The following is an 81,635-nucleotide window of genomic DNA, read 5'->3' as shown; positions in this document are numbered from 1 at the left end:
TCGGCGTCGTCGACCATGTCGGCCTTGTTCAGGAACACCACGATGTACGGCACGCCGACCTGGCGCGCCAGCAGGATGTGCTCGCGGGTCTGCGGCATCGGGCCGTCAGCGGCCGAGCACACCAGGATCGCGCCGTCCATCTGCGCCGCACCGGTGATCATGTTCTTCACGTAGTCGGCGTGGCCCGGGCAATCGACGTGCGCGTAATGGCGGATCGGCGATTCGTATTCCACGTGCGAGGTCGAGATCGTGATGCCACGCGCCTTCTCTTCCGGCGCACGGTCGATCGCGTCGTACGCGCTGAACTCGCCACCGAAACGCTCCGCGCCCACCTTGGTCAGCGCTGCGGTCAGCGTGGTCTTGCCGTGGTCGACGTGACCGATCGTGCCGACGTTCACGTGCGGCTTGGTGCGCTCGAACTTACCCTTGGCCATGGCTGCTTCTCAATGGTGTGCGAAGTTGAAATGTGGTGCTCACGAAAGGAATCGAACCTTCGACCTCCTCCTTACCAAGGAGGTGCTCTACCGACTGAGCTACGTGAGCAAGTTGTTCCAGCAGGCATTTCGTCGCGGCATCAATGGAGCGGGAGACGGGGATCGAACCCGCACCATCAGCTTGGAAGGCTGAGGTTCTACCATTGAACTACTCCCGCGCCGGACAAACCTGCTTGGGTACTGCACCGGTTGCTGGTAAGGCATCCGGGTGGTGCTTCTCCACCTGCCGGGCCGACGTGCCGCATGTCGACCGGAAGCTGGTGGAGGGAGGTGGATTCGAACCACCGAAGGCGTAAGCCAGCAGATTTACAGTCTGCCCCCGTTGGCCGCTTGGGTATCCCTCCAAAGAGCCCGCAATTCTGGGGCGCGTTTGCCGGGAAGTCAATGCCGGATTCGGGGTTTTTTCAATCGACCTACACGTTGAAGCGGAAGTGCAGGACATCGCCTTCCTGCACACGGTACTCCTTGCCTTCCAGGCGCAGCCGTCCGGCGTCGCGGGCACCGGCTTCGCCCTTGTACTTGATGAAGTCGTCGTAGCCGATCGTCTCGGCGCGGATGAAGCCCTTCTCGAAGTCGGTATGGATCACCGCGGCGGCCTGCGGCGCGGTCGAACCGCCCTTGACGGTCCAGGCACGGACTTCCTTGACCCCGGCGGTGAAGTAGGTCTGCAGGCCCAGCAACGTGTAGGCGGCGCGGATCACCCGGTTCAGGCCGGGCTCGTCGAGGCCGAGGTCGGACAGGAACTCGTCGCGGTCGGCATCGTCCAGCTGGCTCAGCTCCTCCTCGATCGCGGCCGACACCGGCACCACCTCGGCGCCCTCGGTGACCGCGCGGGCACGCACCGCCTCGAGGTGCGGGTTGTTGTCGAAACCGTCCTCGAGCACGTTGGCGACGTACATCACCGGCTTCAGGGTCAGCAGGAACAGGTCGCGCACCGCCAGCCGGTCATCGTCGGACAGCGCCAGCGCGCGCGCCGGCTTGCCGGCGTCGAGGCCTTCGCGCACGCGCGCCAGCACCTCGACACGGGCCTTGGCCTCCTTGTCGCCGGTCTTGGCGCTGCGCTCGGCGCGCTGCAGGGCGCGCTCGACCGAGTCGAGGTCGGCCAGCGCCAGCTCGGTGTCGATCGTGTCGATGTCGGCGATCGGGTCGATCCTGTTGTTGACGTGGATCACGTCGTCGTTCTCGAAGCAGCGAACCACGTGGGTGATCGCGTCGACCTCGCGGATGTGGGCGAGGAACTTGTTGCCCAGGCCCTCGCCGCTGGCCGCACCCGCGACCAGCCCGGCGATGTCGACGAACTCGACCGCCGTGGGGATGCATTTCTGCGGCTTGACGATTTCGGCCAGCGCGTTCAACCGCGGGTCCGGCACGGGCACCACGCCGACGTTGGGCTCGATCGTGCAGAACGGAAAATTGGCCGCGGCGATGCCGGCCTTGGTCAGGGCATTGAAGAGGGTCGACTTGCCGACGTTGGGCAGGCCGACGATGCCGCATTTGATGCCCATGACGCTTTACTCGCTTTGATTGATTGGGTGGAACCGGGATGTCTTGCCTGGCCGCTCAGGAGCGCGGCGTGTGCAGGCGCTTCATCGCCTCGTTGAAATCGCCATCGACCGCCAGCGGCATCACGTCGATCGCGTCGTCGATGGCGCGCAGGATCAACGTTTCGTCGTCACCACCGGGCCGCCCGAGCACCCATGGGGTGACGCGGTCCTTGTGGCCGGGATGGCCAATGCCGACCCGCAGGCGGTGGAAACCGCCGTGGCCGAGCAGGCGCATGGTGTCACGCAGGCCGTTCTGGCCGCCGTGGCCGCCATCGAACTTGAGTCGCGCGGTACCCGGGGGCAGGTCGAGCTCGTCATGCGCGAGCAGTGCCTGCTCCGGCTCGATCTTCCAGTAGCGCAGGGCCGCGGTGACCGACTTGCCCGACAGGTTCATGAAGGTGGCCGGCTTCAACAGCCAGACCGGCTGGCCGGCGATTTCGACCCTGCAGGTCTCGCCGAACAGCTTGGAATCCACGTTGAAACGGCCGCCGAACTTTTCCGCCACGGCGTCCACAAACCAGAACCCGGCGTTGTGCCGGGTCCGGATGTGCTCGGGACCGGGATTGCCCAGCCCGACGATGAGACGCAGTCCGGCCATCGAAGGGGAACAACCAGCAGGCCGGCACGCCCGCAGGGGACATGCCGGCCGGACGCTGGCTTATTCCTCGTCCTTCTCGACCTTGGCCGCCGGCACTTCGGCCGCGGCGGCCTCGGCTTCGGTCGCGCCCTCGGTGGCCTCGACATCGACCCGGCCCTGGCGCGCCACGACCACGGCGACGTCGTGCTCCTTGCCCAGCTTCAGCTCCGGGATCTCCACGCCCTTCGGCAGCTTCAGCTCCGACAGGTGCACGGTCTGGCCCAGGGTCAGGCCGGCGAGATCGATCTCGATGAACTCCGGCAGGTCCTTCGGCAGGCAGCTGATGTTGACCTCGTTGAGCTCGTGGGTGACCACGACGTCGGAGGCCTTGCCGGCCGGCGACTGCTCGACGTTCAGGAAGTGCAGCGGCACCGCGACCTTGATCGCCTGCTTGGCGTCAACGCGCTGGAAGTCCAGGTGCATGATCAGCTGCTTGTACGGGTGGCGCTGCATGTCACGCAGCAGCACCTGCTCGACCTTGCCGTCGATGTCCAGGTCCAGGATCGACGAGTAGAACCACTCGTGCTTGTTGGCCAGCCAGATCTGCTCGTGGTCGAGCTGGATCGGCTGCGGCGCGGCCTTGCCGCCATAGACGATGGCCGGGATGCTGGCGGCGTGGCGCAGGCGGCGGCTCGCACCCTTCCCCTCGACACTGCGGCCAGTGGCCTTGATGGTGTGATCAGACATTTCAGTTACTCACTTTGCTTGCATTGAACCGCCTCGCGGCGGTGGAAACGCTCACCCGCGACCAGGTGAGCGCATTGCGGCGCCGGACTGCTCCGGCATCGCGAATTCCGGGTTGGATCAATCGACGTACAGCGAGCTGACCGACTCGCCGAAGGCGATCCGGCGGATGGTTTCGGCCAGCAACTCGGCGACGCTGAGCTGGCGGACCCTGCCGCACTCGCGGGCGGCATCGGTCAGCGGGATGGTGTCGGTGACCACCAGCTCATCGAGCTCCGACCCGCTGATGTTGCTGATCGCCGCGCCCGACAGCACCGGGTGGGTGCAGTAGGCGACGACCTTGGTGGCGCCCTGCGCCTTCAACGCGGCAGCGGCGGCGCACAGGGTGCCTGCGGTGTCGACGATGTCGTCGACCAGCACGCAGGTCTTGCCGGCCACGTCGCCGATGATGTTCATCACGGTGGCGACGTTGGCGCGCGGGCGGCGCTTGTCGATGATCGCCAGGTCGGCGTCGTCGAGGCGCTTGGCGATCGCGCGGGCGCGGACCACGCCGCCGACGTCGGGGCTGACCACGATCAGGTTGTCGGTGCCATGCGCGCGCCAGATATCGGCCAGCAGCAGCGGCGAGGCGTAGACGTTGTCCACGGGCATGTCGAAGAAGCCCTGGATCTGGTCGGCGTGCAGGTCGACCGTCAGCACGCGGTCGCAGCCGACCGCGCCGAACATCTTGGCCGCGACCTTGGCCGTGATCGGCACGCGCGAGGAGCGCGGGCGGCGATCCTGCCGGGCGTAGCCGAAGTACGGCACCACCGCAGTGACCGAGCTGACCGAGGCGCGCTTGAGCGCGTCGATCAACACCAGCAGCTCGACCAGGTTCTCGGCGCTGGGCGCGCAGGTCGGCTGGATAACGAACGCCTCCTGCCGGCGCACGTTCTCCTCGATCTCGACCTGCACCTCGCCATCGGAAAAGCGCCCGATCTGGGCCTTGCCGGGACGGATGCCGAGTTCCTTGCACACCGCCTGCGCGAGCGGGCGGTTCGCATTGCCACTGAAGACCAGCAGGCCGGGATCGTTTTGCACGTGTTTACTCCGCTTCGCTCTGACCTGGCGGTGCCGGGACCCGGCAGTTGCCTTGCATGTCTGGCAGGGGCGGTAGGATTCGAACCTACGAATGCCAGGATCAAAACCTGGTGCCTTGGGCCTCTTGGCGACGCCCCTGCGGTAACTTGTCCAACGCTTGTATCTACTGCTTGCAGGCCTCGAGCGCGACGTGCAGCGGTGAACGCGCAACGCCCGCCGCGACTCGGGCCCGAAGGCCCCCTGGCAATTCCGCCAGCGCCGCCTCGGCGGCTTCGCGGGTGGCGAATTCGACGAAGCAACCACTGCCGGAGCCGGTCAGGTGCGGCGTGCCGACCCGCGACAAGGCTGCAAACACGGTCTCGACGGCCGGTTCGCGCCCGCGCAACACCGGCTCGAACGCGTTCCCGAGCGGTACGCCCGAAACGAAGTCGGACATTGTCGCGGGCGACGCATCGCGCGTCAATTCGGGCGCGCGATACAGTTCGGCGGTCGGCACCTGGACACCCGGATCGACCAGCAGGTACCACGCGGGCGGCAGCCGGACCGGGCTCAGGATCTCGCCGATGCCCTCGCCCCAGGCGTTGTCGCCGCGGACGAACACCGGCACGTCGGCGCCCAGTTGCAACCCCAGCCCGGCCAGGCGATCCAGCCCGAGACGGGTATCCCAAAGCGTGTCGAGCGCGACCAGCACCGTTGCCGCATCGGACGAGCCGCCGCCGAAACCGCCGCCCGCCGGAATCCGCTTTTCGACGCTGATATCGGCGCCTTTACCGGTTTTTGATGCCGTTTGCAGAAGTTTTGCCGCCCGCACCATCAGGTCGTCGGCTTCGGCGACACCCGCCACGGACTCGCCATGGCGGACGATCCGGCCGTCGTCGCGCGGCCGCAGGCGGACCGTGTCGCCCCAGTCGAGCAGCCGGAACACCGTCTGCAGCAGGTGGTAGCCGTCCGCGCGTCGGCCGGGGATGCGCAGGAACAGGTTGAGCTTGGCTGGCGCGGGCCAGTCGCTCCAACCGGCGTGGTCCACCATCGGCTAGGCCCCGCCCCACTCGTCGACCAGCAGTTTCACCGACGCCTCGCCGCGAGTGGCGTCGAGACGGGTGGGCAACAGCGGGGTGCCGTCGGGCTCGGCCGGGTCGGATTCCGGCCACTGGTATTCGATCAGCCAGCCGCCCTGCTCGATCGACCAGGGCAGGCCATTGACCCCGTACTGGATGCGCGCCGGCCCGAGGGAGGAAGCGCGGGCGCCTCGGATCCACTCGGACAGCGCCTGCACCGGGATGTCCCAGCCGGTCGCCTCGAGCAGCAGCAGGCGCGCATCGGAGCCGGTGCGCGGGCCGCCTTCGAGCCCTTCCAGCAACGCATGGCCGGCATCGCCGGACAGGCGCCAGCCCTGGCGGGTCACCGGCGCACTGAGCGCGACCTCGTAGGCCGCGCCGCGCTGGCTCCATTCGATCCGGCCGCTGCCGCCCTTGCCGCGGTTGGATACCGCGATGCGGCCCGCCAGCGACCAGTCCCCTCGCCCGCGCAGCTCCGCCTCGCGCCCAAGCTGCGCGGCCTCGGCGGCGGCGACCTGGGCCGGGGTCAGGTCGGGACGGACCGGAGCGGGCGCGCAGGCGGCGAGCAACAGCGCCAGTGCGGCGATGGCGATCGCCGGGCGGAGGTAGCTGGAGATTCTCATGCGCCGGTCTTTTCCAGTGCGCGCTGCAGGGCGCGGTTGTCGGGGTCGAGTTCGCGCGCCTGGCGGAAGTACTCGCGGGCTTCCTCGCGCTTGCCAAGCACCCACAGCACTTCGCCGAGGTGGGCGCCGATTTCGGCGTCCTTCTGCAGGGCGAAGGCGCGACGCAGCTCGCCCAGCGCCTCTTCGTTGCGGCCGAGCCGGTAGAGCACCCAGCCGTAGCTGTCGATGATCGCGGCATTGTCGGGCTCGGCCGCGCGGGCGCGATTGATCAACTCCAGCGCCTCCTGGTAACGGCTGGTGCGGTCGGCCAGGGTGTAGCCCAGCGCGTTGAGCGCGGCGACCGATTCGGGCTCGATCACCAGCAACCGGCGCAGGTCGGCCTCGGCGCGGGCGATGTCGTCGCGGCGCTCCCAGCTCAGGGCGCGGGCGTAGAGGATTTCGAGGTCGTCGGGGAACGCCGCGAGGCCGCGGGCGAAGGCGTCCATCTCCGCCTCGGGCGTACCGTCTTCCTCCAGCAGCGACGCTTCCAGCAGGTAGGCGTCGCGCCGGGCATCGTCGGGCGCGGCCGCGTCGGCCTGGATGTCGTGCAGCAGGCCGTAGCTCTCTTCGCTGCGCTGGAGTTCATGCAGCACGTTGGCGCTGCGCAAACGCGCCGGCCAGCGCTGCGGACCGCCGGGAACCCCTTCGTACCAGCCCAGTGCCTCGTCGAAACGATCCAGGAATTCGGCCATCTGGCCGAGCAGCAGGCGTCGCGAGGGGTCGGGCTTGGCGGCGGTGCGGCGCAGTTCCTCGTAGAGCCCGGCCAGGGCGCCCTTGTCCTCGGCGCGGGCCAGCAGCGAGGCGCGCAGGGCGTAGGTCTGGTCGTCCTGCGGGCCGCGCGCGAGGATCGCCGAGGCCGCGCCGAGGTCGCCGAGCGCGTCGTATTCGTAGGCCATCGCCAGGCGCAGTTCGGCGTTGCCACTGGCCTGTTCGGCGAGTGACTCCAAGACCTTGCGGGCTTCGTCGTCCCTGTCGGCCTCGCGCAACTGGCTCGCGCGTAGCAGAGCCACCCGCGGTTCGCCGGGAAACCGCCGGACCACCTCGGTGACGATGGTCTCGGCCAAGCCGGGTTGACCCATCCGCTGGGCGAGGCCGCCAAAGGCCAGCCAGGCCTGCAGGTTGTCGGGGATGCGGCCGCCCTCGACCAGCCGCTCCAGCACGGTCGCGGCCTGTTCCGGGTCGCGTGCTCCGCCCGCGACCACGCCCAACGCCTGCCGCCAGCCGTCGTCGCCGGGCGTTTGCAGCAGTTCGACCAGGTGCTTGCGGGCGACGCGTTCCCTGTTGTCGCGCAGCGCCAGGGTGGCCTCGGCAGCGAGCAGGCTGGTGCCTTCGCCGCCCTGCCGGCGCCACAGTTCCAGCGCCTGCGCGGCGCGGGCGTTGTCCCCGGCGAGCAGGGCGATCCGGGTGGCGCGCTCGGCCAGTTCGACATCGCGCGCGGCGCGGGCGGCCTCCAGGTACCAGCGGGCGGCATCGTCGAGCCGGCCGGACTGGACCGCGAATTCAGCCGCCAGCAGCGGCTCCAGCGCCTCGACCACGGGATCATCCGACGGCAGCGACGCGGCCTGCGACGGATCGGCCCGCAGGGCGGTGCCGGCCGCGGCCTGGGCGGTCGCGCCGGCCAGGGCCAGCGCGACGGCGAATGCAACGCCGGTGGCGGGCCGGCGCAACGCCATGAACGGATGCAAAGCGTGGGGCATCGGGTGCAAATCCCTCGATTTCGCCGGGCCGGTAGAATGGCGACCTTCAGCAGCCAGCAGCTTATCGCAAGCACCTGAACGGGTAGTCCAGCTCCGCCATGTCCCTGTTTGTCCTCGGCCTCAACCACCAGACCGCGCCGGTCAGCCTGCGCGAACGGGTGGCATTCTCCGCCGACGCGGTGCCCGCGGCGCTGGCGGCGCTGCGCGCGTTGCCGCAAGTCCGCGAGGCGGCCCTGCTGTCGACCTGCAACCGCACCGAGGTCTACGCGGTCAGCGACGACGACGGCAGCACGGTGGCCGACTGGCTCGCGACCCATCCCGGCGAGGTTGGCGACCTGCACGCCTACCTGTACCGCCATCGCGATGCCGATGCGGTGCGCCACCTGTTCCGGGTCGCGACCGGGCTGGATTCGCTGGTGCTCGGCGAGCCGCAGATCCTCGGCCAGGTCAAGGACGCCTGGGCCACCGCGCGGGCGTCCGGCAGCCTCGGCAGCCAGCTCGACCGGCTGTTCCAGCACACCTTCACCACCGCCAAGCGCGCCCGCACCGACACCCGGATCGGTGCCAACCCGGTGTCGGTCGCGTCCGCCGCGGTGCGGCTGGCGCAGGAGTCGTTCGCCCGGCTGGAAGACTCGACCGTGCTGCTGATCGGCGCCGGCGAGACCGTCGAACTGGCCGCGCGGCACCTGGTGCAGGCCAGGGCCAAGCGCCTGCTGATCGCCAACCGCACCCTCGCCCACGCGCAGGAACTGGCCAGCCGCCACGGCGGCGTCGCGCTGCCGCTGGGCGAACTCGACCGCCACCTCGGCGAGGCCGACATCGTGCTGTCGGCGACCGCCAGCCGCGAACCGGTGTTGCAGCGCGCGCAGGTCGCCGCCGCGCTGGCCAGCCGCAGGCACCGGCCGATGCTGCTGCTCGACCTGGCGGTGCCGCGCGACATCGCCGCCGACGTCGCCGGGCTCGACGACGTGTTCCTCTACACCGTCGACGACCTTGAACGCGCGATCGAGGACAACCGCCGCAGCCGTCGTGAGGCCGCCACCGAGGCCGAGGCGATCGTCGAGCTGCAGGTCGCGCGCTTCATGGAATCGTTCGCCGCACGCGGTCGCACCGGGCCGCTCAAGCGCCTGCGCGCGCACGGCGAGATCGCCCAGGCCGAAGTGCTGGCCAAGGCGCGGGCGCAACTCGCCGCGGGCGAGGCGCCGGACGCGGTGCTCGATTTCCTCGCCCACACCCTGACCAACCGCCTGCTGCACGCGCCGACCGTGGCATTGCGCGAGGAAGCGCTGGCCGGCACCACGGAACTGGCGCGCGCCACCGAGAAGCTGTTCCCGTCGACCGGTCGCGAGCAGGACGCCGACGCTGGCGCCGACGCCCGTTAGCGTCGCCCCGCTTATCCTTGTCGCAGCGCGCGCGTTTGTCGCGGGCTGCCGCGAAGCCTGCTTCGCCCCCGCCCGCGAGCCGACGACACCCCGATGACCCCTACCCTGCGCCGCAAACTCGAAGCCCTCGCCGAACGCCGCGAGGAGCTCGAGCGCCTGCTCGCCGACCCCGGCGTGATCGGCGATGCCAAGCGCTTCCGCACGCTGTCGCGCGAATTCGCCCAGCTCGAACCGATCGCCACCGCGCTGGCCGACGAGGCCGCCGCCAAGGCCGACCTCGCCGCCGCCCAGGCGATGCGCAACGACCCGGAACTGGGCGAGCTGGCCGAGGAGGAAATCGCCGCCGCGACCGAGCGGCTCGAGCAGCTCGATGCCGAGCTGCTCGCGCAGATGATCCCCAAGGACCCGCGCGACGACGGCGACATCTACCTCGAAGTCCGCGCCGGCACCGGCGGCGACGAAGCGGCGATCTTCGCCGGCGACCTGTTCCGGATGTATTCGCGCTACGCCGAGCGCCAGGGCTGGCGGGTCGAGGTCGAATCGGCCAGCCCCGGCGAGCACGGCGGCTTCAAGGAGGTCGTCGCGCGCATCGAGGGCCGCGGCGCGTACTCGCGGCTGAAGTTCGAATCCGGGACCCATCGCGTCCAACGCGTGCCCGAGACCGAATCGCAGGGCCGCATCCACACCTCCGCGGCGACGGTCGCGATCATCGCGGTCGAGCCCGAGGGCGAGCCGATCGAGATCAACGCGTCCGACCTGCGGATCGACACCTTCCGCTCCTCCGGCGCCGGCGGCCAGCACGTCAACAAGACCGACTCGGCGATCCGCATCACCCACATCCCGACCGGCTTCGTGGTCGAGAGCCAGACCGAACGCAGCCAGCACGCCAACCGCGACAAGGCGATGAAGCGCCTCGCCGCCAACCTCGCCGAGGCGCAGGCCGCCAAGGCCGCCGCCGCGATCGCGCAGGACCGCAAGCTGCAGGTCGGCAGCGGCGACCGCAGCCAGCGCATCCGCACCTACAACTACCCGCAGGGCCGGATCACCGACCACCGGGTCGACGGCCTGACCCTGTACGACCTGCCGAACGTGCTGACCGGCGACCTCGATGCATTGATCGCGCGGTTGCAGCAGGAGCACCAGGCCGACGAACTGGCGCGGCTGACGCAGGGCGCGTGACGCCCGAAACCGCATTCGCCCCGACACGCCGGACCGGCCTTGGTCATCGCACCCGACTGTAGGAGCGACGTAAGTCGCGATTTCACTGACGGTCGCCAATCGATACGCCACGCCTGCCCGAATGCCTGATTGATGCACCCGCAACAGCGCGCTCAACACGCGGCAACGATGAATCAGTGAAATCGCGACTTACGTCGCTCCTACAAGTCGCTCCTACAATGGCCATTGCCGTTTCCTGCGAGGACTTCCGATGACGCTTGCGATCCGCCGCGCGACCTCCGCCGACCTCGACGCTGTCGCACCGCTGTTCGACGCGTACCGCCGCTTCTACGGCCAGCCCGGCGACCTGCCGCGTGCACGCGCGTTCCTCGCCGACCGTATCGGGGCCGATGAATCCATCGTGCTGCTGGCCGAGCGTGACGGCCAAGCGGTCGGCTTCACCCAGCTCTATCCGATGTTCTCCTCGGTGCGCGCCGCGCGCATGTGGGTACTCAACGACCTCTACGTCGACGCTGGCGCGCGTCGCGGCGGCGTTGCCCGCGGCCTGCTCGATGCCGCCGCGGACCTCGCCCGCGACGACGGCGCGGTGCGCATCGTGCTCGAGACCACGGTCGACAACACCGCCGCACGCGCGTTGTACCGCGATGCCGGCTGGCAGGAAGAACCCAGCCAGTGGTACGCCTTGCCACTGGACGGCGACTGAGCGATGCAGCACGCCGACCCGCGCCAGCAGGCCCGCCTGGCGACGCAGCGCGCGCCACACGATGCGATGGCCTGGATCATCCTTGCCGATGCCGAACTGGAGGCCGGCGATGCCGTCGCGGGCGAGGCGGCATGCCATCGCGCCCTGAGCCTGCGCCCCGGCCACCCCGAAGCCCTCGCCCGCCTCGGCCGTGCGCAGTGGATGCTGGGTCGTCGCGACGACGCCGTCGCCAGCCTGCGCGCGGCGGCGAGTACTGCCCCGAACCATCCCGGCATCGCGGTCTGGCTCGGCCATGCGCTGGAGGACAACGGCGAAGCCGAGGCCGCTTCCGACGCGTACGCCCGTGCCCATGCGCTGGCGCCGGGCGAACCGCAACTGGCGGCCTACCTGTTGGCCTGGCGCCGCAAGCTGTGCGACTGGCGTGATCTCGACGCGCTGTCGGCGCAGGTGCGCGATGCCGTGCGCCGGGGCCACGCCGCGGTCGAGCCGTTCGCGTTCCTCAGCGAGGACGCCAGCGCCGCCGAACAGTTGCAATGCGCCCGGCTGCGCGCAGCGCACATCGCGCGCCACGTGCGTCCGTTGCCGCCCCCGCCGCCGCGCGTCGCCGGCACGATCCGCACCGGGTTCCTGTCCAACGGGTTCGGCGCGCATCCGACCGGGCTGCTGACGGTCGCTCTGTTCGAATCACTGGCCGGCCACGCCGAGCTCGACCTCCACCTGTTCGCGCTCAACCGCGACGATGGCAGCCCGATCCGCCAGCGCCTGCACGCCGCGACCACGCTTCACGACGTCGCCAATCGCAACCACGCGCAGGTTGCCCATGCCATCCGCGATGCTGGCATCGACGTGTTGTTCGACCTGCGCGGCTGGGGTGGCGGCGGCGTGCCCGAGGTGCTGGCGATGCGACCGGCACCGGTGCAGGTCAACTGGCTGGCCTACCCCGGCACCTCGGGGGCGCCGTGGATCGACCACGTATTGGCCGATGGCTTCGTCCTGCCCGACACGCTTGCAGCACATTTCAGCGAGCAGGTCGTGCGCCTGCCGCGCTGCTTCCAGCCGTCGGACACGTCACGCCAACTGATGCAACCGCCGTCGCGCGCCGAGTGCGGCCTGCCGGCCGAAGGCGTGGTGTTGTGCTGCTTCAACAACAGCTACAAGCTCAACCCGCGCAGCGTCGCGCGCCTGCTGGCGGTGCTGCGTGGCGTGCCCGGCAGCGTCCTGTGGCTGCTCTCCGGGCCCGGCCGGGCCGATGACCGCCTGCGTGCCGCCGCGCAGGCGCAGGGCATCGATCCTCAATGCCTGGTATTCATGCGCAAGCAGCCGCATGCCGAGTACCTCGCGCGACTGCAGCACGCCGACCTGTTCCTGGACACCGAGCCGTACAACGCGCATACCACCGCGTCCGACGCCCTGTGGGCCGGCTGTCCGGTGCTGACCCGGCCGGGCGACACGTTCGCAGCGCGCGTCGCCGGCAGCCTCAACCATCATCTCGGCATGCAGGCGATGAACGTCGACACCGACGAGGCTTTCATCGCCCGTGCAATCGAACTGGGTCGCGACGCGCAGGCCCTGGCCGCGGTGCGCGCGGAACTCGCGGTGCGGCGCCGCGACGGCAGGCTGTTCGACATGGACGGCTTCGCCCGTGACTTCGCCGCGGCGGTGCGGGCAATGGCGCGTTAACTGGATGCGGGTGCTGACGTGTCCGCGTCGGGGCCACCATGCCTTGCAATCGCGTCTTCGATCTCGCGTGCGGTGACCGGCCCGATCACCTTTTCGGCGACGCTTCCATCGGGCGCGATCAGGTAGGTCATCGGCAACCCCCGCGGCGTCTCGAAATCCGCCGGCGGGTCGTAGGTATCGACGATCGCGACGGGATAGACCACCGGGTGTTCATCCAGGAACGCACGCATCGCCTCCACCTCGATGTCCTCGTAGGCCAGGCCGATCACCTCGATGTGTTCATGCATCGCGTCCAACGCCGACAGCTCCGGCATTTCCTTAAGGCACGGCGCGCACCAGGTCGCCCAGAAATTGACCACCACCCATTTGCCGCGATGCGCCGCGAGGTCGTAGCCCGACCCGTCGATGGCGGACAGCTTCAACACCGGCCGTTCGGTTTCGGCGTTGCCGTCGTCCGGCGCCGGGGTCGCGGTCGGTTCCTCCGCCGGTCCGGTCGACGGCGTGGTGTCGAGGGCTGGCCCGGCAGTGGCGCTGGAATCGGAATCGGGTGCATCGGACGGCTGGCAGGCCGACAGCGCGGTGGCGGCCAGCAGAGCGCCCAGCATGGCGACGACAACGGGATGGCGCATCGATCATTCCTCCTCGGCGTGGATGGTCCCGACGCGGCGCTTGAGCAGGTTGCGCAGCGGCACGCGCAACTCGTCCATGGCGTCCACCGCCGATTGTCCCAGCGCATCATCGCGGCACGGCAGGTGCGCCTCGGCGATGGGAATGCGCAGGTGGCAGGCTTCGTACAGCTCCGACAGGGGCAACCCGTCGAGGTCGCGCGCGAGCAGCCATTCGCCACCCTCCGCGCGCCGCACCACGTTGATCTCGACGAGCTGGCCGAGCATGTCCTGCACCAGCGCATCGGTCAGGATCGGCTCCAGTTGCTGGATCTCGTCGGTGTGCAGGCCGCGGCCATGGCGACGCGCCTCGTTGAAGCGCGCGAGCAGGCGCAGCAGGCCGTAGAACTCGTAGCCGTGCGGTAGCCGCATCGACACCGGCTGGTAGCGGAACGCGGAAATGGACGACGCCAGCGACGCGCCCAGCAGCACCGCGATCCAGCTCAGGAAGATCCACAGCAGGAAGATCGGCACGAACGCGAGCGTGCCGTAGATCCTCGAGTAGTTGCCGAACGTGCCCAGGTACAGGCCGATGCCGCTCTTGACCAGTTCGAACAGCAGCGTGGCCAGCACGGCACCGGCGATCGCATGGCGCCAGTGCACCGTGCGGTGCGGCACCACCTTGTAGATGCTCGCGATCGCCAGCAGCTCCAGCGCCATCGGCGCGGCGCGCAGCATGAAGTCCTCCAGCACGTGTCCGGCGCTGGTGTCGAATATCGACAAAGCGAAGAACCGCGCCGACAGCGCCAGGCTGGCCGCCGCCACCAGCGCGCCAAGGGTCAGCACCGTCCAGTAGACCAGGAACCGGCCCAGTTTCGGCCGGTGCGAGTGGACCCGCCAGATCCGGTTGAACGCGGCTTCGACCCCGTTGAGCGTGATCAGCAGCGACACCACCAGCGCGATCACGCCGGCGACGGTCAGCTGGCCGGCGTTGGTCGAGAACTGCAGCAGGTAGTCCTCGACCGAGCGCGCGGCGGTCGGCACGAAGTTGGAGAAGATGTAGTCGCTGAGCCGCTCGCTCCATTCGGCGAACAGCGGGAACCCCGACAGCACCCCGAACACCACCATCGACAGGGGCACCAGCGCGAACACGGTGGTGAACGACAGCGCGCCGGCCGCCTGGAACAGGTCGTCCTCGTTGAAGCGCCTGGCGAGGAAGCGCAGGAACGCGCCCGCCCGCGCCTTGTCGCGCATGCGGTCGCTCCAGCGGTACAGCGAATCCAGCGGTTCCATTGGCCGGAGGTTAACCGATGGCGTCGGGGCCGGCGCGTGAGCTTGCTCTATCCTTGGCGCCTGCCCTGCACGAGACGCGTCGATGCCCGAGATCCTGGTCCTGTACTACAGCCGCGGCGGTTCGGTCGCACGGCTCGCCCGCCATGTCGCCCGCGGCATCGGCGAGGTCGATGGCATGCAGGCGCGCGTGCGCACGGTGCCGCCGGTCGCGGCGGTGACCCAGGCCGCGGCGCCACCGGTTCCGGAAGACGGCGCGCCCTATGTCGAGGCGCGCGACCTCGACGAGTGCGCCGGCCTGCTGCTCGGCAGCCCGACCCGCTTCGGCAACATGGCCGCGCCGCTCAAGCACTGGCTCGACGGGCTTGGCGCGCAGTGGGCCAGCGGCACCCTGGTCGGCAAGCCGGCCGCGGTGTTCACCTCGACCGCGAGCATGCACGGCGGCCAGGAGTCGACCCTGCTGACGATGATGGTGCCGCTGCTGCACCACGGTTGCCTGGTGCTCGGCATCCCCTTCACCGAGCCGCTGCTGAGCACGACCCGCGGCGGTGGCACGCCGTACGGCGCCAGCCACGTCGCCGGCAGCGCAGACGATCCGCAGCCCAGTGACGACGAGGCGCACTTGGCGCGCGCGCTTGGTCGCCGCGTCGCGATGGTCGCGGCGAAACTGGCATGAGCGCGACGTCGCCGCTGTCGCCGGCCCGGCGGATACTGATCGCAAGCCTGATCGCGCTGGTGCTGCTGTATGCGTTCTGGTTTGGCCGCGCGCATCCGGACACGGCCGCGCTGCTGGTGTTCGGCCTGCCGCCGGCCCTGTGCGCGTTCGCCGCATGGCGGCGCGCGCGCACCGCCGGGTTGTGGAGCGCGGTGCTCGCGCTGGCGTGGTTCAGCCACGGCGTGCTGGTTGCGTGGATCCGCCCGGAGGAGCGCGGGCTGGCGTGGATCGAATTGCTGCTTGCGGTGGTGATCGTGTTCGCCGCCAGCCTGCCGGGGCTGCGGGCGCGGTTCAAGCGGAAGCGCGGCTGACCTCCGGGTTGCCGCACACAACCCGCCGTCGTTTACCGTAGGAGCGAGGTAAGTCGCGATTGCACGGCGAATCCGGATATCGGCGCGTTCGCGACTTACGTCGCTCCTACATGTCGCTTGGGGCTTCCTTTTCCGCGAAGCGTTATAACCCGGCCCCGCCTCCAACCGTATAATCCAGCGTCCCCAGCACACCGGCTTCCCATGGACCAGCTCTGCATCGTCACCACCGGCGGCACGATCGACAAGATCTACTTCGACGACAAGTCGGACTACCAGATCGGCGAGCCGCAGATCGGGCGCATCCTCGACGAACTCGGCGTCGCGTTCCGCTACGACGTCCTGCCGATCATGCGCAAGGACTCGCTGCACATCGAGGATGCCGACCGCGAGCTGATCCGGGCGACCATCGCCGCGCAGGATGCACGCCACGTGCTGGTCACCCATGGCACCGACTCGATGGTCGCCACCGCCAGGGTGCTGGGCGACATCGAGGGCAAGACCATCGTGCTGACCGGCGCGCTGAACCCGGCCCGCTTCCGCGGCTCGGATGCCGAGTTCAACATCGGCACCGCGGTCGGCGCGGTGCAGTCGCTGCCGCCCGGGGTCTACATCGCGATGAACGGACGCATCTGGGACCCGGCGAAGGTCCGCAAGAACGTCGAGGCAAACCGGTTCGAGTCGCTGTAGCAGTCTGGCTCGACCAGGCAGGCCCGAACGGGCCGGTTCAGCCATCGCATAACAAACGCCCCGGCAATACCGGGGCGTTTGTGTGTACGGGCATCGCGCTGTCGGTCAGAACTCCAGGCCCCAGCTGTTGATGTAGCCGTCGTCGTAGCTGTAGTTGTCGTTGACCCGCAGCTTCCAGGTGCCGTCGAGCGGTTCGCTCGAGAGGTCCACCGTGTAGCTGCCGATCAGGTCGTTGGCGCTGCCGCCGCCGCGGTTGTGCAGGTTGTAGAGGCTGCCGTCGGGCGCCACCAGGTCGACTCGCAGGTCGCCGCGGTAGCTGTGGCGGATGTCGACCGAGACCACCGCATCGGCCGGCGCGTTGCCGCTGCGACCGGACACGCTGATCGGGCTTTCGACCGTGGCATTGTCGTTGACGTCGTAATCGGTGTCGTTCGCGTAGGCCTGGCGCTCGTCGCCACCGCCATCGTCGCCACCATCAACGGTGTAGTTGGCCACCAGGCTGACGCCGCTGAAGGCCTGGTACGCCTTGACCCGCACGTGCCAGGTCCCCGCCTGTGGCGTCGCGAAGCTGCAAGTTTCGGCGTTGCCGTTGCGGTACGGCCGGCAGTCGTACGAGCTGTCGGTCGGTGCGCTGCCGAAGTTGACGTACAGGTCGGCGTCGCCGCTGCCGCCGGAGATCGTGAAGTCGAGGTCGCTGGCCCCCTGCGGGACGTCCAGCGTGTAGACGACATCGCTGCCCGTGCCGGCCGACAGGCCGCTCACCGGCACGCCGTTCTCCAGCACGTCGCCCTCGTCCGGCGGATCGGTGTCGCCGCCGCCTTCGGTCTTGGCCAGCTCGCCGAGGAAGGCCAGGCCCAGCTTGGCCAGCGGCACCGAGGCGTTGGCGGTGCCACCCATGTTGGACAGGGTGTCGTACGGGGTGTGGATGTCGTTGTTGAAACTGGCCTCGAACATCATCGCCGCCGGGTAGCCGGCACTGGTCCACGAGGCATGGTCGGAGCAGCCGTAGCCGCAGGTATAGGTCCCGCGGGTCAGCCCCAGCGGCGCCAGGTACTCGTCGAAGATGTCGCGCAGGAACTGCTGCAGGTCGGCGTTGGAGTAGTCGGTGATCAACTGCATGTCGACCGATGCACCCGAGGCGTAGTTGGTCATGTCCAGCTGCAGCACGCCGACCACGTCCTCGCCCTGGCTGGCGAACGACTGGGCGATCGCGTTGGAACCGCGCAGCCCGACCTCCTCGGCGGCGTAACCCATGAACTTGACCGTGCGCCGCGGCTTCCAGTCGCCGGCCAGCGCGACCCGGATCACCTCGGTCAGGGTCGCGATGCCGGAGGCGTCGTCGTCGGCGCCGGGCGCGTCCATGTTGTTGCCGCTGCCGGAACTGGAGATCGAGTCGAGGTGGCCGCCGAGCACGACGACCTCGTCGGCCAGGTCGGTGCCTTCGATGGTCAGGATCACCGACGGCTGGGTCGAGCAGTTGCTGCAACCGGTGAACAGCTCGGCACTGGCGTCGCTGCGGCCGTTGGCGAGTGCCGCCCAGCTGTCGCGGATCCATTCGGCCGACTGCCGGCCGGAAGTGCTGGCGTAGTAGCGGTTCGGGTAGTCGTTTGAGAGGTGGTCGATGGTGGCCCGGATGTTGGACTCCTGAACCTGCGGCAGCCACGGACCGACCGTGGCCTGGTTGTCGACGCTGTAGTCGGCGAAGGTCGTGGCGATGGCCTGCGCGCTCTGCTCGCTGGCCAGGAACGCCTCGGCCTCGTCGCGGCTGGCGAACGCGAAGAAGCCGCCGCAGCGATGCTCCTGCGCGTGGATCTGCCGACTCACGGCGGTCAGCTGGTGGGCCTGTATCCGCGAGATCACCAAGGTGTTGCCGATGCCGTCGCTCTCGGTGCTGGGCGCGCTGGCGATGGTTTGCAGGCCGCGCTGGTAGCTGTCGAGCGAGGTGACGATGTAGACCGGTGCAAAGGGGTCGTGGGCGAGCCTTTCGGTCAGTTCGGGGCTGGCATGGCGATGGTCGCCCTGCGCGTGGGCTACGCCCGCGAACAGGGTTGCCGCGACCAGCGCGGCCAGCAATCGGGTATTGCGGTTCATTGGGGCACTCCTTGTGGAACGCCGGTGGCCCGGCGACTTTCCGTGTATGGCGATGGGTCGACAACGCCCCCCTGCCCGGATCCCCCTGTCCATCCGGCCGATGCCTCGTACCGGCAATCTTTGCCAGCCCCGTGACGCTACGCGCCCCGGCGCCATGGACTCAAGCTGCAGGCGCAGCAAAACGGCGCACCCGGGCGTGATGCGCGTCATGAAACCGCAATTCGCCGCCGTATCGGGGCGGCACGCGCTCAGAACATCCCGGTTTCCAGCCGCGCCGCTTCGGACATCATGTGGCGCCCCCACGGCGGCTCGAACACGAGGTCGACGTCGGCTTCGGCCACGGTCGGGATCATCTCGATCTTGTCGCGCACGTCCGACACCAGGATCTCGCCCATGCCGCAGCCCGGTGCGGTCAGGGTCATGTCGATGTGCACCAGGCGCTGGCCATCGTGCTCCGGATGCGGCGAGATGGTGGCCGAATAGACCAGTCCGAGGTCGACCACGTTGATCGGGATCTCCGGATCGAAGCAGGTGCGCAGCTGCTTCCAGACCAGTTGCTCGACCGCTTCGTCATCGGCGCCTTCGGCCAGTTCCAGTGGCTCGGCGGGCTCCTTTCCGATGGCGTCGGCGTCCTTGCCTGCGATCCGGAACAGGTTGCCCTCGACGAACACCGTGTAGCTGCCGCCGAGCGCCTGGGTGATGTAACCGACGCTGCCGGCCGGCAGGTTGACCGCCTCGCCCTGGGGCACGAGGACGGCGGCGCAATCGCGCTCGAAACGGACGGGTTCGCTGCTGCGGGAGTACATGTGGAGGGCGCCGGGTCTGTGCAAACGGAAGTAGGACCATTCTAGTCCAATATGACGGAAACCCCACTCCGGCTATGCTCTGGGGCTCCCGCCCACCCGCGGCCGGTTCCAGCCCTCCCACGACACGACACACCGCATGAGCCCATGTCCATGACCGCCTCCGTTCCCGGCCGCCAGGCGAGCCGGACATCGCGGGGGACGATTCCGTGGATTTCGTGGCCGTTGCTGGTACTGGGCATCTGCGGCTTCGCCGCGGCGTGGGTCACGCTGGGGTTCTACAACGGCTCACAGAACAGCTGGATGGCGATGATCGCCGCACTCGATGTCGCCTGGATGCTGCGGCTGGGCCGATGGCCGCGCGGGCCGGCGCGGATCGCGGTGGCACTGCTCGCCACGGTCGCGATCGTGGTGCTGGCCAACTGGGGCATCATCGCCGCGCAACTGGGCGCGATGCTCGGGCTGACACCGTGGGCATCGGCGCTGAAGCTCGGGTTCCACCATGCGTGGACGCTGGCGCAACTGGCCAACGGCGCCGGGGATATGGCCTGGCTGCTGCTGGCCCTGCTGGTGGCGGCGGTCACCGCACGCTGACCGCCACCGCCGGCGGGCTCAATGCCCGCCGTCGAGCGCCTTCAATTCCGACACCAGCGCACTCGCCATCTCGGCACCGTCGCCGTACAGCATCCGGGTGTTGTCGGCGTAGAACAGCGCGTTCTCGATGCCGGCGAATCCGGTGCCCTTGCCGCGCTTGATCACGATCGTGTTCCTGGCCTCGACCACGTCGAGGATCGGCATGCCGTAGATCGGGCTGGCGGGATCGGTCTTGGCCACCGGATTGACCACGTCGTTGGCGCCGATCACCAGCGCCACGTCGGTGTTCGGGAACTCCGGGTTGATGTCGTCCATGTCGGCGATCAGGTCGTACGGCACCCCGGCTTCGGCCAGCAACACGTTCATGTGGCCGGGCATGCGGCCGGCGACCGGGTGGATCGCGAACTTCACCTTGACCCCGCGCTCGATCAGCTTCTGGCTGAGCTCCCAGATCTTGTGCTGCGCCTGCGCGACCGCCATGCCGTAGCCGGGCACGATCACCACGCGCTCGGCATAGGCCATCATCGCGGCGACGTCGCCGGCCTCGATCGGCTTCTGGCTGCCGGCGATCTCCTGCGCCTCGCCGCCGCCACCGAAGTTGGAGAACAGCACGCCGCTGATCGGCCGGTTCATCGCCTTGGCCATCAGCTTTGTCAGCAACATGCCGGCGGCGCCGACCATCATGCCGGCGATGATCAGCGCCTGGTTGCCGAGCACGTAGCCTTCGAACGCCACCGCCAGGCCGGTCAGCGCGTTGTACAGCGAGATCACGACGGGCATGTCGGCGCCGCCGATCGGCAGCGTCATCAGCACGCCCAGCAGCAGCGCCAGGGCAAAGAACGCGAGGATCACCGGCACCTCCAGCGTCATCACCGCCCAGCCGCCGGCGACCAGCATCGCCACCAGCACCAGTGCGTTGAACAACTGCTGGCCGGGGAACACCACCCGCCGGTCGAGCCGGCCGTCGAGTTTGGCCCAGGCGATCACCGAGCCCGACAGCGACACCGCGCCGATCGCCGCGCCGAGCACGGCCAGCACCAGCACCACGGTCGAAGGTTGCAGCTCCCCGGCACCTGCCAATGCCGGTTCCGTCGGCACCAGCGAGGCGTATTTCAGCAATTCGACCGCGCCGATCGCCGCCGCCGAACCACCGCCCATGCCGTTGTACAGCGCGACCATCTGCGGCATGTCGGTGATCGCGACCTTCTTGCCCGACCACCACGCCGCGCCGGTGCCGATCACCAGCGCCGTCAGGATCAGGCCGAGGTTGTCGAGGTCAAGCAGGAAGGTCGCCGCGGTCGCGATGACCATGCCGGCGCCGGCCCAGCGGATGCCGCTGCGCGCGGTTTTCGGCGAGGCCATGCGCTGCAGGCCGAGCAGGAACAGCGTCGCGGCGACGAAGTAGCTCGCCGTCGCGAGCCATTGCGTGCCGGTCACGGCGCATTCTCCCTGGACTTGTCGGCGGCCGGCTTGCTCGACTTGAACATGTCCAGCATCCGCTCGGTCACCACGTAGCCGCCGGCCGCGTTGCCCGCACCCAGCAGCACCGCGACGAACCCGATCACCTTCTCCAGCGTGGTGTCGGCATGGCCCAGCACCACCATCGCGCCGATCAGCACGATGCCGTGGATGAAGTTGGAGCCCGACATCAACGGCGTATGCAGGATCACCGGCACCCGCGAGATGATCACGTGGCCGGCGATCGCCGCCAGCATGAAGATGTAGAGCATCGTGAATGCCTGTGCCACCGAACCATCGCCCATCGCCGGCCCCTCCATGAGTTTCCGCGCATCATAACTGCGGCCGGGATACCCGGCGGTACGGTGTTTCGGGCGCTCCGTCGGCGTGTCAACCGCGGGCGGGTCCGCGCGTTTCCCCTTGCAGCAGGGAGCGCCCTATATGCTCGACCCCGTGAGCCAGCACGCCGATGACAACCCGTCCACCCTGTCGCTGCAGTCGCCTGCCGGGCGCGAATCCGTGCCGGCAACGCAGGACTACGCATCGCTGGACCACTTCCTGGCCAGCATCGGCACGCGCGCGTTCCGTTTCGCCGAGATCGGCCTGCGCCAGCGCGAGGACTCGCTGGACGCGGTGCAGGACGCGATGATGAAGATGCTCAAGTACCAGGACCGGCCCTCGGCCGAATGGACGCCGCTGTTCTGGAGCATCCTGCGCAGCCGCATCGTCGACATCCAGCGCCGGCGCACGTTCCGCCTGCGCTGGCTGGCGCCGAGCCTGGAACGCGATGACGGCAGCATGCCGGACTGGACCGACGACGGCCCCGACCCGTCGCGCACGCACGACGGCCGCGAAGCGTACGCACGGCTGTCCGAGGCCCTCGGGCGACTGCCACGTCGCCAGCGCGAGGCGTTCAGCCTGCGCATCCTGGAAGAGCTCGACGTCGCCACCACCGCGCAAGCGATGGGCTGCAGCGAGGGCTCGGTCAAAACCCACCTGTCGCGCGCACGCGATGCGCTGCAGAAGCAACTGGAGGATTGGCGATGAACCATCCCGACACCCGTTTCGACCGCGACGCCCGCGACCACCACACGCAGGCGCTGGACCACGTCTCGCCACAGGTCCGTGCCCGCCTGCGCGAGGCCCGCCGCGCGGCGCTGGCATCCACGCCGGCGCGACACCACCGCTTCGGCTGGCTGGTCGCCGGCGGCAGCGTCGCGGCCGCACTCGCGCTCGTGCTTGTCTCGCAACTGCAGCCGATGACGCCGGACGCCGCCCCGACGCCGCGGATGGCCAGCGCCGGCGATGCGCTCGTGGCGCCGTCGCCCGACCCGTTGGAACGCGCCAGCCAGCGCGCCGAAATCGACAGCGAGATCGACGGCATGCTCGCGGCACTCGACGAGAACCCCGACCTTTACCTGTGGCTGGCAGCCAACGACGACACCCTGTCGCCGCCCTCGGAATACTGACCATGAACCATCCGACCCGTCGCACCCCCACCCGAACCGCGCCGCGCCGCCTGTGCTGGATGCTGCTGGCCGCACTCGCTATCGGCCCGTCCCTCGCGCTGGCCGCGCCCCCGCAGGACCTGCCCGCCTGGGACGGGTTGAGCGAAGCCCAGCGCGAGCAGCTGATCGCGCCGGTCCGCGAACGCTGGAATGCCGAACCCGAACACCGCCAGCGCCTGCTCGAACGCGCGCAACGCTGGCAGCAGATGACGCCCGAAGAACGACGCCACGCCCATCGCGGGATCCGGCGATGGCAACACATGTCGCCCGAGCAGCGCACCGAGGCGCGTGCGCTCTACCACCGCATGCGCGGCCTCGACGATGCCGGGCGCAAGGCGCTCAAGGCCGAGTGGCGCGCGATGACGCCGGAACAGCGCAAGGCCTGGGTAACGGCGCACCCCGCGCCGGAGCGCGACGGCGGGGAATAGCCGCTAGGCGCTGGCGACGGCCGGGGCGGCCTGGGTTTCGCCGGCACGCTCCGGCCACACCGTCTTCGCCAGCAGTTCATCGTCCCAGTCGAACGCCAGCGCGCCATCACGCAGCAGCAGGCTGGCGAAATTGAACACGTTGCGGGCGTACATCTCGCTGGCGTGCACCGCGCCACTGCTGGCGAGGTTGAGCGGGCCGGCGACGGTGACGCCGCCGACATCGATCGTCTCGCCCGGGCGGGTCGCGTCGCAATTGCCGCCGCTTTCGGCCGCCAGGTCGACGATCACGCTGCCCGGCTTCATGCCCGACACCATTTCCGCACTGACGATCTTCGGCGCCGGGCGCCCGGGTACCGCGGCGGTGGTCACGACGACATCGATTCCCTTGAGGTGGTCGCCGAGGCGGCGCTGCTGCTCGGCGCGTTCCCCGTCGGTCAGCTGGCGCGCGTAGCCGCCCTCGCCGGCGGCGCTGACGCCGAGGTCGAGGAACCGGCCACCGAGCGACTCGATCTGTTCGCGGGTCTCCGGACGCACGTCGAAGCCCTCGACCTGCGCGCCGAGCCGCCGCGCGGTCGCGATCGCCTGCAGGCCGGCGACACCGGCACCGACCACCAGCACCTTCGAAGGCCGGATCGTGCCGGCGGCGGTGGTCAGCATCGGGAAGAAGCGCGGCGCCAGCTGGGCCGCGACCAGCACCGCCTTGTAACCGGCCATGCCGGCCTGGGAACTGAGCACGTCCATCGACTGCGCGCGGGTCGTGCGCGGCAGCCGTTCCAGCGCGAACGCCACCAGCCCGCGACCGGTGATCGCCGCGGCCCGCTCCGGATCGGCCTGCGGCGCCAGCAGGCCGATGAGCACCGTGCCTTCGCGAAGCTGCTGCAGGCGCGCGGCGGCGGGCGGCTGGACGCACAGCACCAGGTCGGCCCCGTCCAGGGCCGCGGCGGCATCGGCCACCGGCTCGGCACCGGCCTGGACATAGGCCTCGTCGACGAACCCCGAGGCAAAACCGGCGCCGCGCTCGATCCGGACCCGCGCGCCCGCGGCAACCAGCTTCTTCGCCGTTTCCGGGGTCAGCGCGACCCGACGCTCGCCGGGCGCGGTCTCACCGGCGACGCCAATCGTGATCCTTGCCTTGTCCATACGCACGCTCCATCGGTTCGCCGCATCGTAGCGAATGCCGTTCGGCGATGCGATCGCGCCACGCGCGGGTGCAACGATGCGGGATGGTCCGGTGCCGGACGCGTCAGTGCCGGGTCGCGCCGTCGAGTTGCTCGCGCATGTGACGCATCGCCTGCTCGAACGCGGTCGGCTCGCAACCGATCTGCAGGCGGTTGACGGCGGACAGCCGCGCCAGTTCGTCGACCGATGCGACGAGCACCCGCAGGCCACGCCGGTTGACCATCAGCCGGCGCCGGGTCAGCGGGCTGACCCAGGCGACCTTGGCATCGACCGCCTCGCCCTGCAGGTCGGTCAACTGCAACCAGTCGCCCGGCTGCAGCTTGCCCATGCGCTCGACCGTGGCCGCATCGGCCTTCGCGGCGTCGGTTGCGGCATCCAGCCACAACCCGCGTTCGGCGGCGTCGTCCTCGGCCTGCGAGGCGGGCGGCGCGTGCAGGTCGCGCGGTGCGTTCGGATAGACCAGGCCTTTCACCAGCACCGCCAGCCCGTGCTCCGCGGCGCTGTGGTCGAGTCCGGAACTGCCCAGGCAGGCCACGATCGCCGGCTCCAGCGCGAGCAGCCGATCGGCCAGGTCACGGCCGCGACCGTCGGCCGCGATCCGGTCGGCCTCGACCAGTGCGTCGCCCAGGCGCACCGCCTGGGTGAACGCTTCGGCCTCGTCGCCCTCGCGCAGCAGGGTCTGGACCAGGTGATGGCGCCACGAGGTGCCGAGGAATTCCGATACCGCATGGCTCAGCGGCGGTGCGGCCAGGCGCCGCGCGAGCACCGCGTCGGCCTGCTCGCGCGCGTGGTTGAGCCGCTCGCGGCCGTAGGTCGCCTTGGCCGCGCGTTCGGCCTGCAGTTCGATCCGGCGGCGTTGCTGCTGCAGCAACGCGTCGAGTTCCGCATGGGCGGTCTCGAAGATCGCCAGGTCCTCGTTGTATTCCGATACCACCCGCTGCGACGCCGCCGCGGCGCGATCAAGCAGCTCGCGCTCCTGCGGGGTCTCGGCGCGGTTGCCGGCACAGGCCTCGGTGATGGCGTCGAGCAGGCGGCGGGCGGGATGGGACGAGTCCACGAACAACGCCTGGTCGGTCATCGCGACCTTCACGTACGGCAGCACCAGCCGCGCATAGAGCCGGCGCGCACGCTCCTGCAGCTGGTGGCTGGTGAACAGTGAATCGAACAGCAGCGCGACCAGGTCGATCGCGTCTTCTTCCTGCACGCTGAAGCTGATCTTCTCGGGATCCAGGCCGAGCCGGCGCGAGCCGTCGTTGAGCTGGTCGCGGATGGTGCCCGCCAGGCGGCCGGAGCCGGCCAGCGCACGCGCGAACACATCCGCGGCCTCGCCCTGCAGCAGCGACGCCACGCTGACCACCTCGTCGACCCGCAACTGCCGCCGCGCGGCCGGTGGCGGAGCGACGGCCTGCGGGGCCTCCGCCGCCAGCGGGTCCCTGTCCGCGGCGGACTGCAGCGAACCCTCGCGCCAGGCGTGGAGCATGCTGCGCAGTTCACCGAGTTCGGCCGGGGTCGCGCTTTCGCCGGCGCCCGGGTATCCGTATCCCTGCGCCGGTGCCGCACCCGCGTACTGGCCTTCACCGGCGACCGGACCGCCCGGGGCGGCCCCCTGGCCCGGTCCCACGCCTCCGGCGTAACCGCCACCGCCCGCGCCCGGATGGGTTCCACCCGCGGTACCGCCACCCGTGCCCGGGTAGACTCCGCCCGCGGCACCACCACCCGCGTGCGGGTGGACCGGTGCCTGGCGACGGGCCGACGGCGCATCGACGCCAAAGCCACTCCCCGCCAACAGGGCGTTGACCTTGGGGTACAGCTCGCCCAGCAGCCGCACCAGTTCCTTTTCGTACTGGGTGAACAACAGCACGCGCAGGGCCGACGGCACCTGCTCGTCGCTGAAGGTTTCGACGAAGGCGGTCGCGAGCCGCGTCGGGCCGATCGGGTTGACCGGCTTGGGCAGGCCGAGCGCCGAGGCGACCGCATGCAGGCGCCCGTCCATGGTGTCGAGCAGGGCGGCGTGGCGGTTCTCCACCACTTCGGCCAGGGCCTGCCCGGCGAGGTGGAAGTCGATCTGGCTTTCGTCGATCAGCCCCAGCGGCAGATCGCCACGGCTGCGGATGCGCAGCGCACGGAAGTCATCGAAACCCTGCGCCACCTGCTGGCGATAGCGCATGACATGGACGGCGTGGTGCTGGCGCAGCACCCACAGCGCGGCCTGGTTCTGGTACAGGATCTGCGGGGTATCGGGGGCGTCGTCGTGACTGGCGGCGGTCTTCAGCGCCTCCTCGACGGACTCGTACAGTCCACCCGGCAACCCGCCCAGCTGCTCGAGCGTGAGACGCTTGATCTCCTCGAGCATCCGCATGGGATCCATGCGCGCCGCGGGGGCGGCGCCGAGCGGGTGTGTGGACACGTTTGCTCCCCGAACCGATGTGACGTGGCTGCGTCCGATCGGGACGCTCAGCGCAGCATAGTGGCAAGATACGGCAGCACTTCCGCCTGCTTCATGATGTGTGACAGATGTCGCCAAACGACCGTGGCCGGTTCGACTATACCCCCGTCCGGCGGCCGGATCCGGACCCGTCCGACCCACTCGCATTGCTCGATGTACGCCGTTCAGTACCGTTCCTGCAACTGCAGGCGCCCGGGCCGGACCCGCAGACCCTGCTCCGGCTGCTGGCCAGCGCCACCCGGGTGCCGGACCATGGCAAGCGGGTGCCGTTCCGCTTCCTGAGCCTGCGCGGCGATGCGCGGCGGGTGTTCGGCGAACGCCTGGCCGCGCGGCATGCCGAGATCGACCCCGACATCAGCCCGGCCCTGCTCGACAAGGACCGCGACCGCTACCTGCACGCGCCGCTGATCGTGGTGGTGATCGCGCGGCTCGGCGATGACCCGAAGATCCCCGGACAGGAGCGCCTGCTCAGTGCCGGCTGCACCTGTTTCGCGCTGCTGCAGGGTGCCCAGGCGCTCGGCTTCCGAGGTTGCTGGCTGACCGGCTGGGCCGCCTACGATCGCGGCGTCGCGGACCTGCTCGGACTGGACGCGGACGAGCACGTGATCGGCTTCGTCCACCTGGGCACGCCGAAGATCGAGGTGCCCGAGCGCGAGCGCCCGGATCCGGCGGAACTGCTTCGCGAGTGGACACCGTGAGCGCGTTCGCGGTCGCGCCCCATCGCACCCTCTACCTGGTCGACGCCAGCCTGTACGTGTTCCGGGCCTGGCACTCGATGCCCGACGAGTTCCGCGACGCCGACGGCTGGCCGACCAATGCGGTCCACGGCTTCGCCCGCTTCCTGCTGGAACTGCTCGATCGCGCCCGCCCGCAGCACATCGCGATCGCCTTCGACGAGGCGCTCGATTCGTGCTTCCGCAACGCCCTCTACCCGGCCTACAAGGCCAACCGGGAACCGGCGCCGGAGGAGCTCAAGCGCCAGTTCGCGCATTGCCGCGCGCTATGCGTGGCGCTCGGCCTCGACGTGCTCGGCCACAGCGAGTACGAGGCCGACGACCTGATCGGCAGTGCCTGCCACGGCGCCCGCGCGCACGGGTTCCGCTCGGTGATCGTGTCGGCCGACAAGGACCTGTCGCAGTTGCTGGGCGCCCACGACGAGCAATGGGACTTCGCGCGCGGCCAGCGCTGGGGCGCCGACGGCGTGCCCGCGCGGCACGGCGTCGAGGCCCGGCAGATGGCCGACTACCTGGCCCTCTGCGGCGACGCGGTCGACAACATCCCCGGCGTGCCCGGCATCGGCGCCAAGACCGCGGCGGCTTTGCTGGCGCATTTCGACACGCTCGATGCATTGCTCGAACGCGTCGAGGAGATCCCGTTCCTCCGCCTGCGCGGTGCCAGGGCCTGCGCCGAACGGCTGCGGCTGCATCGCGAGCAGGCGCTGCTGTGCCGGCAGCTGTCGACGATCGCCTGCGACGTTGCGCTGGACGGTGCCGATCGCCACTTCGTCCGCGGCGATGCCGATCGCGCGGGGCTGGCCGCGTTGTGCGACAGCCTGCGGTTCGGCCCGATGACCCGGCGCCGGTTGCACGATGCGGCCGGCCTGGCGTTCGCTCCGCCTGTGTAGGAGCGACGTGAGTCGCGATAGCCAACCGCAGGGCGGCCGAGTGTCCGATCGCGACTTACGTCGCTCCTACAGGAGGTTGGATTGTCGCCCTCCCGCCGCCGTGCGCGGTTAGGATCTGCAGCATGAGCCAACACGACGACGCCCCGGAAATCCTCTACGACGGCCAGTGGCTGCGCATGGTCCGCCGCGGGCACTGGGAGTACGCCGAGCGCACCCATGGCAATGGCATGGCGGTGATCATCATCGCGGTCACGCCCGACGACGACGTGCTGTTCGTCGAGCAGTACCGGGTGCCGCTGGGCGCGCGCACGATCGAGATGCCGGCCGGCCTGGTCGGGGACGACCACGCCCACGACACCCTGGAATCGGCCGCGCGGCGTGAGCTGGTCGAGGAAACCGGCTGGGAACCCGCGCGGGTCGATGTACTGCTGGTCGGGCCGACGTCCTCGGGCATGAGCAGCGAGCGCATCGCGTTCGTCCGCGCGCGCGGCCTGACCCGGGTCGGCGAAGGCGGCGGCGTCGACAACGAGGACATCACCGTCCACAAGGTGCCCCGCGCGCAGGCGCCGGCATGGCTGATGCGGAAACAGGCCGAGGGTTTCGAACTCGACCTCAAGCTGTGGGCCGGGTTGTGGATGATCGACCACAACCCGGACGGTTCAGCGGTCTCCGACTAGCTCGCGAAGCCGTCGGTCGCGCGCACCAGCGCGTCGATGTTCTCGACCTCGAACGCGGAGTGGCCGGACGCCGGGGTGATCGCCAGTTCCGCCTTCGGCCAGGCCTTGTGCAGGTCCCAGGCATTGCGCACCGGGCAGACCACGTCGTAACGGCCGTGGACGATGATGCCGGGGATGTCGGCGATGTTGCCCGCATCGCGCAGCAGCTGGTCGTCGACCTCGAAGAAGCCGCTGTTGACGAAGTAGTGGTTCTCGATCCGGGCGAACGCCAGCGCGAACTTCGGGTCCTCGTGGCTGTTGGCGAAGTCCTCGTCGATGTGCAGGAAGCTGGTCGCGCCCTCCCACACACTCCAGGCCCTGGCCGCGGCCAGCCGGGTCTTCTCGTCGTCACTGGTCAGGCGGCGGTGGAACGCGCTGATCAGGTCGTGCCGCTCGACCTCGGGGATCGCCTTGAGGTAGTGCTCCCACGCTTCCGGGAACAGCCGGTTGGCGCCCTCCTGGTAGAACCACTCCAGCTCCCAGCGGCGCAACATGAAGATGCCGCGCAGGACCAGCTCGGTGACGCGCTTGGGATGCTTCTCGGCGTAGGCCAGCGCCAGGGTCGAGCCCCAGCTGCCGCCGAACACCTGCCACTTGTCGACGTCGAGCTTGACCCGCAGCTTCTCGATGTCCTCGACCAGGTGCCAGGTGGTGTTGTCGACCAGGTCCGCGTGCGGGGTCGAGCGGCCGCTGCCGCGCTGGTCGAACAGGATGATCCGGTACTTCGCGGGGTCGTGGAAACGCCGCATCTTGCTGCTGCAGCCGCCGCCCGGGCCGCCATGCAGCAACACCACCGGCTTGCCGTCGGGGTTGCCGCACTGCTCGTAGTACAGCGTGTGGCGCTCGTCGACCTTGAGGGTGCCGGTGTCGTAGGGCTGGATTTCGGGGTACAGGGTGCGCATGCGGAGGCTCGTGGGGAGGAGCTGGCCAGTCTAGCGAGGCGGCCGTGGCGTCGCAGCCTCAGTCGCCAGCGAAGGGCCGGCGGCCGAGGCTGATGCGGTCGCGCTGCTCGAGGTCGCGGACGGTTTCCACCTCCACCAGCCCGGCCGCCGCCAGCAGCCCGCGCACGGCATCGCCCTGGTCCCGGCCGTGCTCCAGCAGCAGCCAGCCGCCGGGAACCAGGTGCCTCGGCGCGTCGGCCACGATCCGGCGGATCGCATCGAGGCCATCGATGCCGGAGGCCAGCGCGCCGCGGGGTTCGTAACGCAGGTCGCCCTCGCCCAGGTGCGCGTCGCCATCGGCGATGTAGGGCGGGTTGCTGGCGATCAGGTCGAACGTCTCGCTGGCGAGCGGCGCGAACCAGTCGCCCCGGAGGAACCGCACGTTGGCCAGTGCCAGCGCGCGCGCATTGGCGGCGGCGACCCCCAGCGCATCGGCGCTCGCGTCGGTTGCGAGTACATCGGCGCGGGGTCGCTCGTGCGCCAGCGCCAGCGCGATCGCGCCGCTGCCGGTGCCGAGATCGGCGACCTGCTGCGGCTGGTCGGCGGGCAGGCGTGCGAGCGCGAGTTCGACCAGCAATTCGGTTTCAGGGCGTGGAATCAGGGTGGCCGGGCCGACCTGCAGGTCGAACCGCCAGAAGCCGCGGCGCCCGGTGAGGTAGGCGACGGGTTCGCCGGCGCGGCGGCGCGCCAGCAGGTCGGCGAAGCGGACCGTGGCGTCGGCGTCGAGGTCATCGTCGCCATGGGCATAGAGCCAGCTGCGGGGCCGGTCAAGCACGTGGGCCAGCAGCACTTCGGCATCGCCCGGCTCGAGTCCGGCGCGGGCATCGCGCAGTACGGCGTCTATCCGTGCCATCGGAGGGTGCGGCGGAAAGTCATGGGAGCTCGGCGTATTCGATGGCGGGCATCGTACGCGAGGGGTGGGAGATGGGGGTGCCGGCGTCCGGCGACAAGACGCATCGCGCTGTGCCCGCAGGCCGTGAATGTAGGAGCGACGTAAGTCGCGATTTCACGGCGAAACCGGATATCAGTGAAATCGCGGCTTACGTCGCTCCTACAAAAAGCCGACGGACCGCTTGGCGGGTTGCCGGCGGAGGCGACGGGCGCCGCCTCCGCCTCCCGATCAGTACTCGATCGGCTGGTCCGCCCGCGCCGCCTTCGCGGCGGCGCACAGGCCGATCGCCTCCACCCGCTGCTTGAGGTCCAGCGGGCCGCCTTCGATGGTCTCCATGCGCTTGCCGAAGCGGGCCTGCAGTGCCGTCGCCTCTTCGGTGCTGCACATGCCGGCCGCATAGGCGCCGGCGATCGCCGAACCACCCGGGTCGAGCTTGGCCTGCAGCGCGTCGTAGTTGGTCTCCAGCCACTCACGCAGCGCCGGGCGCAGTTCCTCCTCGCCGGCCTGGCTGAAGATCACCGAGAAGATCTCGTTGAGCCGCAGCAGGCCCGGCTCCAGCACGAAGCCGCGCGCGCGCGCCGCCAGGGCCGGGTCGGTGACGCTGCCCATCGCCGCCAGCAGCTCGCGGCGGATCACCGCGTCGTCGCTCGCGCGCAGGTGCTTCTCGGCAAGGTCGAACGCTGCCTTGCCGCCGTCCTGCACCGCCACGCCGACCGCCGTATCGCGCAGGTCCTGGGCCACCGCGTCGGCATGCAGTTCGCCGTCGCCGCCGAGGCCGAGCACGCGGTTGCCACGCTCGACGAAGTCGGCGCGCACGGTCGGGTCTTCCACGCCCTCGGCGAAGTAGCCGATCAACTGGCTGCGCAGCAGGCGGTCGTCGTCGCTCTCGCCGTCCTTAGGAGCCATGCCTAATGCCTGCAGGCGCGGGCGGTAGATGTCGGCGAAGTGGTCACGCAACTTCGCACGCTCGGCCTCGTCGTCGACCAAGTGGTCGTTGATCCAGTCGAAGGTCCACATGCCGGCGGTCGCGGTCTGGCGCGAGTCGGCGGTGGCGAATTGCGGCAGCGCGGCGATCATCTGCGACACGGTCAGGTCGCCGGCGCCGTAGGCCGCGGTGACCGAGTCGGCGTAGACGCGCTGCTCGCGTTCGTCGAGGTCGGCGAACGCGTCCGACAGCGACTGCTGCCACTTCGGCGCCAGCGCGAAACGGTAGTAGCCGTCGCCATGCGCATTGGGCATCACCCACGCCGGGCAGCTCTGCGCGTCTTCCAGTTCGAAGCGTGCCTGCTCGCCTTCCACCAGGCCGCACTGCTCGTGCACCTTGCCGTCGGCCGAGTAGCGCACGCACATCGGGATGCCCCAGGTCTGCGCGGCGCTGGCGGCCGAACCCAGCGGCAGGTAGCGACTCTGGGCCAGGGTCAGCGCCGGCGACGTGCCATCGGCGCAGTCGACATCGACCTTGACCATCGGCACGCCGGGCTGGTCGATGAAGCTCAGGAACGAGGCGGTGATGCCCGCCGGGTTGTCGCTCTGCGCGGCCACCGACTCGATCAGGTCGGTGCTGGTGGCGTTGCCGCGGGCGTGCTCGACCAGATAGTCGTGGATGCCCTTGCGGAAGTTCTCCTCGCCGACGAAGTTCTCGAACATCGACAGCACCGCGCCACCCTTCTGGTAGGTGATGCCGTCGAACGCCGACTGGATCTGGGTGAAGTCGCCGATCGGCTGGTGGATGCGGCGGGTGCTGGCGAGGCTGTCGGCGCCCATCGCGCGCAGGCCGCCCTCGAGGATGTTGCGGTCGGTGTGGAAGCTCGGCTGCAGCTGGCCGGTGATCTTGTTGCCCATCCAGGTCGCGAACGCCTCGTTGAGCCACAGGTCGTCCCACCACGCCATGGTGACGAGGTTGCCGAACCACTGGTGGGCCAGCTCATGCGCGCTGACGCCCCAGAAGCCCTGGCGCTGGCCGACCGAAGAGTCGTCATCGATCAGCATCAGGGTGTCGCGGTAGATGATCAGGCCGGCGTTCTCCATCGCACCGGCGCCGAAGTCCGGCGCGGCGACGTTGTCGAGCTTGGAGAACGGGTACGGGATGCCGAAGTAGTCCTCCAGCGCGGTCACGATGGCCGGGGTGTTCTGCAGCGAGTACGCCATGCGCTCGCCCTCGCCCGCGGCGGCAACGCCACGCAGCGGGATCGGCTGGGTGCGGTCGCCATTGGCGGCGATGTCGGGGCCGGCCGGCACGTCCCACGGACCGACCACGAACGCCAGCAGATAGGTGGGCAACGCCTCGGTGCGGGCGTAGGTGATCTTCTTCCACGGACCGTCGAGGTCCTCGGTCTTCTCGACCAAGGTGTTGGCGATCGCGGTGTCGGCGTCCGGCACGACCAGGGTCACGTCCCACGGCTGCTTGAAGCTGGGCTCGTCGAAGCTCGGGAACGTGCTGCGCGCGCCGATCGCCTCCATCTGGGTGACGATGTAGTTCTGGTCCTTGGGCTTGACCCGGTAGGCGCCCATCAGGTTGCCGTACGGCGCCTCGAAGGCGATCTCGATGTCGACCTTGCCGGCCGGCAGGGCCTGCGCGGCGGCCAGTTTGAGCACGCCGGAGACATGCACCTGCTCGGCATCCAGGGCGACCCGGGTACCGTCGGGCAACACCGCTTCGGCCGACGTGATGTCGAGGTCGCGGCCGTGCATCCAGACCACGTCGGTCGCCTCGGCGACGTCGGCGTGGATCACGGTGCGGCCCGAGAAGCGCTCCTGCGCCGGATCGAGCTTGAGTTCCAGTTCGACCAGGCTCGGCACCACGGTGCGCGGCAGTTGGCCCGTCGGGACGGCGCTTTCGACGGCGGCGGGGGCCTGCGACTGCGCGGCCATGGCGGCGGTCGAGGTGGTCAGCGCCAGCGCGACGGCGCAGGCAAGGTGGCGGATGCGGTGCACGGCGGGACCCCCAAGGTCATTGTCCAGGTGAACGCCGACGATAGCCGCCATGCCGTCGGGTGCCCCATGACGATAGTCACGACGACCGGCTTACACAGCCGGGCCTATCGTCCGTCCGGGTAGGCAACGGCGCGGGTTTCCATATACACGATCTATTACATCGATCCCATCAATCGATTTGATCGAATCGATACCCCGGCCTACCATGGCCGCACTTTCCACCCTCCCACCCACCACCAAGGACTGACTCAATGTCTCTGATCAACACCGAAATCAAGCCGTTCAAGGCGCAGGCGTTCAAGGAAGGCAAGTTCTTCGAAGTCTCCGACGCCGACCTGAAGGGCAAGTGGTCGATCGTGTTCTTCTACCCGGCCGACTTCACCTTCGTCTGCCCGACCGAGCTGGAAGACCTGGCCGACAACTACGCCGAGTTCCAGAAGCTGGGCGCGGAGATCTACAGCGTCTCCACCGACACCCATTTCGCCCACAAGGCGTGGCACGACAGCTCCGAGGCGATCAAGAAGATCAAGTACACGATGGTCGGCGACCCGACCGGCGTGATCAGCCGCAACTTCGAGGTGATGATCGAGGACGTCGGCCTGGCCGACCGCGGCACCTTCGTGATCGACCCGGACGGCAAGATCCAGATCCTCGAGATCAACGCCGGTGGCATCGGCCGCGACGCCAGCGAGCTGCTGCGCAAGGTCAAGGCCGCCCAGTACGTCGCCGCCCACCCGAACGAGGTCTGCCCGGCCAAGTGGAAGGAAGGCGAGAAGACCCTGGAGCCGTCGCTGGACCTGGTCGGCAAGATCTAAGCCTTCGGTTGCTCCCTCTCCCGCTTGCGGGAGAGGGCTGGGGTGAGGGCAGGCCTCTGCCCTTACCCCGGATGCTTGCACCAGCGGCCTGGGACGTGCCGGATTTCTTCCCACCGGCTCCCTCCCTCCGGCCCAGGCCGCTCCTGCAAGCACCCTCTCCCCGATTTCCAGTCACTGGAGCCGTCCCCATGCTCGACGACAACCTCAAGACCCAGTTGAAGGCCTACCTGGAGAAGCTGGTCCAGCCGATCGAGCTGGTGGCTTCGCTCGATGACGGCGACAAGTCGCGTGAACTCGACGCGCTGTTGCACGACATCGCCTCGATGTCCGACAGGATCACCCTGCGTCGCGACGACAGCGCCGACGCGCGCAAGCCGTCGTTCGCGATCAACCGGCTCGGCACCGACGTCACGGTGTCGTTCGCCGCGATCCCGATGGGCCACGAGTTCACCTCGCTGGTGCTGGCGCTGCTGTGGGTCGGCGGCCATCCGCCGAAGATCGACGAGGAACTGGCCAACCAGGTCCGCGACCTCGAAGGCGAGTTCCATTTCGAAACCTTCATGTCGCTGTCGTGCCAGAGCTGCCCCGATACCGTGCAGGCGCTCAACCTGATGAGCGTGCTGAACCCCAACATCCACCACGTCGCGATCGACGGCGCGCTGTTCCAGAGCGAAGTCGAGGCGCGCGAGATCATGTCGGTGCCGACCGTGCTGCTCAACGGAGAGGCGTTCGACACCGGCCGGATGACGGTCGAGCAGATCATCGCCCGGCTCGACACCGGCGCCGGCGAGCGCGCGGCCGAGCAGATCAAGGCCAAGGACGCGTTCGACGTGCTGGTCGTCGGCGGTGGCCCGGCCGGCTCGGCGGCGGCGGTCTACGCTGCGCGCAAGGGCATCCGCACCGGCGTCGCCGCCGAGCGCTTCGGCGGCCAGGTGCTGGACACCATGGCGATCGAGAACTTCATCTCGGTGCAGTACACCGAGGGCCCGAAGATGGCGACCGCGCTGGAGCAGCACGTGCGCGAATACGACGTCGACATCATGAACCTGCAGCGCGCCGAGAAGCTGATCCCCGCTTCCGAACCCGGCGGTCTGGTCGAAGTGCAACTGGCCAATGGCGCGTCGCTGAAGTCGCGCAGCGTGATCATCTCCACCGGCGCGCGCTGGCGGCAGATGGGCGTGCCCGGCGAGGAGCAGTACCGCAACAAGGGCGTGGCCTACTGCCCGCACTGCGACGGCCCGCTGTACAAGGGCAAGCGGGTGGCGGTGATCGGCGGCGGCAACTCCGGCGTCGAGGCCGCGATCGACCTGGCCGGCATCGTCCGCCACGTGACCCTGGTCGAGTTCGACAGCAAGCTGCGCGCCGATGAAGTACTGCAGCGCAAGCTGCGCAGCCTGCCGAACGTCGACATCATCGTCAGCGCGCAGAGCACCGAGGTGCTCGGCGACGGCCAGAAGGTCACCGGCCTGGTCTACACCGACCGCGAGAACGGCGGCAGCCATACCGTCGAGCTGGAAGGCATCTTCGTGCAGATCGGCCTGCTGCCGAACACCGAATGGCTCAAGGGCGACGTCGAACTGTCGCCGCGCGGCGAGATCGTGATCGACGAGCGCGGCGCGACCTCGATGCCGGGCGTGTTCGCCGCCGGCGATGCGACCACGGTGCCGTACAAGCAGATCGTGATCGCGATGGGCGCCGGCAGTACCGCCGCATTGAGCGCGTTCGACCACCTGATCCGCACCTCCGCACCGGCGCAGCAAGCGCAGGCGGCGTAGGGTTTTCGCTCCCTCTCCCGCTTGCGGGGTGAGATGATGCGGCTTGCGCGCCACTGGCGCGCGCATCATCGAACGCCCACACCGCTGGTGTGGGCCGGGGCGCGGAGCGGGGCTGGGGTGAGGGCAAGCGACACACAACATGCGGCGCTTGCCACCGAAAAGCGCCCTCATCCGCCCTCCGGGCACCTTCTCCCGCCAGCGGGAGAAGGAAAAGGCAGAGCCCCTATGAACCTGCGTGACCTCAAGTACCTGCTGGCGCTGGCCGACCACAAGCACTTCGGTCGTGCCGCCGCGGCCAGCTTCGTCAGCCAGCCGACCCTGTCGACCCAGATCAGGAAGCTGGAGGAGGAACTCGGGGTGGCGCTGGTCGAGCGCGCGCCGCGACGGGTGATGCTGACCCCGATCGGCCGCGACATCGTCGAACGCGCACGGCGGGTGATCGCCGAGATCGACCAGATGGCCGAGGTCGCCCGCCGCAGCCAGGATCCGGAAGCCGGCACGGTGCGGCTGGGTCTGTTCCCGACCCTCGCCCCGTACCTGCTGCCGCACGTGCTGCCGGCCGTGCGCGAGCGCTTCCCGCGGCTGGAACTGCTGCTGGTCGAGGAGAAGACCGACCAGATCCTCGCCCGCCTGCGCGACGGCCGGCTCGACGCCGGCATCCTCGCGCTGCCGCTGCATGACGAGCAGTTGCACATCGAGCCGCTGTTCGACGAACCGTTCCTGCTCGCGGTGCCACGCGGCCACCCGATGGCCCGGCAGGAGTCGCTGGACCTGAGCCAGCTCGACGACCAGCACCTGCTGTTGCTGGAGGAAGGCCACTGCCTGCGCGACCAAGCACTCGATGTCTGCCGCCTGTCCGGCGCCGACGAGCGCGACGGCTTCCGCGCGACCTCGCTGGAAACGCTTCGGCAGATGGTCGCCTCCGGCGTCGGCATCACCCTGCTGCCGGTGCTGGCGGTGCAACCGCCGGTGCCGGTGTCGCCGGATATCGCGCTGCTGCCGTTCAAGAACCAGCCGCCGCATCGCCGGATCGCGATGGTGTGGCGCAGGAGCTCGGCGATGGATGCGTTTTTGCAGCAGCTGGCCGGCGCGTTCCGGCAGGTGCCGGCGGCGTTGTTGCAGCCGCCCAGGGCCGCCTGAGCGCCGCTTCGCGAGCGTTGCGGCGCTGACGGGCCGGGTTCCGGGCGACGGATCGGATTCCGATGTGTCGGTACCCGCTGATGTCGGGCTCCGATGCGTCGGGCTCCAATGGCGTCAGGCTCCGATGTAGGAGCGACGTAAGTCGCGATTTCACTGATACCCGGAATTGCCGTGAAATCGCGACTTACGTCGCTCCTACCCAAGTACACAAAGTGGTCAGCCGGGGGCTGGCAGGGCGTCGCCCTCGCCGGGCACCTGTTCGCCCTCGGCCATCTCCGAACCGAGATCCAGCGCATCCACCACCTCCCGCGCCTGCGGCCAGGCGCTGTCCGGCACGCAGACCTGCACCACGCCGAACAGCGGCAACTCGCCCATGCCGCCCAGCAGCGCCTCGCCCTTGAGGAACACCGGGATCTCGGCGGCCTCCAGCGCATGCTTGACCAAGTGCGCGTCGATCAGGCCGGCCGCTTCGTAGACAACTTTCATCAAGGGCGCTCCGCAGCGGGGATGTCGGCAGCATAGCCGCGCCCGCGTGAACCCGCGGAGGCCGGCGGATGCAGCGCCCAACCGCTAAACTGCACGACCTCCCCGCCTGCAGTCGCGCCGCATGTCCGTTACGCCAGACCCCAACGCCCCCGCCACTCCGGATGCCCCCGTCAGGCAGGACTTCGTCCGGCAAATCGTCCGCGACGACCTCGCCAGCGGCAAGCACGACGCGGTCAAGACCCGCTTCCCGCCCGAGCCCAACGGCTACCTGCACATCGGCCACGCCAAGGCGATCTGCCTGGACTTCGGCCTGGCGGCGGAATTCGGCGGCGTCTGCAACCTGCGGCTGGACGACACCAACCCGGCGAAGGAGGACCCCGAGTACGTCGCCGCGATCCAGGAGGACGTGCGCTGGCTCGGCTTCGAGTGGAACGAGCTGCGCCACGCCTCCGACTACTTCGAGGTGTTCTACCGCGGCGCCGAGAAGCTGATCGAACAGGGCGACGCGTTCGTCTGCGACCTGAGCGCCGAGCAGATCCGAGAATACCGCGGCAGCCTGACCGAGCCGGGCCGCGAGTCGCCATTCCGCAACCGCAGCGTCGAGGAGAACCTCGACCTGTTCCGCCGCATGCGCGCGGGCGAGTTCGCCGACGGCAGCCACACCCTCCGCGCGAAGATCGACATGGCCAGCGGCAACATCAACCTGCGCGACCCGGCGCTGTACCGGGTCAAGAAGGTGCCCCACCAGAACACCGGCGATGCCTGGCCGATCTATCCGATGTACGACTACGCGCACTCGCTCAGCGACGCGATCGAGGGCATCACCCATTCGCTGTGCACGCTGGAGTTCGAAGACCACCGGCCGCTGTACGACTGGTGCGTCGACAAGGTCGACCTCGCCAACTCGCCCGAACTGCTGGAGTCGCTGACCTCCAACGGCTTGCCGTTCGAGGCGCGCAAGCCACGCCAGATCGAGTTCTCCCGCGCCAACCTCAACTACACGGTGATGAGCAAGCGCAAGCTCATGGCGCTGGTGCAGGCCGGGCTGGTCGACGGCTGGGACGACCCGCGCATGCCGACCCTGCAGGGCATCCGCCGGCGCGGCTACACCCCGGCGTCGCTGCGGCTGTTCGCCGAGCGCCTGGGCGTCAGCAAGCAGAACTCGCTGATCGATTTCTCGGTGCTCGAAGGCTGCCTGCGCGAGGACCTCGACGTCGCCGCGCCGCGACGGATGGCGGTGATCGAACCGTTGAAGCTGGTGCTGACCAACCTGCCCGACGACCACACCGAATCGTTGACCTTCCCGAACCACCCGAAGGACGAAAGCTTCGGCAGTCGCGCCGTGCCGTTCTCGCGCGAGCTGTGGATCGAACGCGACGACTTCGCCGAAGTCCCGCCGAAGGGCTTCAAGCGCCTGATCCCCGGCGGCGAAGTGCGCCTGCGCGGCGCCGGTATCGTGCGCTGCGACGAGATGATCAAGGACGACGCCGGCCACGTGGTCGAGCTGCGCGGCACACTCGACCCCGAGTCGCGTCCCGGCATGGAAGGCGCCAACCGCAAGATCAAGGGCACCATCCACTGGGTCGGCGCGCGTGATGCGGTGGCAGCCGAAATCCGCCTGTACGACCGCCTGTTCTCGGTGCCCAATCCCGACGACGACAGCGATGGCAAGACCTACCAGGACCACCTGAACCCGGATTCGCGCCGCACCGTGACCGGCTATGTCGAGCCGGCCGCCGCGAGCGCCGCGCCCGAGCAGGCGTTCCAGTTCGAGCGGCTCGGCTACTTCAGCGCCGACCGCCGCGACCACACGCCCGCACGCCCGGTGTTCAACCGCAGCGTCACGCTGCGTGACATCTGGGCAGGCAAAGCTTGAGCGCCCCAAGCCACGGAGAAGCCTGATGTCCGTCCCGTCGCTGTTCCGTTCGATCCGCCGGTTCGGCCTTCCCGTGCTTGCGGCGCTGGCCCTGGCGGGCGCCGGTTGCGCGGCGCCGTCGCCCGGGAACGGTCGCACCGCGCCGGTCGCGTCGGTGCCCACATCCGCCGCACCCGATGCCGGACCGGCACCGGCCGCGCCGGTTCCGGCAGGCCGTACCGACCTGGGGCAACCCGGTTCGCAACTGCGACCTGCACCACGACTCGACGCCCCGCCATCGCGTTCCCCGGCCGATCCCGCCAGCGTGGAAATCGACCGCAGCTGCAGCACCGACGCCGAATGCACGGTCAAGGACGTCGGCAACTGCTGCGGCTACTACCCCGCCTGCGTCAACGTCGACAGCCCGACCGACCCGGAAGGCGTCAAGGCCCAGTGCGCGAAGTCCGGCATGGCCTCGGTCTGCGGCTTCCCCGCGATCACCAGTTGCCAGTGCGTGGCCGGCGAGTGCAAGGGCAGCAACAAGGCATTGCTGCAATAGGAGTCCGACGATGCTGTACGCACAGATCCACCTGACCCTGCCGGCCTGGGTACACGAGGCCGTCGACAGCGGGCGCAGCTATCCGGGCGACGATGCCAAGGTCGAGCTTGCGATCGAACTGGCCCGGCGCAACGTCGATGCCCGCAGTGGCGGCCCGTTCGGCGCCGCGGTATTCGGTCCCGACGACCGCATCATCTCGGTCGGGGTCAACCGCGTGCTGCCGCAATCGTGTTCGCTGGCGCACGCCGAGACGATGGCCTACATGCTGGCCCAGCAGCGCACCCAGCGCCCCAGGCTCAACGAGCTGGAGCCGGGTGTCCACGCCGGCCCGGTGACCCTCGCGACCTCCGCCCAGCCCTGCTGCCAGTGCTATGGCGCAACGTTCTGGGCCGGCATCGACCGCCTGCTGATCGGTGCGCGCAGCGAGGACGTGGAAGCGCTGACCGAGTTCGACGAGGGTCCGCTGCCGGCGGACTGGACCGGCGAACTGCAACGCCGGGGCATCGAGGTGGTGCGTGACCTGCAGCGCGACCGCGCCTGCGAGGTGCTGCGCGATTACGGCCGTCTGGGTGGCGGCAACTACTGAGCTGGCGCACCCCGCCGGCGCCTCGCCGGCGAACCCCGCGGCAGACGCGAGGTGCACGGACGCGTATGGTCACCCCGACTGTCGATCGCGGCTGAAGCCGTTCCTATCCGAGACCCCATGACCGACGCCCTGTTTTGCTGGTGCCGCGCCGGCTTCGAACCCGAACTCGCCGCCGAACTCACCGAACGTGCCGCGCTCGCCGGCCAACCCGGTTATGCCCGCGCCGACCGCGGCACCGGCTACGTGGAGTTCATCGGTGACAACGCCGCGGCACTGTCGCGCGCGTTGCCGTTCGAACAACTGGTGTTCGCCCGGCAGAAGCTGCTGCGGCTGGCCGACCTGCGCGGCCTCAACCCGACCGACCGGATCACCCCGGTACTCGACGCGCTCAACGCGCTGGGCCCGGTCGCGCCATTCGGCGAGCTGTGGACGGAACACCCCGATTCCGACACCGGCAAGCCGCTGGCGGGCCTCGCCCGCAGCTTCGGCAACGCGCTGCGACCGGCCCTGCGCAAGGCCGGCTGGCTGACCGCGCAGGACGATCCCCGCCGCCCGCGGCTGCACGTGGTTTTCCTCGGCGGCCACCACATCGTCCTGGCCAGCAGCGACCCGGCCGACAGCGCCCCGTGGCCGCTCGGCATCCCGCGCCTGCGCGTCAACGCCGACGCCCCGAGCCGTTCCGCGCTGAAACTCGAGGAGGCGCTGCTGACTCTGCTCGACGAGGACGAACGCGCCCGCCTGCTGCGCGACAACATGCAGGCGGCCGACCTCGGCGCCGCACCCGGCGGCTGGACCTGGGTGCTGATGCGCCACGGCATGATGGTCACCGCGGTCGACAACGGCCCGCTGAAGCAGGCGCTGCTGGACAGCGGCCGGGTCGACCACCTGCGCGCCGACGGCTTCACCTGGCAGCCGCGGCGCCGGCTCGACTGGATGGTCTGCGACATGGTCGAACAGCCGCGCCGCGTCGCCGAGCGCATGGCCACCTGGTTCCGCGAGGACTGGTGCCGGCACGCGGTGTTCAACCTCAAGCTGCCGATGAAGAAGCGCTGGGAGGAGACTCGGATCTGCCTGGAGGCCTTCGAGCACGGCAGCCACCGCAAGCTGACCATCCGCGCGCGGCAACTGTTCCATGACCGCGAGGAAATCACGGTGTTCGCCATGCCCAAGGGCTGAGCGCCCGTTCAGCTGCAGTCCGGTCGCTGTTCAGCCTGGAGTCCGGCTGTCCACGCGTGGTTGACCGGCGCCGGTCCAACATCGGCCCGTCACCACCCGCGGAGGGCCTGCAATGAACACCGAACTCACCACTCCCGCCACGAGCATCCCGGCTTCAACCCTGCCGGACCGACGTGCCCTGATGGTCCATGCGCTGGCCCTGGCCATGTTCGCCGCGCTGGGCATGAGCGGCACGGCGCTCGCCCAGGAACGCATGACCGAAGTGGAAGCCGAGGTCGAGGCGACCGCGGAGGCCGGCGACGCCCTGACCGCGGCACAGGCCGCGCGGGCCGACGCGGCGGCCGCGCAGGACGCCGCGGTGACCGCGGACGCGATCAGCGATACCCCCGCCGCCAGCCTCGACGGTGAACTCACCGCCGAGGCCACGGCCGCGATTGCCGACCAGGCGTCGATAGACGCGCAAGTGGCGGCGCAGCAGGCGTCGCGGGCGGCACAGGCCGCGCTCGGCGCCCAGGCTGCCGCCGAGGACGGCGACCGGCAGGTCGGCGCCGCGATGGAGGCGCAGCAGGCCGCGAGCGAAGCCGAACTGGCAGGTGCGGTGGCCGATGACGCCAACCAGGTCGCCGAGGCCGCCGCGATCGCGACCGCGCAGGCCACGACCGCCGCCCCCGCGGTAGCGCCGGTGCCGCAGCAACCACCCGTGCCTGCCGCAGGCGCGGCGGGCGAAGCCGAAGTGACCTTCACTTCCAGCCCGTCGAATTCGATCGTCGGTGATTACCAGATCGATTTCGACACGATGGACGGCAATGGCAACGGCAGCATCAGCCGCTCCGAAGCCAGTTCCAACACGACCCTGACCGCCGAGTTCGCCGCGGTCGATGTCGACCGCAACGGGCAGCTGAGCAAATCCGAATTGAAGGGCTGGCTGTAAGCAGTCGGAACGTTAAAGTCCGGCCGCGCGTCGCCACAGCGCCTGCGTGAGTGGCGGCAACCGGCCGGCCAGGCCCAGCAACGGTCCTCGGACCAGGGTCGGCACCAGCGCATCGTTCGAAAACAGGCGATTGATCCCTTCGAACGCGTGGGCCGCCAGCGCGTTGTCGCTGCGGCACCGGCGCGCCCAGCGCCGCAGGGGCTCGGGCCGGCCCACGTCGCCATCGCGGCGGATCACGTCGGCCAACCGCTCCCGCAACGTCGCGACGTCGCGGAGGCCGAGGTTGACGCCCTGGCCGGCCAGCGGATGCACCACGTGGGCGGCATCCCCGACGATCGCGACGCGGCCCGCGAGCTGTGAACCCGCCAGTTGCCGGCGTAGTGGGAACGCGGCCCGTTTCGACACGCTCCGCACGGGTCCCAGCGGCCCATCGAAGGCCCGCTCCAGTTCGACCAGGAACGCCGCGTCATCGACCGCGAGCAGGCGCGTCGCCTCGTCTTCGGGCAACGACCACACGATCGAGCTTCGCGGCCCGTGCGCGTCATCGGGAAATGGCAGGAAAGCCAGCGGGCCACCCGGCAGGAAGCGCTGCCAGCAGGTCGACTGGTGGGGTGCCTCGTGCCCGATGAACGCGACCAGTCCGCGCTGGTGGTAGTCGTGGCGGACGGTCTCGACCCCGGCCAGTTCACGCAGTTGTGAATCGGCGCCGTCGGCCGCGACCACCAGCCGCGCACGCAGGTAGCGGCGCGCCATCGATCCAGCGGTATCGGACGGATCGGTGGAGGCGGCCCGGGCGGGAGCCGCCACGGATTCGACTTCCAGCGTGGCGCTGTCATCGTCCTGCTCGAGTCCGACCACCCGGGCCGGGCAATGCAGATGGACCCCGGCGGCAGGCAGCGCCGACCACAGGCGATCCACCAGCAGCCCGTGTTCGACGATCCAGCCGAGTTCGCGCCGGGCGAGCCGGTCGGCGTCGAACACCAGCTCGTCGCCACCGGCGGCGTCCCAGACCCGCATCGAGCGGTAAGGCTGGACCCGCGCCCGACGCACCGCATCCCAGACGCCGAGTTCATCGAGCAGCGCGGCATTGTCCGGCGCGAACGCGTAGACGCGCAGGTCCGGCGCATCGACGCGCCAGGGCGGCGGCTCGCGACTCTCGACCAGCGCGACCCGCAGGCCATCCCGGGCGAACCCCAGCGCCGCGGCGGCACCGACCACACCGGCGCCGACCACGACCACGTCGAGCAGGTCGCGACGGCTCATGCACGCGCTCCGGCATCGTCGGCGGGCGTGCGGCACAGCGCCGGCACGTCGCCGCGGTAGCCCAGTGCGCCGCCGACCAGTCCCGCCTGCACCGACGGCAACCGGTCCAGCGCGAACAGGCCCAGGCTGCGCAGCGGCCGCAGCAGCCCGGCCGGATTGGCGCTGAGCCGCGCGAGCCCGTCGGAGAACCGCAGGGTGCGCTCGCGATCCCCGCCACGCCGCGTAACGTAGCGCTCAAGCAGCGCTGCATCGCCGCAGTCGGCATCGGCCGTGCGCTCGCGCGCCTGGCCGATCAGCTCGGCCAAGGTCAGCGCATCGCGCAGGCCCAGGTTGAACCCTTGCGCGCCGATCGGGTGGATCGTCTGCACGGCATTGCCGACCAGCACCGCGCGCGCGGCGGTGGTCCGTTGCGCCAGCACGCGGGTCGCCGGGTAGGCGGAACGCGCGCCGCATGCAAGGAAGCGCCCGACCCGCCAGCCAAACGCGGCCTGGGCATGCTGGAGGAACCCGGCTTCGTCGAGGCTGGCGACCGCATAGGCCTCGTCGCGCGCAACCGCATGGACCAGTCCGTAGTGGCGGTCACCGCGTGGCAGCAACGCCGTCGGGCCATGTTCCCCGAGCCGTTCGTAGGCGGTGCCATCGGGGCCGCGCTCGGCGCGAAGCCGGGTCACGAACAGGGTCTGGTGGTAGTCGTGCACATCGGTATCGATACCCAGCGATTCGCGCACGCCACTGCGGGTGCCGTCGGCGCCGACCAGCAATCGCGCGCGCAACACCCGTTCGCCGGCGTCGTCGGCCACCCGGATCGCCCGGACACCCGAGGTAGCGGATTCGCCGTCCGCGTCGACAAGCCCGAGGAAGCGCACCGGCCGATAGCGGGTCAATCCGCGCAACCCGGCCAGCCGCGACTCCAGCGCCTCGCCGAAATCACGCGCGACCACCACCCGGCCGAACTCCGCGCGGCCATGGTCGGACGCCCGCAGCAGGCCGCGCCCGAAGTCACCGCGCCGGCTGACGTGGATGCGCTCGATCGCGCCGCCGGGCGCGCGCAGCTTCTGCATCACTCCCAACGCGGTGAGTGCGTTGACGGTGGCTTCGGCGAAGCTGAGGTTGCGTTCGTCGAACACTGCGGGCAACGCGCCCGGCGCCGCGGCCTCGACCAGGCCGACATCGACGCCGATGCGGTCGAGCGCGATCGCCAGGCTGGCGCCGACCAGGCCGCCGCCGACGATCAGCACGTCGTGCAGCGGAGCGGGTTGGTCGGCGGATTTTTGCGGGGAAGCCAAGTCAGCCATTGCGCTATGCTAACGGCTCCTGTCGGCCCGTATCCGAGTCACGATGAACCGTCCTGCTGCCTCCACCCTTTTCGCCGCCGGCCCGCTGCTCCTGGCCGGCCTGATCGTGCTTGCCGCGATGACCCGGGTGCTGCCGCACCCGCCGAACTTCTCGCCGGTCGCGGCGATCGCGCTGTTCGGTGGCGCCTATTTCGCCAATCGCAGCTGGGCGCTGATCGTGCCGCTGGCGGGGCTGTTCCTGTCCGACTTGGCGCTGGCCTCGATCAACGGCGGCCTGTACGCCAGCTGGTTCGGTGGCACCGGCATCTGGCTGGTCTACGGCTGCATCGTGCTGACCACGGCGATGGGCTTCGGCATGCGCGGCAAGGTCGGCGGCGCCCGGGTACTGGGCTATTCGCTGGCCGGCTCGGTGCTGTTTTTCCTGGTCACCAACTTCGGTGCATGGCTGGGCGACCCGATGTACCCGAAGAACGCCGCCGGCCTGATGGCGGCCTATGCGGCCGGCATCCCGTTCTTCCAGTGGTCGGTGCTGGGCACGCTGTTCTATTCGGCGATCCTGTTCGGTGGCTTCGCCGCGCTGCGCTCGCAATGGCCGGCGCTGCGCGCGCAAACGGCCTGACGGACGGCGGCGGGCGTGGGCAACCGGCTCTCGAAGATCTACACCCGCACCGGTGACGACGGCAGCACCGGGCTGGGCGACGGCAGCCGCGTCGCCAAGGATTCCGCCCGCGTCACCGCCTACGGCACCATCGACGAGGCGAACTCGACGATCGGCCTGATCCTGGCCAGCGAGCTGCCCGACGATATCCGCACCGTGCTGGTGGCGATCCAGCACCAGTTGTTCGATCTGGGCGGCGAGCTGTGCATCCCCGGCCATGCGGCGATCGACGATGCCGATATCGACCGGCTCGAACAGCACCTCGACGCCTTCAACGAAGCTCTGCCACCACTGAAGGACTTCATCCTGCCCGGCGGTGGCGAGGCCGGCGCACGCTGCCACATCGCCCGCACGGTGGTCCGCCGCGCCGAGCGCGAAACCGTTGCGCTGGCACGACTGGAAACCGTCCGGCCGCAGGCGGTGCGTTACCTCAACCGCCTGTCGGACCTGCTGTTCGTGCTGTCGCGGGTGCTCGCACGCGCCAGCGGCCACGGCGAAGTGCTGTGGAACCACGACCGCCGCAAGGCCTGAACGTGAAAACGCGCGACGGGCAACGCCCGGATCGCCTTCGCCTCTACACCCATCGCGCCTGTCTCGGACACGACCCCGGCGCCTCCCACCCCGAACGCCCGGCCCGCCTGCAGGCCGTTATCGATGCGATCTCCGCGGCCGTCCCCGACCCCGACTGGCTGGACGCGCCGCGCGCCAGCCGCAGCCAGTTGTCGCGGGTGCATGACGACGCCCTGCTCGCACGGGTGCTGGACACGGAAGTCGCGCCCGGTGCCACGTCACTGGCGCTCGACCCGGACACGCTGCTGGGCCACGGCTCGGCCGAGGCCGCATTGCGCGCCGCCGGCGCCGGCATCGCCGCGGTGGATGCGGTAATGAGCAACGCGCCCCGCCGGGCGTTCTGCGCGGTGCGCCCGCCCGGCCACCACGCCACCGCCACCACCGCGATGGGCTTCTGCCTGTTCAACAACATCGCCATCGCCGCCGCCCATGCCTGCGATGCCCATCGACTGCAACGGGTCGCGGTGGTCGACTTCGATGTCCACCACGGCAACGGCACCCAGGCGATCTTCCAGGCCGACCCGCGGGTGATGTACCTCTCGTCCCACCAGTCGCCGTTGTACCCGGCCAGCGGCGGTGTCGAGGAGCGTGGCGTCGGCAACGTCCTCAACCAGCCGCTCGCTGCCGGTACCGGCAGCGACGGATTCCGGAGCGCCTGGCGTGAGCGGTTGCTGCCGGCATTGCAGGGGTTCCGGCCGCAGTTGCTGCTGGTTTCGGCTGGCTTCGATGGCCACCGGCTGGACCCGCTGGCGCAACTGGAACTCGACGCCGACGATTACCGCTGGCTCACCACCGAACTGGTCGCCATCGCCGAACGTCACGCGCAAGGCCGGGTCGTCTCCATGCTCGAGGGCGGTTATGACCTCGATGCCTTGCGTGAAAGCAGCGTCGCCCACGTCGAGGCGCTGCTGGGCTGACTCGCCGGGCGGTGCACGGCCGGTCGCCACCCGTCCCTTCATCGCATGCGCGCAAACATGAATGCTTGGGCGCCTGACCCATGGATCGAATTGCCGCCACCCCGGGGATGCGGCAAGCTAGCGGCCGTTTCCGCCCATCGGATGGCCGCGTGCGCCCCAGCTTCCGCCTGCTTCCATTGTCGCTGTGCATCGCGCTGGCTTTACCGGCCCATGCCGACGAGGATTCCGAGAACTGGGGGTTGTGCCCGATCGAGGACGCCGTGCCCGCGTTCGAGGATGCCCCCGTCCCCGACGCCGCGCCTGGCAGCACCACCGAGGACCGCGCCGACCAGCCCACCGACATCGCCGGTGATGCGCTGAATGCCAGCGAGGCCGACAGCACGGTTTTCCAGGGCAACGTGGAACTCACCCGCGGCGACCAGTTCCTCGGTACCGACAAGCTGACCTACAGCAGCGACGACGGCACCTACGTCGCCGAGGGCAGCGTTCGCTACCAGGACGCCGGCATGCGGATCCTCGCCGAACGCGCCCACGGCGACCAGGAAGCCGACAGGCACACCATCGAGGATCTGCGTTACCAGCTGATCCAGCGCCGCGGCAACGGCGGCGCCGAGCGGATCGAACTGCAAGGCGACCAGGGCGCCCTGGTCGGCTCGACCTACTCGACCTGCCCCCCGTCGCAACGCGCCTGGGAACTGCGCGCCAAGCGCATCGACATCGATACCGCCGAAGGGCTCGGCGTCGCCCACAAGGCGACCGTGCGGATCGGCAAGGTGCCGGTGCTGTACGTGCCATGGCTGATGTTCCCGATCGACGACCGTCGACGCACCGGCCTGCTGTATCCGAAGATCAAGCTCTCCGGCCGCAACGGCCTCGACTGGCTGCAACCGGTCTACCTGAACCTTGCGCCCAACTACGACGCGACGCTCTATCCGCGCGTCATGACCCAGCGCGGCGTGCAGTTGGGTGGCGAGTTCCGCTGGTTGTATTCCAGAGGTCGTGGCGAGTTCTACGGCGAGTGGATGCCGAAGGACAAACTCCCCGAAAAAGAGCCGGGACGCTACTCCGACGATCCGACAATTCCCACCAGGAATCGCGGCAGCCTGCGTTTCAACGGCTTGCATAACGTCAGTCAACACTGGGCGGCGCGGGCAAATCTCGCCTGGGTCAGCGACACCCATTACCTGGAAGACTTCAGCAACAGTCTTTACGGACAATCCGCCTACCATCTGGTGAGTTCCGCCGGCCTGTACGGCCGTGGGCGGTACTGGGACTCCAGCCTGACCGTAACCCACAACCAGTTGGCGGATTACACCCTGCCCGAAAGCAGCGTGGCCTATGACCGGCTTCCCAGGGCAACTCTAAACTGGGACCAGCCGGTCAGCCGATGGCTTGAAGCGGGCCTCAATGCTGAAGCCGTACGATTCAGCCACGACATCCGCAATGAAGGCAGTCGTCTCGACATCAAACCTTTCGTCAGCATGCCGCTGGAGGGGTCCGGCTGGTTCATGACCCCGAAACTGGCCTGGCGCTACACCGCCTACGACCTCGATGACAAGCTTGCCGCCGCCAATGACGGCGATGGGTCTCCCACCCGCAGCCTGCCGATCGCTTCATTTGACGCAGGACTGTTCTTCGACCGCCAGTTCAACTTCCGCGGCGAGTCCTACCTGCATACGCTTGAACCCCGGATCTTCTACCTCAACGTTCCCTATGAGGACCAGAGCGGCCTGCCACTGTTCGACACCCGGGCCATGACGTTCAGTTGGGGGCAGTTGTTCCGCGACAACCGTTTCACCGGAGGTGATCGCCAGGTCGACGCCAACCAGTTGACCACCGCGGTTACCACCCGCCTCATCAGCCAGGAGAACGGGCGCGAACTGCTGTCCGCCAGCGTTGGCCAGATCCAGTACTTCGAGGACAGCCGGGTAACCGCCGGTTCCAGTGCGCCGATCGAACAGGGCAAGTCCGCATGGGTCGCCAATCTCGGGGTCTCTCCGAACGACCGCTGGACCATAAATGCAGCCTACCAGTGGGACCCCAATTTTCGCCGCCAGGACCTGGCAAGCCTTACTACCAGCTACCTGATCGGTGACACAGGCGTCATCAACCTCGGCTACCGTTACCGACGCAACCTGACCGAGCAGGTCGACCTGTCGTTCCTTTATCCGATCACGTCCAACTGGAGCGTGGTTGGGCGCTACTACTATTCGCTGGGCGACGACCGGCGGGGCATCGATGCCAAACTGCTCGAATCGATCGCCGGCGTGCAGTGGGAAAGCTGCTGCATGGCCGTGCGACTGGTCGCGCGGCGCTACATCCGCGACCGCGACGGCGACCTGGACGATTCGCTGCGGCTCGAGTTCGAGCTGAAGGGCCTGGGTTCGGCCGGCCAGAAATCCGAGGAAATACTGAGCCGTGCTATCCTCGGTTACGATCGTGACGATCTCTATCTCTTGCCGCCTTCTTCGGTGAACGCCGGCAACTTCGACAACTCCATCGATCCGATCCCATGAAGAAATTTTTCGCGTGTGTCCTTGCCACCGCGCTGCTGGCTTCGCCTGCGCTGGCGCAGCAGTTGCAGCCCATCGACGGCATTGCCGTGGTGGTCGACGAGGACGTGATCCTCCAGAGCGAACTCGACCGTGCGGTCGGCAACATCCGCGCCCAGTACGCCGGGCGCACCGAACAGCTGCCGCCACCGGACGTGCTGGAACGGCAGGTCGGCGAGCGCCTGGTGCTGCTCAAGTTGCAGGTCGCGCGGGCCGAAGCCACCGGCGTGCGCGTCACCGACCAGGAGATCGACCAGGCCATCGGCGCGATCGCCGCGCAGAACCAGGCCAGCGTCGACCAGCTGCGGGCGCAACTCACCGCCGACGGAAGCTCGTTCAACCAGTTCCGCGACTCGATCCGCGACGAGCTGCTGGTGCAACGCCTGCGCCAGCGTTTCGCCCAGAGCCAGATTTCGGTCAGCGATGCCGAGGTCGAAGCCGCGCTCGCCTCGCAGCAGGCCAGCGGCCAGCAGTTCCACCTCGCCCACATCCTGGTCGCGCTGCCCGAGGGGGCCACCCCCGAGCAGATCGCCACCGCGCAGTCCAAGATCGAAGGCATCAAGGGACTGCTCGATCGTGGCGAGATGAACTTCGCGGCCGCGGCCGTGCGCTATTCCGACAGCCCCAACGCGCTGGAAGGCGGCGACCTCGGCTGGCGTGCCGCCAACGAGATCCCCGCCGCGTTCGCCGAACTGGTCAACCAGATGTCCGCCGGCCAGGTCACCGCCCCGATCCGCGGCCCCAGCGGCTTCCAGCTGCTGCAACTGGTGGAAGCCCGTGACGCCTCGCAGGCGGGCCCGAGCATGGTGACCCAGTTCCAGGCCAGCCACATCCTCATCCGGGTCGACGACGACACCAGCGTGGCAGAGGCCAAGGCCAGGATCGATACCTTGCATGCCCGCATCGTGGGCGGCGCCGACTTCGCCGAGCTTGCCCGCGAATCGTCGGAAGACCCGAGCTCGCAGGCCGCCGGCGGCGACCTGGGCTGGTTCAGCCAGAACGATTTCGGGCCCGATTTCGGCAGCCAGGTCGCGGCCCTCGCCGATGGCGGCGTGTCCGCGCCGTTCCGCACCCAGGCCGGCTGGCACATCGTCAAGCGCACCGCGACCCGCGAGGCCGACGTCGGCGACGACAACCAGCGTGCGCAGGCACGCGAGACCATTGGCCGGCGCAAGCTGGAGGACCAGTGGAACCGCTTCCTGCGCGAGATGCGCGGCGAGGCCTTCGTCGAGTTCCGCAACCAGGCCGAGCCCGACGCGGTGCCCACCACCGAGCCGACGCCCGCACCGGCGACCGGCGGCTGAGTGGCCCCGCCCCGGCTCGCGCTGGTCCCGGGTGAACCGGCCGGCGTCGGGCCGGAGCTTTGCGTACGGCTCGCCCAGCAGCCCCGCGATTATTCGCTGACCGCATTCGCCGACCGCGCCACGCTGCTGGCGGCGGCCGACCTGCTGGGCCTGCCCCTGCAACTGGTCGATGCACGCGATGGCGGTGTGGCGCCGGGTGAGCTGGCCCTGGTCGAGATTCCCAACGCCGTGCCCGGCCGGTTCGGCCAGCCGGATCCGCGCAACGCGCAGGCGGTGATCGACGCGCTGCACCGGGGCGCCGCCGGCTGCCTGGCGGGCGATTTCGACGGCATCGTCACCGGACCGGTAAACAAGGCGGCCATCAACGAGGGCGGCATCGCCTACAGCGGCACCACGGAACTGCTCGCGGCGCAGGCCGGCCGCGAGGTCGTGATGATGCTGGCGACGCCGACCCTGCGCGTCGCCCTGGCGACCACCCACCTTCCGCTGCGCGCGGTCGCCGACGCGATTGGCGTCGAGTCGCTTTCGCGCACGTTGCGGATCGTGCACGCTTCGCTCCGCATCGACTTCGGCATTGCCGACCCGGTCATCGCGGTGCTCGGGCTGAATCCGCACGCGGGCGAGGCCGGCCATCTCGGCCACGAGGAAATCGAGGTGATCGAACCGGTCGTCGACGCGTTGCGTGCCGAGGGCCTGGAACTGGTCGGCCCCCTGCCGGCCGACACCGCATTCCTGCCGGCCCGGTTGCGCGGGTTCGATGCGGTGCTGGCGATGTACCACGACCAGGGCCTGCCGGTGCTCAAGTTCAGCGGCTTCGAGCAGGCGGTCAACCTCACCCTCGGCCTGCCCTATCCGCGCGTCGCGGTCGACCATGGCACCGCGCTCGATCTCGCCGGGACCGGCCGGGCCGACCCGTCCAGCCTGATCGCCGCCGCCGAAACCTGCGCACGCATCGCCAGGACGAGGGCCATCGCATGACATCGAAGAACCGGTATTCCAGCGCGACACGCGGGACGAACTCCGACGGTTTCGCGGCACAGGCCAAGAAGCACCTCGGCCAGAACTTCCTGCACGAGCGCACGATCATCGACAGGATCGTGCAGGCGGTGAATCCGAGGCCCGGCGACCGGCTGGTCGAGATCGGCCCGGGCCAGGGCGCGATCACCTTTCCGCTGCTCGATCGCCACGGCGAGTTGACCGTGATCGAGTTCGACCGCGACCTGATCTTCCCGTTGACCGAAGCCGCGCGCGCGCACGGCACGCTGACGGTGATCCATCGCGACGTGCTCAAGGTCGACTTCGGCGCGCTTGCCGCCGATGACGGCCACGACCGCGACGGTGCGCCAGCTACCTCCAGGCAGATCCGCCTGGTCGGCAACCTTCCCTACAACCTGTCATCGCCGATCCTGTTCCACGCGCTCGAACACGCCGATGCGATCTCCGACATGACCTTCATGCTGCAGAAGGAAGTCGTCGAGCGCATGGCCTCCGGGCCGGGCAGCAAGGTCTACGGGCGGCTCAGCGTGATGCTGCAGGCCTACTGCACGGTGACGCCGCTGTTCACCGTGCCACCGGGTGCATTCCGGCCGGCGCCGAAAGTCGACTCGGCGGTGGTGCGGCTGGTGCCGCATGCGCCGGACCGCATCGGCATCGAGGATCGCGCGCAGTTCGAGCGGGTCGTGCGCGACGCGTTCGGCCAGCGTCGCAAGACCCTGCGCAACGCGTTGTCGCAGGTCTGCGATGCCGCCGCGATCGAAGCCGCGGGCATCCGCCCGGACGCGCGCGCCGAGCAACTCGACGTCGTCGACTTCATACGCCTGTCCAACTCGTTGCCGCGCTAGGCGCGTGCCGGTTGCATCGCGCATCACGATGCGCGCTTCACCCGCCTACGTCATACACTAGCCGGCATGGAACGCTCCACTGAATATGCGGTCGACATCGATGTCGCCACCCGCTACCTCGATGACCAGTCCGAGCCCGCGCAGGACCGGTACGTGTTCGCCTACACGATCCAGATCCGCAACCGCGGCACCGTCGGCGCACGCCTGCTGTCGCGCCACTGGGTGATCACCGACGCCAACGGCAAGGTGCAGGAAGTCCAGGGCGAAGGCGTGGTCGGCGAGCAGCCGTGGCTGCAACCGGGCGAAGGCTTCGAGTACACCTCCGGCGCCGTGCTCGAGACCGACCTGGGCACGATGGAAGGCAGCTACGCGATGCTGGCCGACGACGGCACCGGCTTCGACGCGCCGATCGCGCCGTTCACCCTGACCGTGCCACGCACCCTGCACTGATGGCGATGCCGGCATGAGCGTCTGGGCGATTGGCGACCTGCAGGGCTGTTACGACGTCACCCAGCGGTTGCTGGAGAAGATCGCGTTCGACCCCGCGCGCGACCGCCTGTGGTTCTGCGGCGACCTGGTCAATCGCGGCGGGCAGTCGCTGGAGACGCTGCGGCTGGTGCATTCATTGCGCGACCACGCCACCGTCGTGCTCGGCAACCACGACCTGTCGCTGCTCGCGGTCGGCCAGCGCCGCGAGGAGGAGCAGCGCAAGGTCAATCCCGACCTGCAGCGGATCGTCTTCGCCGAGGACGGGCCGGTCCTGCTCGAGTGGCTGCGCAGGCAGAAGCTGGTGCACGTCGATCGCAACCTCGGCTGGATGATGGTGCACGCCGGCCTGGCGCCAAAATGGACTGCGCAACTGGCCGAGAAGCACGGCCGCGAGATCGAGGAGCGCCTGCAGGGCGACCAGTACGGCCGCCTGCTCAAGAACATGTACGGCGACGGCCCGGTGTGGAACCCGCGCCTGGCCGGGCTGGACCGCCAGCGCGCGATCATCAACATCCTCACCCGCCTGCGCTACTGCTCGCCGCGCGGGCGGATCTCGTACGAGGACAAGGGCGTGCCCGGCACCCAGCCGCCGGGGCTGTATCCTTGGTACGCCGTGCCCGGTCGCGCCGAACGGGGTCTCCGGGTGGTATGCGGTCACTGGTCGGCACTGGGGCTGTTCATCGGCCACGGCGTGCACGCCATCGATACGGGGGCGGTTTGGGGCGGCAAGCTGACCGCCTTGCAGCTCGACACCGACGAGTTGCGCGTGGTCCAGGTGCCCGGCCGTGACGTGCCGGCGAACCCGCCGAAGTCGCGCCACCGCTCGCGGCGTTGAGGGTCGGGTCATCGGCGAACTGCCCCGTCGCTCCGGGTATCACCCATGTACATGTAGGAGCGACGTAAGTCGCGATAGGAGCTTCCGCCGCCTCACGGTTGCCCATCGCGACTTACGTCGCTCCTACAGGAGCTGTGCCGCGGCGACCCTGCGGTAATCGACGAACTCGAACGCACAGGCATGCTTCGCATCGGCCGCGTGCACTTCCCGCGCGACCACCTCCCAGCTCGCCACATCGAACACCGGGAAAAACGCATCTCCCCCTTCGACCGCGGTATCGACATGGGTCAGGTGCATGCGCGTCGCCTGCGCCAGGCACAACGCGTAGACCTCGCCGCCGCCGATCACGCACAGCTCCTCCGCCCCATCGTCGCGCGCGATCGCAAGCGCGTCGTCGATCGATGCAACCGCCTGCATGCCCTCGAACGGCACTTCGCCCGATCGCGTCAACACCAGGTTGCGTCGCCCCGGCAGCGCCCGGCCGAGTGATTCGGCGGTCTTGCGCCCCATCAGCACCGGCTTGCCCAGGGTCAGTGCCTTGAAGCGCTTGAGGTCGTCCGGCAGGCGCCACGGCAATGCGTTGGCGCGGCCGATCGCGCGGTTGCGATCGAGCGCCGCGATCAGCACCAGGTCGCTCATCCGCCTGCCGACCGTCGCGTCATACCGCGACCGGCGCCTTGATCGCCGGGTGCGGGTCGTACCCTTCGATCGCGATATCGTCGAAACCGAAGCCGAAGATGTCGGTCACCGCGGGGTCGAGCTTCAATGTCGGCAGTGCGCGTGGCTCGCGCGACAGCTGCTCGCGGGCCTGCCCGTAATGGTTCGAATACAGGTGCGCGTCGCCCAGCGTGTGCACGAAGTCGCCCACGCCGAGCCCGCAGGCCTGCGCGACCATGTGGGTCAGCAGCGCATAGCTGGCGATGTTGAACGGCACCCCGAGGAAGATATCGCCGCTGCGCTGGTACAGCTGGCAGCTGAGCCTGCCGTCGACCACGTAGAACTGGAACAGCGTGTGGCACGGCATCAGCGCCATGTGCGGCAGGTCGGCGACGTTCCACGCCGAGACGATCAGCCGGCGCGAATCCGGGTTTCGCCTGATCTCCTCGACCACCCACTTGATCTGGTCGATCTCGATGCCATCCGCGCCCGCCCAGCGGCGCCACTGCTTGCCGTACACCGGCCCCAGCTCGCCGGCCTCGTCGGCCCACTCGTCCCAGATGCTGACCTTGTGGTCCTTGAGGTAGGCGACGTTGGTCTCGCCGCGCAGGAACCACAGCAACTCGTGCACGATCGAACGCAGGTGCAGCTTCTTGGTGGTGACCAGCGGGAAGCCTTCGTTGAGGTCGAAGCGCATCTGCCAGCCGAACACCGAGCGGGTGCCGGTGCCGGTGCGGTCGGATTTCTCGCTGCCGTGTTCGAGCACGTGGCGCAACAGGTCGAGGTATTGCTTCATGACAGCTCCGGCTTCACTGTTCGGGAGGTTGCAGTCGCAGCGTCGGCGAGCGGTGCGACAGCCACAACCAGAACAGGCCGATCGCGACCAGCGGCAGGCTCAGCACCTGGCCCATGGTCAGCCAGCCGAACGCGAGGTAGCCAAGCTGCGCGTCCGGCATGCGGACGAACTCGACCAGGAACCGGAAGGTGCCGTACAGCAGCGCGAACAGCCCGGCGATGGCATAACGCGGACGCGGCTTGCTGGAGTACCACCACAGGATGCAGAACATCGCCAGTCCTTCCAGCGCGGCCTGGTAAAGCTGCGACGGATGGCGGGCGAAGCGGTCGAGCACACCGGCGGCGAACTGCGCCTGCAATTGCTCGTTGCTCCAACCGGCGAACTCGGCAGCCCGCGGGAACACCACGCCCCAGCCACCATCGGTGAACTTGCCCCACAACTCGCCGCCGATGTAGTTGCCGATCCGCCCGAACCCCAGTCCGGGCGGCACCAGCGGCGCGACGAAATCGGCCACGTCGAAGAAATGCAGGCGGTGCTTGCGCGCCCACCACAGGGTCGCCGCCATCACGCCCAGCAGGCCACCGTGGAAGCTCATGCCGCCTTCCCAGATGCGGAACAGCATCAGCGGATCGCGCAACAGGTCCTCGAACCCGTAGAACAGCACGTAGCCGATCCGCCCACCGAGGACGACGCCGAGCATGCCGTAGAACAACAGGTCGCCGAAGGCCTGCTCGTCGACACCGGGCAGGCGGCCGGCGCGGATTCGGCGCCGGCCGAGCCACCAGGCCAGGCCGAACCCGAGCAGGTACATGATCCCGTACCAGTGGACTTGCAGCGGGCCGAGGCCGAAGGCGATCGGGTCGATCTGGTGCAGGATGATCATGGAGCGCGCGGCTTCCTACGGGGCAAAGACCATTGTGCCCGAGCCATCGCAGGCTTGCCCGGCGCGGCGGTCATAAAACGTGGGGCAGATCCGGCAACTCGTTGTGGTCGACGTCATCCGGGCCACGCGGAAAGTGTTCGGCCACCAGCGTCGACAGGGCCTCGATACCGTCGACCACCGCGGACCCGGAGTCACCCGCGCGCAGCCGCTCCTCGATCAGCTTGCACACACCGCGCCATTGTTCGGCGCTGACCCGGTCGCGGAAACCCCGGTCGGCGATGATTTCGATCCGGTGGTCGGCCAGCAGCAGGTACAGCAGCACGCCGTTGTTGGCCTCGGTGTCCCAGACCCGCAACCGGCTGAAAACCTCGCCGGCGCGGTCGCGCGCCTGGCGGCCGGCAAGTACCGCCGATGCCGGCAGCGCAGCCTCGACCGCGAAACAGATCTCGCCACGGTGGCGCAGCTCGCCAGCCTTGATCGCATCGGTGATCCGCTGCAGGCGCGCTTCCGGGAACATGCGCCGGGCCGAGGGAGCGAACAGGTGTCTGAGTATGCGCATCAAGCCATCCTCACCAGCTGCCGGAGGCGCCACCGCCCCCGCTCATGCCACCGCCGCCGGACCAGCCGCCGCCGAAACCACCACCGCCTCCTCCGAAGCCGCCGCCGCCCCAGCCACCGCCGCCCATGCCGCCAAATCCGCCCCAGCCACCATCGCGTGCGAAGCGGCCACCGGAGCCGCTGGCGAGGCCGTACAGCAGGCCAACCAGGCCGCCGATGCCACCGACCAGCAGCAGCGAAGACAGCAGCCACGCCACCCCGCCCGCGGCCAGTCCCGCACCGATACTTCGCACCGCGCGCGGCGCGCGCCCGAGGATCCCGCGCGCGACCTGGGCGACGATGAAGGCCGCGAACACCGCGAACAGCCAGCCGCTACCGCCGCCATCGGACTTCTTTCGAGGACTGGCCATCGGAGGCGGCAACGGCTCGCCGTCGACCAGCTTGACCAGCGCCGCGGTGGCTTCGCTGATCCCGCCCGCGTAATCGCCGGCACGGAACCGCGGCACCATGTATTCCTGGATCACCCGCATCGAGGTCGCATCCGGAATCGCGCCCTCCAGCCCGTAACCGACCTCGATCCGGACCCGCCGGTCGTCCTTGGCGACCACCAGCAACAGACCGTCGTCGACCTTCTCCCGCCCCAGCCGCCACTGGTCATAGACCCGCACGGCGTACTGGGCGATGTCTTCCGGCTGGGTCGTCGGCACCACCAGCACCTGCAACTGGCTGCCCTTGCGTTGCTGCAGCGCCAATGCCTGCGCTTCCAGTCGCTGGCGCGTGGCCGCATCCAGGGTGCCGGTGACGTCGACCACCGGGGAGTCCAGCGGCGGAATCGGCGCCAGCTGCTGCGCGGTCGCCAGCAGGGTGGACAGCGACAGCACCAGCAACACCGCGAGCCGCATCGGCCAACCCGGCGCGTGGCCGCGTCGCACGGGGATCACTGCACCAGGTCGTGAACCACTCACCCGTTGGAAGGCGCGGGTTGCTGCGGTGCAGGCGGCTGCGGAGCCGTCGCCGGCGCACCGAAATCGACCTGCGGCGGCTGCTGGATCTGCGCCTCGTTCTCGACCGTGAAGTTGGGCTTCGGGTCGTAGCCGAACACCATCGCCGTCAGGTTGGTCGGGAACTTGCGGATGTAGGTGTTGTAGTCCTGCACGGACTCGATGTAGCGCTGGCGCTCGACCGTGATCCGGTTCTCGGTGCCTTCCAGTTGCGCCTGCAGCTGCAGGAAGTTCTGGTTGGCCTTGAGGTCGGGGTAGTTCTCGCTGACCAGCAGCAGGCGGCCGATCGCGCTCTGCAACTGCCCCTGGGCCTGCTGGAACTGCTGCAGCGACGCCGGGTCGTCGGCATTGACGTTGATGCTGCCAACCCGCGAGCGCGCCTCGGTGACCTCGGTCAGGACCTGCTGCTCATGGGACGCATAGCCCCGGACCGTCGCCACCAGGTTCGGTACCAGGTCGGCCCGGCGCTTGTAGACGTTGAGCACCTGCGACCACGCCGCGGTGACGGCCTCGTCCTTCTGCTGGATGGTGTTGTAGCCGCAACCGCTCAGCAGTACCGACAACAGCAGCACGAGCAACATGCGCATGGCGCGACTCCTTGCCTGACGTTGGCCGGCATTGCACCACCGCCCGCAGGGCCGCGCAATAGCGGCTGCGTGAAGCCACACGCGGCCGCTACCGAACCCGCGCCCGCGTCAGTCGCCGGTGACGCGCCGCAACTGGCGGCGCTTGGCCCACAGGTTCAGGCACTCGACCAGCGCCGAGAAACCCATTGCGCCGTAGATGTAGCCCTTCGGGATGTGCAGCCCGAAACCGTCGGCGACGAGGTAGGCGCCGATCAGCACGATGAAGGCCAGCGCCAGCATCTTGATGGTCGGGTTGCGTTCGATGAACTTGCCCAGCGGGGTGGCCGCCATCAGCATCACCGCGACCGCCAGCAGGATCGCGCAGACCATGATCCAGGTCTGGTTGGCCATGCCGACCGCGGCGATCACCGAGTCGAGCGAGAACACGATGTCGATCACCGCGATCTGCGCGATCACCATCGCGAACGACGTCACCGGCTTGGTGTGGATGTCCTCGGACTCCGCCTCGCCGACGATGCCGTCGCGGATTTCCATGCCACCCTTCACCAGCAGGAACGCGCCGCCCAGGATCAGCACCAGGTCGCGCACCGAGATGCCCTGCCCGAACAGCGTGAACAGGTCGTTGGTCAGCCCGGCCAGCCAGGCCAGGGTCAGCAGCAGGCCGATCCGGCTGAGGCAGGCGACCGCGATGCCGAACTTTCGGGCCCGCTCGCGCGTCTCGACCGGCAGCTTGCTGACCGCGATGGAGATGAACACCAGGTTGTCGATGCCCAGCACGATCTCGATCGCGCTCAGGGTGATCAGGGTGATCCAGACTTCCGGATCCATCAGCATTTCAATCACAGTCGTTTCCCGGTTTTGTGTTCAGTCCAGCTGGCCATGGAGGATGAGCCCCCACGTCAGCACTACGTTGATCATCAGCACGAACACGGCGGCCGAGCCCATGTCCTTGGCCCGGCCGGCCAGTTCGTGGAACTCGGCGCCATAGCGTTCGATCACCGCCTCGATCGCCGAGTTGAGCAGTTCGATGCTCAGCACCAGCAGCATCGAGCCGATCAGCAGCACGCGCTCCACCGGGGTCTGGCCAAGCCAGCAGGCCAGCGGCGCGAGCAGCACGAACAGATAGGCCTCGAGGCGGAACGAGGACTCGTGCCGCCAGGCGGCGACCAGGCCCTGTATCGACCATTTGGCCGCCAGCAATATGCGGCCCGGGCGGCGCGGCAGGTTACCGATCTCGTCGGCCATCTCAGCGGAGGCGTCCGTGGATCGGCATGGGATCGGCAGCGTTGCGCGGGATCGTCATCGAGGATTCTTGGCTGGGCGGGCCGGGCGACGGGCCAATGGCCGCCCGACGGACAATTTTGCCACAAGGGCCATCCCGCCGCCGGTCCAGCGAGGCGCTAACGCAACCTTCGCGTCCAGTTAGCAGGTTCCGCGACACGCTGGCGCGTCCAGAGCCGCTCCCGGAGAACATGCCCATGGCCGTACCCCCCATCCCCGACGGCTACCACAGCGTCACCCCCTACCTGATCGTCGAGGATGCCGCCGCGGCGATCGATTTCTACCAGCGCGCATTCGGCGCGCAGGAACTCTACCGCCTGCCCATGAAGGACGCCGACGGCCGCGACCGCATCGGCCATGCCGAGATCCGCATCGGCGACTGCAACCTGATGCTGTCGGACGAGTGGCCCGACATGCAGGCGCTCGGTCCCAACGCACGCGGCGGGACCACGGTCAGCTTCATGGTCTACGGCGACGACGTCGATCGCGCCTACCAGCGGGCGCTGGATGCCGGTGCGAAGGCCGACAAGCCGATCAGGGACGAGTTCTGGGGCGACCGCATGGGCTCGGTGATCGACCCGTTCGGGCACAAGTGGGCGCTGGCGACCCACGTCGAGGACGTGCCGCCGGAGGAAATGGAAAAGCGCATGGCCGCGTGGACGGAACAACAGGGCCAGTAGCCCCGGCTACTCCTCGAAGATCGCGACGCCGCGGCTGCCGTCGGGCCTGATCCACGCCCGGTACATGGTGCCGGTGTTGAACGGCATCGCGATGTTGCCCTCGCGATCGAGCGCGATCGCACCGCCATCGCCGCCGGCGGCGGGCACGATCCGGTTGACCACTTCCTCCGCCGCCTCCGCGAGCGAATCGCCGCGGTAGGCCACGCGGGCGCAGATGTCGTGGGCGACCGCGTTGCGGATGTAGAACTCGCCCCAGCCGGTGCCCGACACGCCGCAGTTGTCGTTGGCCCAGGTGCCGGCGCCGATCACCGGCGAGTCGCCGATCCGGCCCCACTTCTTGTTGGTCATGCCGCCGGTGCTGGTGGCCGCGGCGATATGGCCGTGCTTGTCCAGCGCGACTGCACCGACCGTGCCGAAGTACTGCCCGGGATTCTCATCGCCAGCGGCGGCTTGCCGCTGGGCCTTCTCGAGCGCCTTGCGGCGGTGGTCGGTATCGAACCAGTCATTGGGAACGCGTTCGATCTCCGGCCGCGAATCGGCGAACGCCTCCGCGCCCTCACCGGCCAGCATCACGTGCGGCGAGTGCTCCATCACCGTCCGCGCCAGTGTGATCGGGCTACGCACCGTGGTGACCCCGGCAACCGCCCCGGCGCGACGGGTATGGCCTTCCATGATCGAGGCGTCGAGTTCATGGCCGCCGCGCGCGTTGAACACCGCGCCCTTGCCCGCGTTGAAGCGCGGCGACTCCTCCAGCACCACGATCGCGGCCTGCACCGCGTCGAGCGCCGTGCCACCGGCGGACAGGACCGCGTTGCCGGCATCCAGCGCACGCCCGAGGTCCGCGCGCGCGGCCCGCTCCGCCTCGGCATCACGCGGCACGTAGCCGGCACCGCCGTGGATGACCAGCGCGGTCTTCGACTCGGCCTGCGATGGAACGGACGGGACTTGTGCGTGGGCGGTCATGGTGGAGAGCGCGAGCAGAAGGGTGGACGCAAGAAAGGCCGGGAACGCGGGCTTGTGCATGGCGGGTGCGCGATGACGAGTGATGCCGCGAGGATAACGCGGATGCCGGGGGTGGTTTTGGAGGTTCTGTCGCAGCGGAGATGTCTGGACGGTTTGCACCCACACGCCCCTGAAAAAGCACCCATTGTAGGAGCGACGTAAGTCGCGAATGCCTCACCATCCCATGGGTTCAGAGCGTCGCGACTTACGTCGCTCCTACAACGGAGGAAAGCCGCTTTCGCCGCAACCATCTCGACAATGCAGTGCCACACGAAGCCACAGCCCCCACGCTGCGGCGCGACGTCCTGCCGGGGTATTGCGGAGAGTGCGCCATGGATGGCGCACGTCCCCGACTCGGGCCATGGATGGCCCGACGGAGGGGCGGAGACAATACCCCGGCAGGGCGGCGCTACCGCCCGAAGCCCCGCTTCCGCCTTCGCTCCACCTCCGCTGCCACCCAACCTACTGCTGCCGCAACGCCTCGATCGGATCCAGCAGCGACGCCTTGCGCGCCGGGTAGTAACCGAAGAACAACCCCGTGGCGATCGAGAACCCCGCAGCCAACCCCACCACCTGCCCGTTCAACACCACCGGCAACGCACCGAACCGCCCCACCAGCAGCGCCCCGACGATCCCGATCCCGATGCCGAGCGCCCCGCCGATCAGCGAAATCAGCATCGCCTCCGCCAGGAACTGCCGGCGGATGTCCGACGGCCCCGCCCCGACCGCCATCCGCAGGCCGATCTCGCGGATCCGCTCGGTCACCGACACCAGCATGATGTTCATGATCCCGATGCCGCCGACGATCAACGAGATCGTCGCGACCGCACCCAGCAGCAACGACATCAACCGCGTCGTCTGCGTCCGCGTCGCCACGATCTCGGCGATGTTGCGCACCCGGAAATCGTCCTCCGCGCCCGGCTGGATATCGTGGCGCTGCCGCAGCAGCGACTCGATCTGCCCCTGCACATAGCCCAGGTCGTCGGCCCGTGCGACCCCGACCGCTATCTGCCGCACCGCGCCCGGCGGCAACCCCATCGAGCCCATCAGCCGGCGCCGCGCCGTCTCCAGCGGCACCAGCATCACGTCGTCCTGGTCCTGGCCGAAGCCGCCCTGCCCCTTCGGCTCCAGCGTACCGACCACGGTGAACGGCACCCGCCCGATGCGCACGCTCTGGCCGACCGGATCCTCGTCGCCAAACAGCTCGCGCCGCACCGTCTCGCCAAGGATCACCGACTTGCCGCCACCGTTGTAGTCACGCGCGTCGAAACCCGCGCCGGAAGCCAGCCGCCAGTTCTCCAGCTCGAAGTAGTCCGGCTGGATGCCTTCCCAGTCGGCCGACCAGTTGTTCTCGGCGAACACCACCTGGGAACTGCCGCGCATCGAACCGGCGACGTACTGCACTTCCGGGATCTGCTCGCGGATCGCGTCGACATCGTCCTCGTCGATCGTGTAGAAACTGCTCGCGCTCATGCGCACGCCACCGGCGCCGCGTCGAGAGTTGGGACTGATGTCGAGGCGGTTCGAGCCGAGTCCGGAGACCAGCTTGTCGATTTCCGACTGCGTGCCCTGCCCGACCGAGACCATCACGATCACCGCGGCGATGCCGATGATCACGCCCAGCGAGGTCAGCCCGCTGCGCAGCCAGTTGCCGCGCAGGGCGAAGATCGCGGTGCGCAGGACTTCCAGGAAGTTCATCGCGCGATCCCCGGGAAATGCGCCTGCGCGAACGGCGAAGTGGCATCGTGCAACTCGCCGTCGTGCATGACGAAGCCGCGGTCGGCGTGCGCCGCGACCTCCGGGTCGTGGGTGATCAGCACGACGGTGTGGCCGTCGGCCTGCAACTGCTTGAACAGCGCGAGGATCTCCTCGCCGGTGCGGCTGTCGAGCGCCCCGGTCGGCTCGTCGGCCAGCAGGATCGGCGGCCGGTTGATCAGCGAACGCGCGATCGCGACGCGTTGTTGCTGGCCGCCCGACAGCTCGCTGGGCCGATGCGATTCGCGACTGGCCAGCCCGACCGCAGCCAGCGCCGCATGAGCACGTTCCATGCGCTCGGCATGCGGCACGTTGGCGTAACCCATCGGCATCGCCACGTTCTCCAGCGCACTCATGCGCGGCAGCAGGTTGAAGCCCTGGAACACGAAGCCGATCTTGTCGCGACGGAGCACCGCCAGCACCTCCGCGTCGAGGGTCGCCACGTCGGTGCCGTCGCACAGGTAACGACCATGGCTTGGCGTGTCGAGGCAACCGACCAGGTTCATCAGGGTCGACTTGCCCGAGCCCGACGGCCCCATGATCGCGACGAACTCGCCGCGTTCGATGCGCAGGTCGACGCCATGGAGCGCGACCACCTCGGCCTGGGTACTTGGCGAATAGACCTTGCCGAGGCCATGGGTCTCGATCACCGCCGGCCGCGCGCTCATTCGACCGGGCGCTCGACGCCGACGACGACCGTCTCGCCATCGGCCAGCGGACCCGACACCGCGGTCCAGCTGCCATCGCTGGCGCCGACCCGGACCGTGACCGCCTCGACCTCGCCGTCGACGAGACGGTACAGCGTTACCCGGCGCGCGGCGGCCAGCGCCGCGAGCTCACGATCCCAGTCGGCCTGCTGGGCGTCGGACAGCGTGTCGCGGAATGCCGCGAACTGCTGCCGGAAGCGCTCCTGCATCCGTTGCCGCGTGCCACCGCCATCCGCCGCGCGCGGGCTGCCGCCACGCGGCCCGCCGAACATCGAGCCACCGCCATTGGGAGGGGCAGCCGCCGCAGGCGCGGCACGTGCGGCGCGACGCTGCCGCATCGCCTCCAGCGCGGTATCGAACGCGGCCTGCTGCGCAGCGTCGAGCCCGAGCGAGGCGGCGATACCCGGCAACTCGGCGGCCACGCCGGCAGCGCCCGGGGCCGGGGCCGGTCCGGCGGCCTCGCCCTCCGCCGGCTTGTAGCGCAGCGCGGCATTGGGCACGCGCAACACGTCGTCGCGGCGGCTGACCTCGATCTCGGCGCTCGCGGTCATGCCGGGCAGCAGGATCTGGTCGCTGTTGTCGACCGCCACCACCACCGGATAGGTGATGACGTTGTTGGTGTTGGTCGCCGACAGCCGCACCTGCTGCACGCTGCCGCGGAACTGGCGGTCGGGGAACGCATCGACGCTGAACGACACCGTCTGCCCGGCCGCGACCTGGCCGATGTCGGCCTCGTCGATCGCCAGCACGATCTCCATCTGCGACAGGTCCTCGGCGATCTGGAACAGCACCGGCGATTGCAGGCTCGCCGCCACGGTCTGACCGGGCTCGACGGTACGCGTCAGCACCACGCCGTCGACCGGCGAGCGGATCACGGCGCGGCCGAGGTTGAGCCGGGCGGTCTGGGTCGAGGCACGTTGCTGGACGATCTGCGCCTGTGCCGCGTTGACCTGGGCGCGGGCCTGGTCGCGCGCCGCACGGGCGAGGTCGACATCGCTGGCGGCCACCAGCTGGTCGCGGCCCAGCTCGGCCTTGCGGGTGTAGTCGGCCTCGGCATTGCGCAGGCTGGCCCGGGCCGTGGCGAGGTTGGCACGGGCGGCGTTGACCGCGGCATCGCCCTGGGCGATCTGCGCATCGAACGTGCTCGGATCGATCCGGGCGAGGACCTGGCCCTTGGTCACCCGGTCGTTGAAGTCGGCCAGCACCTCGGTGACCTGGCCTGAGATCTGGCTGCCGACATCCACCGTGGAAATGGCGGCCAGGGTGCCGGTCGCGGAAATCGTCACCCGGATGTCGCCGCGTTCGACCGTGGCGGTGCGGTAGCCGCTCCCGGCCGACGCGCCGTGCCCCTGCCACAGGTAAACCGCGATGGCGACGGCGGCGACCACCGCCCCCGCGACGATGCCGCGACGCCACCAGTTGGCACGCGCGGGCTTGGGTACGGGGCTGCGGGGAGTTGTCATCGGGTCGTCGAGTCGTGGGAACAGCATCGCCAACGCGCCCGCGCGCCCACGGTTGACAGGCATGGCAGCGCCCACGCAGGAACGCCCGCGGCGGTACAGGAACGTCGCAGTCTGCCGGCCGTGCCGGCCGGCTCAGCCGAGGAAGCGGATGGTCGCCGTGGTGCCCTGTCCCGGCAGGCTGTGCAGGCTGACCGGCCAGCCCATGCGCTCGCCCATCCGGCGCGCGATCGACAGGCCCATGCCCTTGCTTTCCTCGCGCGACGGGTCGGCGCGGTAGAACGGCTCGAATGCCTTGGCGAGGGTTTGCGCATCCATGCCGATGCCGCTGTCGCGGACCTCGATCCGGTCCGGGCCGAGCCGCACCTCGATGTCGCCGTGGTCGGTGAAATGCACGGCGTTGCTGAGCAGGTTGCCGAGCATCACCGCGAGCACGTGCGGCGGCCCGAACAGGCGCGGGGCACCGTTGTCGACCACCTCGATCGCCACCGGCTTGTCCTGCAGCATCGGTCGCACCCGCTCGACCTGGTCATGGACGATGTCGCGGACCTCGAACTCGGCGCTTTGCGGCGCGATGTCGGCCTCGCGGGCGAGGATCAGGAACGCGTCGATCACCGCTTCCATGTCGCGGCCGGCGCGCTGCACGCGCGCCAGTGCACGCAGGGTGCGCGGATGCGTGTCGGGGTCGCCCAGCATCATGTCGGTGGCGACCCGGATCACGGTCAGCGGGGTCCGCAGCTCGTGGCTGGCGTCGCGGGTGAAGTCGCGCTCGCGCTCGACGAAATCGGCGACCCGGTCGGCCAGCCCGACCAGTGCGCGCGACAGGTGGCGCACCTCGCTGCCCGCTTCCGGCGGCAGGTTGCGCGGGGTGATCGCGCTGGCGTCGGGGTCGCGCGGATCCCAGTTGGACACCACGTTGGCCAGCCAGCTGACCGGCCCGACCAGACGCTTGGAGGTGCGGTAGGTGAGCCAGGAAATCAGGTAGGTCGCCAGCAGCGACAGGATCAACGAGACCAGCCCGGTCAGCAGGATCGCGCGGTCGACATGGCCCGCCTCGAAGGTCAGGTAGAACGTGCCCTGCGGGCGGTGGTCGACCAGGACGTCCTGCTTCTTCCCCACGACGCCGGGCAGGGCGCGGCGGTGCATGCCCGGCTCCAGTTGGCGCAGTTCGCGCGGCACGATGCGATCGCCGGGCGCGGCCGGGTCGAGGTAGCCGGCCATGGTCGAGGTCCTCGGCAGCGGGTACGCGGGACTGGCGGCGCGGCCGGTCCAGAACACGTCGGCCTCGCGCTGCATCCGCTGCGACAGGACGCCTTCGCGCACCAGCAGGCCGGCGAGTACGACGCCGGCCGTGATGACGATGCTGCCCAGGATCGCCTGCACGATGAATGCAAGCTTGATCCGGCGCGGAAGACCTTGGGTCATGGCATGCGCATCGCCGTCACTCGGGCGGCTGCGAGATGTCCGCGACCCGGTATCCGGCCGACTGCACGGTGTGCAGCAACTGCTTGTCGAACGGCTTGTCGATGGTCTTGCGAAGGTTGTAGAGATGGCTGCGCAACGTATCCGAGTCCGGCAGGCCGTTGCCCCAGATCTCGCGCTCGATCTCCTGCCGGCTGACCACCCGCGGCGACTCGCGCATCAGGATCGTCAGCAGGCGCAGGCCAATCGGCGACAGCTGCAGTTCGCTGCCGCCGCGGGTGACCCGCAGGCTGGCCGGGTCGAGCACGAGGTCGGCGACCTTGAGCACCTCGCCGCCGACCTGGCGGCGCTCCCGCCGGATCAACGCGCGCAGCCGGGCTTCCAGTTCCTGGATCGCGAACGGCTTGGTGAGGTAGTCGTCGGCGCCCGCGGACAGGCCGGTCAGTTTCTCGTCCAGGGTGTCGCGTGCGGTCAGCATCAATACCGGCGTCGACTTGCGCGCTTCCTCGCGCAGGCGCTTGCAGACCTCGATGCCGTCGAGCCTCGGCAGCATCAGGTCGAGCACGATCACGTCGTAACTGTTCTCGGCGGCCAGCCGGTAGCCGTCGAGCCCATCGGCAGCGAAATCCACCTCGAAGCCGCGGCTTTCGAGGTATTCCCCCACCATCTCCGAAATATTGCGATTGTCCTCGACGATCAGGACCAGACCGCCGTCGCGGGTACCCGACATACAGATTCTCCACCCTTCAGTTTTGTGAAGGTTGCCGGGTCCCGGGTAGACGTACCGTGAAGGCGGACGAACCCCGGGACAATGGCTACTCCCGCGCCTTCACCCGCTGCCAGTAGCGTTCATGGGCCTCCAGCGGCTGCCCGGCGAGAGGTTCTCCCTCCGCCGCCGCGATCGCCTCCATGGCACGGAAGCGGCGCTCGAACTTGTGGTTGGCCCGTCGCAACGCGCTGCCGACGTCGACGCCGGCGTGGCGTGCGAGGTTGGCGGCCACGAACAGCAGGTCGCCGATTTCGTCTTCCAGCCGATCCTGCACCGCCGGGTCATCCGGGCTGGATTCACGCGCCTGGAACTCGGCCCGGACCTCTTCGATCTCTTCGTGCAGCTTGGCGATCACTGGGGCGGGTCCGGGCCAGTCGAAGCCGACCCGTGCGGCGCGTTTCTGCAATTTCACCGCGCGCTGCCACTCCGGCAGGCCGCGGGCGATGCCGGCCAGCGCGGAAGTGTCGGCGTCCCCGGCGGCGGCGCGTTCGCGGCGCTTCAACTCTTCCCACGCGACAGTCTGGGCGGCGGCGTCCGGCATGGATTCGTCGCCGAACACGTGCGGGTGGCGGCGCACCATCTTGTCGCAGATCGCGGCGACCACGTCGTCGAAGCCGAACGCCCCCTGCTCCTGCGCCATCCGCGCGTGGAACACCACCTGCAGCAGCAGATCGCCGAGTTCGTCCCTCAGGCCATCGAGGTCGCCACGGTCGATCGCGTCGGCGACCTCGTAGGCCTCCTCGACGGTATAGGGCGCGATCGTCGCGAAGGTCTGCTGAATGTCCCACGGGCAGCCCGCGTGCGGATCGCGCAGGCTGGCCATGATGTCCAGCAGGCGATGGATACCGTCGGAAGCGTCGCTCATGCGGCGGTCCAGGCCTGCCACGGCAACGCGGTGTCGCCCAGTGCGATGAACTCGCCGTTGAGCAGGGTGTCGCGCTGGTTGTAGCGGAAGGGCCGGCCCCGCAGGTCGAGCACTTCGCCCCCGGCACCCTCGAGCACGGCCTGCGCGGCCGCGGTGTCCCATTCGCTGGTCGGGCCGAACCGCGGGTAGATGTCGATCGCGCCCTCGGCGATCCGGCAGAACTTCAGCGACGAGCCCAGCCCGACCGGCTCGACCTCGCCCATGCGCTCGATGAACGTCGCGGTGCGCTGGTCGCGATGGGAGCGACTCGCGGCAACCCGCAGCGGCGCGGTCGCCGGCGCACGCACGCGCAGCGGCTGCTCGTTGCCTGCGCCATCCCGGCGAAATGCCCCGATGCCGCGCCCGCCATGCCAGGCCACGCCGGTCACCGGCGCCTGAACCACGCCGAACGTCGATACGCCGTCCTCGATCAGCGCGATATTGACCGTGAACTCGCCATTGCGCTTGACGAATTCGCGGGTGCCGTCGAGCGGGTCGACCAGCCACATGCACGGCCACGACCGCCGCTGCGCGGTGGTGATGCCGGAGGACTCCTCCGAGAGCACCGGGATGTCCGGCGTCAGGCGCTCGAGGCCGTCGACGATGCAGCGGTGCGCGGCGAGGTCCGCCGCGGTGAGCGGCGAACGGTCATCCTTGTGCTCGACCGCGAACTCGCTGTCGTAGATTTCAAGGATCGCAGTCGCGGCGGCACGGGCGATGGCGATCACGCCGTCGCGCAATTGCAGGTCGATCTTCATTGCTCGATCTTCATCGGTCGATCTTCATTAGGTCCGCAACCACTCCCTCGCGATGAACAACGCGGCGATGCTGCGGCCTTCGGAAAAATCGTCGCGCAGGATCAGCTCGTGCAGCGCATCGAGCCTCCACGGCACCACTTCGAGCGGCTCGGGTTCGTCACCGGCCAGGCGCTCGGGGTACAGCTCGCGCGCCAGCACCAGGTGGGTGGCGTGGCTCATGTAGGTCGGGGCCAGGGTCAGTTCGCGCAGCACGGTCAGCGAGCGCGCACCGTAGCCGGCCTCCTCCTTGAGTTCGCGGTCGGCCGCCTGCGAAGGGGTTTCGCCCGCATCGATCCGGCCCTTCACCAGCCCCAGTTCGTATCGATGCAGGCCGGCCGCGTATTCGCGCACCAGCAGCACGGTTTCATCGTCGAGCATCGGCACCACCACCACCGCGCCATGACCGCGCCCGTGCAACCGCTGGAACCGGCGGCGCTCGCCGTTGCTGAACTCGAGATCGAGGTGCTCGACCCGGTACGGGCCGCTGTCGTCGGTGACGATGTTGTGGATCGTCGGCAGGCGCCGGCTCATCGCATGCCTTCCATGACCGGAGCACGATCCGGAGCAGGCACGCGACGAAAAGCGATAATGGGCGGATGCAGAAGACGAATCACGATCCAGCGATGCTAGCAGAGGCCCGGGACAACAATGGCCGCGACGGCGGCGATGCCGTCGCCGATGCCTGGCGCGAACGCGACCTGTCGGTGCTGTGGCACCCGTGCACGCAGATGCGCGAGCACCAGCGCGACCGCGCCCCGGGTCCGCGCACCGACACCCTGCCGTTGCTGCCGATCGCGCGCGGCGAAGGCCCGTGGCTGATCGGCCGCGATGGCCGCCGCTACCTCGACGCGGTCTCGAGCTGGTGGGTCAACCTGTTCGGCCACGCCGAGCCGCGCATCGCCGAGGCGATCGCGACCCAGGCGCGCGAGTTGCAGCACGTGATCCTCGCCGGCTGCTCGCACGCACCGGCGGTCGAACTCGCCGAGAAGCTGCTGGCGATCGCGCCGCGCGAGCCGGGCCGCGCGCCGCTGGCCAAGGTGTTCTATGCCGACAACGGCTCGGCCGGGGTCGAGGTCGCACTGAAGATGGCGTTCCACTGGTTCCGCAACCGCGGCGAGGAACGGCGGACCAAATTCGTCGCGCTGGAGGGCGGCTACCACGGCGAGACACTCGGGGCGCTCGCGGTCGGCGACGTGCCGCTGTACCGCCGGGTCTACGCGCCGCTGCTGACGGAGGCACTGTTCACGCCGTCACCGGACGCATTCCTCGCCCGCCCGGGCCTAAGCGCCGCCAGCCACGCCGAGGAAGCCGCCGACGCCCTCGCCCGTTTGCTCGACCACCACGCCGGCGAGATCTGCGCGCTGATCCTGGAACCGCGGGTGCAATGCGCCGGCGGCATGCGCATGCACGACCCGGTCTATCTCAAGCGCGCACGCGAGTTGTGCGACGTGCACGGCATCTTCCTGATCGCCGACGAGATCGCGGTCGGCTTCGGCCGCACCGGCACGATGTTCGCCTGCGAGCAGGCCGGCATCGCGCCCGACCTGTTGTGCCTGTCGAAGGGCTTGACCGGCGGCAGCCTGCCGCTGTGCGCGGTGCTGGCGACCCAGGAGCTGTACGAGGGTTTCCTCGACAATTCGCGCGAGCGTGCGTTCCTGCATTCGCACAGCTACACCGGCAATCCGCTGGCCTGTGCCGCGGCGTTGGCGACGCTGGGCATCTTCGAGTCCGACGACGTGCTCGAACGCAATCGCGCGACCGCCGCGAAGATGGCAGGACTGGCCGCACGGATCGGGGATCATCCGCACGTCGCCGACGTGCGCCAGGCCGGGATGATCGTCGCCTTCGAGTTCGGGCGCGATGGCGACAAATCCGCCCCGTTCGACCCGGCCGCGCGGTTCGGCCTGCACGCCTATCGCGCCGCGCTCGACCGCGGCGTGCTGCTGCGGCCGCTCGGCGACATCCTGTACTGGATGCCGCCGTACACGATCGACGACGATGGCCTGGCACTGCTGGCCGACACCACCCGCGCGGTGATCAACCAGGCGATCCGGGAAACCCGATGCGCCTGACCCGCGTCCACGTCGACCTGCCACTGGCGCCAGGCATGGAGCTGGCGCTGCCCGAGGCGCCGGCGGTACACCTCGCGCGGGTGCTGCGGCTCGGCGTCGGCGATGACTGCGTGCTGTTCAACGGCGACGGCTCGGATTACGCGGCCCGCGTGCTCGCCATCGGCAAACGCGAACTGCGCGTCGGCATCAGCGCCGCGACCCCGGTCGAGCGCGAATCACCGTTGCCTATCGTGCTGCTGCAGGGCATCGCCCGCGGCGAGAAGATGGACCTGATCCTGCAGAAGGCGACCGAACTGGGCGTCGCCGCGATACTTCCGGTCACGTCGCAACGTAGCGAGGTCAAGCTCGACGCGGCGCGGGCGGCCAAGCGGCTGGCCCACTGGCGCAATGTCGTCATCGCGGCGTGCGAACAGAGCGGTCGCGCCGTGGTGCCGGACGTGGCGGCACCCGCGACCTTGCAGGAAGCGCTGGCGTCGCTGCCCACCGGCGGACTGCGCCTGCTGCTCGATCCCGAGGGCCGGCAGTCGATCGCCACGCTCGCGGCGATCGACGGGCAGGCGTTGCTTGCGGTGGGGCCGGAAGGTGGCTGGTCGCCGCGCGACCGCGAACAGTTGCAGTCCGCGGACTTCCAGGGACTGCGGCTGGGGCCGCGGGTGCTGCGTACCGAAACCGCCGGCCTGGCCGCGATCGCGGCGTTGCAGTCGCGGTTCGGCGATCTCGCCTGACGCTCGGGGCATTGCGGCATCCGCGCGGTCGGCGGATGCGTCCGGCGTCAGGCCGCCTGCGCGAGCGCCTCGGCAATCAGCCGCTCGATCGCGACAAGGTCGGGCACCAGCGCGTCGTCGAGGTTGAGGGTGACCCTCGCCTGCACCGCCAGCGGCAACTCGCCGCCATCGGCATCGACCTGCAGGCCCGCACGCGAGACCGTCACCAGGCGCGGGAAGCCCTGGGTCAGGATCGCGAAATACGGGACCTTGGAATCGCCGCCCAGCGCCTTGAACACGATCACCTTGCTGCCGAGGCCGCCCTGCTCGTCGGCCAGCCCGGCCAGCTGCGAGAAGCTGATCAGCGGCAACTGCCAGCCGCGCCAGCGCATCCGGCCGAGCAGCCAGTCCGGCGTGCCTTCCACCGGCTCCGGCGGAGCGAACGACAGCACCTCGGCAATGGTCGCGTTGGGCAGCAGCAGGCGTGCGCCCGAGAGCTGGATCACCACGCCGCGGATATCCGCTTCGGGCCCGGTCTGGGACGGCGCCTGCGGCGCCGCGTGGGAATGCTTGGACATCTCTTTCCCCGGTTCGGATCGCGTCATGGCCAGCGCTCCGAAAGTCGTTGGGCCAGCTCGACTGCCGGCGCGGTGTCGCCGCCGCGGGCGGCCAGTGCATTCGCGGCGGCGGCGTCGTAGCAGCCATCCGCGGCCTGGCCGGCGACCAGCGCGCCGGCCCAGCTGTGTTTCATCACCGCGTCGACCAGCGCCGGGTCACTGCCGCTGAGCAGCAGCACCGCGCTATCGGCGGATGGCAGCGCGGACAGCAGCTCGCCGCCCTCGTTGAAGCGGATGCCGGCACTGGCCACGTCCACGCCGACATCGGCCGGAAGGATGTAGACAAAACCGGCGTGCGCCGTCTGGCCCGGCACCGCCAGTTGCACCGGCGCCTGGGTGGCCCGCTGCATCTGCGCGACCAGCTTGTCGTAGCGCGCACCATCGAGGCGTTGCTGGATCAGCACCGGCCGCGCGAACTCCGCCGGCAATGCGCCGAGCAGTTGCCGCACCGCGTCCGGGCCGCCGATGCCGGCCAGCACCAGCACGGCGCCCGACGCTTGTTCGGGGCCGCGCACGGGGGTGTCGTCGACCAGTTCCAGGCCGGAAATCCGGCTCTCCAGGTCGCTCAGGTCACGCTTGAACTTGTGGTTGGCCTCGTGGCTCTCGGCGACGATATCGCTGTTGCCGTCGTCGAGCGTGAGGTTGCCGAACCGCGATGCGGGGGCGGGGTCGGACGTCGTCTCTGCCGTCTCCGGGCCGGAAGGCTCCATGGCGGCGTCGGCCGACGGCGACGGCTCGGCTTCGACCGCCTCGGCTTCGACCGGTTCATCGTCGGTCGGCAGCGACAGTTCCGGAATCCCGGCGGCAACCGGCACGAATGCGTTTTCGTATCCGGTTCCCGCTTCGATCCCGGCGTCCGGACCGCTGTCGAACTCGGCCATCACCGGATCGAACGCGTTGTAGTCGGCTGCGGGCGCCTCCGCGGTCGGCGCGGGATCGGCCGTCTCCGCTTGCAGGCCGGCACTCTCCACGGAAGCGGCGGGATCGGATTCGAACCCGGCAACATCCTGCGATGCGATCGCCGGCGCAATCGCCGGAACAGCCGCCGGTGCGGACGCAGCGGCATCGACCTCATCGGGTTCGCGACCGGGCGGCAGGACATCGCCATGGCGCTGCAGCTTGGCCACCAGGTGGCGTTGCCAGCGCGCCACGTCCCAGCCTTCGCGCGAGGCTGTGAGTTCCGCCTCCTCGTAGATCACGTCCACCGCGGGATCGAACAGCACGTCGTCGAAACGGTCGAGCACGTTCTCGGTCGCCGGATCCAGCGCCACCAGCACCACCTGCGGTGCGGCGACGACCAGGGCCGGCAGCTCCAGTTCGGTCGGGTCGGCTTCGAGCACCTGCCGGGCGCCCGACTGCTCGAGCGCGCCGCGCAGGCGATCGCAGGCGACGCCGGGCCGGGCCAGCAAGGCGACCCGCAGCGCCTCAGCCTCCATGTCGACGCTCGATTCCGAGCAACTCGAACACGTTCCGCATCAGTTCGGGTTCCTGGTAGGGCTTGCCGAGGTAACGATCGACACCGATGTCCATCGCACGCTGGCGATGCTTGTCGCCGGTACGCGAGGTGATCATCACGATCGGCACGTTGCGCAGCCGCGGGTCGGCCTTCATCTGGGTGGCCAGCTCGTAGCCATCCATCCGCGGCATCTCGATGTCGAGCAGCATCAGGTCCGGCACGACGTCGACCATCCGCTCGAGCGCGTCGATGCCGTCCTTCGCGGTGGCGACCTCGAAGTTGTTGCGCTCCAGCACGCGGCCGGTGACCTTGCGCATGGTGACGGAGTCGTCGACCACCATCACCAGCGGGACCTGGCGGTGTTCCACCACCGCAGGCGCCGCCCGCAGGTCGCGTGGCAGGGTCGCATGGCGGCGGACCAGCGGGGCGATATCGAGGATCACGACCACGCGGCCGTCACCCATGATGGTCGCACCGAAGATGCCCGGCACCGAAGCGACCTGCGGCCCGACCGGCTTGACCACGATTTCGCGGTTGCCGATGACCTGGTCGACGGTGACCGCGGCATGCAGGTCGCCGGAGCGGATCAGCAGCACCGGCATCTGCAACTGGCCTTCGGCCTTGGCGGTGCCGTGGCCGACCAGGTCGCCGAGGTCATGCACGATGTAGTCGTCGCCGCCGTAAGCGTAGCTGGCATCGCGCGGCTGGCCATTGGCATCGACCAGCTCCTCGCGGGCGATGCGGCCCACGCCGCGGACCGAGGCGATCGGCACCGCGAAGGTGGTCTCGCCGATCTTGACGAACACCGCCTGGGTGACCGCGAGGGTCTGCGGCAGGCGCAGGGTGAATCGCGTGCCGTGGCCCGGGTCCGAGTGGATGTCGAGCAGGCCGCCAAGCTGGCGCACCTCGCTGGCCACCACGTCCATGCCGACGCCGCGGCCGGCCAGGCGGCTGACCGCATCGGCGGTGGAGAAGCCCGGCTCCAGGATCAGCGCGTCGAGGTCGGAATCGCCCAGCACCGCGTCGGCGCGGATCAGTCCACGCTCCTCGCCGCGGCGGCGGATCGCCTGGCGGTTGAGGCCACGACCGTCGTCGGCGACTTCCAGCACCACTTCCGAGCCTTCGCGGCGGATCGCGATGCGGACGTTGCCTTCCTCCGGCTTGCCCGCCTTCCTGCGTTCGGCCGGCGTCTCCAGGCCGTGCGCGACCGCGTTGCGCAGCATGTGCTCCAGCGGCGCGGTCATGCGCTCCAGCACGTTGCGGTCGAGCTCGCCCTGCGAACCGTCGAGCTTGAGCTGGACCTGCTTGCCCAGTTCGCCCGACGCCTGCCGGATGACCCGGCGCAGGCGCGGCAGCAAGGCGTCGAACGGCACCATGCGCGTGCGCATGAGGCCTTCCTGCAGGTCGGAGCTGACGCGCGACTGCTGCAGCAGCAGGGTTTCGTACTGGCGGGTCAGGTCATCAAGCGTGCCCTGCAGGCTGTTCTGGTCGGCCGCCGACTCCGACAGCGCGCGAGAGAGCTGCTGCAGGGTCGAGAAGCGGTCGAGCTCGAGCGGATCGAACACCTGCTCGCTGTCTTCGGCCTCGCGCTGGTAGCGGGCGACGATCTGCGCCTCGGTTTCCATTTCGAGGCGACGCAACTGGTCGCGCATGCGGATGTTGGTCGCGCCCATTTCCGCGATCGCGCCACGGAACGCACCGAGCTGCTGCTCGAGGCGGGCACGGTAGATCGCGACTTCGCCGGCGTAATTGACCAGCCGGTCGAGCAGGTCGGCACGGATGCGCACCTGCTCCTGCGGCGCGCGGACACCGATGTCGTCGTCATCGCCAAGCTGGACGTCTTCCACCGGCGCCGACAGCGGAGCGAGATCGCTGGTGCCGGTCCCGATGGCCGTATCGCGATGGGCGAACGCGGGAGCCGACGGCTTCGCTGCCGGAACCACGGCCTCGACCGGCGAGGAGGATTCTTCGACCTTCCCGACCGGACCCTCGGACCCGGGCGCCACGTGCAGCAGGCTTTCGCCACGCGAACGCGCGTCGAACTCGGCGATCAAGCGCTCGGGCATGGCGATGGCGCGGCGATCGCCCACCCGGGTGATCATCGCGTGCAGGCGGTCGAAGCCGCGTTCGAGCAACGGCACGCCGTCGGCGCCGAGCTCGCAACGCTGGTCGACCACCGCTTCGAGCAGCGATTCCATGGCGTGGCCGAGCTCACCAACCGCCATGATGCCGGCCATGCGGGCGCCGCCCTTGAGCGTATGCAGGTCGCGCTGCAGGCCGACCAGCGATTCGCGCGACGTCGGCGCCTCGCGCAGGTCCGCCAGCATCGCGTCGGAGTGGTCGAGCAGGTCGCCGCCCTCCTCGACGAAGATGTCGACCAGTTCCGGGTCGAGGTCTTCCAGGTCGAGCGCTTCTTCGGGGTCGGTGACCGCGGCGAGCGAGGCGATCAGCAGCCCGGCGACGGCCGGGTCGACCGCGGTGTCTTCGGTGGCTTCGGCAACTTCCGGCACGGAATCCGGGGATTCGGCGGCCGGCGGTTCCGCCTGCGCCTGGGCCGCGTCGAGTTCGGCACGCTCCCGGGCGAGCCGGTCGGCCTCGGCGTACTCGGCTTCGAGCAACGCGTACTCGCGCTCCTCCTCGGCGAGGCGCTCGGCTTCGAGGCGTTCCGCCTCGACGCGTTCTGCCTCGATGCGCTCTGCTTCGACGCGCTCTGCTTCGAGACGTTCCGACTCGATGCGTTCGGCTTCGAGTTGTTCCGCTGCGAGACGTTCCGCCTCAAGGCGCTCGGACTCGAGCCGCGCGGCTTCCGCCTGCTCAAGCGCCAAACGTTCCACTTCGAGACGCTCGGCCTCGCGGCGTTCCGTCTCGACGCGCTCTGCTTCAAGACGCTCTGCTTCGACACGTTCCGCTTCGAGACGCTCGGCCTCAAGGCGTTCGGACTCCGCCCGCTCCGCTTCGATCCGCGCGGCTTCCAGCTGTTCGGCTTGCCGGCGTTCCGCGTCCAGAAGTTCGCGTTCAATGCGTTCGGCATCGAGACGCCCTGCTTCCGCCTGCGTCGCTTCGAGGCGCTCCGCCTCGAGCCGCTGCATGTCGATGCGCTCGGCCTCGACGCGCTCGGCTTCGACCCGCTCGGCCTCTGCCCGCTCCTCATCCAGCCGTGCCGCATGGGCGAGCCCGGGATCGGGCAGGCTGGTGGACGCGAAGGATTCCGCATCGGCCTGGATATCGATTTCCGTCGACGCGTCGGCGCCCGCGAACGGGCTCAGGTCGACCACCGAGACGCCACTGGTGCGCGCCGTCGGCAGCGAGGCATCGAGCTCCTCGTCCGTCGATGGCGGACGCGCGGCCGGCAGGCTGTCGCGCAGCGCCGCCATGCGGGCGGCGAGCCCCTCGAATTCGGGGATGCGCGGTGCGCTCGACTGCAACGCCTTCAGGGTGCGCGAAACCGCCGCGGAAACCGCGGCGATGCCGGCGACGCCTTCGGCGCTGGCATTCTGGCCCGCTGCCAGCAGGCGCTTCACGTAGGCCTCGGTCGGCGCCGTGATGTCGGTGATCACCGGCACTTCGGTCATCGCCAGCGCGCCGTTGAGCGTGTGGATCGCACGCTGCAGGCGGTCGTCGGCGGGCTGCGGCTGCTGTTCGCTGGCCGCCAGCCACAACTCGATGGTGGCCAGGTGCCCGGCGACCTCGGTGCCAAGGATCTCCAGCAGAACGGCGTCGACCGATGCCGGGATCCCCGCTTCCTCAAACGGCGCCTCGAGCGGAATTCCGGCCTCGGGCTCGACCGCCGACTCCGGTTCGACAGCCTCGGCGGAAGCAGGTGCCTGCACCTCGCTGTCGATATCCGCGACCGGCGCGGCGGCTTCCACTGCCGGCTCGGGCGTCGGCGCGACGTAGGTCGCCTCCTCGCCTGCGGCAACACGTTCGGCAACCGCGGCGATGCCGGCGAGATCGGCACTGATCGAACCGGTGCCGGCCAGGGCCGCATGCAACTGCGGCAGGGCGTCGTAGGCATGGTCGACGACCGCGACTACCGCCGGGCTGGCCAGTCGGCTGCCGTCGAGCACGCGGTTGAGCATGCTCTCGATCTTCCAGCTGAACTCGCCCAGGGTCTTGGCCCCGACCAGCCGGCCACTGCCCTTGAGGGTATGGAAGACGCGACGGATCGAGCGCAGCTGCTCCATGTTTTCCGGCGCCGGGCGCCAGCTGACCAGCAGCTCGCCGAGGTTGCCGATCTCTTCTTCGAGCTCCTCGAGGAAGACCTCGCGGATCTCGTCGTCGATGTCGTCGCTGCTGGCGAAACCGTCGACACCGGCGTCGACCGCGCGGGCCGGCGTGGGCGTGGGCGTGGGCGCAGCAGCTTCCGCCGCGGCATCGGCCGCGACCGGGGACGTTTCGACAACGACTGGCGTCTCGATCTGTTCAACCGGTCCAGCCGGTTCGACCGCGACTTCGCTGGCGGGAGCACTGCTCGAAGCCATGTCCAGCGCGGCGGCGGCGCCGTCTTCCTCTTCCACCGACAACGGCGAGGGAATCTCGGCCTGCAGCGGTGCTGTGTTGTTCGGCAGCGGCCAGTAGCCGAGCGATTCAAGGCTGTGGCGGGCGATTTCGAGGATGCGGTCGCGGTTCGGGCGCTGCTCGCGCAGGGCCTCGAGGTAGTACTCGACGCTCGCCAGGGCATCGGCCATGGTGTCGAGCTGCTGGCCGTTGGGCACGCGCCTGCGGCCGATCAGCTCGGCCTCGGTGTAGCGCTTGACGCCGGTCAGGTAGTCCGCCGGCAGGTCGAGGTCGAGGATGCGCAGCGCGCCGCAGACTTCGTCCAGCAGGCGCGGGATCTCGGCCAGTTCGGCATGGTCCCAGTTGGTCTCGACGAAGGCCACGAACGACTGGCGGGCATCGCCGAAATTGGCGATCGCCTCGCGCACCACGACTTCCAGCACCTTGCGCGATTCGCTGGCGAGCAGGTCCTCGTCGGCGCGGTCGTCGCTCAGGCCCAGGCGCGATACCTGCTCGTCGAGCGAGGCGTCGACGTAGAGCAAGGCGCCCGCCACGTCGAGCAGGGCCGACTCGTCGGCCGGACGCTGGCCGGCGACGATCTCGTGCATCGCGTCGCGCTGCTGCAGCACCACGCCGCGGGCGATGCCCAGGCCCATCATGCCGAGGGTGTCGCTGACCCGGCCCAGGGCTTCGACCTGCGGCCGCAGTTCGGCGACGTCGGTCTTGCCGGTACGCAGGTGCAGGTCGAGCGAATCCTTGACCCGCAGCAGGTCTTCCTTGATCGCCGCGGACACGGTGTCGAGGAGGGCACGGTTGCGTCCGCTCAGGCTGCCGCGGGCGTGCTCGATCTCCGATTCGCTCGGCAGTTCGGCATCCAGTTCGAAGGTCTGGCGCAGGTTGTCCAGCGCCGGATGGCCGCCCTGGCTGTGGGCGACGTGGTAAAGCAACTGCCGGGTCGGCTCGGCGTTGGGCTCGCTGCTCGGGGCGCTGTAGCCGTTGTCGTCGAGCATCTGCCGCGCTTCGCGCTCGACGCCGCCAAACGCCAGGCGCAGGGCGCGGGTCGGTGGCAGCGCGCCGTCACGCAGCGCGCCGGCGACCGAGGAAGCCACCCACAGCATGCGTCGCAGCGGTTCGACCGAAACCTCGGCCAGCAGGCCGTCGACGATATTGGCCAGTTGCGCGGCGTCGGCCGGCGCACCGGTTTCCGGCCACTGCGCGAGCGCGGCGCGCAAGGCGACCAGGTTCGGGCTGCCCGGCTGGGCGCCGCTGCGGATCGTCGGCGCCGCGACGACCGGCGCCGGCAGGTCGTTGGGCAACGGACGGTCGAGGTTGGGCGCGAACAGCACGCTTTCGCTGAGTCCGGTCTCGCCGCGGGTCGCACGCAACTCGTTGAGCAGCGGCAACAGCACGATCGGGATGTCGCGATGGCCGCCCTGCAGGCGCTCGAGGTAATCGGGCAACTGGACGACACCGCGCATCAGCATCGCGCAGGCGTCGTCGCGATCAGTGATATCACCGTGGACCAGCGCCAGCGACAGGCGCTCCATTTCCTCGGCGACCATGGCCGGCGCATACAGCTCGACCATGCGCAGGGTGCCGTGCACCTGGTGCAGGTGGCTCGCGCACTCGCGCATGCGGTCGATGTCACCGGGCGTCTCGACGAACGCCTCGATTTCCTGCCGCGCCTGGCGCAGGGTCTCGTCCAGCTCCGGCTTGATCCAGCCCAGCGTGGTGGTGTCGATTGCGTCGCGCATCACGGTCATCGTGCACTCCACCGGTCAGCGGGGCCGCGTCGCAGGCGACGTCGGCCGGCGGTCATGCTGTTCATTGCAACGTCCAATCCGGGCTCAGGCCGGCAGCTTGAAGTCGGCGACCGAGCGGCGAAGGTCGGCGGCGAGCTGCGCCAGGTTTCCAATCGACTGTGCGGTCTGGTTGGCGCCCTGCGTGGTCTGCGAGGTGAT

General features: G+C 69.4%; 77 protein-coding genes and 4 tRNA genes (1 of these 81 only partly in view). 34 read left to right on the top strand and 47 right to left on the bottom strand.

The genetic code is table 11. The features are described from left to right. The 12 genes from ACT9AS_RS14015 to ACT9AS_RS13960 form a co-directional block, all read right to left on the bottom strand. Nucleotides 1-434, bottom strand: a 434-nt coding sequence (locus ACT9AS_RS14015) for a GTP-binding protein (protein ID WP_445100770.1), incomplete at its 3' end; no start/stop codon positions are given. A 33-nt stretch (nucleotides 435-467) separates the two neighbouring features. Beyond that, a tRNA-Thr gene (locus tag ACT9AS_RS14010) sits at nucleotides 468-543 on the bottom strand. A 35-nt stretch (nucleotides 544-578) separates the two neighbouring features. Continuing rightward, nucleotides 579-652 (bottom strand) — tRNA-Gly (locus ACT9AS_RS14005). A 100-nt stretch (nucleotides 653-752) separates the two neighbouring features. Next, nucleotides 753-838, bottom strand: a tRNA-Tyr gene (locus ACT9AS_RS14000). Between the two features lie 69 nt (nucleotides 839-907). After that, nucleotides 908-1,999: a redox-regulated ATPase YchF gene (gene ychF, locus ACT9AS_RS13995; protein ID WP_445100769.1), complete on the bottom strand. Its 1,092-nt coding sequence runs from the start codon at nucleotides 1,997-1,999 to the stop codon at nucleotides 908-910. Between the two features lie 55 nt (nucleotides 2,000-2,054). After that, complete coding sequence (gene pth, locus ACT9AS_RS13990) at nucleotides 2,055-2,636, bottom strand: aminoacyl-tRNA hydrolase (protein WP_445100768.1); 582 nt, start codon at nucleotides 2,634-2,636, stop codon at nucleotides 2,055-2,057. 60 nt (nucleotides 2,637-2,696) lie between these two features. Beyond that, on the bottom strand, nucleotides 2,697-3,362 hold the full coding sequence (locus tag ACT9AS_RS13985; RefSeq protein WP_445100767.1) for a 50S ribosomal protein L25/general stress protein Ctc: 666 nt from the start codon (nucleotides 3,360-3,362) through the stop codon (nucleotides 2,697-2,699). Between the two features lie 117 nt (nucleotides 3,363-3,479). Continuing rightward, a complete protein-coding gene (locus tag ACT9AS_RS13980) occupies nucleotides 3,480-4,439 on the bottom strand; it encodes a ribose-phosphate diphosphokinase (protein ID WP_445100766.1) in 960 nt (319 codons plus the stop codon). A gap of 61 nt (nucleotides 4,440-4,500) precedes the next feature. Next, nucleotides 4,501-4,577 (bottom strand) — tRNA-Gln (locus tag ACT9AS_RS13975). 25 nt (nucleotides 4,578-4,602) lie between these two features. Then, entirely contained in the window at nucleotides 4,603-5,469 is an 867-nt protein-coding gene (gene ispE / locus ACT9AS_RS13970) for a 4-(cytidine 5'-diphospho)-2-C-methyl-D-erythritol kinase (protein WP_445100765.1), read from the bottom strand. Between the two features lie 3 nt (nucleotides 5,470-5,472). After that, nucleotides 5,473-6,120, bottom strand: coding sequence for a lipoprotein insertase outer membrane protein LolB (gene lolB, locus ACT9AS_RS13965; RefSeq protein ID WP_445100764.1), 648 nt, complete (start codon nucleotides 6,118-6,120; stop codon nucleotides 5,473-5,475). Next, nucleotides 6,117-7,832: a tetratricopeptide repeat protein gene (locus ACT9AS_RS13960; RefSeq protein ID WP_445100779.1), complete on the bottom strand. Its 1,716-nt coding sequence runs from the start codon at nucleotides 7,830-7,832 to the stop codon at nucleotides 6,117-6,119. The genes lolB and ACT9AS_RS13960 overlap by 4 nt, the downstream gene beginning before the upstream one ends. A 122-nt stretch (nucleotides 7,833-7,954) precedes the next feature. Here ACT9AS_RS13960 and hemA point away from each other — a divergent pair, with 122 nt between their 5' ends. From hemA to ACT9AS_RS13940, 4 genes are all read left to right on the top strand, one after another. Next, a complete protein-coding gene (gene hemA / locus ACT9AS_RS13955; protein ID WP_445100763.1) occupies nucleotides 7,955-9,238 on the top strand; it encodes a glutamyl-tRNA reductase in 1,284 nt (427 codons plus the stop codon). A 93-nt stretch (nucleotides 9,239-9,331) separates the two neighbouring features. Beyond that, nucleotides 9,332-10,417 carry a peptide chain release factor 1 gene (gene prfA / locus ACT9AS_RS13950; protein WP_445100762.1) on the top strand — a complete coding sequence of 362 codons (1,086 nt, stop codon included), beginning with the start codon at nucleotides 9,332-9,334 and terminating at the stop codon, nucleotides 10,415-10,417. 250 nt (nucleotides 10,418-10,667) lie between these two features. Further along, a complete protein-coding gene (locus ACT9AS_RS13945) occupies nucleotides 10,668-11,120 on the top strand; it encodes a GNAT family N-acetyltransferase (RefSeq protein ID WP_445100761.1) in 453 nt (150 codons plus the stop codon). A gap of 3 nt (nucleotides 11,121-11,123) precedes the next feature. Then, nucleotides 11,124-12,800 (top strand): O-linked N-acetylglucosamine transferase family protein, encoded by a 1,677-nt coding sequence (locus ACT9AS_RS13940; RefSeq protein WP_445100760.1) that lies wholly within the window; start codon nucleotides 11,124-11,126, stop codon nucleotides 12,798-12,800. On the opposite strand, the gene ACT9AS_RS13935 is transcribed toward ACT9AS_RS13940, so the two are convergent. Further along, on the bottom strand, nucleotides 12,797-13,429 hold the full coding sequence (locus tag ACT9AS_RS13935) for a redoxin domain-containing protein (protein ID WP_445100759.1): 633 nt from the start codon (nucleotides 13,427-13,429) through the stop codon (nucleotides 12,797-12,799). The genes ACT9AS_RS13940 and ACT9AS_RS13935 overlap by 4 nt on opposite strands. 3 nt (nucleotides 13,430-13,432) lie before the next feature. Next, complete coding sequence (locus ACT9AS_RS13930) at nucleotides 13,433-14,698, bottom strand: YihY family inner membrane protein (protein WP_445100758.1); 1,266 nt, start codon at nucleotides 14,696-14,698, stop codon at nucleotides 13,433-13,435. 82 nt (nucleotides 14,699-14,780) lie between these two features. On the opposite strand from ACT9AS_RS13930, the gene wrbA reads away from it, so the two are divergent. From wrbA to ACT9AS_RS13915, 3 genes are all read left to right on the top strand, one after another. After that, nucleotides 14,781-15,371 carry an NAD(P)H:quinone oxidoreductase gene (gene wrbA / locus ACT9AS_RS13925; RefSeq protein ID WP_445100757.1) on the top strand — a complete coding sequence of 197 codons (591 nt, stop codon included), beginning with the start codon at nucleotides 14,781-14,783 and terminating at the stop codon, nucleotides 15,369-15,371. Then, nucleotides 15,368-15,721 carry a DUF2069 domain-containing protein gene (locus tag ACT9AS_RS13920; protein WP_445100756.1) on the top strand — a complete coding sequence of 118 codons (354 nt, stop codon included), beginning with the start codon at nucleotides 15,368-15,370 and terminating at the stop codon, nucleotides 15,719-15,721. Before wrbA ends, ACT9AS_RS13920 begins: the two co-directional genes overlap by 4 nt. Before the next feature lie 201 nt (nucleotides 15,722-15,922). Next, the gene (locus tag ACT9AS_RS13915) at nucleotides 15,923-16,408 is read left to right on the top strand and encodes an asparaginase domain-containing protein (protein WP_445100755.1); all 486 of its coding nucleotides are present in this window, start codon (nucleotides 15,923-15,925) and stop codon (nucleotides 16,406-16,408) included. A gap of 105 nt (nucleotides 16,409-16,513) precedes the next feature. On the opposite strand, the gene ACT9AS_RS13910 is transcribed toward ACT9AS_RS13915, so the two are convergent. Both ACT9AS_RS13910 and sufT read right to left on the bottom strand, forming a co-directional pair. Next, a complete protein-coding gene (locus tag ACT9AS_RS13910; protein ID WP_445100754.1) occupies nucleotides 16,514-18,499 on the bottom strand; it encodes a M20/M25/M40 family metallo-hydrolase in 1,986 nt (661 codons plus the stop codon). 248 nt (nucleotides 18,500-18,747) lie between these two features. Further along, a complete protein-coding gene (sufT, locus tag ACT9AS_RS13905; protein WP_445100753.1) occupies nucleotides 18,748-19,305 on the bottom strand; it encodes a putative Fe-S cluster assembly protein SufT in 558 nt (185 codons plus the stop codon). Between the two features lie 150 nt (nucleotides 19,306-19,455). Between sufT and ACT9AS_RS13900 the strand changes: the two genes are divergently transcribed. Continuing rightward, nucleotides 19,456-19,896: a hypothetical protein gene (locus tag ACT9AS_RS13900; RefSeq protein WP_445100752.1), complete on the top strand. Its 441-nt coding sequence runs from the start codon at nucleotides 19,456-19,458 to the stop codon at nucleotides 19,894-19,896. An 18-nt stretch (nucleotides 19,897-19,914) separates the two neighbouring features. On the opposite strand, the gene ACT9AS_RS13895 is transcribed toward ACT9AS_RS13900, so the two are convergent. Next, nucleotides 19,915-21,333: an NAD(P)(+) transhydrogenase (Re/Si-specific) subunit beta gene (locus ACT9AS_RS13895; RefSeq protein WP_445100751.1), complete on the bottom strand. Its 1,419-nt coding sequence runs from the start codon at nucleotides 21,331-21,333 to the stop codon at nucleotides 19,915-19,917. Further along, nucleotides 21,330-21,659, bottom strand: coding sequence for a proton-translocating transhydrogenase family protein (locus ACT9AS_RS13890; RefSeq protein WP_445100750.1), 330 nt, complete (start codon nucleotides 21,657-21,659; stop codon nucleotides 21,330-21,332). The genes ACT9AS_RS13895 and ACT9AS_RS13890 overlap by 4 nt, the downstream gene beginning before the upstream one ends. 136 nt (nucleotides 21,660-21,795) lie before the next feature. On the opposite strand from ACT9AS_RS13890, the gene ACT9AS_RS13885 reads away from it, so the two are divergent. The 3 genes from ACT9AS_RS13885 to ACT9AS_RS13875 are packed head-to-tail and all read left to right on the top strand — an operon-like array spanning nucleotide 21,796 to nucleotide 23,290. Continuing rightward, nucleotides 21,796-22,401, top strand: coding sequence for an RNA polymerase sigma factor (locus ACT9AS_RS13885; RefSeq protein WP_445100749.1), 606 nt, complete (start codon nucleotides 21,796-21,798; stop codon nucleotides 22,399-22,401). Further along, nucleotides 22,398-22,823, top strand: coding sequence for a hypothetical protein (locus tag ACT9AS_RS13880; protein WP_445100748.1), 426 nt, complete (start codon nucleotides 22,398-22,400; stop codon nucleotides 22,821-22,823). Before ACT9AS_RS13885 ends, ACT9AS_RS13880 begins: the two co-directional genes overlap by 4 nt. A 2-nt stretch (nucleotides 22,824-22,825) precedes the next feature. Next, on the top strand, nucleotides 22,826-23,290 hold the full coding sequence (locus ACT9AS_RS13875; RefSeq protein ID WP_445100747.1) for a DUF3106 domain-containing protein: 465 nt from the start codon (nucleotides 22,826-22,828) through the stop codon (nucleotides 23,288-23,290). A gap of 3 nt (nucleotides 23,291-23,293) precedes the next feature. Here the strand turns inward: ACT9AS_RS13875 and ACT9AS_RS13870 are convergent, their stop codons facing one another. Both ACT9AS_RS13870 and ACT9AS_RS13865 read right to left on the bottom strand, forming a co-directional pair. Continuing rightward, nucleotides 23,294-24,430 (bottom strand): NAD(P) transhydrogenase subunit alpha, encoded by a 1,137-nt coding sequence (locus ACT9AS_RS13870; RefSeq protein ID WP_445100746.1) that lies wholly within the window; start codon nucleotides 24,428-24,430, stop codon nucleotides 23,294-23,296. A gap of 103 nt (nucleotides 24,431-24,533) precedes the next feature. Further along, nucleotides 24,534-26,876 (bottom strand): DUF1631 family protein, encoded by a 2,343-nt coding sequence (locus tag ACT9AS_RS13865; protein ID WP_445100745.1) that lies wholly within the window; start codon nucleotides 26,874-26,876, stop codon nucleotides 24,534-24,536. 107 nt (nucleotides 26,877-26,983) lie between these two features. Between ACT9AS_RS13865 and ACT9AS_RS13860 the strand changes: the two genes are divergently transcribed. The 3 genes from ACT9AS_RS13860 to ACT9AS_RS13850 all read left to right on the top strand — a co-directional run bounded on the left by ACT9AS_RS13860 (nucleotide 26,984) and on the right by ACT9AS_RS13850 (nucleotide 29,216). Next, nucleotides 26,984-27,613, top strand: a complete 630-nt coding sequence (locus ACT9AS_RS13860) for a nitroreductase family protein (protein ID WP_445100744.1) — start codon at nucleotides 26,984-26,986, stop codon at nucleotides 27,611-27,613. Continuing rightward, on the top strand, nucleotides 27,601-28,539 hold the full coding sequence (locus tag ACT9AS_RS13855) for a 5'-3' exonuclease H3TH domain-containing protein (RefSeq protein WP_445100743.1): 939 nt from the start codon (nucleotides 27,601-27,603) through the stop codon (nucleotides 28,537-28,539). Before ACT9AS_RS13860 ends, ACT9AS_RS13855 begins: the two co-directional genes overlap by 13 nt. Nucleotides 28,540-28,661: 122 nt before the next feature. Then, entirely contained in the window at nucleotides 28,662-29,216 is a 555-nt protein-coding gene (locus ACT9AS_RS13850; RefSeq protein ID WP_445100742.1) for an NUDIX domain-containing protein, read from the top strand. Here the strand turns inward: ACT9AS_RS13850 and pip are convergent. From pip to ACT9AS_RS13835, 3 genes are all read right to left on the bottom strand, one after another. Then, nucleotides 29,213-30,157 carry a prolyl aminopeptidase gene (pip, locus tag ACT9AS_RS13845; RefSeq protein WP_445100741.1) on the bottom strand — a complete coding sequence of 315 codons (945 nt, stop codon included), beginning with the start codon at nucleotides 30,155-30,157 and terminating at the stop codon, nucleotides 29,213-29,215. The two genes, ACT9AS_RS13850 and pip, sit on opposite strands and share 4 nt — an antisense overlap. 58 nt (nucleotides 30,158-30,215) lie before the next feature. Then, a complete protein-coding gene (prmC, locus tag ACT9AS_RS13840; RefSeq protein WP_445100740.1) occupies nucleotides 30,216-31,049 on the bottom strand; it encodes a peptide chain release factor N(5)-glutamine methyltransferase in 834 nt (277 codons plus the stop codon). Nucleotides 31,050-31,316: 267 nt separating this feature from the next. Next, the gene (locus ACT9AS_RS13835) at nucleotides 31,317-34,022 is read right to left on the bottom strand and encodes a M1 family aminopeptidase (protein WP_445100739.1); all 2,706 of its coding nucleotides are present in this window, start codon (nucleotides 34,020-34,022) and stop codon (nucleotides 31,317-31,319) included. Between the two features lie 251 nt (nucleotides 34,023-34,273). On the opposite strand from ACT9AS_RS13835, the gene ahpC reads away from it, so the two are divergent. From ahpC to ACT9AS_RS13820, 3 genes are all read left to right on the top strand, one after another. Next, on the top strand, nucleotides 34,274-34,837 hold the full coding sequence (gene ahpC, locus ACT9AS_RS13830) for an alkyl hydroperoxide reductase subunit C (protein ID WP_445100738.1): 564 nt from the start codon (nucleotides 34,274-34,276) through the stop codon (nucleotides 34,835-34,837). A gap of 188 nt (nucleotides 34,838-35,025) precedes the next feature. Beyond that, complete coding sequence (gene ahpF / locus ACT9AS_RS13825; RefSeq protein WP_445100737.1) at nucleotides 35,026-36,612, top strand: alkyl hydroperoxide reductase subunit F; 1,587 nt, start codon at nucleotides 35,026-35,028, stop codon at nucleotides 36,610-36,612. 225 nt (nucleotides 36,613-36,837) lie between these two features. After that, on the top strand, nucleotides 36,838-37,752 hold the full coding sequence (locus tag ACT9AS_RS13820; protein WP_445100736.1) for a LysR substrate-binding domain-containing protein: 915 nt from the start codon (nucleotides 36,838-36,840) through the stop codon (nucleotides 37,750-37,752). A 216-nt stretch (nucleotides 37,753-37,968) separates the two neighbouring features. Here the strand turns inward: ACT9AS_RS13820 and ACT9AS_RS13815 are convergent, their stop codons facing one another. Next, nucleotides 37,969-38,238, bottom strand: a complete 270-nt coding sequence (locus ACT9AS_RS13815) for a putative signal transducing protein (protein ID WP_445100735.1) — start codon at nucleotides 38,236-38,238, stop codon at nucleotides 37,969-37,971. 121 nt (nucleotides 38,239-38,359) lie between these two features. Here ACT9AS_RS13815 and ACT9AS_RS13810 point away from each other — a divergent pair, with 121 nt between their 5' ends. From ACT9AS_RS13810 to ACT9AS_RS13790, 5 genes are all read left to right on the top strand, one after another. Beyond that, entirely contained in the window at nucleotides 38,360-40,114 is a 1,755-nt protein-coding gene (locus tag ACT9AS_RS13810; RefSeq protein WP_445100734.1) for a glutamine--tRNA ligase/YqeY domain fusion protein, read from the top strand. A gap of 223 nt (nucleotides 40,115-40,337) precedes the next feature. Further along, nucleotides 40,338-40,652 (top strand): hypothetical protein, encoded by a 315-nt coding sequence (locus ACT9AS_RS13805; protein WP_445100778.1) that lies wholly within the window; start codon nucleotides 40,338-40,340, stop codon nucleotides 40,650-40,652. A 10-nt stretch (nucleotides 40,653-40,662) separates the two neighbouring features. Continuing rightward, nucleotides 40,663-41,238, top strand: a complete 576-nt coding sequence (locus ACT9AS_RS13800; RefSeq protein ID WP_445100733.1) for a nucleoside deaminase — start codon at nucleotides 40,663-40,665, stop codon at nucleotides 41,236-41,238. 117 nt (nucleotides 41,239-41,355) lie between these two features. After that, nucleotides 41,356-42,414: a 23S rRNA (cytidine(2498)-2'-O)-methyltransferase RlmM gene (gene rlmM, locus ACT9AS_RS13795; RefSeq protein ID WP_445100732.1), complete on the top strand. Its 1,059-nt coding sequence runs from the start codon at nucleotides 41,356-41,358 to the stop codon at nucleotides 42,412-42,414. 112 nt (nucleotides 42,415-42,526) lie between these two features. After that, entirely contained in the window at nucleotides 42,527-43,345 is an 819-nt protein-coding gene (locus ACT9AS_RS13790; RefSeq protein ID WP_445100731.1) for a hypothetical protein, read from the top strand. Nucleotides 43,346-43,357: 12 nt separating this feature from the next. Here the strand turns inward: ACT9AS_RS13790 and ACT9AS_RS13785 are convergent, their stop codons facing one another. After that, the gene (locus tag ACT9AS_RS13785) at nucleotides 43,358-44,608 is read right to left on the bottom strand and encodes an FAD-dependent oxidoreductase (RefSeq protein WP_445100730.1); all 1,251 of its coding nucleotides are present in this window, start codon (nucleotides 44,606-44,608) and stop codon (nucleotides 43,358-43,360) included. After that, nucleotides 44,605-45,903, bottom strand: a complete 1,299-nt coding sequence (ubiH, locus tag ACT9AS_RS13780) for a 2-octaprenyl-6-methoxyphenyl hydroxylase (RefSeq protein WP_445100729.1) — start codon at nucleotides 45,901-45,903, stop codon at nucleotides 44,605-44,607. The genes ACT9AS_RS13785 and ubiH overlap by 4 nt, the downstream gene beginning before the upstream one ends. A gap of 43 nt (nucleotides 45,904-45,946) precedes the next feature. Here ubiH and ACT9AS_RS13775 point away from each other — a divergent pair, with 43 nt between their 5' ends. The 9 genes from ACT9AS_RS13775 (at nucleotide 45,947) to ACT9AS_RS13735 (ending at nucleotide 55,069) form a co-directional block, all read left to right on the top strand. Then, on the top strand, nucleotides 45,947-46,522 hold the full coding sequence (locus tag ACT9AS_RS13775; protein WP_445100728.1) for a DUF6580 family putative transport protein: 576 nt from the start codon (nucleotides 45,947-45,949) through the stop codon (nucleotides 46,520-46,522). Between the two features lie 15 nt (nucleotides 46,523-46,537). Then, nucleotides 46,538-47,092: a cob(I)yrinic acid a,c-diamide adenosyltransferase gene (locus ACT9AS_RS13770; RefSeq protein WP_445100727.1), complete on the top strand. Its 555-nt coding sequence runs from the start codon at nucleotides 46,538-46,540 to the stop codon at nucleotides 47,090-47,092. 2 nt (nucleotides 47,093-47,094) lie between these two features. Further along, on the top strand, nucleotides 47,095-48,048 hold the full coding sequence (locus ACT9AS_RS13765; RefSeq protein WP_445100726.1) for a histone deacetylase family protein: 954 nt from the start codon (nucleotides 47,095-47,097) through the stop codon (nucleotides 48,046-48,048). Nucleotides 48,049-48,197: 149 nt separating this feature from the next. Beyond that, a complete protein-coding gene (gene lptD, locus ACT9AS_RS13760) occupies nucleotides 48,198-50,564 on the top strand; it encodes an LPS assembly protein LptD (RefSeq protein ID WP_445100725.1) in 2,367 nt (788 codons plus the stop codon). Then, a complete protein-coding gene (locus ACT9AS_RS13755; protein WP_445100724.1) occupies nucleotides 50,561-51,904 on the top strand; it encodes a peptidylprolyl isomerase in 1,344 nt (447 codons plus the stop codon). The genes lptD and ACT9AS_RS13755 overlap by 4 nt, the downstream gene beginning before the upstream one ends. Beyond that, nucleotides 51,905-52,882 carry a 4-hydroxythreonine-4-phosphate dehydrogenase PdxA gene (gene pdxA / locus ACT9AS_RS13750; protein ID WP_445100723.1) on the top strand — a complete coding sequence of 326 codons (978 nt, stop codon included), beginning with the start codon at nucleotides 51,905-51,907 and terminating at the stop codon, nucleotides 52,880-52,882. Beyond that, nucleotides 52,879-53,745, top strand: coding sequence for a 16S rRNA (adenine(1518)-N(6)/adenine(1519)-N(6))-dimethyltransferase RsmA (rsmA, locus tag ACT9AS_RS13745; RefSeq protein ID WP_445100722.1), 867 nt, complete (start codon nucleotides 52,879-52,881; stop codon nucleotides 53,743-53,745). The genes pdxA and rsmA overlap by 4 nt, the downstream gene beginning before the upstream one ends. A 66-nt stretch (nucleotides 53,746-53,811) precedes the next feature. Next, entirely contained in the window at nucleotides 53,812-54,195 is a 384-nt protein-coding gene (gene apaG / locus ACT9AS_RS13740) for a Co2+/Mg2+ efflux protein ApaG (RefSeq protein WP_445100721.1), read from the top strand. Nucleotides 54,196-54,208: 13 nt separating this feature from the next. Further along, nucleotides 54,209-55,069, top strand: coding sequence for a symmetrical bis(5'-nucleosyl)-tetraphosphatase (locus ACT9AS_RS13735; RefSeq protein WP_445100720.1), 861 nt, complete (start codon nucleotides 54,209-54,211; stop codon nucleotides 55,067-55,069). A 123-nt stretch (nucleotides 55,070-55,192) separates the two neighbouring features. On the opposite strand, the gene ACT9AS_RS13730 is transcribed toward ACT9AS_RS13735, so the two are convergent. The 8 genes from ACT9AS_RS13730 to ACT9AS_RS13695 all read right to left on the bottom strand — a co-directional run bounded on the left by ACT9AS_RS13730 (nucleotide 55,193) and on the right by ACT9AS_RS13695 (nucleotide 60,796). Continuing rightward, entirely contained in the window at nucleotides 55,193-55,708 is a 516-nt protein-coding gene (locus ACT9AS_RS13730; protein WP_445100719.1) for a dihydrofolate reductase, read from the bottom strand. Nucleotides 55,709-55,727: 19 nt separating this feature from the next. Next, entirely contained in the window at nucleotides 55,728-56,522 is a 795-nt protein-coding gene (locus ACT9AS_RS13725; RefSeq protein WP_445100718.1) for a thymidylate synthase, read from the bottom strand. Nucleotides 56,523-56,535: 13 nt separating this feature from the next. After that, a complete protein-coding gene (lgt, locus tag ACT9AS_RS13720; protein WP_445100717.1) occupies nucleotides 56,536-57,405 on the bottom strand; it encodes a prolipoprotein diacylglyceryl transferase in 870 nt (289 codons plus the stop codon). A 70-nt stretch (nucleotides 57,406-57,475) separates the two neighbouring features. After that, nucleotides 57,476-57,964 carry a TPM domain-containing protein gene (locus tag ACT9AS_RS13715; protein ID WP_445100716.1) on the bottom strand — a complete coding sequence of 163 codons (489 nt, stop codon included), beginning with the start codon at nucleotides 57,962-57,964 and terminating at the stop codon, nucleotides 57,476-57,478. 10 nt (nucleotides 57,965-57,974) lie between these two features. Then, nucleotides 57,975-58,865, bottom strand: a complete 891-nt coding sequence (locus tag ACT9AS_RS13710) for a TPM domain-containing protein (RefSeq protein ID WP_445100777.1) — start codon at nucleotides 58,863-58,865, stop codon at nucleotides 57,975-57,977. A 59-nt stretch (nucleotides 58,866-58,924) separates the two neighbouring features. Continuing rightward, the gene (locus ACT9AS_RS13705) at nucleotides 58,925-59,551 is read right to left on the bottom strand and encodes a LemA family protein (protein WP_445100715.1); all 627 of its coding nucleotides are present in this window, start codon (nucleotides 59,549-59,551) and stop codon (nucleotides 58,925-58,927) included. A gap of 108 nt (nucleotides 59,552-59,659) precedes the next feature. Continuing rightward, on the bottom strand, nucleotides 59,660-60,379 hold the full coding sequence (locus tag ACT9AS_RS13700; RefSeq protein ID WP_445100714.1) for a TerC family protein: 720 nt from the start codon (nucleotides 60,377-60,379) through the stop codon (nucleotides 59,660-59,662). A 36-nt stretch (nucleotides 60,380-60,415) separates the two neighbouring features. Next, nucleotides 60,416-60,796: a diacylglycerol kinase gene (locus tag ACT9AS_RS13695; RefSeq protein ID WP_445100713.1), complete on the bottom strand. Its 381-nt coding sequence runs from the start codon at nucleotides 60,794-60,796 to the stop codon at nucleotides 60,416-60,418. A gap of 233 nt (nucleotides 60,797-61,029) precedes the next feature. On the opposite strand from ACT9AS_RS13695, the gene ACT9AS_RS13690 reads away from it, so the two are divergent. Further along, on the top strand, nucleotides 61,030-61,512 hold the full coding sequence (locus tag ACT9AS_RS13690; protein ID WP_445100712.1) for a VOC family protein: 483 nt from the start codon (nucleotides 61,030-61,032) through the stop codon (nucleotides 61,510-61,512). A 6-nt stretch (nucleotides 61,513-61,518) separates the two neighbouring features. On the opposite strand, the gene ACT9AS_RS13685 is transcribed toward ACT9AS_RS13690, so the two are convergent. The 9 genes from ACT9AS_RS13685 to nudE form a co-directional block, all read right to left on the bottom strand. Further along, nucleotides 61,519-62,475: an isoaspartyl peptidase/L-asparaginase gene (locus tag ACT9AS_RS13685; RefSeq protein ID WP_445100711.1), complete on the bottom strand. Its 957-nt coding sequence runs from the start codon at nucleotides 62,473-62,475 to the stop codon at nucleotides 61,519-61,521. Between the two features lie 501 nt (nucleotides 62,476-62,976). Further along, the gene (locus tag ACT9AS_RS13680; protein ID WP_445100710.1) at nucleotides 62,977-64,212 is read right to left on the bottom strand and encodes an ABC transporter permease; all 1,236 of its coding nucleotides are present in this window, start codon (nucleotides 64,210-64,212) and stop codon (nucleotides 62,977-62,979) included. Continuing rightward, a complete protein-coding gene (locus ACT9AS_RS13675; RefSeq protein ID WP_445100709.1) occupies nucleotides 64,209-64,937 on the bottom strand; it encodes an ATP-binding cassette domain-containing protein in 729 nt (242 codons plus the stop codon). The genes ACT9AS_RS13680 and ACT9AS_RS13675 overlap by 4 nt, the downstream gene beginning before the upstream one ends. Next, nucleotides 64,934-66,502 (bottom strand): efflux RND transporter periplasmic adaptor subunit, encoded by a 1,569-nt coding sequence (locus ACT9AS_RS13670; RefSeq protein ID WP_445100708.1) that lies wholly within the window; start codon nucleotides 66,500-66,502, stop codon nucleotides 64,934-64,936. The genes ACT9AS_RS13675 and ACT9AS_RS13670 overlap by 4 nt, the downstream gene beginning before the upstream one ends. Before the next feature lie 69 nt (nucleotides 66,503-66,571). Next, nucleotides 66,572-67,861 carry an ATP-binding protein gene (locus ACT9AS_RS13665; RefSeq protein ID WP_445100707.1) on the bottom strand — a complete coding sequence of 430 codons (1,290 nt, stop codon included), beginning with the start codon at nucleotides 67,859-67,861 and terminating at the stop codon, nucleotides 66,572-66,574. A 16-nt stretch (nucleotides 67,862-67,877) separates the two neighbouring features. Further along, complete coding sequence (locus tag ACT9AS_RS13660; protein ID WP_445100706.1) at nucleotides 67,878-68,588, bottom strand: response regulator; 711 nt, start codon at nucleotides 68,586-68,588, stop codon at nucleotides 67,878-67,880. An 85-nt stretch (nucleotides 68,589-68,673) separates the two neighbouring features. Further along, nucleotides 68,674-69,492 (bottom strand): nucleoside triphosphate pyrophosphohydrolase, encoded by an 819-nt coding sequence (gene mazG, locus ACT9AS_RS13655; protein ID WP_445100705.1) that lies wholly within the window; start codon nucleotides 69,490-69,492, stop codon nucleotides 68,674-68,676. Beyond that, nucleotides 69,489-70,289 (bottom strand): 3'(2'),5'-bisphosphate nucleotidase CysQ, encoded by an 801-nt coding sequence (gene cysQ, locus ACT9AS_RS13650; protein WP_445100704.1) that lies wholly within the window; start codon nucleotides 70,287-70,289, stop codon nucleotides 69,489-69,491. Before cysQ ends, mazG begins: the two co-directional genes overlap by 4 nt. Before the next feature lie 27 nt (nucleotides 70,290-70,316). After that, a complete protein-coding gene (gene nudE, locus ACT9AS_RS13645) occupies nucleotides 70,317-70,859 on the bottom strand; it encodes an ADP compounds hydrolase NudE (protein ID WP_445100703.1) in 543 nt (180 codons plus the stop codon). A 65-nt stretch (nucleotides 70,860-70,924) separates the two neighbouring features. Between nudE and ACT9AS_RS13640 the strand changes: the two genes are divergently transcribed. Both ACT9AS_RS13640 and ACT9AS_RS13635 read left to right on the top strand, forming a co-directional pair. Further along, nucleotides 70,925-72,400: an adenosylmethionine--8-amino-7-oxononanoate transaminase gene (locus tag ACT9AS_RS13640; protein WP_445100702.1), complete on the top strand. Its 1,476-nt coding sequence runs from the start codon at nucleotides 70,925-70,927 to the stop codon at nucleotides 72,398-72,400. After that, nucleotides 72,391-73,125: a 16S rRNA (uracil(1498)-N(3))-methyltransferase gene (locus ACT9AS_RS13635; RefSeq protein ID WP_445100701.1), complete on the top strand. Its 735-nt coding sequence runs from the start codon at nucleotides 72,391-72,393 to the stop codon at nucleotides 73,123-73,125. The genes ACT9AS_RS13640 and ACT9AS_RS13635 overlap by 10 nt, the downstream gene beginning before the upstream one ends. A gap of 47 nt (nucleotides 73,126-73,172) precedes the next feature. On the opposite strand, the gene ACT9AS_RS13630 is transcribed toward ACT9AS_RS13635, so the two are convergent. From ACT9AS_RS13630 to ACT9AS_RS13615, 4 genes are all read right to left on the bottom strand, one after another. Continuing rightward, the gene (locus tag ACT9AS_RS13630) at nucleotides 73,173-73,682 is read right to left on the bottom strand and encodes a chemotaxis protein CheW (RefSeq protein WP_445100700.1); all 510 of its coding nucleotides are present in this window, start codon (nucleotides 73,680-73,682) and stop codon (nucleotides 73,173-73,175) included. Between the two features lie 23 nt (nucleotides 73,683-73,705). Then, a complete protein-coding gene (locus ACT9AS_RS13625; RefSeq protein WP_445100699.1) occupies nucleotides 73,706-75,157 on the bottom strand; it encodes a chemotaxis protein CheB in 1,452 nt (483 codons plus the stop codon). Beyond that, a complete protein-coding gene (locus ACT9AS_RS13620) occupies nucleotides 75,147-81,437 on the bottom strand; it encodes an Hpt domain-containing protein (protein WP_445100698.1) in 6,291 nt (2,096 codons plus the stop codon). Before ACT9AS_RS13620 ends, ACT9AS_RS13625 begins: the two co-directional genes overlap by 11 nt. Nucleotides 81,438-81,521: 84 nt before the next feature. After that, nucleotides 81,522-81,635, bottom strand: partial view of a methyl-accepting chemotaxis protein gene (locus tag ACT9AS_RS13615; RefSeq protein ID WP_445100697.1) — the end only. 1,908 nt of this gene lie beyond the right edge of the window; the window shows 114 of its 2,022 coding nt (coding positions 1,909-2,022); its start codon lies off the right edge, out of view; its stop codon occupies nucleotides 81,522-81,524.

It is taken from the genome of Lysobacter sp. F60174L2, assembly GCF_052547135.1.
The sequence above is the reverse complement of the archived record's forward strand: the minus strand, read 5'-3'. Positions and strand labels throughout refer to the sequence as shown.

Excerpts from the sequence above, each read along its gene's own strand:
- ACT9AS_RS13725 (WP_445100718.1), bottom strand. The coding sequence starts at position 56,522 with ATGAAGCAATACCTCGACCTGTTGCGCCACGTGCTCGAACACGGCAGC.
- rlmM (WP_445100732.1), top strand. The coding sequence starts at position 41,356 with ATGACCGACGCCCTGTTTTGCTGGTGCCGCGCCGGCTTCGAACCCGAA.
- ACT9AS_RS13730 (WP_445100719.1), bottom strand. The coding sequence starts at position 55,708 with ATGAGCGACCTGGTGCTGATCGCGGCGCTCGATCGCAACCGCGCGATC.
- sufT (WP_445100753.1), bottom strand. The coding sequence starts at position 19,305 with ATGTACTCCCGCAGCAGCGAACCCGTCCGTTTCGAGCGCGATTGCGCC.
- ACT9AS_RS13680 (WP_445100710.1), bottom strand. The coding sequence starts at position 64,212 with ATGAACTTCCTGGAAGTCCTGCGCACCGCGATCTTCGCCCTGCGCGGC.
- apaG (WP_445100721.1), top strand. The coding sequence starts at position 53,812 with ATGGAACGCTCCACTGAATATGCGGTCGACATCGATGTCGCCACCCGC.
- ACT9AS_RS13700 (WP_445100714.1), bottom strand. The coding sequence starts at position 60,379 with ATGGATCCGGAAGTCTGGATCACCCTGATCACCCTGAGCGCGATCGAG.
- ACT9AS_RS13665 (WP_445100707.1), bottom strand. The coding sequence starts at position 67,861 with ATGACCCAAGGTCTTCCGCGCCGGATCAAGCTTGCATTCATCGTGCAG.
- ACT9AS_RS13710 (WP_445100777.1), bottom strand. The coding sequence starts at position 58,865 with ATGCGGCTCGCGGTGTTGCTGGTGCTGTCGCTGTCCACCCTGCTGGCG.
- ahpC (WP_445100738.1), top strand. The coding sequence starts at position 34,274 with ATGTCTCTGATCAACACCGAAATCAAGCCGTTCAAGGCGCAGGCGTTC.
- ACT9AS_RS13915 (WP_445100755.1), top strand. The coding sequence starts at position 15,923 with ATGGACCAGCTCTGCATCGTCACCACCGGCGGCACGATCGACAAGATC.
- ACT9AS_RS13940 (WP_445100760.1), top strand. The coding sequence starts at position 11,124 with ATGCAGCACGCCGACCCGCGCCAGCAGGCCCGCCTGGCGACGCAGCGC.
- rsmA (WP_445100722.1), top strand. The coding sequence starts at position 52,879 with ATGACATCGAAGAACCGGTATTCCAGCGCGACACGCGGGACGAACTCC.
- ACT9AS_RS13675 (WP_445100709.1), bottom strand. The coding sequence starts at position 64,937 with ATGAGCGCGCGGCCGGCGGTGATCGAGACCCATGGCCTCGGCAAGGTC.
- ACT9AS_RS13910 (WP_445100754.1), bottom strand. The coding sequence starts at position 18,499 with ATGAACCGCAATACCCGATTGCTGGCCGCGCTGGTCGCGGCAACCCTG.
- ACT9AS_RS13985 (WP_445100767.1), bottom strand. The coding sequence starts at position 3,362 with ATGTCTGATCACACCATCAAGGCCACTGGCCGCAGTGTCGAGGGGAAG.
- ispE (WP_445100765.1), bottom strand. The coding sequence starts at position 5,469 with ATGGTGGACCACGCCGGTTGGAGCGACTGGCCCGCGCCAGCCAAGCTC.
- prmC (WP_445100740.1), bottom strand. The coding sequence starts at position 31,049 with ATGGCACGGATAGACGCCGTACTGCGCGATGCCCGCGCCGGACTCGAG.
- ACT9AS_RS13660 (WP_445100706.1), bottom strand. The coding sequence starts at position 68,588 with ATGTCGGGTACCCGCGACGGCGGTCTGGTCCTGATCGTCGAGGACAAT.
- ACT9AS_RS13670 (WP_445100708.1), bottom strand. The coding sequence starts at position 66,502 with ATGCCTGTCAACCGTGGGCGCGCGGGCGCGTTGGCGATGCTGTTCCCA.
- ACT9AS_RS13800 (WP_445100733.1), top strand. The coding sequence starts at position 40,663 with ATGCTGTACGCACAGATCCACCTGACCCTGCCGGCCTGGGTACACGAG.
- ACT9AS_RS13755 (WP_445100724.1), top strand. The coding sequence starts at position 50,561 with ATGAAGAAATTTTTCGCGTGTGTCCTTGCCACCGCGCTGCTGGCTTCG.
- ACT9AS_RS13810 (WP_445100734.1), top strand. The coding sequence starts at position 38,360 with ATGTCCGTTACGCCAGACCCCAACGCCCCCGCCACTCCGGATGCCCCC.
- ACT9AS_RS13695 (WP_445100713.1), bottom strand. The coding sequence starts at position 60,796 with ATGGCCGACGAGATCGGTAACCTGCCGCGCCGCCCGGGCCGCATATTG.
- ACT9AS_RS13640 (WP_445100702.1), top strand. The coding sequence starts at position 70,925 with ATGCAGAAGACGAATCACGATCCAGCGATGCTAGCAGAGGCCCGGGAC.
- ACT9AS_RS13960 (WP_445100779.1), bottom strand. The coding sequence starts at position 7,832 with ATGGCGTTGCGCCGGCCCGCCACCGGCGTTGCATTCGCCGTCGCGCTG.
- ACT9AS_RS13735 (WP_445100720.1), top strand. The coding sequence starts at position 54,209 with ATGAGCGTCTGGGCGATTGGCGACCTGCAGGGCTGTTACGACGTCACC.
- ACT9AS_RS13930 (WP_445100758.1), bottom strand. The coding sequence starts at position 14,698 with ATGGAACCGCTGGATTCGCTGTACCGCTGGAGCGACCGCATGCGCGAC.
- ACT9AS_RS13690 (WP_445100712.1), top strand. The coding sequence starts at position 61,030 with ATGGCCGTACCCCCCATCCCCGACGGCTACCACAGCGTCACCCCCTAC.
- ACT9AS_RS13935 (WP_445100759.1), bottom strand. The coding sequence starts at position 13,429 with ATGCGCCATCCCGTTGTCGTCGCCATGCTGGGCGCTCTGCTGGCCGCC.
- ACT9AS_RS13820 (WP_445100736.1), top strand. The coding sequence starts at position 36,838 with ATGAACCTGCGTGACCTCAAGTACCTGCTGGCGCTGGCCGACCACAAG.
- ACT9AS_RS13860 (WP_445100744.1), top strand. The coding sequence starts at position 26,984 with ATGTCGCCAAACGACCGTGGCCGGTTCGACTATACCCCCGTCCGGCGG.
- ACT9AS_RS13920 (WP_445100756.1), top strand. The coding sequence starts at position 15,368 with ATGAGCGCGACGTCGCCGCTGTCGCCGGCCCGGCGGATACTGATCGCA.
- ACT9AS_RS13890 (WP_445100750.1), bottom strand. The coding sequence starts at position 21,659 with ATGGGCGATGGTTCGGTGGCACAGGCATTCACGATGCTCTACATCTTC.
- ACT9AS_RS13625 (WP_445100699.1), bottom strand. The coding sequence starts at position 75,157 with ATGGAGGCTGAGGCGCTGCGGGTCGCCTTGCTGGCCCGGCCCGGCGTC.
- ACT9AS_RS13715 (WP_445100716.1), bottom strand. The coding sequence starts at position 57,964 with ATGCGCATACTCAGACACCTGTTCGCTCCCTCGGCCCGGCGCATGTTC.
- ACT9AS_RS13850 (WP_445100742.1), top strand. The coding sequence starts at position 28,662 with ATGAGCCAACACGACGACGCCCCGGAAATCCTCTACGACGGCCAGTGG.
- ACT9AS_RS13870 (WP_445100746.1), bottom strand. The coding sequence starts at position 24,430 with ATGGACAAGGCAAGGATCACGATTGGCGTCGCCGGTGAGACCGCGCCC.
- ACT9AS_RS13945 (WP_445100761.1), top strand. The coding sequence starts at position 10,668 with ATGACGCTTGCGATCCGCCGCGCGACCTCCGCCGACCTCGACGCTGTC.
- lolB (WP_445100764.1), bottom strand. The coding sequence starts at position 6,120 with ATGAGAATCTCCAGCTACCTCCGCCCGGCGATCGCCATCGCCGCACTG.
- ACT9AS_RS13790 (WP_445100731.1), top strand. The coding sequence starts at position 42,527 with ATGAACACCGAACTCACCACTCCCGCCACGAGCATCCCGGCTTCAACC.
- cysQ (WP_445100704.1), bottom strand. The coding sequence starts at position 70,289 with ATGAAGATCGACCTGCAATTGCGCGACGGCGTGATCGCCATCGCCCGT.
- ACT9AS_RS13785 (WP_445100730.1), bottom strand. The coding sequence starts at position 44,608 with ATGAGCCGTCGCGACCTGCTCGACGTGGTCGTGGTCGGCGCCGGTGTG.
- ACT9AS_RS13705 (WP_445100715.1), bottom strand. The coding sequence starts at position 59,551 with ATGCGCATGTTGCTCGTGCTGCTGTTGTCGGTACTGCTGAGCGGTTGC.
- ahpF (WP_445100737.1), top strand. The coding sequence starts at position 35,026 with ATGCTCGACGACAACCTCAAGACCCAGTTGAAGGCCTACCTGGAGAAG.
- prfA (WP_445100762.1), top strand. The coding sequence starts at position 9,332 with ATGACCCCTACCCTGCGCCGCAAACTCGAAGCCCTCGCCGAACGCCGC.
- ACT9AS_RS13875 (WP_445100747.1), top strand. The coding sequence starts at position 22,826 with ATGAACCATCCGACCCGTCGCACCCCCACCCGAACCGCGCCGCGCCGC.
- ACT9AS_RS13900 (WP_445100752.1), top strand. The coding sequence starts at position 19,456 with ATGACCGCCTCCGTTCCCGGCCGCCAGGCGAGCCGGACATCGCGGGGG.
- wrbA (WP_445100757.1), top strand. The coding sequence starts at position 14,781 with ATGCCCGAGATCCTGGTCCTGTACTACAGCCGCGGCGGTTCGGTCGCA.
- ACT9AS_RS13815 (WP_445100735.1), bottom strand. The coding sequence starts at position 38,238 with ATGAAAGTTGTCTACGAAGCGGCCGGCCTGATCGACGCGCACTTGGTC.
- ACT9AS_RS13775 (WP_445100728.1), top strand. The coding sequence starts at position 45,947 with ATGAACCGTCCTGCTGCCTCCACCCTTTTCGCCGCCGGCCCGCTGCTC.
- ACT9AS_RS13630 (WP_445100700.1), bottom strand. The coding sequence starts at position 73,682 with ATGTCCAAGCATTCCCACGCGGCGCCGCAGGCGCCGTCCCAGACCGGG.
- pip (WP_445100741.1), bottom strand. The coding sequence starts at position 30,157 with ATGCGCACCCTGTACCCCGAAATCCAGCCCTACGACACCGGCACCCTC.
- ubiH (WP_445100729.1), bottom strand. The coding sequence starts at position 45,903 with ATGGCTGACTTGGCTTCCCCGCAAAAATCCGCCGACCAACCCGCTCCG.
- ACT9AS_RS13685 (WP_445100711.1), bottom strand. The coding sequence starts at position 62,475 with ATGACCGCCCACGCACAAGTCCCGTCCGTTCCATCGCAGGCCGAGTCG.
- ACT9AS_RS13620 (WP_445100698.1), bottom strand. The coding sequence starts at position 81,437 with ATGACCGTGATGCGCGACGCAATCGACACCACCACGCTGGGCTGGATC.
- ychF (WP_445100769.1), bottom strand. The coding sequence starts at position 1,999 with ATGGGCATCAAATGCGGCATCGTCGGCCTGCCCAACGTCGGCAAGTCG.
- ACT9AS_RS13885 (WP_445100749.1), top strand. The coding sequence starts at position 21,796 with ATGCTCGACCCCGTGAGCCAGCACGCCGATGACAACCCGTCCACCCTG.
- ACT9AS_RS13635 (WP_445100701.1), top strand. The coding sequence starts at position 72,391 with ATGCGCCTGACCCGCGTCCACGTCGACCTGCCACTGGCGCCAGGCATG.
- nudE (WP_445100703.1), bottom strand. The coding sequence starts at position 70,859 with ATGAGCCGGCGCCTGCCGACGATCCACAACATCGTCACCGACGACAGC.
- lgt (WP_445100717.1), bottom strand. The coding sequence starts at position 57,405 with ATGATCATCCTGCACCAGATCGACCCGATCGCCTTCGGCCTCGGCCCG.
- pth (WP_445100768.1), bottom strand. The coding sequence starts at position 2,636 with ATGGCCGGACTGCGTCTCATCGTCGGGCTGGGCAATCCCGGTCCCGAG.
- mazG (WP_445100705.1), bottom strand. The coding sequence starts at position 69,492 with ATGAGCGACGCTTCCGACGGTATCCATCGCCTGCTGGACATCATGGCC.
- hemA (WP_445100763.1), top strand. The coding sequence starts at position 7,955 with ATGTCCCTGTTTGTCCTCGGCCTCAACCACCAGACCGCGCCGGTCAGC.
- ACT9AS_RS13880 (WP_445100748.1), top strand. The coding sequence starts at position 22,398 with ATGAACCATCCCGACACCCGTTTCGACCGCGACGCCCGCGACCACCAC.